Origin of the sequence: Kribbella catacumbae DSM 19601 (assembly GCF_000372465.1) — a bacterium.
Lineage (GTDB): Bacteria > Actinomycetota > Actinomycetes > Propionibacteriales > Kribbellaceae > Kribbella > Kribbella catacumbae.
This window is the reverse complement of sequence record NZ_AQUZ01000036.1, coordinates 1-94787: the sequence shown is the minus strand read 5'-3', so window position 1 is coordinate 94787 and position 94787 is coordinate 1. Positions and strand designations below refer to the sequence as shown.

The following is a 94787-nucleotide window of genomic DNA, read 5'->3' as shown; positions in this document are numbered from 1 at the left end:
TCACCGTGACCATCAACCTGGACGACCTGATCCAGGCCGGGAAGAACGTCACCGGTGACCTNGTCTTCGGCGACGGCCTGTCCGCCGGGGCGGTACGCCGCCTGGCNTGCGATGCCGGCGTCATCCCCGTCGTCCTCGGCTCCGACAGTCAACCGTTGGATGTCGGGCGGGAGTTCCGGTACGTCACCACCGGCCTGCGCAACGCCCTGAACCAACGCGACCGCGGCTGNGTCGTCTGCGGCGCCCCACCGATCTACTGCGACGCCCACCACCTCACCTCGTGGCTCGACGGCGGCATCACCAGCATCTCCAACTTNGTCTTGTTGTGCCGCGTCCATCACACCGCATTGCACGACGGCCACTGGACCATCCAGACCATCNACAACCAGGTCCACGTCACCCGCCCCACCTGGGCCGACCCACCACCCCGCAGTACCCGAAAACCCACCCCACCCAGCACCACCGCCCCCGCACACCCCGCGGCGACGGACATCGACACCTGCAGCTCACGGCCCACCGGCGGCGTTCCTTGGATCACCGCCGAAGAGGCAGCCGCCTTCGACCCCTGGGCCGACAGGGCCTGACAACCCCACGGACACTGCGTGCAGGTGGGTAACGAGGGCGCGTTGGAGGGTCTTCTGTGGTATTCGGCCAGTTGCGGGTTGAGGAGCCACGAAGTGCAGACGAACGCCGCCACCGGCTCATCGGGGTACCAACGCTCGAATAACCGTGCCGCTGCTGTGATCGACTCTCGGAGGCTTGCGCGTCGAGTCGCCCGATCGGAGCTACGTGGATCATCAGCACATGGCCGGAGACGCCGTCTCCAAGTCCCAGCTGAGCGTGGGTGAACGAGTGCCGGCCGATTGTGGTGACCGGGTCTCCTGGAACGGGGAAGTCGACGCTGGCCGATCGACTGGCTTGGGTGAGCGTTGAGCGAGCGAGTTGATCCAGCCTGTGCGCTACCTCAGCGCCTGCCAGGCCGAGGTAGTCCACCCGCCTCAGCCACCGCGAGCCGCGACGGAGCGGCGGACCTTGAGTGGGCGGGAGCGGGCGACGCAGGAGCCCGCGTGGGAAGAAACCCCATCACCCTTAGATGGCGAGTTCCGGCTGGAGCTTTTTGGCGGGCCAGACTCGTTGTTTGTGGGCGGCTAGGGAGGAGGCGGCTAGGCCGGCTAGGAGCCAGGCTGTCAGGACCAACAGGTCTTTGGGGATGCTGTTGCCGGGGCCGCCGTACATGAGGTGGCGGACGCCGTCGATGGCGTAGCTCATGGGGAGTACGTGGTGGAAGAAGTAGAGCGGGGCGGGGATCGTCTGCCAGGGGAACGTGCCGCCCGCGCTGACCAGTTGGATCACCATCAGGACCAGGCCGAGGAACTTGCCTACGGCACCAAGCCAGGCCGACAGAGCATGCAGGATCGCGACGAAGGTCAGTGAGGTGAACATCAGGTAGCCGACGGTCAGCCATGGGTGGGCTGTGTCGATGCCTAGTCCGAAGATGACGGCGGTGAAGACCAGCGCGGCCTGGAGCGCGCCGAAGATTGCCGGCGGCAACCAACCGCCGAGGGCGACCCGGATCGGCGCCTGCAGGCCGGCGAGGGCGCGCGGCGACAGTGGTCGCACCAGGAGGAACAGGACGTACGCACCGATCAAGCAGGCGAGGCTGAGGAAGAACGGAGCGAGTCCGGCGCCGTAGCTGTCGGCCGTTGCCTGCGAGGAGTTCTTCAGGCCGACCGGGGCGCCGAGAGTCTCCGCGACTGCCTTGCGTGCTTCGGGTGACGGGTCTGGGATCTGCTTGGCGCCGTTGGTCAGTGCCGTGTACAGGTCGGTCGCGCCGGTCTTGAGCTTGCCGACACCCGTCGCGAGGCTGTTCACGCCAGTGAGTAACTGCCCTTGACCAGTGACCGCCTGCTGCTCACCGGACGCGAGCTGCGAGGCGCCGGACTGCAGTGTGCCGATACCGGTCTTCAGCTGAGTCGCGCCGGTGCTGAGCTGGCCTGCGCCGGTTGAGGCGCTCCGGACGCCGGAGGTGAGCGCCGGGGTCGCATTGGCGAGCGTCTCGGCGCCGGTCGCCACCTGCCGGGCGCCGGTCGCGAGCTGGGTGAGCTGCTTCGAGGTTGTCTGGATCTTGGTGTTCGCGGCAACGACCGGTCCCCGCAGCTTCGCGGTCTCGGCGGCAACCTGGTTGATCTGCGTCTGGGTGAAGCCGCGCGCTTTGAGGCGGGCGGCGAGACCGGCGTCGAAGGTGGTCAGATCCTTCACCAGCGTGCTCGACGCCGTCGCGACCTGCTGGCCGACGCCGGCGACCTTCTCGTTGCCATCAGCAACTTGATCGGCGCCGTTGGCAAGCTTCCGGGTGTCGGCCGGCAAGGTAGCGGTCTTGTTCTTCAGCGTTGTCAGGCCGGAGTTCAGCTGGCTCGCACCGGTCGCGAGATCGCCGGCGCCCTTTGAGGCTTGGGTAAGTCCGGTGTTCAGCTTGGTCGCGCCTGCAGCCAGCTGCTGCTGTGCGGTGTTCAGCTGACCTGCGCCGGTCTGGAGCTTGCCGACACCGGTACTGGCCGAGGTGAGCCCGCTCTGCAGCTGTCCGGCACCGGCCGCCGCCTTGGTGATCTGGCCGTGGATCGTGCTGAACCCGGCCAGCAGCTTGCTCGCCGCGGTCTCGCTGACCTGCGCGGCGACCGACTTGGTCACCTGCGCGACGACCTGGTTCGCCATCGTGTGGGCGAGGTAGTTGTTGGCGTCGTTGGTCAGCAGTTCGAGATTCGCCTGCCGCGGCTCGAACTCGGCACTCGACGCGAGATCCGCCGAGAACGTCTTCGGCAGTACCAGCGCGAACTCGTACTTCCCGTTCCCCACCCCCGCCAGCGCGTCGGCGCGGTTCACCCGGTGCCAGTCGAAGCTCTTCGAGTTCACCAGCTCATCGGCGACCTGCGGGCCGACCGACAACTTCTCGCCGGTGGACAACGTAGTACCGGCGTCTTCGACGACCACTGCGGTCGGGACCTGGTTGAGCCGGCCGTACGGGTCGTGGTTGGCGTAGAGGTAGAGGCCGCCGTACAGCATCGGGACGCAGAGCAGCGCGACAATGGCCAGCTTGGGCAATCGCCCAGCGGTCAGCCGCCGCAACTCGCTCAGCGCCATCCGGATCGCGGTCATGCCTTGTCCTTCGCTTCCGCGGGCTCTTCGTCTTCGACCGGTACTGCGACGTCCTCGGCCTCGGCGTCTTCGATCGGTACTACGGGCGCGACCGGCGCGACGGGTTCCACCTGGACGGGATCGGGCGGACTCACCGATCCCAGCTGAGCCGCCTCGACGCCGAGCAACCGCGCAGACGCCTCCGCACAGGTGATGATCACGCCGTACCCCCGGGACGCCAGGTCGCGACCCAGCTCGTACCACTCGTGCGGATCCCCACCGAGCCGGTCCGGCATCGTCAGGATCACCACCTTGACGTCCGGCCGAGCCACTGTGAGCTCCGCAAGCAGCTTGGTCCGTACTGCGACCGGCAGGTGCTCGAACCGCCTTTCGGCATACCCGGCCCAGTCGTGCTCACCCAGCCACTCCTGTACTGCCTTGCGCCCAGCCTTGTGGCCAGCGATCGCCAACTCCTCGCCGACGACCGTCTGCACCGGCAGTGCGTCGTCAGGCTCGGTGATCCCCGGTGTATCGACTACAGCAACCCGGCGACGCAATACGCGGCCGGAGGTCTCGCCGTCCAGCCGCACATCGCCACCGTCCGGCTTCAGTCGCCCAGAGAGCCCGAGGGAGGCTGCCACGTGACCGGACCCGGGGTACCCCGCCAGCAGGACCAACTGATGGTCGCTGACGCTGACCGATGTCGCATGCAGCATCGGCGCGTGCGGACCCCGCACGCTGATCGCGTGAGCTTTGAGCTCCATCGTGAGAAACCTCGTTCAATACGGTTGTGTATTCAATACAGAACTGTATCCTACTGTCATGGAACCACCCAAGCGACGTCGCTCCGCCACCCGGGCCCGGCTGCTCGAAGGTGCCCTCGAAGTGTTCGCCGAGCGTGGCTTCCACGGCGCCTCGGTGGAGGACATCTGCGACCGGGCCGGGTTCACCCGCGGCGCGTTCTACTCGAACTTCGGTTCCAAGGACGAGCTCGTGCTCGCCCTGTTCCAGGCGACCACGGATCGCCTGCTGGAGCAGATCGGCGCGCTGCTGCCGGACCTTGCGAATCAGCCAGGGACCCTGCTGGACGCAGTGCTGGGCCTGCTTGACGAAGCAGCGCTGGACCAGCGGCAGTGGCACCTCATCTCCACCGAGTTCACGCTGCACGCGCTGCGAAGTCCTGAGGCCGCGGAGGCGCTCAATCGGCAGCGCGGGATGTTCCGCGACCAGCTGACCCGGCTCGTGGAGGAGATCACCGCGGCCGGCGATCTCCAGCTGAGCGTCCCGCCGGAGCAGTTCGTGCGGCTGGTGATCGCTCTGCACGAAGGCGCCCGATCCCAAACCCTGCTCGAGCCTGCGGCCGTGCCGGCCGGGTCGCTCGAGCGCACCTTTCTCCCGATGGTTCTGAACGCTGTCAGTCGCAGACAGGTGTAGCGTCTAGGCCAGGTGACCTTGGGGGGAGGTTCTCCCATGGTTGGGGGTGGCCCGCACAGGGCTGGGCACGATGTACTGCTGTTGACTGTGTCGACGACCAGCGAGCTGGCTCGCCCCTTTCGGACCAAGGGGTCGTTCGAGCCGCTGAGCCGGCGCATCGTGTCGGGGCTCGCCGCCACCTGGGGATTGGCCACCGCGAACGGCAGTCGCACCGTCGTCTGGGCGGTACTTCAGGACCGCCCTAGCCGACCTTGACGTCGACGCTGTGCAGGCCGGTCGAGCCGTCCGGTGCCGGCGGTGCCTGCGACTCGATCTGAGGGTTGCCCTTGGCATCGAACGCGCGAACCTGCAGAACATGGTTGCCACGCGGCGCATCCCAGCTCCAGTGCCATTGCCGCCAAGTGTCGATCGAGGCGTCGGTCGCCAGCTCAGCTTGTTGCCATGGGCCACCATCGACGCGGACCTCGACCTTCGAGATGCCGACATGCTGGTCCCACGCGACGCCGGCCACCGTCACCTGACCAGTCGACGCCTTCGACCGCGGTACGTCGATCCGCGACGACAACTTGATCGGCCCGCGCTCCGACCAACCGCGCGGAGTCCAGTACGCCTCGAACTGGTCGAACCGGGTCACCTCGATGTCGGTCAGCCACTTCGTCGCCGACACATAGCCATACAGACCCGGTACGACGATCCGCACCGGGAACCCGTGTTCCACCGGTAATGGCTGCCCGTTCATCGCGAACGCGAGCATCGACTCGCGATCGTCGGTCAGCGTGCTCAGCGGCGTACCGGCGGTGAAGCCGTCCTTCGACGTCGATTTGATCGCATCGGCGTCGGCGGCCGGTCCCGCGTCGGCCAGCAGGTCCTTCAGCAGGACGCCGGACCAGAGCGCGTTGCCGATCAGGTCGCCGCCGACCTCGTTGCTGACACACGCCAACGTGACCCACTTGTGGATGACCTTGCGCTTCAGCAGGTCGTCGAAGCTCAGCTCGAGTTCGCGGTCGACCATGCCGTGGATCCGCAGCTTCCAGCCGCCCGGCAGGATCAGCGGCACGGACAACGCCGTGTCGATCCGGTAGAAGTCGTCATTGGGAGTCGCCCAAGGAGTCGCCCCATCAGCCTGTACTCCGGCAGGCGGGTCGAGACTCGGCGGCAACGGCAACTGGAGAGCAGCTCGGGCGTCACTGACCGCAGAGCGGCGTCCGCCGACGACTCGGCCCAGTGCGCCCACTGCGACGGTCCCCAGGGCTACACCCGCCGAGAGCTGCAGGAAGCCGCGCCGGCTGACTCCGTCGTCGGGGTTGGTGACCAGCCCGGACAGCCTGGTGGCGAACAGCCGGAGGAGGAGCAGGGCGGTGATCCCGGCGACGAAGGACGGGATGAACCCGGTCTGGCCGGCGTCGGGACGAGTGGCCGCCGCGAGCACGGCAAGGCCCGCGAGGAGGATGACGACAGCCGCGCCGGCCCAGTAGCGCAGTACGGCGAGAACGCCGCCGAGCGCGGCGAGCGCGAGCAGAACGAGGAGGATGCCGGTCTTGAGAGCGGTCTTGTCGTGCGTCCCGAAGAGGGAGATCGCGAGGTCCTTCAGCCACGGCGGGACCTGGTCGATGAAAGCCGAACCGATCGCCACGACGGGCGTCTGGCGAGTGCCGAGCAGTGCGGCTGCTACCGAGCCGGCAGCCAGTCCGGCGAGGGCGGCGAGTACTCCGCCCGCTGCGGACCTGAGCAGGAGTCCGCTCCGGCCGGGGCGCGCTGGCGTGCTGCTACCGGGGTCGCTGAGCTCGCCTGGCTGGGCCAGAGGTTGGTTCACGGCTCAACGATCGCTCGGCGCGGCGCCTGACACCAGCCAGACGCCGCATCCGTTAGTAGCGGGTAATGCGATTGCTGGTCAGATCCGGTCGGCCGAGCTGATCGGGCCGAGGTTAGGCCGGCCGTTGGGCCAGCGACGGGCATTGTCGCGAACGCGACGGAGCTTGCCGAGGACGAGCTCTTGCTCGTCCGCCAGCTGAGACATCCACAGGCTGTCGATCTCCAGGAGGTGGTCCGGCAGCGCTTCACGTAGCCGCCGCTTGCCCTCCTCCGTGAGGACTGCGAACGAGCCGCGGGCATCGTCGGGACAGGGCTCCCGGCGTACCAGACCGAGATTCTCGGCGCGGTCGACCAGCCGGGTGATGCCGCCGGTGGTGACGGTCAGCTCCCGGGCGAGTGAGGTGAGACGCTGCTTCTCCCCGTGACTGCGGGCAAGCCGCAGCAACAGTTCGAACATTGCCATTTGCAGACCACTGCGCTTGAGGGAATGGCGCATCAGGTGATCGAGTTCGGCTGCTGCTTCACGCAGCAGGCCGTACGCGGTGATCACGTCGCTTTCCCAGGGTTCGGCGGCGTGAGTGGGTTCTGCATCGGCGAGCGCTAGGGGCGAGCAAAGCGAAGGCGCGATGGTCATGCGCGGACTCTATTAGCTGACTAGGTCACTTCGCTACACGGGGTGACCTATCGGCTACAGGTCGAGACGCGATCGATGGGTGTTTGAGCGTGACTCAGGGCGGTCGAGGCGCTACCTGTGGATAACTTTCGCGGCGGTCGGCCGATTTTTGTCAGGCTTTCCCTGTCAGTTCGCAGACCGGGGAAAGTGGGGATCCGATGAGTGAGACCGAAGGTCAGTCACCCTTTGGGCGGGGGTTCGTCGCGGCAGCCATCGTGATCGGCGCCGTCCTCGCCTGCGGCGGCGTCCTCCTCGTCACGGGCCTGTCCGCCGACTCGGACACGTCATCGGTGATCGACTCCGGGCCAGCCGCTGCCGCTGCCGGTACGAATGCTGCGGACCCCGGCGCTGACCGGGAGGGCTCCGGTGCGCAGCCTGGGTCGGGCTCCACGGGTGCCGCTCAGTCCACCGGCTCCGGTGCTGCGAACCGCTGCGGGTTGCTCGCCGGCGACCAGACCATCCCCTCGAGCCAGGCGCCGGCCGCCGACGGATGGGAGGTCAGCCGCCGAGTCGTCGTCCCGCGCTCCTCGGCGTACGGTCCGGCGAAGACCGACCCCGACGGCTTCCGGCGCTGTTTCGCCCACTCGCCGACCGGCGCGGTCTACGCGGCGTACAACGTGATCGCTGCCCTGGCCGACCAGACCAAATCCGTCCCAACCGCCGGCAAGCTGATGCTCCCGGGACGCGACACCGACGCCCTGCTCAAGCAGTTGAAGGCGGAACCGGCCGACGCCGACTCAGAGCCGACCCAGCTCGCGGGGTACAGGGTGGTGGATGCCAGCCGCGATCGCGCGACCATCATGCTCGCGCTACCCGTGCAAACGGAGTACGTGAGTGCCACCATCACCCTCACCTGGTACGCCGGTGACTGGCGTCTCGTGCCACCCGTGAACGGCAATCCGGTCGGAGCGCCGTACTCGCAACACCGTGACCTCGACGGCTTCGTGGCCTGGAGTGGTGTCTGATGTGCGGGAAAATGGACCTCGGCTGCCACATCCAGGAGGGCTTCCAGTCGGTTCTCACCAACCAGTTCGACGCGATGCTGCGGGATATGAACGAGGCCGCCCTCGCCAGCCTGCACTCCCAGTCCACCTTCTGGATCAACCTGCAGAGCCCGACCGTCGCCACCGGCAGCGGTCAGCACTGGGCGAACAGCGGGACGGTCGCGTTCCTGCAGGAGCACGTCCTAGCGGTGTCGGCGGCGATCTTCACGCTGGCGGTGATGGTGGCCGGCATTCGGATCGCCTGGGAACAGCGCGCCGAACCACTCCGACAGTTGCTGAAGGCAACTATGTTGTTCATCTTGGTGTCGGCGGCGGGATCCGCCGTACTGCAGCTGCTGATCCTGTGGTCCGACGAGTTCTCGAAGAACCTGGTCACCAAGGCGCTGCCGGCCGGTCAGTCCTTCGACGCGGCGCTCGGCAACCTGGTGATGAGCGGCGGCGGGCAGACCCTGCAGAAGCTGCCGATCCTGCTGGCGTTGTTCAGCGGCACCGCGGCGCTGCTCTCGTCGCTCGTCCAGATCATCCTGCTGCTGATCCGGTCGGCGATGCTGGTGCTGCTGGCAGGCACGTTCCCGCTGGCGGCCGCCGCGACGAACACTGAAGTCGGCAGGGCATGGTTCAAGAAGTTCTGTGGCTGGGCGCTGGCCTTTGTCGCGTACAAGCCGGCCGCTGCCTTGATCTACGCGGCCGCGATCCGGATGAGCCATGACGGGATGACCAACGGATCCGGAGACGGCCTGGTGCAAGTGCTCACCGGACTGATGATGCTCGCGCTCGCCATCGTCGCCCTGCCCGCGCTGCTGCGCTTCACCGTCCCCCTGACCGCAGCCGCCGCCGGCGGCAGCTCAGGCATTGGCAGCTCGGCCGTAGACCCCGGCGGCCTGGCCACCGGCGCCATCAACATCGGCCGCTCGACCGGCAGCCGCTCCGGCAGCCGCTCCGGCGGTGGCTCCGGGGGCGGCTCCGGGGGCGGTGGGGGCGGCGGCGGGGGTGGGGGTGGAGGTGGCATCGCGTCCGGCGCAATCGGTGTAGCGGCCGGCGCCGCCGGCGCCGGCCTCGCAGCCGCCAAGAAAGGAGCCGGCGCAATCTCAGGCGCAGCCTCCCACTCAGCCGGCGAACCCGGCGGCGGCTCCTCAGCCTCCGGCAGTTCCTCCGGCGCCTCACGGTCAGGCAGCTCCCGCCCCGGCGGCGGCTCGTCCCCCACCAACCGCTCCGGCCCCCGAGGCAGCACCCCACCTCGCCCCAAACCCCCGCCGCCCCCACCACCGTCGCCTTCGTCCCAAGACTCAGAACCAGTCGGCCCCACCGGCGGCTGGTGATCCCCGCACGGGTCGGGTAAGGGTGGGCGGGCTGGGGTGGGTGCGGGATGTGAGGATGCGGGGGTGAAGCTTGAGCGGATTGCGTTGATTTCTGATGTGCACGGGAACTTGTCGGCCCTGGAGGCGGTGCTGGCGGATATCGGGCAGCGGGGGATCGAGCGGATCTTCAACCTCGGCGACTACGTCGGAAAGGGGCCGCGCGGGCGTGCGGTGGTGGATCTGTGCCGGGAGAAGTGCCAGGTCAACATCCTCGGCAACTGGGACGACTTCCTGCCGGACCCCGAGCGGGTGGACGACAGCGAAGGGATGCGCTGGTGGAAGAACGAGTTGCGCGAGGACCAGTGGACCTGGCTGCGAGCGTTGCCGTTCAGCCACGACTTCGTCCTCAGCGGGCGCCGGATCCGCCTCTTCCACGCCTCGGCGACGAGCGTGCACCGACGAGTCCGCTTCGACCATGACGAGCAGGAGTTCCTCGGCATGTTCCAGAACACCGAGGCCACCGGCGACGGCCCGCTTCCGACAGTGGTCGGTTACGGCGATACGCATGACGCCTTCTATGAGGTCGACCTGGAGCGCCGAACCCTCTTCAACACCGGCAGCGTCGGCAACAGCATGGGCGATGCCACTCCCGTCTACGTCATCCTCGAAGGCGTCCCCGACACCCTCGACGACGCCCCCTTCTCGATCCAGTTCGTCCGAGTCCCCTACGACGCTCACGCCGAACTCGAAGTAGCCCGCGCCCTCGAAATGCCCGAACTCAACGGCTACGAATCCGAAATCATCCACGGCATCTACCGAGGCAACCTCTACGCCAACACCACCCCCACCTACCACCGCCGCAGCCACACCCCGGCAACGGTCTAGGGGTCACGCCCAACCAACTCCCACCTGCTCGCCATCCCCTCGCCGGAGTCGATCCGCAGGCAGGGCGGAAGGCGAAGACGCCGACAGTTGCGCACCCACGACCCGACCCCGATGCCCCGACGCGCCGATGCCCCGACGCGCCGATGCGCCGACGCCCCGATGCGCCGACGCGCCGACGCGCGCCGAAGGGCCGAGGGAAACGTTTGCTAGCCGGAGACCGTACGCGCGGGCCGTCCAGCCCCTCCCGGCGTTGCACCCAGGGGCCGTCGTCGCTGACCTTTCGACCCGCTGGTCCGAACCCACCAGTGGTGGGCTCGGCCCCCTAACGGCGACCTTGAACAAGGCGCACCCTGTTCGAGGTCGCCAGAAGGTGTTCAAGCCCACCACTGGTGGGCTCGGTCGCCTAGCCCGACGGACAAGCCGGCCTGGGCCGCAGTCGGCGGTGTGACGGATGAATCGGGTCCGGGCGCTGCGCACCGGCGTACTCGGCCGAACCGGGCCGGCCGAGTCGGGTCAGCCGAACCGGGCCGGCCGAGTCGAGCGAGCCGGCTGGGCGGCCAGGCGGGAACGGCGGGCCGGGCGGGCCGGGACAGCACCTGTTCACGCCGTGTACGGCGGGTTGCGGGGCGCCGATGGCCGGTTCTGGTGCCGATGGCGCGCTGTAGCAGGCTATTGGTGGGCTAAGGCGCTATCGGGTAGACCGCGAGCGCCGCGGGGCCGGCCAACACCCCGACCTGCTCCCGCGCTGGATCTCGTCGGACTCGGCAGTCGGCCAGACGGCCTTGACGAAGTGACGCTCCACCCAACTAGCCGGCTCTGACCTAGGGGCGGACTAGCAGGGCTTCCGAGCCGACTGGTTGGTAGGCGGCGGCGAGGAAGGTGCGGGTGGAGGCGGCGTTGCCGGGGCTTACCTGGGACCAGATGTGGGTGCCGGGTGGGATGAGGGCTCGGGCGGCGAGGGCGAGGCGGCGGCCATGGCCTTTGCCTCGGGTGGATTCCGGTACTTCGAGGGCGACCTCCAGCCGGCCGGCCAGGCCGCGGCCGGTGAGGACCAGGCCGCCGTACGAGTCGGCATAGGCGTGTACGTCGTCGCGGTAGCGCCAGGCCCGTTCGATCCGGGGGTGGCCGCGTTCGGTCAGCTCGACCAGGCCTTCGATCGCTGCCTCGCGTTCGGCCGGGTCGGTGAGCGCGGGGGCCAGCAGCATCTGGTCGATGGCGTTCACACGGCGGGCGGTCAGTTGTTCCAGGGCGTACAGGAACGGCGGGTTGAGCGGCGCCGAGAGGTCGCCGTCCGGGATCAGGCCGGCGACCCACGCCGGAGAGACGTCCGCGGCGATCACGATGTGCGCCGTGAACGCCACCACGCACACCTCGCGCTCGGACGGCGCGGGGACGACGGTGATGCTCAGGTCAGGGGTGGGGGAGACGCCGCCTTCGATCCCGCGCAGAATGTCAGCCAGAGTTGTCATCACGAGCCATTGTGGAGGAGAACCCTCCCCGCTCAGTGGATGGAGCCCGGCCCACCGAGCCTGGCCCATCAGCTGGAGCCCGGCTCACGAGATGGAGGCACAGGTGCGTAAGCCCGAGCAGGTCAGGGCCGAGGGGCTGCCCGAACGGGTGACGATCTACGAGGTCGGTCCGCGGGACGGATTGCAGAACGAGGACGCGATCGTCGACGTGGCGGTGAAGGCCGAGTTCATCCAGCGGCTCGCCGCGGCCGGATTGACCACCATCGAGACGACCAGCTTCGTGCACCCGAAGTGGGTGCCCCAGCTCGCCGATGCCGCCGAGCTCCTCAGCCGGCTCGATCTCCCCGAGGCTGTCCGCGCTCCGGTGCTGGTACCCAACGAACGCGGCCTGGATCGCGCGCTGGAGGCCGGTGTCAGCGAGATCGCGATCTTCGCCAGCGCGACCGAGACCTTCGCCGCCAAGAACCTGAACTCGACGGTCGACGAGCAGTTCGCCATGTTCACGCCGACCGTCCAGCGCGCGCTCGACGAAGGATTGACCGTCCGCGGCTATGTCTCGATGTGTTACGGCGATCCGTGGGAGGGCGATGTACCGATCGATCAAGTGGTCAAGGTCGGTGCGCGGCTGGTCGAGCTCGGCTGCCACGAACTCTCCCTCGGCGACACCATCGGGGTCGCCACTCCGGGCCAGGTCATCGCGCTGATCAAGGCGTTCGAGGCCGCGGGAGTCGGCGTCGACAAGCTGGCCGTGCACTTCCACGACACCTACGGCCAGGCACTCGCCAACACCTTCACCGCACTCCGTGAGGGCGTCACCACCGTCGACAGTTCTGCGGGTGGGCTGGGCGGTTGCCCGTACGCCGAAAGCGCGACCGGCAACCTCGCCACGGAAGACCTGCTCTGGCAGCTCGACGGCCTCGGCATCGAGACAGGCGTGGACCTGGAAAGCCTCGTCGCCACCAGCGCCTGGATGGCCACCCAACTCGGCAAACCCTCAGCCAGCCGCGTAGTACAGGCCCTCGCCGGCTAGCGGGCGAGCTCAACCAGCCGCGAAGTGTTGGCGGCTAGACCTCGGCGGGCTCGCGGCGGGTCAGGGGGAGGCGGTTTCGGGTCTGCTCGTCTGCGGGGGTTTCCACGAAGAGGATCAGGTCCGGGTGGGCGGGGCACGGCCAGTTCGGTCAGGTGAAGGCGAGCTCGCCGGCGACCGGGTGCAGGATCCGCCGCGGTCGGGGCTCGCATTCCGCGACCTCGTGCTTGGACCACAGCTGCTCGAACTCCGGGCTGAGCTTGCGCGAGCCACGTGTACCAAGTCACGCCGACCCCGGCGAGTTGAGCGAGCTCTTCGCGCCGAAGGCCCGGAGTACGGAGTCGTCCGCCCGGAGGCAGGCCGACGGCTTCGGGGGTGACCCGGGCGCGGCGCGCCTTCAGGAATTCCCCAAGCTCACCCCGACGAGTGCTCATCAAGCCATGCTGACACGCGCCGCCGACAGTTTCACCGGGATTCCGGCGGTCCGGCCTCGGTGCCATACGTGGTCAGGCAGAACGCATGCCCGGCCGGGTCGAGAAACACCCGGAAGACGGCCGGATGCGGCTGTACTGCGGTCTTGGTCGCGCCCGCCGCGATCACGCGCAGCTCCTCGGCGTCGAGATCGGCGGCTTTGAAGTCGAGATGACATTGCTGGGGAACGCGTGGATCGGGCCAGGTCGGAGCGCGGTAGTTGAGGTCCCGCTGGAAGCCGAGATTCGCCGTACCGAGTCGCAGCTCGGCGTACGACTCGGTGGAGATGGCGATTTCTCCACCACAGATCCGCTGGTAGAACTCGGCCAGCACGAGCGGCTCGGGGCAGTCGAGCGTCGGCCCCCAGAACGGCGCGACCACTACGGCTCGATCGGGCGCCGGATCCTCCGGACCAGGCTCTTGTCGGCGTACTCACCGATCCGGTACGTCGACCAGCCGTCGACGCCTCCACCCACGACGCCGCCGAGCAGCGGAATGCGCCGGGTCACCATGATCCCCATCCGCTTGCCGCTGATCCGGGCGATCAGTTCACCCACCACCTCGCCGGCCACCAGCCGGTCCAGCTCCGGGTCGAACACGGGCGCGGTCGCGATCGCGAGCGGCGAGGTCGGCAGGCTGGACTTCTTCAGCCGGTCGGTGACGCCCTCCTCGCCCAGCATGCAGGTGATCACCGCGGTGCGGACCCGCGGATCGCCCAGGTCGTACCCGCGCAGGTGCGCGATCGCGGCGACCATCCGGGCCTGCACGACGGCGATGCCGGTCAGGTTCGCGGGCAGCGCGACCGGGAGCGTGACGAGCCCGCCGATGCTGGTGACGAACCCCTGCACGCCGGCCAGCCGGATGTGCTGGTCGATCACCGCGTCGATCGCGAGCTGTGCGTCGCCACCGGCCTTGGCCAGCTGCCGATCGGCGAGCTTCTCGGCACCGGGAAAACGCTGGTACCCGTCGATCGCGATCTCCAGGACCTGACGGAGTACGCCGGCCGCTGCCTGCGGGGCGAACCTCTGGGCGGCAGGCGCGAGACTGCTGGCAACGAATCTGGCTACTCCGGCCACAGCACTCCTTCACAACTCGGACACCCACCCCCGGAGTCCGGCGGGCGGGCGCAGCACTCTCAACTCTACGTGGCCCACCAGCTCGCGCCACTCGGGAGAAACCCCGGCCCATCCCTTGATCACCAAGCGTCAGCGAGTCGTCCTAAAGCCAGCGGATCAAGTGCAGCTTCGCGACTGGCTGTCCGTCGACCATTACCGCCGCGGGCTCCCGGCCCCACTGCTCGAACCCGCAGGACCGATACAGCCGCTCGGCCGCCGCATTCCCCCCCACCGTCACGTCATCGGGTCGGCCGACCCTGGTCAACCGATTGACCGTGACCTCCAACGGCTGGTCCAAATCTTCGGCGTACGTCGAGGTGAAGGCAGCCGGCGTCGCACGCAGCGCCTCCAACCGAAACGCCCTGTACTCCGATGCGTCTGCGAGCCCGAGCGGCCGGATGGTGATCGTCACGACGCCAACTGGGCGCGGGTGCAGCGAGTGAGATACGGCATCGTGAGCTTCTTGCGACCGCGCAGATCGAGATGCGAGTCGAGCAGTTCGCCGACCTGGTGCATCAACTCGTCACGGTCCGCGGCGGGCATCGTGATGACATACGACCGCGACGCGACCAGGTCGAGCAGCTCAGCCCGGGTGAGCGCATGCTCCCAGCGGACGTCGAGTCGCTCGACCTCGCGGAACGGCGTACCGATCGAAGGTGAGCTGTCGATCTCCACCCGGGTGTGCCGATGCAGCACGCGATCCAGCTCGGCCACCCACGGCACGCTGTGGTCGCGGACGTTCCACACCAACCCCAGCGTGCCGCCGGGAGTCAGCACGCGGGCGATCTCCGGCAGCGCCTTCGCCGCGTCGAACCAGTGCCAGGCCTGCGCGACCACCACGGCGTCAACAGCACCGTCTTCCAGGGGAATCGCCTCAGCCGAACCGTCCCGTACGTCGGCTTGCGGCACCGCCGCGATCAGCTCTTCCCGCATCGGCGCCAACGGCTCCACGGCAATCACGTCGAGGCCGCGGGCAACGAGCAACTGCGTGAGCTTGCCCGTCCCGGCGCCAAGGTCGAGCACCGACCGCGCAGTACCGGGGACCAGCCAGTCGACCGCTGACTCCGGGTACGGCGGTCGCCCGCGCCGGTACGCCGCTGCCGCGTCGCCGAAGGAAGTCGCCTGCGCCTGCCGCGACCATCGCCGGCTGGCGCCTTGCCGGGTCATGCCGCAGGCCTGCCCGATCTCCTCCCAGCTGGCCAGCCGCTGGGACCTGAGCTGCTCGATCAGCTCGGTCCGCCGGTACTCCAGCGCCGCGATCACCTCGGTCATCCGGGCGACTCCCCCGAGCCCGCCCGAACCCTCGATCTCCTCGACGATCTTCATGCTCCGAAGCATATGTTGCCTCCGATTGAGCTTGTCAACATCTGTTGCGATGATGGCCGGGCGTTTCGCCCCGTGAGGGGTAGGTCAGGATGGTGGCGTGCCAATCGAACCACCTGCCTCCGTGTGGGACTTCCCGCCGGTCGCGGTCGCCGGTGCCAGCGATGTCGTCGCAGCCGGCGCGGATCTGGAGCCGGGCACGGTGCTGGCGGCGTACCGGCGGGGACTCTTTCCGATGCCGGACAGTCATGGGCCCTTGTTGTGGTGGTCGCCGGTGGAGCGCGGGGTGATCGACGTGGACGGCTTCGCGCCGTCGCGGTCGCTGCGACGGGCTCGGCAGCGGTTCGAGATCCGGGTCAACACGGCCTTCGACCAGGTCATCCGGGCGTGCGCCGATCCACGCCGGCCGGGTTCCTGGATCGACGGCGACATCATCGCGGCGTACACGCGATTGCACCGGATGGGTTGGGTGCACTCGGTCGAGGCCTGGGATGGCGATGAGCTGGCGGGCGGCCTGTACGGCGTGGCGATCGGCGGGCTGTTCGCGGGGGAGTCGATGTTCCACCACAAGACCGACGGCTCGAAGGCGGCCGTGGCTGGTCTGGTGGAGTTGCTCAGCGACAAGTACGCCGCTGATCGCGTGCTGGACATCCAATGGGTGACCAGCCATCTCGCGACGCTCGGTGCGGTGGCGATCCCGCGCGATGCGTATCTCCGGCGGGTCGAGCGCGCACTGGCGCTGCCGCTGCCGGACGCGTTCGCCTGACTCCTGCTGTCGTCCGCGCTGACTCGGCAAACCGAGAGCACTGCTCTTGACTTGCCGATCACTTCAGTGTTCACTAGTCACAACAGAGAGCGGTGCTCTCGACAACTGGGAGGCGATCGGGATGCAGGAGTACAACGACCAGCGGGTGGTCATGTCGGGCCGCAAGAGCATGCTGGTGATGAACAAGGCCGTCGCCGGCCTGGCCAATCTGGGCATCAGCCTGATGGGCAGCCGCGTCCTGTCGGTCCGCGGCCGCAAGTCCGGCCAGTGGCGCAGTACGCCGGTGAACCTGCTGACCATCGACGGCCAGCGCTACCTGGTCGCGCCCCGCGGTCACACCCAATGGGTCAAGAATCTGCGCGCCACCGGCGACGGCACCCTCCGCATCGGCCGCAAGGTCGAGACCTTCCGCGCCGAAGAACTCGCCGACGCCGACAAGTCCGACGTCATCCGCGTCTACCTCAAGAAGTGGGCCTGGGAAGTCGGCGCGTTCTTCGGCAAGGACGTCCGCGCCGACTCCTCCGTCGAGACCCTCCTCCACGTGGCGCCCGGCGTACCGGTGTTCAAGATCCACGCCGTCTGAGCTGCGTCAGAGGTCGTACTCGTCCGGGATGCGCAGGTTGGGACCGCCGAGCTGGAGACCAAGCGGGGTCGCGCGACCCTTCGGTTCTTCCCAATCCTCCTGGCGGCCGAGCGCGGTGAGATCGAGGTAGGGGTAGCCGCTGTGAAACTCCTCGATCCCGCGGCCGAAGGTGGAGTAGGTGTGGAAGACCTCGTCGCCGACCCGCAGGAACGCGCTGATCCCCGGTACCTCCTCGCCGTTCATGCTCTCGGACCATGGCATTCCGGCCTCGGCGAGCTCCTCTTCGGTGCGGAAGTACATCAGCACCGGCGCCACCCGGTTGTCCAGGGTGGCGTGGAAGTCGTAGTTGAAGTCGCTGCCGAACGACGAGTACCAGGGGAACGTCCAGCCCATCCGCTCGCGATACGCGGCCAGCTTCTCGTACGGCGCCCGCGACACCGCCACGAGCGAGGTACTGCGGACCTGCAACTGCCTCAGCCGGCCGATCCCATCAGCGGCGGATGAGCAACTAGAGCACCCCACCTCCCAGTCCGGCGCAAACATGAAGTGATGCATCACCAACTGCGGCCGGCCCGCGAACATGTCGAGCAGACCAACCTCCCCGTCCGGCCCGTTGAACGTGTACGCCTTGTCCACCCGCACCATCGGCAACCGCCGCCGCTCAGCATTCAACTGATCCCGAGCGTGAGTCAGCGCCTTCTCCTTCTCCAGCAGCTCCCGACGAGCACCCATCCACTCCTCCGTCGAAACCACCACCGGAAGATTCCCCATCGTTGTCATGACGCCCTTCCTAACTCATCGACACCTCCCGTCCGTGTAACCCCCCGCGCCCCACTCAAACCCACCAGCAAGCGGGCCGGACACCCCCGCACGCACAGCCCCCAGCCAACCCCGACCCACCGAGGCAAACGCTGGTCGCCAAGGCCGATAGGGGTCCGGACGTCCGTGCAGACCCCTCTCCGGTCAGCAAACGCTTCCCACGGCGTGTCGGGACATCGGCGCCAGGTCGTGCGTGCGCAGCCGTCCACGCCGTCGCCACGGCGGACGCATGGTCGGACAAGCCGAGGAGTGACAGATGACCCGCGTGAAGGATTTCTGCTACGGACCGGCAAAAATCCTTCACGCCGTGCTCCGGGACGATCTCAGCCAGCGCTGTCGAGTCACACTGCAGGAGGTGGAGCGGGGCCTTGCCCGACCGCTGGCGGAGTCCGCTCTCGATCTGGAGGGCGAGCACGTCCCGGCTCCACCCGTGCTGAACCGGCGCGGCGGGAGTCGGGGCAGATGCGACGGCCGGAACTGCGCAAGCGGCACTTGCATAATTCCGCGCCTACCCCGGTTCGCGGCTCCCATGTCGCGATCGCGGACTCCCAGGCCATCAGACCCTCCAACCAAGCGGGAGGGATGCGCTTACCGGGGACGGTGGGCGGGGGATTGATGGGCTGGGCGTCCGGACGGGTGGTGTGTCAGGGGAGGCGGCTTCGGCGCGGGCGGCGGTGGAGGTTGGCGGCGATCTGGGCTGTCAGGGTGGCTCGGGTCCAGTTGTTGTCGAGGGATTGCTTGGCGTACCAGATGCGGAGATTGAGGTTGTCCAGCTTCTGGAGGAGGACCAGGTGGTGGTGCCAGGGCAGTCCGGCCAATGGGCCCCGGGCGAAGGATTCGTGGGGCCAGGCTTCGGCGAAGGTGCGCATGTATCTGAGGTTGCGGGAAGAGAGGCCCTTGCGGGTGGGGAAGCGGGCTTTGAGGTCCGTTGAGAGATGGTCGATGACCCGGCTCGTCCAGTCGGGCTTCTGCCGCCAGCGCAGGATCTCGTGGCCGATCGTCCAGCAGGCCAGGAGCGGTTCGTCGGCCGTCGCCCAAAGGTGGGCTGTTACTGCTTCGAGGAAGGTCGGGTACCAGGCCGGCATCAAGGGCCGGTGAGTTGGGCTGTGGTTCATATGGCTCAGGATCGGGGTGGGGTCTGCTGCGACACGAAGGCCTTTGGTGGGCAGGTTGGGGCAAGATGGCGGCATGATCTCCCAGGAGCAGGTGAAGGTCGCGCCGAAGGTTTTGTTGCATGACCATCTTGATGGTGGGTTGCGGCCGGAGACTGTCGTGGAGCTGGCTGCTGAGATCGGGCATCAGCTGCCGCGGACCGAACCCGGTGAGCTCGGGCAGTGGTTCGTGGAGTCGGCGGACTCCGGGTCGCTCGAGCGGTACCTGGAGACGTTCGATCACACCGTCGCGGTGATGCAGAACGCCGAGGCGATCGAGCGGGTCGCGAGTGAGTGCGTGCAGGATCTGGCCGCCGACGGTGTCGTGTACGCCGAGATCCGGTTCGCGCCGGAGCAGCACCTCACCGGCGGGCTCAGTCTCGAGCAGGTCGTCGACGCGGTCCGGGCCGGCTTCGAGGACGGCATGGCCAAGGCCGAGCGGCCGATCGTCGCGCGGCAGTTGCTGACCGCGATGCGGCACCAGGCCCGGTCGATGGAGATCGCCGAACTGTCCGTCGCCTATCGCGACGCCGGTGTCGTCGGCTTCGACATCGCCGGCGCCGAGGCCGGCTACCCGCCCACCCGGCACCTGGATGCCTTCGAGTACCTGCAGCGCGAGAACGCGCACTTCACCATCCACGCCGGCGAGGCGTTCGGGCTGCCCTCCATCTGGCAGGCGATCCAATGGTGCGGCGCGGACCGGCTCGGGCACGGCGTACGGATCATCGACGACATCTCGTACGACGAAAGCGCCGGGCCGGCCGGCAAGGTCGAGCTCGGCCGGCTGGCGGCGTACGTGCGGGACCGGCGGATCCCGCTGGAGATGTGCCCGAGCTCCAACCTGCAGACCGGGGCGGCCGAATCGATCGCGCAGCACCCGATCGGGCTGCTCGCGAAGCTGAAGTTCCGGGTCACGGTGAACACCGACAACCGGCTGATGAGCGGTACGTCGATGAGTCGCGAGCTGACCTTGCTGGCCGAGGCGTTCGACTACGGGCTGACCGACTTCCGCTGGTTCGCGATCAACGCGATGAAGTCCGCCTTCATCCCCTTCGACGAGCGGCTCGCGATCATCGACGACATCATCAAGCCCTGGTACGCCGCGGCGCTCAGCAAATGAAGGGCTAAACAAATAGACGCGAGGCCGCCGTGGCAGCAGCATCAGCGCCATGACGACACAGCAGATCCGCCTGGTGGCCTTGTCCGCGGCGGCGATGGAGGCGTTGCTCGCCGATGATGTGGCGACGGCGAACCGTGAGTCCGGCGTCGAGCTGACCGAGTTGTTCCTGGACGACCACTCGAAGTGGCTCTTCAACTACCGCCTCCCGCAGGTGAAGGGCGATCCCGGCTCGGCCCGGTGGCTCATCCACGCGATCGTGTCCGAACCCGCGGGCCTGGTGGTCGGCCATGCCGGCTACCACGGCCCACCCGACGAGAACGGCATGGTCGAGGTCGGCTACACCGTCGACGCGCAGTACCGGCGGCAGGGATACGCCAAGGCGGTCGTCGCGGCGCTCATCGAGCAAGCCGCCGCCGAGCCCGGCGTACGGGTGGTGCGGGCCTCGATCAGCCCGACCAACGCCGCGTCCCTGGCGACCATCGCGGGCTTCGGATTCCTCGAGGCCGGCGAGCAATGGGACGAGGAGGACGGCGTGGAGCTCCTCTTCGAGCGCTCCGTCTGACTACTTGACATCGGATACACGGGAACGAATACTCGATTTCGAGTACTTGGGATCGAGGAGGTGTCACATGGTCAAGCGCAAGGTGGCCAATCCACTCGCGTTCGCCGTGCTGGGGAGCCTCAGCGAGCGGCAGATGCATCCGTACGAGATCTCCACGATGCTCAAGACTCGCGGCAAGGACATGAGCATCAAGCTCAACTACGGCTCGCTCTACTCGGTCGTGGCCGCCCTCGAGAAGAACGGCTATATCGAGGCGGTCGAGACCGTGCGCGACGGCAATCGCCCGGAGCGGACCGTGTACGCGATCACCGAGGCGGGGCGCGCGGAGTTCACGGACTGGCTGTCGGAGTTGCTCGGCAGTCCGGAGCGCGAGTTCAGCCAACTGGAGGCTGGGCTCGCCTATCTCCCCGCGTTCCCGCCGGCGCGGGTGGCCGAACTGCTGGAGCAGCGGGTGCAGGCGCTGGCCGCCGAGGTCAAGCAGATCGAGGGCACCCACGCCTACATGGAGTCGAAGCAGTTCCCGCGGATCTTCTGGGTGGAGTCCGAGTTCCGGCTCGCTCTGGTCCAGGCCGAGCTCACCTATGTCCGCCGGCTCGTTCGCGCGATCCGCACCGACGCGCTGGAGGGCTCGGACTTCTGGCGCAAGGGCTACGAGCTGGTCGAGAAGCTCGGCATCACGCCGGCCGAGCTGTTCAAGGATCCGGTCAAGTACTTCGGAGAGGAGTTTCCCTGGCTTCAGGAGTTCCCACCAGAAACCCAGTGAGACACCAGTAGGACGGCCCCCGGCCAGGGTGCGGCAACACCCGGGCCAAGGGCCGCAGTTCCTCGAGTCGATCCCGCAAGCGAGACCTGGCACCCAAGGCCACAACCATCAGGATAGCCAGGCGTGCGCCGACACGGCGCACTCCGCCGGATCGACTCCTCAGCACTCATCCAGAGGAGTCGCATCACCATGGCACCATCCCCTGCCCTCGAGGCAGCAGAACTGGTCAAGACCTATCCCGCCGGCCGCAAGAAGCCGCCGCTGCGGGCGCTCGACGGGCTCACCTTCACGGTCCCGGAGGGGGTAGTACTGGGGTTGCTCGGGCCGAACGGCGCCGGCAAGTCCACCACCGTGAAGATCCTCACCACCTTGTCGCGGGCCGACTCCGGTACTGCGCGGGTAGTCGGCCTGGATGTCGTCAAGCAGCAGGAGGAAGTCCGCCACGCGATCGGCTATGTGCCGCAGAAGTCCAGCTGTGACCCGATGGCGACGGGCGTCGAGAACCTCGTCCTGAGTGGGCGGATCTACGGCCTGTCCCGGCAGGAATCGGTACGCCGGGCTGCCGAGCTCCTCGAGCGATTCGACCTCACTGAGGCGGGTGGCCGGCAGGTCCGCACGTACTCCGGTGGCATGCAGCGCAAGCTGGACGTGGCGCTCGGGCTGGTCCATCGTCCGCGGGTGCTCTTCCTCGACGAGCCGACCACCGGCCTCGACCCGGAAGCGCGCGCGGACCTGTGGACCGAGGTCGAGCGGCTGTCCGGCACCGAAGGCCTCACCGTCTTGCTGACCACCCACTACCTGGAGGAAGCCGACCGTCTCGCCGGCCAGCTGGCGATCGTCGACCACGGCAAGATCGTTGCCGAAGGCACCCCCGAGGCGCTGAAGGCCGAACTCCGGGGCGATTCCGTCCATGTCGAGCTGGTCGAGCCCGACACGGAAGGCATTGTCCGAAGGTTGCTCGCCGCGTTGCCGGGGATCGGCGAGATCGTTGTCGAGGGCAACACGTTGCGGGCCCGGGTCGACCGGGGCGCGACAGCGGTGCCCGCAGTACTGGGAGCCCTTGAGGAGAAGGCGATTCCGGTGCTGGCGGTGACGGTTTCGCGGCCGTCGCTGGATGACGTCTATCTGCAGTACACCGGTCGCTCGTTCAAGTCGGCCGAGAAGAATGAGGAGCGGGCGGCATGAGCACACTGACGGCAACCCGAATCGCCCAACGCCCGCTACGCCGGGGTGGCTTCCTCAGTCATACCGGGTTCATCACTGGCCGGTGGCTGCGGGCGCAGTACCGGTCTCCTGCTCTGATCGCCTTCACGCTGGTGCAACCCGCGATCTGGTTGCTGCTGTTCGGCCAGTTGTTCAAGGGGGTCGTGGCGCTGCCGGGGTTCAGCGACTCGTCGTACATCGCGTTCCTGACGCCGGGCATCGTGATGATGACGGCGCTGATGACCAGTGGCTGGAGCGGCACCACGTTCATCGATGACATGGATCGCGGCGTGATGGACCGAATGCTGACCTCGCCGGTACGCCGGGGCGCGTTGATGGCGGGACAGCTGATCAGCAACGGGACCACGACGGTGATCCAGACCGTACTGGTGTTCGCGATCGGCTTCGCGGCCGGCGCCCGGTACGACGGCGGCGTGCTCGGCTACGTCGTCACGATCGTCGCGTCGATGCTGGTCGGTACGGCGTTCGGCTCGCTCTCGAACGCGGTCGCGCTGCTCACCCGTCGGCAGGACGCGCTGATCGGCATCTCCCAGTTCGTCTCGCTGCCGCTGACCTTCCTGTCCTCGATCATGCTCGACCTGAAACTCGCCCCGGACTGGGTCGGCGTCGCAGCCCGCTTCAACCCGGTCGACTGGGCCGCCATCACCGCCCGCCAAGCCCTGTCCGCCACCCCCGACTGGAACTCAGCCGCCCGCCACGGCGCCTACCTCCTGGCCTTCACCCTGCTAGTCGGCTACCTCTCCACCCGAGCCTTCCGCACCTACCAACGCTCAGTCTGAATCCCTCGAACCGGCGCCCTCCCACACAACCGGAGGGCGCAGGTTTCGAGCTGGAAAGGTGAAGTCGCGAGTGTGTACAGTAGTGAGCAGCCTAGGCATTAGGCGTGGGAAGTGAACCCGGGAGCCGTCCGGACGGTCGGTCGCCCGGGTTTCGCGCGTTCAGGGCTCCTCGGGCCTCGAGGTTCCGGACCTGGATCTCCCGCACCGACGCTTCCAGTCGCCGCCCGACCCGTTGTTGGCCTGCCTCCAGGGCTACCTGTCCCGACCGACAGGACATAGTCGCGCCGCCTTCGGCACTCCACGCTCAGGGAAGTCGCGGGTAGCCAGAGTAGAGGCAGTATGTCCTGTCGGTCGGGACACAGCAGGCGGCGTTGGTCGCTCTCGTGCCTTCCTGTGGTACTGCGGACTGCGGGGTGCTGGAGTCAGGCGACATCAGCTGGCGGTCTGGAAGGTTCGGCGGTAGTCCTGAGGAGGCACGCCCACCACCCTACGGAAGTGATGGCGCAACAAGGCCGCCGTCCCGAATCCTGATTCTGCCGCGATCTGTTCGATGCCGAGTTTCGTCTGCTCCAGCAGGGTCCTGGCGTGCAGGACGCGCTGGGTAGTGACCCACTTGAGTGGCGTCGTGCCGGTTTCCGCAACGAAGCGACGGGCGAACGTCCGGTCCGACATCTGAGCACGACGGGCCAGCTCAGGGACGGTGTGCTCGATGGTCAGATTGCCGACCATCCAGTCGAGCACCGGCTGCAGGCTCTCGCCGGACGACTCTGGCACCGGTACTTCGACGTACTGCCGCTGGCCGCCGTCTCGCTGTGGCGGGACGACCATCCGGCGCGCGATCCGGGTCGCCACCGCGCTGCCGAGCTCCCGGCGTACGAGGTGCAGGCAGGCGTCGATGCCGGCGGCGGTGCCGGCGCTGGTGATGATGTCGCCGTCGTCGACGAACAGCACGTCCGCGTCGAGCTTGGCCGCGGGGAACTGCTTGCGGAACTTGTCCGCGTACCGCCAGTGCGTCGCGCAGCAGCGCCCGTCGAGTAGCCCAGCCTCGCCGAGCACGAACGCACCCGAGCAGACGGTCAGCAGGATCGCGCCGCGCTCATGGGCTTTGCGCAAGGCCTCGAGGATGCGTTGGTCGTACTCGCCGCGCCAGGTGGTCGCCGGCAGCGCGACCAGGTCGGCGTCCTCCAGCTCCTCCAGCCCGTACGGCGCGATCACCGCGGAGTGGCTGCTGGTTCGCAGCGGCTCCCCCGGGCGGGTCGAACACACCTTGAAGTCGAACGGGGGCACTCCGTCGTCGGTCCGGTCGATCCCGAACACCTCGGAAAGCACCCCGAACTCGAACAGAGCGACGTCCTCCATCAGGACGACAGCGATCTTCCGCAGCATGCGGACCAGTATGGCAGAAATTTGTAGATAGGTGTCACTAGTGCCAATTGTGGCTGGATCTGGTTGGTAGCATGATTACTGCCATGACCGGAATCGTAGTCCTCGCAGTACTCGCGCTGGTACTGATCGCGGCTCTCGAAAGCAGCAACAGGCGGCACGTCACCGGGCTCGGACACGGGCCCGAAGGCAGCTGGGTTGCCGACGACCGTGATCTGGCCAGGACCAAGCTCGACCTACTCGCCCTCGGCGGCGCGGCAGAGCCGTTCACCCACAAGCCCCTTGGCAGCACCACCAACGTCGTGGCCATCCGCCGCGCCCGGGTCTTCGCCCACCACGGCCGCCACGCGGCTTGATTCATCCGTGGAGCCTATGAGCCAGGCCATACCATACGGTATGGTCTGGCTCATGAAGCTTCCATGGGTCTGGCAGGCGACTGCTGAAGAGGTGGCAGCGGAGTACCCCTGCGACCGGTTCGTCTCAGGGCCTGCGGTTGGCTGCTGGCGAGCGGCCGACTCGACTGCTCCGGCTGAGCAGTTGTTCCGCTGGTTGTGCCAGCTGCGTGTGGCGCCGTACAGCTACGACCTGATCGACAACTTCGGCAAGGGCAGTCCGCGGGTGCTGACGCCCGGTCTGGATCAGCTCGAGCTCGGGCAGCCGTTCATGACCATCTTCGAGCTGGTCGACTTCACGCCGGGCCGGCAGCTCACCCTGAAGCTCGCCTCCCCCGCCTCCCGTCGGCTCTACCGCGATCTTGCCGTCACCTACCTCGCCGTACCGACGGCCTCCGGCTCCCGGCTGATCGTCAAACTCGCCCTCGCGGCCCACGGCAACCCCGTACGCCGGACCCTGCTCGCCTGGGGCGACCTGCTGATGATGCGCAAACAAGTGCTCACGCTGGCTGGACTTGCGGAACGCGCCGGATCGGCCGATAGAGCTCAGTAGCTCCAGCCGTCAGCGCCAGCGACAGGAGCAGGAACCCGCCGTACAGCACGGCGGGGTTGTTCGCCGGCTCCTGCTGGTTGACGCCTTGGAGGGGACGCTCACCACGACACTGGCAGGCAGGCCAGCCGCGGGCCGGCGCCACCCTGTGGGTTGGTGGGCTCCTGGTGAATCACCACTGACCGATTGCCGCGGCCTGGCACGAACGGAACGCTGGTGATCGCGAACCCTGTCCCTGCCCTGGTCACCTCGAAATCGAGCCAGATCTCGGTGGTCGCGTTGACTCGTGGCGGCACGCGGCCGGCGGCGGTGTCCGCGTTGTAGTGCGGCCCGGCCGCCGCGCCGTCGCCGCGGACGCATGGGCCGACGTGGAGGTGAGCGCCGAAGTCGCGACCGGCCGCGACGCGGTCGACCTGCCCAGCGTCGGCGTACGACTGGACGCCGACGGACTCGTTGTCGCGCTCTTCCAAGCCGAAGGAGCGCGGCTGGTGCAGTTGGCCAGGTTCTTCGTCGACGACCGGACAGCCGCCGAGGACCTGGTGCAGGAGGCGTTCCTGCGATTGGCCCGCACTCAGCACCGGATCGCCGACCAGGACCGGGCGGCGGCGTACCTGCGCTCGATCGTGATCAACCTGGCCCGCGATCACAACAGGCGTGGCCTGGTCTCGCTGCGGCATCGCCCACCGGCGGAGGTCGACGACCGTTCCGCCGAGGATCACGCGGCGGTCGACGAGAGCCGCCGCGAGGTGATCGAGGCGCTGCGCGGCCTGCCCCGCAGGCAACGCGATTGCGTCGTACTGCGGTACTACCTCGAGCTGTCGATCGCGGGCATCGCGGGGACGCTCGGGTTGTCGCCGAACTCGGTGAAGACCCATCTTCAACGCGGCCTCAGGGCGCTCAAGGTGGAACTGGAGGAACCTGATGACGACACACCAGCCGCGCGATGACGGCTTGCCCGCCGAGGCGTCACCGGTGGAACGGCGCCTGGTCGAGGCGCTCGGGCCGGCGCAGCCGCGCAGTACGTCGCCTGACTTGTTCGACCGGGTCCTCGAAAGCATCGGTGACGACCGGGTCCGGCGGTCCGCGATCCGGCGCGGCGTGGCGTACGCCGCGGATGTGTTCCACGACAATCCGCAGACCGGCAAGAGCTACATCGTGTTGACCGACATCGTCTACTACCTGATCTTCGCGGCGTACATCCTGTTCACCGTCAACTTCGAACCGCGAACCGCGTGGGCAGGCACCGTGGTCCCCGCCCAGGTCGGGTTCGAGGCCGCGCGAATCGGCGGGATCCTGCTGATCATCGGCATCCTGCACGGCCTGAACATCATCTTGATGCCGGTCCTCGGCCGGCTTTTCTCTCTCAACCGGAGACTCCCGGGCGACAGGTAGGAAATTGTCAAGCAATTCGACTCAGGTCGAAAGTTGACCCCGTCGGTTGGCAGGGTGGATGGTCCACCACGACTGACGGAGGATCAACTTGATGGAGCGCAGGACCCTTCTTCTCGGCCTGGCGGCAGCGCCCGCGGCGGCGCTGCTCGGGCAGCAGCAGGCGCAGGCCGCGGCCAGCGCGAACTACTACGTCGGCACTACCGAGCAGACCCAGAACAAGGTGCTCGTCTTCGCCAAGAACAAGGCGTTCACCGACGCCAACCGGCACTGGAGCTTCAGTCCGGGCGGTGGCGCGTGGGCCAACCTGTCGGACGTGAAGTTCCGCGCCACCGAGGCGCAGGGCTGGATCGCATTGATGGCGGCGTCCGGCGGCAAGGCCGGCATCGTGAACATCGGCAGCGAGAAGGACACCGAGCTGAACGACCTGGCCTGGTCGGCGACGCCGGGCGGCAACCCGCACGCGATCGAGCGGGTGCCGGGCAACGGCTCGGTGATCGTGGCCAGCTCCGACGGCAAGCTCACCGTCTACGCGCCGAGCAGCGTCGGCAACCTGGGCAGCCTCGCGAAGGTGCAGACCATCGACTACGCCGGCGCACATGGCGTGCTCTGGGACCCGACGTACGAGTTGCTGTGGGTGGTCGGCAAGAACAGGGTCAGCCACTACGCGGTGACCGGCAGCAAGCGGGCCACCCGGCTGAAGTACGCCGCCCACTTCAGCCTCGGCAGCGGCAACCTTGGGCACGACCTGCAGCCGGACTACTCGAACCGCCAGAAGATGTTGCTCACCGCAACCAAGGGTGTGTACGAGCTGCTCACCGACGGCGGCTCGTTCCGGACCCGGCAGATCTCCACCGAGCGCAGCGTCAAGTCGTACGTGAAGCACTCGTCGGGCGAGGTGATCTCGGTCAAGGGTGACGGCACCCAGCCGCGCGAATGGGCGAACAAGACCGTCCGCTTCTCCGCCTCGCCGGACCGGACCCGCTCGGGCGCGCAGTTCTACAAGGCGCGGATCTGGACTACGGCCTTTCAATAGACACTGCCAGTAGGCCTTTCCCCATTGGGAAAACCCCAGGCGCCGGCCCGGGGATCTGTGTCACAGTCGGCGGATGGACGACTACCGCACAGTGAACCGGGCCAGCTGGGACGAACGGGTCCCCGCACACGCCGCGTCGCCTGACTACATGCTGCAGAGCTTCGTCGACGATCCGCGGTTTCTGAGCCAGGTCGTCCAGTTCGACGTACCGCGGCTGGGTGACATCTCCGGGCTGCGCGGGGTGCACCTACAGTGCCACATCGGCACCGACACGGTGTCCCTCGCGCGGCTGGGCGCCAAGATGAGCGGCCTGGACTTCTCCGGCCCGGCGATTGCCCAGGCACAGTCCTTCGCCGACTCGCTCGGGCACGAGATCGACTTCCACCAGGCCGACGTGTACGACGCCGTCGCGGTGCTGGGCGAGGCGCAGTACGACCTGGTCTTCACCGGGATCGGCGCGATCGGCTGGTTGCCGAGCATCGAGCGGTGGGCCGCCGTCGTGGCGGGCCTGCTCAAGCCCGGCGGCCGGCTGTTCATCCGGGAAGGGCATCCGATGCTCTGGTCCCTCGGCGTCTCGAAGGACAGCAACCAGATCGTCCTCGACGCCCCGTACTTCGAAACCGAGGCGCCGCAGGTCTGGGACGAGGGCGGCACCTACGTCGAGACCGATGCCGTGTTCAGCCACAACGTCACCCATGAGTGGAACCACGGGCTCGGGGAGATCTTCATGGCGCTGAAGAAGGCCGGCCTGGACGTGACCGACCTGGAAGAGCACGACAGCGCGCCCTGGGACCCACTGCCCGGCCACATGGCGCGCGACGAGCAGGGCGAGTGGCGCCTCACGGATCAACCGGAGCGTCTCCCCGCCACCTACACCCTGCAAGCGCGTCGCCGCTGAGGCCTGATGGGCGCCTAACGAGCGCCTAGCGACCGCTCCGGCGCTGCTGCACCTTGTTGAACATCTCCTTGGCCTTGCGCTGGTTTTCCGGCTTGCTGAGCTCGCGCTGCGCGACCTGCAGCAGCTTGGCGACCACGGCGCCCTTGACCAGTGACTTCACGAAACCCATCTGGGGCCTCCTTCTCTACTTCCTACGAAGGTATCGGTACCCGCAACCATTCCCCATGGGTGATCCCCCGTAGCTACCCCTCAGGCCCGGTCGGTGTAGGCCAGGTGTGTCCCACAGTGCAGGCACCGGAACAGGTAGCCGGTGGCCTCACCGATCGGCGTAAGGGTCCGCAGGTAGTTCTCGTGTTCCTCGCCGGTCCACGGAAAATGCGCGTTCTCCTGCCGGACCATCTCCAGCGCCTCCGGGACGGCCTGCAACTCCTCGTAGCCGACCTTGCCGAGGTATGCGGCGGCGTCGGCGCAGTGGAACAGCCAGCGCTCCTGCTGCCAGCCGCTGAACCCGGGGGTCCGGGTGAGCACCTCGGTGAGGATCGGCCGCGGTACGTCGTCCGGGACGTTCATGACGTCGGTGAACTCGGCCTCGAAGAGGGTCGCCGCCGAGCCGTCCGCGATGCACCACAGGCAGAGCTCCTCGACTACCTCGTCCTCGCTGTAGACCGGCCCGGTGTAGATGAACCCGCGCTGCCGGCCGCAGCATCGGCAGCGGTCGTCGCTGGTGATCACTTCGCCGGTGGCCACCGGATCCGGGTGGTAGCGAAAGGTCGGTACGTCGGTCACACCCAGACCCTGACCGACCGCCGTACCGGGTGCAAGTCGCCGCCCCATCCACCGCGCTTTCCTTCCTTCCCTTCTTTCCCTTGCAGTGTCGGTGGGGTAGGGCACACTTGACGGGTGCCCGAGTTGCCGGAGGTTGAGTCGCTGGCGGGGTTCCTGCGGGAACGTGCCGTCGAGCGGGCGATTGTGCGTGCCGACATCACCGCCATTAGCGCGCTGAAGACCTATGACCCGCCGATCTCCTCGCTGGTGGGCCTGCTGATCGACGACGTGCAACGGCACGGCAAGTTCATCGACATCTCCGCCCAGGGCGTCCACCTGGTCATCCACCTGGCCCGCGCGGGCTGGCTGCGCTGGCGCGAGGAGCAGTCCACCGGGCTGGTCCGGCCGGGCAAGGGTCCGATCGCCTGCCGGGTGGTGCTGGACGACGGCTCCGGCTTCGACCTGACCGAGGCAGGCACCCAGAAGAAGCTCGCCGTGTACGTCGTCCGCGACCCCGCCGAGGTGCCCGGCATCGCCAAGCTCGGGCCGGACCCGTTCACCCTGACGACGGAGGAGTTCGGCGCGATCCTGAAGGCGGCCGGCCGGGTCCAGCTGAAGGGCGTGCTGCGAAGCCAGTCGGTGATCGCCGGCATCGGCAACGCGTACTCCGACGAGATCCTGCACGTGGCCAAGATGAGCCCGTTCAAACCCGCGTCCAACCTGACCGCCGACGAGCTCCAGCAGCTCTACGACGCGATGCAGGAGACCCTGCGCGACGCGGTCGCCCGCTCAGCCGGCCTCGCGGTACAGGATCTGAAATCGGAGAAGAAGAGCGGCATGCGCGTGCACGGCCGCAAGGGTCAGAAGTGCCCGGTCTGCGGTGACATCGTCCGCGAGGTCAGCTTCGCCGACTCCTCGTTGCAGTACTGCGCCACTTGCCAGACAGGCGGCAAGCCGCTGGCCGACCGGCGGCTGTCCAAGCTGCTCAAGTAGACGCCCGATCTGCCGGTGACCGGCGCGGGCTGCGATGATCGAGTCCATGTTCGAGACTCCGGAGATTCCCGCAGTGGTGGTGGCCGACGTCGATGACGCGTTGCTCGCCGAGGCGTTCGTGCTCGACGTCCGCGAGCCGGACGAGTGGGCCCGCGGGCATATCGAGGACGCGGTCCACATTCCGCTCGGTCAGCTGCAGGAGCGGGTCGGCGAGGTGCCGCTCGGCCAGAAGGTGCTCTGCGTCTGCGCGGTCGGCGGCCGGTCCTCGATGGCGACCCAGTTCCTGGCGAACGAGGGCCGCGACGCGATCAACCTCGACGGCGGCATGCACGCCTGGGAGAGCGCCGGCCGCCCGGTCGCTCTCGACTGAAACAGACAATAATCTTCCGATAACCGACTGGAGACGTTACTTTGTCACCGGTCGGTTGATCGGCGTACACCCGCGCCTCACACGGCGGTAGGGCAGACGGCGTCAGATGACCGCGTCCGTCCACGCCGAGGAGGCCCCTGTGTCCAGGCATGTCCTGTTCCGCCGCACCGCCGTCAGTCTGACCACCGGTGCCCTGCTGGCCGGTACTGCGCTCAATCCCGCCTTTGCCCAACCGCCGGGCAACCCGGCCCAGGGCATTCCCGACGTCGCGATCGCGCCACCCGGCGAGGGACTGCTGACCAGCCGGAAAGACAGCGCGATCGCGCCGGGGGTGAGTCACACCGCGTTCGAGCGACTCGACGCGCGCGGCTGGTTGCGCGGTGACATCCTGGTCGCCGATCTCGACCAGCACGGCGTGACCGTCGACTACGTGAACACCGGCAAGGTCTCGGGTGGGCAGCCGCTGAGCCAGCAACTCGCGCGCAAGGGTGCGATCGCCGGCGTCAACGGCGACTTCTTCGACATCAACGACACCACCGCGCCCCTCGGCGTCGGCATCGAGCGCGACGGTGGCGGCGGCCGACTGGTCAATGCCCCTGCCGCCGGGCACAACGACTCCGCCGTGATCGGCAAGGATGGTCTCGGCCGGATCGCCCAGGTCTTCCTGCAGGGAACTGCGACCGACGACGACGCCACCAAGCTCGACCTGACCAACCTCAACTCCCCAGGCGTCAGCGCCAACGGCATCGGTCTCTACACGCCCGAGTGGGGCGACGCCGCCCGGACGAGGACCGTCGACGGCCTGCCGACAGTCCGCGAGGTGATCCTCCGCGACGGCGTCGTCGTCTCCTCGGCCACCACCCCCGGTACGACGCCGCTGGCCGCCAACGAGCTGGCCCTGATCGGCCGCGACACCGGCGCCGCCGCGCTGACCGCGTTCGAGGCCGGCGAGAAGGTCGAGGTCCAGTACGGTCCGCGTGCCGACGCCGTGGATGCCGCCGTCGCGATCAGCGGCAACGTGCAGCTGGCTCGCGACGGGAAGGTGCCGGCCGACGTACCGGATGCCGATCTCGCGCCGCGGACCGCGGTCGGGTTCAGCGAGAACGGTCGCCGGATGGTGTTGCTCACGGTCGACGGCCGCGCGACGGGATCGCGCGGGCTGTCGCTGAAGGAGATGGGTCAGCTCATGATCGGCCTCGGCGCCGACGACGTCCTGAACCTCGATGGTGGTGGTTCCTCGACGATGCTCGCGCGGTCGCCCGGCGAGACCGCGCCGGAGATCGTCAACGACCCGTCCGACGGAGGCGAGCGCTTGGTCCCGAACGGGCTGGGGCTCCTTCCCGTCCAGGGATCCGGCAAGCTCAAGGGCTTCCAGCTCGAGGCAGCCGGTACTGCGGCCGAGGAGGCCGACACGGATGTCTCCAAGAGCTCCCGCGTCCTCACCGGCCTCAGTCGCGTCCTGAGCGCTCGCGGCCATGACGAGACCTACGCGCCGGCACCCGGTACGCCGTACTGGTTGGCGGGAAGCAACGTGAGTGTGAGCAGCAAGGGCATCGTCACCGGCCGTCGCGCGGGCGATGCGATCGTGACGGCTGCCAAGGGATCGGCGCGCGGACGTTTCGCGATGACAGTCATCGGTACGCCGGTCCGGCTGGCGCCCTCGACCCGTCAGGTGTCGTTGCCTGACGCAACCTCCAAGGGGTTCTTCGCCGTCAACGGATTCGACGCCGATGGGTTCTCCACCTGGATCGAACCGCGGGACGTCAAGCTGACCTACGACAGCGCGCTCGTCGAAGTTGTTGCGCGAGGCAACGGGTTTGACGTGAAGGCGGTCGGCGCCGATGCGGTCTCGACGGTCGTCACCGCGAAGGTCGGCTCGCTGACCACTCAGCTCAGCGTCACCGCCGGGCTGACCAGCGAGATCGTTGACGAGGTCGACGACCCGGCCCGCTGGCTGGCGAACGCAGTACCGGCTGGAGCGGCGACCGCATCCCGATCGGTTGCCGAGGGCCACGATGGTGGTCAGGCGATCGCGCTGGACTACTCGCTGACCGGCAGCACCGCCACGCGGGCGGCGTACCTGGCGCAGACTCCGCAGCAGACATTGCCCGGACAGCCGCAGAAGCTCGGTGCCTGGGTGTACGGCGATGGCAAGGGTGCCTGGTTGCGGGCGAACGCGTACGCCGGCGTGGGCGGATCGGCGCAGACGCTCAACCTCGCGGCCTCGGTCGACTGGACCGGGTGGAAGTACGTCGAGGCGAACATCCCACCCGGGCTGACGATGCCGCTGCGGTTCTGGCGGATCTATGTGGTCGAGACGGTACCGACCCGCCAGTACTCCGGCCGGATCGTGATCGACGACCTGACCGTGCGTGGAGCTCCGCCGGTGACGATGGCGCCGCCGGCGAAGGTGATCGACCCGATGGTCGTCACGGACGGTACGGCGACCGGCGGCGGTCGCTGGCGGTTCGCGGTGATGTCGGACGCGCAGTTCACCGCCGACGCCCCGGACTCGGACCTCGTGAAGCAGGCCCGCCGGACGATCCGCGAGGCACTCGCGCAGAACCCGGACTTCCTGGTGATCAATGGCGACTTCGTGGATCGCGGCTTCGCGAATGACATTGCGCTGGCCAAGAAGATCCTCGACGAGGAGGTCGCGGGCAAGGTCCCGGTGCACTATGTGCCGGGCAACCACGAGAGCTACGGGCCGGGTGACCTGTCCGAGTGGACGAAGGTGTTCGGCGCTCCGACCAGCACGTTCGACCACAAGGGCACCCGGTTCATCCTGCGCGACTCGTCGCTCGGATCGCTGCGGGCGGGTGGCTTCGCGCAGATCCTCGACCTCAAGCAGCAGCTCGACGACGCCAGGGCGAACCGGTCGATCCGCAACGTCGTGGTGATGGCGCACCACCCGATCGACGACCCGTCGCCGACGCAGAACTCGCAGCTCGGCGATCGCAAGGAGGCGGAGCTGCTGGTCCGCTGGCTCGCGGACTTCCGCGCGTCGACGGGCAAGGGTGCGGCGTACATGGCTGCGCACGCCGGGACCTTCGCAGCCACTCGGACCGATGGGGTGTTGCTGCCGCTGACCGGCAACTCGGGCAAGGGCCCGGCGGCTACTCCTGACGCCGGTGGCTTCACCGGGTGGGCGCTGGTCGGTATTGACCCCTCTGCGAAGGAGGCGGCTGCCGGTGAGCGGCACTGGTCGGCGCCGGAGCGGTCCTGGTTCCAGGTGGAGCTGCGGGCGCATGTGGACGCGCTCGAGCTGACTGCACCGACCACACTCAAGGCAGGCAAGACCGCGCCCGCTGCGGCGACCGTAGTACAGGAGAACCGTCGGGTGCCGGTGTCGTTTCCAGTGTCGGCCGACTGGTGGGGCTCGTCCCTACTGCACATCGGCCCGACCCGTACTGCGCCCTTCTGGGCAGTAGCCGCCTACGACCCAGCCACTGGCCTCCTCACCGGCCTCCGCCCCGGCACAGCCCAGCTAGGCGTCACAGTCAACGGCACCACCAAGAGCGCCACCGTGCAGATCGACTGGTAGGCAGCTAGCGTCATGGGCATGACTGAGGTGAGGCGGCCGCAGCGGCTGCGCAGTGGGGATCGGGTGGCTGTGGTGGCGCCGGCTGGGCCGTTGGTGGCTGAGCGGTTGGAGAAGGGGTCCGAGCATCTCCTGGGCTGGGGTTTGAAGGTCGACGTCATGCCTTCAGTGCTGACCCGGCATGAGCGGTTTCCCTACCTGGCTGGTGGCGACGCCGAACGAGCTGCCGACTTCCGGGCTGCGTGGCTGGATCCGCAGTACAGCGCTGTGTTCTGCGGACGAGGCGGGTACGGCGTACAGCGGCTGCTGCAACACCTCGACCTGGATGAGCTGGCCGGAGTCGACAAGGTGCTGGTCGGGTTCAGCGACATCACCGCGCTGCACGAGGTGCTCAACGCCCAAGGGCTGGTCACCATCCACGGCCCGATGGCCGCGGCTGTCGAACAACTCGGCGCACTCGAGGGCCGCGAGCGGCTGCACGACCTGCTGTTCGAGCCCGAGTCGGTCAAGGACCTGCTCGCCCCCAGATCCGCACGGACCGTCGTGCCCGGTACTGCCGACGGTCGCCTGCTCGGAGGCAACCTGGCGCTGCTGGCCGCCAGCCTCGGTACTCCGACCTTCGCGCGACCTGACGGGATCATCGTGCTTGAGGACGTGAGCGAGGACGGCTATCGGGTCGATCGGCTGCTCACCCAGCTCCTGCGGTCCGGGTGGTTCGATCAGGTCACCGGCCTGGTGATCGGCGATTTCAGCGAGGCCGACGATCAGGGACTGGTCTCCGAGGTGGTCCGTGAGCGGCTGGAGCCCCTCGGCGTACCGATGGTCGAGGGCGCCGCCATCGGACATGAAGAGGTCAACTTGGCGATCCCGCTCGGGCTCCCGGTCCAGCTGGACGCGACAGCCTGCACCCTCACACCGCTACTCCCGCCACTCAGCTGAGGTGCTCCCGTAGGAAGGCGAAAGCCTGCGGGTAGGCGTCCAGCCGGTTCGAGCGCTTCTGCAGGCCATGGCCCTCGTCGGGGTAGACCAGCAGCTGACACGGCACGTCCCGGTTGGTGAGCGCATCGACGATCTGCTCCGCCTCCGACAGCGGCACCCGCGGATCGTTCGCGCCGTGGATGACGAACAGCGGCGCCCGGATGTCGTCCACACGGTTCAACGGGCTCGCCTCCTCCAGGAAGTCACGGTCCTCCGCCAGTACGCCGTACTCCCGCTCCCGCGCCACCCGCCGGTACGCCGAGGTGTTCTCGAGGAACGTCACGAGCGAAGCGATCCCGACGACGTCCACACCGGCCGCCCAGCGCTCTGGCTGGAAGGCGAGGCCAGCGAGCACCATGTAGCCGCCGTACGAGCCGCCCCATAGCGCTGTGCGCTTGGGATCGACAGCGATCGACGGCAGCCAGTCGTGGATCGCCGCAAGGTCCCGCACGGAGTCGAGCCGCAGTTCCTTGTCGTCCAGGGTGTACCAGCGTTTCCCGTACGCCGCTGAGCCGCGCACGTTCGGCACGATCACCGTGTGGCCCTCCGCGGCCAGCGCGGTGACTATCGGGTTCCAGACGCGCATCGCCATCAGCTCGGGGCCGCCGTGCACCCAGACGACGGCTGAGCCACTGCTGGCGGCGCCACCGATCGGTCGGTACACGAACACCGGGATCTGTTCACCGTCGAAGGAGGTGACCCGGTGGCTCTCGGGATGCGTGAGACCGTCCGGCAGCTCAGGACCGGCCGGGCTCTGGATCGCGACGACCTCGCCGGTCGCCCGCGTGTACCGGAACACCGACAGTGGGTTCACCGGCGAGCTGTGGTTGAGCAACGCGTAGCTGCCGTCGAACGACCACAGCGGATCCGGCGCCATGATCAGCCGCGCCGCGCACCCACCGGTCGGCAGTTCGAGGTCCGCGACGAACGAGGTGTCCGCCAGCTTGTGCAGCGCCATGGTGACGACACCGTCATCGGTAGTCCCCACCAGCAGGTGCTCGCCGTCCGGGCAGACCCAGCCGGCCAGGTCGTGCTTGTCGTCGACCAGGAGATCGCTCCAGGCCGCAGTACCGACGTCGTAGCGGCGTAGGGCCAGCCGCTCGCGTCCCTCGTCACTGGCGACCACGAACCCGGAGGAGTCAGGCAACCACGAAGGCCCTTCCTGGTACGTCGGGTCGTCGTGCGCCGTGAGCTCCGTGACGGCTCGGGCGGCGACGTCGACCAGCAACAGCTGCACCGAGTTGCCAGGGCCGCCGGCCAGCGTGATGGCCACCCAGCGCTCGTCCGGCGACACATGCGCCGAGCCCAGGTAGCCGCCGCCGTCGTACAGGACTGTCTCGGTGCCACTGGCCAGATCCAGCATGACCAGGTCGAAGTCGACCTGGTTGCGGCGATTGGTGGTGAAGAAAACCCTTCCTGGCTTGGCATCCACGAGGTGATGGAAGTAGGCCAGGTCATGCACGAGTGGAGCGAGCACAGGGAGTCCACCCGGCCCACTGGTGTCGTCGAGGTCAAGCACGGAGAGCTGGCCCCGCTCATCGCCACCCGAGTCGTGCTCGACAACCACCCGGCGACTCTCCGGCACGAACCGCGCCGACCGGGCCGTGTCGCCCAGTGCCGTCAGCGCCCGCCAACTCCCATCCGCCTCCACCAAATGGATCTGGCGGATCCCGCTGCCGTCGTACCCGACGAGCAGGCGGCCCGCTGGATCGACATCGAAAGCCATCACGGTGGGCAGCGAAAGCAGTGTCGTCAGCACAAGACCAATCCTCACACGCAGATCCAGCCCAACTACCCACTGTCCATTGCAACTCCATGCAAAGTAGCCGAGGGGGCAGGCTGGCTGCCTGCCCCCTCTTCGTTTGGTTTAGCGGTCGCCGTGCCAGGAGTGCCAGAGGGCTGCGTAGGGTCCTTCGGCTCCTACTAGTTCGTCGTGGCCGCCCAGTTCGACGATGCGGCCGTCTTCGACTACCGCGATCACATCCGCGTCGTGCGCAGTGTGCAGCCGGTGGGCGATCGCGACCACTGTCCTGCCTTCCAGTACTCCGGCCAGTGACCTCTCCAGGTGACGGGCCGCTCGCGGGTCCATCAGTGAGGTCGCCTCGTCCAGGACCAGCGTGTGCGGGTCGGCCAGGACCAGTCGGGCCAACGCGACCTGCTGAGCCTGTGCCGGCGTCAACGAGACCCCGCCCGACCCGACCTCGGTGTCGAGGCCGTGCTCGAACCCGGCGACCCAGGCATGTGCATCCACCGCCCGCAACGCAGTCCACAGCTCGGCGTCCGCCGCAGCGGGCCTGGCCAGCCGTAGGTTGTCGCGGACGCTGCCGACGAACACGTGGTGCTCCTGGTTCACCAGCGCCACATGGCTTCGCACCTGCTCGGCCGACATCTTGTCCAATGCTGCCCCACCCAGGGTGATGTCACCGAGCCGTGGCGAGTAGATGCCGGCAAGCAACCTGCCGAGCGTGGATTTCCCTGCTCCAGAAGGGCCTACCAGCGCAACCCGCGCACCGGGCTCGACGGTCAGCGTGACGCCGTGCAGCACGTCATGGCCTTCCAGATACCCGAAGCGGACCTCGTCGGCCAGCACCGTGCGTCCCTCGGGCTCGTCCTGCTGGTCGGCCTGCTCCGCTTCGATCTCGCGCACGCCGACCAGCCGGGCCAAGGAGACCTGGGCAACCTGCAGTTCGTCGTACCAGCGGATCATCATGTTGACCGGCTCGACCAGCATCTGGATGTAGAGCGCACCCGTGGTCAGTGCGCCGACAGTGAGCCAGCCCTCGATCGCGAGCCCGCCACCGATGACCAGTACTGCGGCCAGCGCGACCGTGTGGGTCATGTTGATGACCGGGAACAGGATCATCCGCAGGTAAAGCGTGTACCGCTCCCAGGCCACCCACTGGCCGATCCGGGTGTCGCCACGCTTGATCCGGCGGTTGCCGAGCCGGTGCGACTCGACAGTCCGGCCGGCGTCGACAGTCTCGGCCAGTGCCGAGGCGACGGCCGCATAGCCCGCCGCCTCCGACCGGTACGCCGATGGTGCCCGGCGGAAGTACCAGCGGCCACCGATGATCAGGATCGGCGCAGCGATCACCACAGCCACGGCCAGCTCCGGCGCAGTGACGATCAGGGCACCAATCAGCAGCCCTGCCCAGATCACTGCGATGGTCAGCTGCGGTACTGCGTCTCGCATGGCGTGCGAGAGGCGGTCGACGTCAGTGGTGATCCGGGACAGCAGGTCGCCGGTCCCGGCGCGCTCCAGCACACCTGGCGGCAGCGCAACCGCACGGACCAGGAAGTCCTCACGCAGGTCGGCGAGCATCTCCTCGCCCAGTACTGCGCCGCGGAGCCGGGTGAGCCGCACGAACACCGTCTGCACGGCAAGGGCACAGACGAAGCCCAGCACCACATAGGGAAGGTCGACATCGGTCTCACCGACCGACAGCTTCTCCACGACGTTGCCGAGCAGCCAAGGCCCGACCATGCCGCTCAGAGCCGCCACCGCGTTGACCAGCGTCAGCCAGCCGAAGGCACGACGGTGCCTACGGAACAGCGTCTTCAGATAGGCCTTCACCGTCGCGGTGCCGGCCACCGGCAGGCGAGCCGCTTCCTGCGGGGCTGCCGGGTCGTACTCAGGGCGCTTCACAGCGACTCCTCGAGAGTTGGCTCTTCTTCACGGGTGACGACCGCGCGGTACCGCGGGTTGGTGTGCAGCAGCTCGTGATGGGTGCCGACGGCATCGACCTGCCCATCCGGAACGAACACCACGCGCTCGGCCCGGTCCAGCATCAGCGGGCTCGAGGTGAACACCACTGTGGTCCGGCCCGACCGGAGGAATCGCAGGCTGTCCGCGATCCGCGCCTCCGTGTGGGCGTCCACGGCACTCGTCGGCTCGTCGAGCACGAGCACCGCCGGGTCGACGTACAGGGAACGGGCCAGTGCGACCCGCTGCCGCTGTCCACCGGACAGGGAGCGGCCGCGCTCAGTCAGTACTGCTGCTGTGGCGTCCGTGCCGCCATCCGGCAGCGACTGCCGCAGTACGTCGAGGATGTCAGCGCACTGGGCTGCATCGAGTGCTGCCTCGATCGAGACGGCCTCACTCGCCGGTACGTCGAACAGCTCGCGCACAGTGCCCGACAACAGCACGGGATCCTTGTCCTGCACGAGTACTGCGGTCCGTGCCGAGTCCAGCGGAAGGTCGTCCAGCGCAACTCCACCCAGCAGGACAGACGGGTCCTCGGGGTTGGCCTCTGGGCTGTGACCTCCCAGGCGATCCGCAAGCAGGCCACCCGCATCCGGGTTGCCACAGACCACGGCGGTGAAGCTCCCGGCGGGCACAGTGAGCCCGGACAGCGGGTCGACCAGGTCACCCTCGGGCACCTCGGCCGCCGCCGTCCCCTTGCTGTCGTCCATCCGCTGCAGCGACAGCACGCGGGCAGCGCGCCGGGCGGACACCTTGGAGAAGATGAACGCGCTCGCCGTCTCCTCGAACGTGTGCAGCGGCACGAGCATGAAGGTGATGAACCCGTACGTCGTCACGAGTTCGCCGACGCTGATCTTCCCGTCGGTGACCAGGCCGATGCCCATCCAGACGATCAGGACCAGGAACAACCCGAACAGCAGCACCTGGATCGCCGCGATCAGCGACCACATCCGCGCGCTGCGGACCGCACTGGCCCGGTACTCCTGGGAGGCCGAGCGGTAGCGGTCGAGGAAGAGCTGCTCGCCACCGATGCCACGCAGTACGCGCAGACCGGCGACGGTGTCGGCGGCCAGCTCGGTGGCGCGGCCGCCCTTGGCCCGCTGGGCATCGGCGCGACGCTCGGCCGGGCCCATCAGCGGCACGATCGAGAAGGCCAGGATCGGTACGGCGATGAGCACCACGAGCCCGAGCTGCGGCTCGTAGAAGAGCAGCCCGATCACCACCGCGAAGCAGGTCAGCAGCGCGGCGGCGAACCGGCCGAGCACCTCGACGAACCAGCCGATCTTCTCCACGTCACCGCTGCTCACGGCGACGACCTCGCCGGCGGCGATCCGGCGGGTCAGCATCGAGCCCAGATCAGCCGCCTTGCGTGACAGCAGTTGCTGGAGGCGGGACGCAGTACTGATCCAGTTGGTGACGACGGCGCGGTGGAAGAACGCGTCGGAGCCGGCTTTGGCGGCACCCATCGCCAGTAGCAGGAGGCCGGCCACGATCAGCTTCGGCCACGACTTGTCGATCACCGCTTGGACGGCCAGCCCGACGGCGATGGGGGCGGCCGCGATGCCGCCGAAGTAGAGCATGCCCCAGCAGAGCGCTACGGCCTGTCCACGGAGCTGCTGGTGTTCGAGCCAGAGAATGAGTCGGAGGCCGGACCGGGTGTCTGGCACACCTGGGTCGGCGAACGGAATGAGGCGCAGCGACATGACGTTCCAAAGGAACTAGTTGGTTTTGAGACACCTGACCAGGCGAATGCATCAAGCCTAGGTGGGGCCGCCGACACTCCGCCAAGGCTTTTTCAGCAGCTGGTCGCAGCGGCTGAAGCGGAGCAGGTAGTACAGTCTTGAACGGGTTGTCGAGGGGAGACCGGTGCAGGAGCTGAGTCGGCGGCGTCGGCTGCTGGTGCTGGCGATCTGCTGCATGAGCCTGTTCATCGTCGGGCTCGACGCGACCGTGGTGAATCTCGCGCTGCCCTCGATCCGGTCCGAGCTGAACGCCTCGGTGTCGAAGCTGCAGTGGACGATCGACGCGTACACACTGGTGATCGCCAGCTTGCTGATGCTCTCCGGCTCGACCGCCGACCGGATCGGCCGGCGCCGGACCTTCCAGGCCGGGCTGGTGCTGTTCGGACTCGGCTCGCTCGCCTGCGGGTTCGCCCCGACGGTCGACCTGCTGATCGCGTTCCGGATGGTGCAGGCGATCGGCGGCTCGATGCTCAACCCGGTGGCGATGTCGATCATCACCAACACCTTCACGGATCCGCGCGAGCGGGCCCAAGCGATCGGGGTATGGGGCGGCGTGGTCGGGCTGAGCATGTCGGTCGGCCCGGTCGTCGGTGGTGCCCTGGTCGACTCGGCCGGCTGGCGGTTCATCTTCTGGGTCAACGTGCCCGTCGTGCTGGTCGCAGTACTGCTGACCGCGCTCTTCGTACCGGAGTCGCGGGCGGCGGTCGCGCGGCGGCTCGATCCGGTCGGGCAGGTGCTCGTGATGCTGTTCCTGATCGGGTTGACCTACGGGATCATCGAGGGGCAGTCGGCCGGCTGGGGTTCGCCGTTGATCGTCAGTTGCTTCGTCATCGCGGTGCTTTCGCTGGTGTCACTGGTATTTTATGAGCGTCGCCGCGAGCAGCCGTTGCTCGATCCGCGCTTCTTCCGCAGCGCGCCGTTCTCCGGTGCGACGCTGATCGCGGTCGCCGGGTTCGCCGCGCTGTCCGGCTTCCTGTTCCTGAATTCCCTTTATTTACAAGAGGTTCGAGGTTTCTCGGCACTGCATGCCGGCCTCCTGACATTGCCGATGGCCGCGATGACGGTCGTCTTCGCGCCGCTGTCCGGCTGGCTCGTCGGCAACCGCGGCCCGAGGCTGCCGCTGGTCGTCGCGGGCACAATGCTGACCGCGAGCGGTCTGGTGCTGTCCCAACTGACAGCCAGTACTGCGATCCCGGTACTGCTCGTCGGCTACCTGCTCTTCGGTCTCGGCTTCGGCATGCTCAACGCACCGATCACCAACGCCGCCGTCTCCGGCATGCCCCGCTCGCAGGCCGGGGTGGCCGCGGCGATCGCCTCCACCAGTCGTCAGGTCGGCGCCTCGCTGGGCGTCGCGATCGTCGGCGCTGTGCTGACTGCCCGGCTCTCCGGGCCACTGGAGACCGGGTTCGTCCCGGCGGCCCGGCTCGGCTGGTTCATCATCGCGGGTTGCGGCGTACTAGTGCTCATCTTCGGTCTGATCACCTCCGGCCGCTGGGCGCGCAGTACGGCGGCCAAGGTCGCGAACGAGATCGAGGCGCCCACCCAGGTTGCTTGACAGACCGTCGCCATTCGCCTTCTATCTGTAATCGGAGCCGACTGGGGGCGAGATGCTGCGGGTGATCTTCACTGAAGACGACCTCTCCCAGGTCCGCGTCGCGTCCACGGCCGACCCGCTCTGGGAGATCGCGAACAGCCTCGACCGGCTGCAGACCCGGCGGGGCCGGTGGGCCTACGCGCCCTGGTACCGCGCCGCGGCCGAGACGCTGACCGAGCCGGTACTGCGGAAGATGGTCACCTCGTTGCTGCTGCCACTGTTGCCGCGGGCGGCGTATTTCCCCGACTTCCTCACGCCGCCCGCCTCGCTCGACGGCCTGGAGGCGGGCATCGACGCCGTCCTCGCGACCCCGGCTGAGCAAGTCGCCAGCGAACTGAAGACGCTCGCACTAGTTCACCAAGCGCCTTCCTGGGCGCCCCGGCTCGCTGACGGCGATCTGCGGGCCGACCTCGGGATCGCTTTGCGGACCTACCACCAGAAGGTGATCGAACCGCACCACGACCTGATCGAGAAGGAGCTCGACAGCGACCGGGCGGCTCGGACCAGAGCGTTGGCGCGGGGTGGTGTCGACAGGTTGCTGAGAAGCTTCCAGCCGCTGATGCGCTGGCGACCGCCGGTACTCGAGGTCCGATACCCGATCAGCCGGACCATCCGGCTGGACGGTCGCGGGCTGCTGCTGACGCCGTCGTACTTCTGCTGGCACAACGCCGTCACGCTGGCCGACACTCAACTGTCGCCGCCGGTACTGATCTATCCCGTACTGCGTGAGCTGGACCGCGGCAACCCCGGCAAGGTCCCGGCAGCGGCTTTGCTAGGCAGTACCAGGGCCGCTGTACTCCGCGCGACGAGTGCTGGACTGACTACCGGCGAGATCGCGCAACAGGTCGGGATCGGGGCTCCGACCGCCAGTCACCACCTCACCGTGCTCCGCGACAGCGGGCTGATCGCGACGCATCGCGCCCAGAAGGTGCTGCACGTGCTGACTCCGCTCGGAGCGGCACTACTGCGTCAGCGGCCACCCACCTGATCATTCGCCCCCTTTTCACCCTCTCCGCCCTGCCCGCAGCATCGGACAGCCCGCAAGGAGGGTGAAAAGGGGGCGAATGATCAGGTGGGAGTCTCGATCAGTCCTGCGCGGGCCAGAGCCTTCAGCCGCCCGCGGAGGATCTTCTGCCGGCGCTCCTCCGCGGGGAAGAGATCCACGTACTCCGAACCCTTCGCCGCGAGCAGGTCGTCGTCGAGCCGCCGGACCGTACCGGCCGGGAAGCGATGCGTCATCGCCGCCTGCACGGCCTGACTGTCGGTGCCTTGCAGCAACTCGGTCAGCTGCTCCTCGGTGGTCACGCCGAGCTGGGCGAGGATGCCGAGGATCCAGGCGTAATGGTTCGTCTTGGCGTGCGGCGCGTCGGGGTACCGCCTGGTCAGATAGGTGGTCAGCGTCCCCGTGGTCAGATCCATCGGCGCCGCGTCCGGCTCGGCCGCTGCGAGTTCGCGGTACAGCTTGTCGATCTCGGCGAACTCGTTGTCCGCGAGTTCCATCAGCGCCGCCGCGAGCAGGAACCGCCGGTCGAACTCGGGTTTGCGGTCCGGCGGGATGTCCAGCTTGTACCGGATGTCGTGCTCGAACTCGGCCCACGCGTGCTGGACCGCGGTACGGACCTGGATCTCCATCGTCAGGTTCTTCAGTACGGCGTACTCCGGCAGCTCCCGGCGGTGCGAGTTCAGCCGGACCAGGTAGTGCTTGCTCGCGTAACCGAAGGCGCCCTGCGCGCGGGTGTGCGCGCCCATGTCGGTGTGCTCGACGATCTCGAACTCCGACTCGATCACCTCGCAGACCCGGTCCACCGCCTCGACCAGGAAGGTGATGATCCGGGCCGCGACCAGGTCGGTGATCTGGTTCAGCGGATCGTCGTACTTCGGCCGGTCCGGGTCGTCGGGATGCGGTTTCGAGGCCTTCGCCAGGAACGACTCGGGGTCCTTGGCCCGGGCCGTCGCGCTCAGGTAGTTGATGCCCTCTTCCTCGCCGATCAGCTCGTTGATCAGAGCTTCCAGCTTCCGCGCGCCGCCGACGTACTGCTGATGCGTCCGCTCGTACTGCGCAGCGGCCTGCACCGTCCACTCCTGCAGCTCAACCCCGGCCATGCGCTGACCCTAGTGCTCAGGGCGGCGCATGCGCCCGTCCCACTCCCGCTAGCGTCGGCTATCGGTGTCTAGTGCTTTCTAGGGTTTCCGCTAGACAGGGCAGGAAAGTGACAGAGCAGCGACACGCGATCGGATTGGCTAGCGAAATCTAAGGAAAACGCTAGACAGCCTCATAGAGTGAAATGCATGGATCCGATCCGGAATCCCTATGCGCCCGGCGCCGGTCAGCGCCCGCCCGAGCTGGCCGGACGCGATACCGAAGTACGGCAGTTCGAGGTGGTGCTCGAACGCGTCGCGGCGGGACGGCCGGAGCGCAGCCTGGTGCTGTCGGGGCTGCGCGGGGTCGGCAAGACGGTCCTGCTCAACACGCTGCGGAGCCAGGCGATCAAGCGCGCCTGGGGTACCGGCAAGATCGAGGCCCGCCCGGACCAGAGCATCCGGCTGCCGATCGCCCAGGCGATGCACACCGCGATGCGCGAACTAGGGCACCGGCACCGGGACGACGAGCGGGTCGACCAGTTCAGCGCAGTACTGAAGGCTTTTGCCCTGCGGACCGCGCAGAACGATCGCAAGGGCATCCGCTGGCATCCCCCGGTCGACGTGGTCGCCGCGAAGGGCCGGGCCGACTCAGGCGACCTCGAGATGGACCTGATCGAGCTGTTCGCGGACGCGGCCGACCTGGCCGGCGATCTGTCCGTCGGCGTCGGGCTGTTCATCGACGAGATGCAGGACATCAGCGCGGACGACCTGTCGGCTCTGTGCGCGGCTTGCCACGAGATCTCCCAGCAGAGCGCCGCACTGGTTGTCGTCGGCGCCGGGCTGCCGCACCTGCCCGCAGTACTGTCCGCCAGCAAGTCGTACTCCGAACGCCTCTTCCGCTACATCCGCGTCGACCGCCTGGCCCGCGAAGCCTGCGATCGCGCGCTGATGATCCCGGCCGAGACCGAGGGCGTCGTCTTCGAGGAGGAAGCCCTCGACGAGCTCTACGCCCAAACAGACGGCTACCCGTACTTCGTCCAAGCCTTCGCCCACGCCACCTGGGACCACGCGCCCGCCAGCCCGATCACCATCAAAGACGTCGCCGTAGCCGGCCCGGAAGCCTCCGCCGAACTCACCGTCGGCTTCTTCGGCTCCCGCTACGAACGAGCCACCCCCGCCGAACGCGAATACATGCGAGCCATGGCCGAACTAGGCATCGGCGTAGACGACGGCTCCGTCCCCACCGCCGAAGTAGCCACCACCCTCAACCGCAAGCCGCAATCCCTCTCCCCAGCCCGAGACGGCCTCATCAAAAAAGGCCTCGTCTACTCCGCCGAACGAGGCACCGTAGCCTTCACCGTCCCCCACTTCGGCAAATTCCTCCGCACCCGCACGGCCTAGTACTACGTACGCCCCCGCTCCTCCGCCGTGGCACCCACCCCGCCGTTCGGGCGTTACGAAGCGCTGTTCTGCAGCAGGCGTTCGGCCTCGTCGACGATGCTGTCCGACTCCGTAGCAGGAACAACGTCCACTCCGAGACGTTGCCAGCCGTCTTGAGCGATCTCGAACTGTTCCTCGCCGGCAGCAGTATTCGGCTCAGCGAAGACCGCGTTGATCTCGACCCCAGTGGGGATCTCCACGCCGTCGCCGCTTCTGTTCCGCGGGGTCAGACGTCCGCCGTCCTGCCGAAGCAGGCCCAGAAGGTAGTTCCAGGCCTGGATCTGGGTTTGCAGAGTGCGCGTGTCCTTGACGTCGAACGCCCACACCTGTGACATCTGATGCACGACGCCGTCCTTGACCGCGAAGTCGATTCTGGTCTCCTGCGAGCCCACGGCAGCGACCTGGAAGCGTGCGACGTGCCGAACCAGTTCGGGGCGCAGAGCAAAGGCATCCTTGAGTCGATGGACGACCCGCGTTCTGGTCCGATGGTTCACGTCGGCTTCGGAGTCGACGATCATCAGCTCAAAGGCAAGATCGGCTGCCTCTTCTGCGGATCTCGCGAGCACAGGCCGGGCTTCGGACAACTGCACCAGGTTGTTCATCCGTACCCGGAGGTCCTCGATGTCGCCTCGTTCGAAGGTGGGAACGGACTCGTCGGGGAACAGTTCTTCGACGGCGCCGAGGCGGGCCTCGATCACGCCCTCGATCCTTCGGAGGAAAGAGTCGGTGTAGCTGGCCGTGCCGCCCAGCCGTGACGCGCGCCGGAGGTTGTTCACGCGCCGATAGGCCCACTGTCCGTCGCGACCGGCGATGACGCCGACGTTCACGAATTCCCCGCGTACAGGGTCGGGGACGTAGCGAATGACCCAGTAGTCGTAACGCATGCTGTCCCCTCTCATGAATGGCTCTCCGCGGCTTCCCGAAGCCTCTCCGACACTGCAGATCGGCGCTCGTAGATGAACCTGGCCAGGGTCAGTAGGGTCCCGTCAGCAATACTCCATGTTAGCGGTATGCCGCTCATGACGTCGGCCAGATCTTTGCAGGTCAGGGCATCTACCGCGGCTGCGGCGCCGAGGAGAGCGTCAGCGCTGAATGGTTGCCCCTCGGCTGTGTCCGGCCAGTCCCAGGGAAGTCCATCCCGTTTGGCCAGGTGTTCAGGCGACCAGTTGCCTTCGAGGCTGTCGAACCAGAGCCCGTGATCGATCGACCACACCTGGTCGTTCGCCGCCAGGTGGTAGAGCAGTTGTAGGTCTGTACCGAGACACAAATCCCACAAGGCGAGGAAGTAAGCGAAACGGCAGGAGTTGCCATCGCGCCGAACGCCGGCGATGACCGTGTTCTCCTCGACGTCTGCCAGCAGCTCGGAGCCTGTATAGAGGCCAGTCGGCAACCGACGGCCATCCTTGGCGTAGAGGTCGGTAACCAGCGCCGCATCCACGGAGATCAATGAGATTCGACGTACTGGCGCTCCGAGTAGCTCGCCGACAGCAGCCACGACCGCTTCATGGACCAGTGACAGGTTGCCATGCGGATTGCCAGGCCACTTGAGCCAGTATCGCTGTCCATCATCGGCAACAGCCAGCACCGGCTCAGCTCCGGTGTCAGCCATCCTGATGATCAACTGCGCTGAAGCCTTCGCCCGAGCTCGGTCGGGCGCGCTGAGGGCCGCTGTGACGGTGGCGTCTGACCACACATCCTGTCCCGCGGCCATCCGCTCTCCTGATGTCGTTCTACATTCACAGTCAGGTCCTGGAGTCGGGGACCGACTGGGCCGATTGCTGCGGAAAGCCTAGACCGTCGGCGTGACGGCCCCTGCGTTGCTGCTCTATTTAGCGCCAGTGCGGGTTTAGTCACGGGTCTGTGAGCAGCTCGATACCGAGCGTGGCTGAAGTTGCTCTTTCGTGATGTAACGCGGAGTGGATAGGGTGGCTCGTCATGACCACCACCCGGCGGAGTAGGCAGCGTGCGGGGAGTCGTGCGCGCCGGGGCCGGGGTGGGCGGCATAGCCGGCGGAAGTCTTACAAGGCGCAGTGGTTCTCTGTGACTGCGTTGGCGGTGCTGGGTGTGGTGATGGTGGTGCACCCGGATGCCACCCGGCAGACAAACCTGGCGGCGCAGTTCAGTGGGGCTGTTGTCGCGGCCGATGCGCCGGTGCAGGCGCCTGTGGTGGTGCCGACGGAGGTACCGACGCCGACGGCAACTTTCACCAAGCCGTTGCGTCCGGCACCGACTCTGACTCGGCCGCCCAAGGGGTCCAAGCCGAACGTGGTTGTTTCGACGGGGCGCCTGCAGGTGGTGGCTGGTTCCTCGAAGGCGAACGGGGTGCGCGACAAGCTCACCTATCGGGTCGAGATCGAGGAAGGGCTGTCGTTCAACGGTGCGGCCGTCGCGACGGCGATCCACAAGACGCTGACCGACGCACGCGGTTGGCAGGCGCTGCAGCCGGTCAGCTTCGAGCGGACCGACAAGCCCGACGCGGACCTGCGCATCATCTTGGCCACACCGACGCTGACCGACAAGCTCTGTCTGCCGCTCGACACCGGTGGTGAGCTCTCCTGCCGGGTCGAGGACCGGGTGGTCCTCAATGCCAAGCGCTGGATGTACGCCATCCCCGCGTACGCGGGCAAGGTCGAGCTCTACCGCAACTACGTGGTCAACCACGAGGTCGGCCACGCGCTCGGCCACGGACACTCGCCCTGCGCCAAGGCCGGCACCCCGGCGCCAGTGATGATGCAGCAGACCAAGGGCCTGGCCGGCTGCCTGCCGAACGCCTGGCCCACCATCAAAGCAACCTAGACGACCTCACCCGTGAGAACCTGTCCAGAGACGGTCTGAGCGAGCGGGAGGGCGTAGAGAATGTCGTCACAGGACTTCCCCACCTACGGCCGGGGTGACAACCCCGACGAGTCCCGCGAGGACGAGCACTACGCCAAGCCGGCGCCGTACGGCGGCCACACCTACGCCGCCGACACCTACGCCCAGCCAGGCACCTACCAGCCCGGCCAGCCCGGCCAGCCAGGACAGGGTCAACCAGCTCAGAGCCAGCCCGGGTCCGGCGAGCCACTGCCACCCGGTACGCCGCAGCACGGCGCCCCGCCGAGCCAGTACGCCGACCCAGCTAACCCGTACGGCGACCCGGCCGGTCACGCCTACAACCAGCCGCCCGCCTACCGCCCCGGCACCCCATACGGCCCACCGGCGCACCCCCAGCAGCACGAGCTACCGACGTACGGGCGAGAGGGCGAGCCGGCACCCCGTGATCCGCGAGCAGCCCGCGTAGTACTGCTCGCCACGATCATCGCCGCCGTCTACGGTCTGCTGGTCATCTCTGTGCAGCGGGTCTCGCTGCGGGAGATCTCCCAGGCTCCCGGCTCGCCCCTGAACCACCCGCTCCGTACAGACGTCATCGACACCATCGGCCAGCTCCTGATCCTCCTGGTCGGTCTGGCCGCGCTAGGTATGTGGTTGCGCGACGTGATGAGCCGCCGCAAGGTCGGGCGCCAGCCGGACCCGATAGAGCTCGGTGGACTCGGTCTGGTCGCTGTCTCGCTGGTCCCCCTGCTGATCTGGCTCGTGATGATCCTGACCACCGGCATGGGCTCGATCGACGACTCCCTGCACCGCCTGCCCACGGCGTACGCGTGGGGCGGCACCGGCCTGCTGATCCTGGCTGTCGGCTTCGCACTCGGCTACCGCGAGCTCAAGCCCGCAGTGCGCAACCCTGTCGTCCAGCAAGCCCCGGACCGCCCGCCCTGGGAATGACCGCCCCCGTCGTACTCGTCCCCGGGCTAGGGCTCGGGCCGGAGTCCTATGCGCCGACCGTGCGCGACCTCGGTACGCCGTACCGAGTAGTGACACTGCCCGGGTACGGCGAACCCGTTCGACACGGCGACGATCTGCAGACCGAGGCGCTGGCTCGACGTCTGGCCGATCGCGTGACGGAGCCCTCTGTCCTGGTGGGCCATTCGGCCAGCTGCCAGATCGTGGTCGCGACCGCTCTGGCCCGGCCGGAGCTCGTGAAGAGCCTCGTGCTGCTCGGGCCGACCGGAGACGTCGAAACCTCCGGCTGGACTACTCTCGCTGAGCGGTGGGTGCGATCGGCAGTGTGGGAGTCGGCGCGGCTGGTGCCCGTCCTCGCGCCGCAGTATGCCCGTACCGGCCTGGTCTCGATGGCGCGCGCGATGGAGGTCGCCAGGCGCTACGACCTCGCAGCGGCGATCGGCAGGCTCGGGTGTCCGGCGGTGGTCGTTCGGTGCGAGCACGACCGCCTGTGTCCACCCGGCTGGGCGCAGCGGATTGCCGACCTGGCCGGCGCGGAGGTCTGGACGCTACCGACCGGCTCTCACATGCCGGTACTTACGAACGGCCCCGAGGTTGTGACGTTCATCAAGCGGGCAGCCGGTGTATACAACGGGCAATGACGCGTTATCGTTGACGCAGTAACAACCTCTGCGGGAGCTCGCACCGATGTTGGCGGGCTGAGAGGGCGACGAGCTGTCACAGCCGGGTCGCCGACCGCCTGAACCTGACCGGGTAATGCCGGCGTAGGGAGCTAGGTCAGCCATGGCCACGACTGCTGTCCGCAACAACGACCCCAGCCAGGAAGCACCGCTCGTCCTCACCACGGACGCGCCGCGCACGCTGGGGTTCCTCGATCAGTTCACGCTCTGGGGCAATCTCGGCATCTCGCTGTTCGGCCCGGTGACCGGCGCGCTCGTCGCGGCGTACACGGGATCGCTGGTGAAGGGCCTGATCGCGGTCGTCGTCGGCTGCGTGATCGGCGCCCTCGTGCTGGGCGGTGCCGCCGTCTTCGGCTCGCAGACGGGTGCGCCGGCGATGGCCAGCCTGCGTGGGCTGTTCGGCCGCCGCGGCTCGATGGCGCCGACGGTGCTCAACATCGCGCAGAACATCGGCTGGGCGACGATGGAGATCATCGTCATCTCCCAGGCGGCCGTGGCCGTGACGAGTGAGCGCTGGCGCTGGCTGTTCGTGCTGATCGCGGGCTTCATCGCCACCGCGATGGCCGTGCGGCCGCTGGGCAGTGTGAAACTGCTGCGCAAGTTCATGGTCTGGCTGGTTCTGCTGGCCTCGGTCTACCTGTTCATCCAGGTGCTCAGCAAGCCCGTGCACGACATCCCCCAGGACGGCATCTTCGGCTTCTGGCCGGGCGTCGACCTCGCCGCAGCCGGTGTCGTCTCGTTCGCGCCGCTGGCCGCCGACTACACCCGGCACTCGCGTACCAACAAGGCCGCCTTCGCCGGATCCGCCCTCGGGTACGGACTCGCCGCGATCCTGTACTACGCCCTCGGCGTGATCGCCGTCGCCACCTTGCAGACCAACAGCACCGACGTGATCACCGCGCTGGTCACCCTGCCGGCCGGAGCGATCGCGTTGTTCGTGCTGCTGGTGGACGAGGTCGACGAGGCGTACGCGAACGTCTACTCGACCACGATGGCCGCGCACAACCTGATCGGGCACATCGACCGGCGCTGGATCTCGGTCGCGATCGGCGTGCTCGCAACCGTGCTCGCGCTGTTCATTGACCTGGGCAACTACACGCAGTTCCTCTACCTGATCGGCTCGGTCTTCATCCCGTTGTTCGCGGTCGCGATCGCCGACTTCTTCGTGGTCAGCAAGATGCGCTGGGACGTCTCCGACACCGCCCGCTTCCGCTGGCAGCCCACCCTCGCCTGGATCTGCGGCTTCGTCGCCTACCAACTCGTCAACCCCGGCACGGTCGAGGGGTGGTCTCCGTTCTGGCTCGACCTCCAGCAGACCCTGTTCAACAACCAGCCGGTGCCAGGTTGGCTCGGCGCGACGTACACCTCGATCGTCGTCTCGATGCTCGCGGCAATCATCTTCGGCCGCATCGGGCGCAGCAACGCGCCTCAGGTCTAGAAACTCAGCGGTACTCAGGGTTCTCGAAGTCGAAGCGGCAGCCGGCGTCCCACTCGGAGCGCTGGTTGCCGTGGGCAGGGATCCCGCCGGCGTCCTTCAGCATTCTTGCCAAGTGCAACAGGTTCCAGGTCATAAAAGTCGTGTTCCGGTTGGTGAAGTCGTTGTCCGGGCCGCCCGACCCCTCGTCCAGGTACGACGGGCCCGGGCCGGCCTCGCCGATCCAGCCGGCGTCGGCCTGCGGCGGGACGGTGTAGCCGAGGTGCTGCAGGCTGTAGAGCACGTTCATCGCGCAGTGCTTGACGCCGTCCTCGTTGCCGGTGATCACGCAGCCGCCGACGCGGCCGTAGTACGCGTACTGCCCGTCCTCGTTGAGGATCGAGGAGTTCGCGTACAGCCGCTCGATCACCTTCTTGGTCACCGAACTGTTGTCGCCGAGCCAGATCGGGCCGGCGATCACCAGGATGTCGGCGGCCATCACCTTCTCCTGCAGGGCGGGCCACTCGTCGCTCGCCCAGCCGTGCTCGGTCATGTCCGGCCAGACCCCGGTGGCGATGTCATGGTCGATCGCCCGGATCACCTCGACCGCCACGCCCTGCTTGGCCAGGATGTTCCGGCTCACCTCGATCAGCCCTTCGGTGTTGCTGCGCTCGGGTGACCGCTTCAGGGTGCAGTTGATGAACAACGCCCGCAGGTCGTCGTACCGGGTGGTTGGCATTTTGATCGCTCTCTCTCGCGCTGGCACTGGTGAGCTTCAGTGTCGGCGCCGCGGCGGGGGTGGCACGAGAGGCGCGGGATTACCGTTTGCCGACTTCGGGGATCGGTCCGGTCTCGAATCCGGAGCTGATACTGACAGTGACCCAGCGGTGCCGGGATACTTGCGCAATGCTGAACTCTGCACTGCGCAGCCGGGCCGAGTACGAAGAACTCGGGGCCGAGGGGCTAGCCAGTCGCACCACGCCTGAACGTGATGCCGCCATCATCGAGGCCGTCGAGGAACTCCTGGAAGGCCGGGAGTCCGTGCTGGACCTGTGCTGTGGCTACGGCCGGATCAGCCTGCCGTTGCGGCGGGCCGGCAAGGTCGTGCGTGGACTGGACATCTCCCCGAACCTGGTCGAAGCCGGCCAGGCCAAGGCGAGGGAGGAGGAGCTGTCGATCGACTGGGCGATCGGGTCGATGACGGACCTGCCGTACAAGTCGGACTCGTTCGACGCGGTGATCTGCCTGTGGACGGCGTTCCACGAACTGTTCGCCGAGGACGAGCAGCTGTCGACGATCTGGGAGATCTCGCGGGTGCTCAGGCCGGGCGGACTGGCCGTGATCGAGGGCCCGGTCTGGGGCCCGGCGACCGCGTCGGAGATCGCCAACGGCATCCGGCAGGGCCCGGAGCACCGGATCGTGACCACCGAGCACTTCGGCACCAGCGGCGTCCACTACATCCACGACGAAGCCAGCTACGGCCGCCTCTGCGCCGCCGCCGGCATCGAGAACTACAAGGTCTACAAGCGCGAATGGGGCGGCCGCCGCCGGCTCATCCTGGAAATCCACCAGCCCGGCAACGGATAAACAGCAGGTCCCCACTCCACACTGGGGACCTGCTGCTTTCCAAGCAGTGTAAAAGAAAGAGATCGGCCGCCGGAAACGTCAGCTTTTCGATTCAAGATTCAGCAGAAACCGCTTCGCGTCCAGCCCGCCGGCGTACCCGGTGAGGGCGCCGCTGGCGCCGATCACGCGATGGCAGGGAATCACGATGCACAAGGGGTTTGCGCCAAGTGCGGTGCCGACCGCGCGGGCTGCCTTCGGGCGATCGATCTCGCCCGCGACCTGCCCGTACGTCGTCGTCCGGCCATAGCTGGTGTGGTCCGGAAGATCGTTGAGCACCAGTCGCTGGAATGGCGTCGCGAGCACCAGGTCGACGGACAATTCAAACGTTTTTCGTTGACCGGTCAGGTATTCATCCAGTTGGCGCCGTACGTCGTCGAGTGCGCCCGGCTGGCGCAGTACGCGCGGGGAGATCGCCTGGGCGAGGCGGTTCGTCATCGTCTCCTCGTCGCCGAAGGAGCTCGCGACGACCCGGCCGCCCGCGCTGGCGAGCAGCAACGTGCCGACGGGGGTGTGGTGCAGGGCGTAGGAGACGTCGGCGGTCGGCAGTACCGGCGGGCGGGCGCCTCCGGGGGTCAGCCGGCTCAGCCGGCGTTCGAGGTCAGTCATGATTCACTCCGAGTTTGGTGCGCAAGGTCGCGAGCGCATCGCTGACGAGTCGGCGGGATGCGGCGGGCGTGGTGTCCAGAGCGGCGGCCACGCCATGGTGGTCCAGGTCGCCGACGTATTTGAGCGTGACGGCGACGCGTTGCCGTTCGGGCAGGTCCTTGACGGCCTGCCAGAGGTCCGGGTCGGGCCAGTCGGCGGCGTCGGGGCCGTCGACGGCGATCGGTGGCGCGTCGTCCAGTGGTGTCTGTGGTTTTCGGGCCCGGTGCAGGTCGGTCGCGCAGCGGGTGGTGATGGTGAGCAGCCAGCTGCGCAGGTTCCGCGCCGAGGTGAGGTTCGGATAGGCGGCGAAGGCCTTCTCCCAGGCGCGCTGGGCCACGTCGTCGCCGTCGACCGGTCCGGCCAGCGCCCTGGCGAGCCTGGCGACGTCTCGCCAATGATCGTCCACGAGCGCCTGGAACGGCGGCAGCTTCACCTTCTCCGAAACCATCACGTCAGTAGAACGCAGCCAGGGTCCAGGGTGTGAGGCGCCCGGCCGTTTCGAATGACGAGATTGTCTAGTTCTCCAGTCGACTTTGGTGAGAGAGTAATTGACATGACGACGAACCTGCCGGTGCTGATCAGCGCTCTGCTGACGCGTCGTCGCGTCATCGACCAGATGCGCACGGCCAGCGCCACCTGTCGCTGAACCCCGCTCTGCCCGGCCTCCTGTCGCCGGTCTGACTTGCTGGCCTGAGAGCCAACTGGTACCCCACTCGCCCGGCCGCTGCCGGTCGTCCCTGCCCCGTCCCGAGGGAGAGACATGTCCGTCCATGCGTTCAACCCTGCCCTGACCACCCGCCCCGGCCTCACCGTGGTGCCCGACCGGATCGAAGAGCGGACCGTCGACGCAGCCATCTTCCGCTCGGTGTTCCGACGACACGCGGCGGGCGTGGTGGTGATCACCGCGGATGCCGGCAACGGCCCGGTCGGCTTCACCGCGACCTCACTCGTCTCGGTCAGTCTGCTGCCGCCACTCGTGTCGTTCTCGATCGCGACCACCGCGTCCAGCTGGCCGACGGTGCACAACGCCGGCAGCCTGGTGATCAACTTTCTCGACGCCGGTCAGCACGAGATCGCCGGGCGGTTCGCCACCAGCGGCGTCGACCGGTTCGCCGAACCGACCCGCTGGTCCCGGCTGCGGACCGGCGAACCCGTCCTCGACGAAGCCCCGAGTTACCTGCGGGCTCTGGTCGAGCACCGCTTCGCAGTCGCCGATCACCACATCGTCGTGGCCCGGCTCGCCACCCACGCCGAACGTCGCGAACACGAGCCGTTGCTGTACCACGACGGCCGCTACGCGACCACTGACCGGCCCGCCTGAACTCCCGTCTGGAAGATGCTCATGTCTAAAAAGCCCCTTGCAGTACTAGCCGCCCTGACCGCGCTGACGCTGCTGTCCGGCTGCGGCGGCGACGCCGAGGCCGGCGGTGGCCCGAAGCTCGCGCTCGACGCCGCGCTGCCGACCGAAGTACCGGATGGCGCCAAGATCGTGGTCGGCGATCCGGCCACCCAGAAGGCCTTGGAGCTGTCCGGCCAGATCGGCAAGGTCTCCAAGTTCGTCCAGTTCGCCAACCTCAGCGGCGGTCCGCAGACCACCGAGGCGTTCCGCGCGAAGGCGCTGGACGTCGGCTCGGTCGCGGAGATCCCGCCGATCCACGCCACCTGGACCGGCCTGCGGGTGAAGATCGTCGCGTCCAAGTTCCGCCAGGATCCGATCCACCACCCGATCTACGAGCTCGGCGTCGCGCCCGGCGTACAGGTCAAGACGCTGGAAGACCTGCGTGGCAAGAAGATCGCGTACAGCCCGGGCCAGGCGCAGGGGGCGCTCGTCCTCAAGGTGCTGAAGAAGGCCGGGCTGACCAAGGACGATGTGAAGTTCGTCGAACTGCCGAGCACCGGCGACATCTACCCGAACGCGCTGGCCGACAAGCAGGTCGACGTCGCGCCGATCGGTGGCGTCTCGATCAAGCGGTACCTCGCGAAGTACGGCAAGGACGGCGGTACGACGATCCCGCACGGACTCAGGGACGACGCGGGCCACCTGTACGTGGCGACCGAGTCGCTCGAGGACGCCGGCAAGGCCGCCGCGATCCGCGCGTACGTCGCCGCCTGGGGTGTCGCCCAGGAGTGGATCGACAAGCACCCGAAGGAATGGATCCAGGGGTACTACGTGAAGGACCAGGGCCTCACCGAGGCCGATGGTCAATGGCTCGTCACCAACGCCGGGCACCCGGACATCAGCGCTGACTGGAGCGGCGCGATCAAGCGGCAGCAGGAGACGATCGAGCTGCTCGCCAAGGAGACCGGCAACAAGGTGATCCAGGCCGCCGATCTCTACGACCTGCGCTTCCAGAGCGTTGCTTCCGACGCGATCAAGGCGGCGAGCAGATGACCCAGCTGGCGACCCTTCCAGCCATCCGTACGCAGCACCCCGTCACCCAGCCCGTACGCCGACGCCGCCGGCTCGGGCCGGGCAAGCAGATCAAGTTCGGCGCCTCGATCGGTCCGGTACTCTTGCTGATCGCCTGGTCCATCGGCTCCGCGACCGGCTGGCTCGATCCGCGCGTCCTGTCGGCGCCTTGGACGGTCGTCACCACGACCGGCGAGCTGATCGCGGACGGCCGGCTCCAGTCGAACCTGCTGACCTCGGCCCAGCGAGCCTTCGCCGGCCTCGGTCTGGGCATCTTGCTCGGCACGGTCCTGGCTCTGCTGTCCGGCCTGAGCCGCCTCGGCGAGGCCATCCTCGACGGTCCGATCCAGATCAAGCGCGCGATCCCGTCGCTCGCCCTGCTGCCGCTGCTGATCCTCTGGCTCGGCATCGGTGAGTCGATGAAGATCACCACCATCACGCTCGGCGTCTTCGTGCCGATCTACATCCACACCCACAACGGCCTGCGCACCATCGACAGCCGGTACGTCGAACTCGCCGAGACGGTCGGGCTGTCCCGCTGGGAGTTCATCCGCCGGGTGGTTCTGCCCGGCGCGCTGCCCGGCTTCCTGCTCGGCCTGCGGTTCGCGGTGACGGCTGCCTGGCTGTCGCTCGTGGTGGTCGAGCAGATCAATTCCACCAGCGGCATCGGCTACATGATGGAGCTGGCCCGCACCTACGGACAGACCGACATCATCATCGTCGGCCTGGTCCTGTACGGCGCACTAGGGCTGCTCTCCGACGGCGCCGTCCGGCTGATCCAGAGGAGGGCACTGTCATGGCGACGCACACTGGCGGACTGACCTTGGAGAAGAACAAGGGAAGGGGACTGACGCTGGACCAGGCCGTCGAGGTTCGCGGCCTGACTCGCAAGTACGACGATCGCGCGGTACTCGACGACCTCGACCTGAGCATCAAACCGGGCGAATTCGTTGCCCTGTTGGGAAAGAGCGGCTCCGGCAAGAGCACCTTGCTGCGCGCGCTCGCCGGGCTGGACTACGACGTCGTGGGTGACGGTGAACTCGCCGTACCAGCGAACGTGTCAGTCGTCTTCCAGGACTCGCGATTGTTGCCCTGGGCGCGCGTTCTCGACAACGTCGTACTGGGGCTTCGGAGAGCCGACGAGCGCGGCAGGGAAAGCCTCGCCGAGGTCGGTCTGGCGGGGCGGGAGAAGGCATGGCCGAACGAGCTGTCCGGTGGTGAGCAGCAGCGGGTCGCCCTGGCTCGGTCGCTGGTACGCGAGCCCGCGTTGCTGTTGGCGGATGAGCCGTTCGGTGCTCTCGATGCCCTGACCCGGTTGAAGATGCACGTCCTGCTGCGCAAACTCTGCGCCGCGCATCAGCCGGCCGTGCTGCTGGTGACCCATGACGTCGACGAGTCGATCGTGCTCGCCGACCGGGTGATCGTTCTCGACGAGGGGCGGATCGTCGCTGAAGAGCCGATCGAGCTCGCTGAGCCGCGCAGTCCGGTCGATCCGGGGTTCGCCGCCGTCCGTTCCAAACTTCTCGACGCCTTGGGAGTATCGCTGTGAGCCTGCACCTGAACGCCTTCTTGATGAGTACGGGGCACCACGAGGCTTCCTGGCGACTGCCCGAGAGCAACCCGGTCGCGAACACCGACGTGGCGCACTACCAGAACCTCGCGCGGATCGCGGAGCGCGGCAAGTTCGACTCGGTCTTCTTCGCGGACTCACCGGTGCTCTTCAGCGATGTCGGTCGCCGGCCGGCCGGATCGCTGGAGCCGACCGTGCTGCTGACCGCGATCGCGGCCGCCACCTCGAGGATCGGGCTGATCGCGACCGCCAGTACGACGTACAACGAGCCCTACAACCTGGCTCGGCGGTTTGCGAGCGTGGACCACGTCAGCGGCGGGCGTGCGGGCTGGAACGTGGTGACCACGGCCGGGCCGGATGCCGCGAAGAACTTCAACCTGGCCGACCAGCCCGCGCATGCGGAGCGGTACGACCGGGCGGCCGAGTTCCTGGAGGTCGCCTATAGGCTGTGGGACTCGTGGGAGGACGACGCGACCCTTGCGGACAAGGAGTCCGGCGTCTGGGGCGACAACGCCAAAGTCCTACCGATCGATCACATCGGGCGGCACTTCCAGGTGCGCGGGCCGCTCAACCTGCCGCGGTCACCGCAGGGCCATCCGCTGATCGTGCAGGCCGGGTCGTCCGAGGACGGGAAGGGGCTGGCCGCTCTCTATGCCGAGGCCGTGTTCACCGCGCAGCAGACGCTGGAGGACGCGCAGGCCTTCTACGCCGACCTGAAAGCGCGAGCGGCTGCGTTGGGACGCGATCCCGTGACGGTGAAGATCCTGCCCGGCATCGTGCCGGTGATCGGCGGGACGGTCGAGGAGGCGTTGCGGCTGGAGCGTGAGCTGGACGAGCTGATCAAGCCGGAGTACGCCCGGCAGCAGTTGGCCAAGACGCTGCGGGTGCGGCCCGAGGATCTGCCACTGGACCAGCAGTTGCCCGCCGATCTGCCGGATGAGGACGAGATCGAGGGCGCGAAGAGCCGCTACACGCTGATCGTCACGCTGGCTCGCCGGGAGAAGCTGACCGTGCGCGAGCTGATCGGACGGCTTGGTGGTGGCCGCGGGCATCGGACCTTCAGCGGTACGCCGGAGCAGGTAGCCGACGCGATCCAGGAGTGGTTCGACGCGGGTGCGGCCGATGGGTTCAACATCATGCCCGCCGTGTTGCCGTCAGGCCTGGAGGCCTTCACCGACCACGTCGTACCGATTCTCCAGCAGCGCGGGCTGTTCCGGACGGAGTACACGGGAGAGACGTTGCGCGACCACTACGGCCTCGCCCGCCCTCTCGGCCGAACCAGATCCCTGCAAGAGATCGTCAGCTGACTATTCGATTTCTGTCGAGTAGTCCTCAGGCTTGCAACCTTTTCCTGCTATTCGGACATCTAGGAGGTGACAGCAGATCCATTCGCCGATCGGTCGGCAACCGCCCCGAAGCTCCTGGCCGAGCGGCTTGTGAGGGGCGGAAAGCAACACTGTGGATCGAGACAAGCGTCGAGACGACCAACTAGCACCCGCGGAGAGCGCACCGGACACCTCGGACGGGATGCCGGCGCGGCTCGACGCAGCCGTCCGGCTGCTGGTAGGCCCGGCCAACTTCGCGGGTCAGGGCACCCGCTGGGCCCGCGCGCTCGAGGAGCGGGTGCCCGACACGTTGGCGACCTCGTTCGCGTTCTTCAGGGGACTCCTCGACTACCCGGTCGACTACGGCGTACCGGCGCGCACGTACCGGCGCAACCGGCGCTGGCAGCTGTACTTCTACAACCACGTTGTGCGCAACTACACGCACGTGCTGATCGAGGCGGCGCGGCCGATCTTCGGCACCTTGCACGGACCGGACGCGTCGGGCGACATCACGTACCTGCTTACCAAGGGCCTGAAGCTGGGGCTCATCGCCCACGGCTCGGACGTCCGCATCCCCAGCCGGCACGTCGAGATCGAGCCGTGGTCGCCGTTCCCGGACCTCGAGGACGAGACCGTCGAGCTGCTCGAGATCAACGCCACCCGCGCGGTTGAGCTGTTCACGTCGTACCCGGGCTCGGTCTACGTCTCCACACCCGACCTCCTCGACTACGTCCCCAACGCTGTCTGGTGCCCCGTGGTCGTCGACGTCGGCACCTGGCGCAGCGACGCCCCGGTGCTCGAGCACGAGCGGCCGGTGGTGGCCCACGCGCCCAGCAAGTCGGCCATGAAGGGTTCCGAGCTCATCGACCCGATCATGGAGAGGCTGGCCGCGCGGGGTCTCATCACCTACCGCCGGGTCGAGGGCGTCGACCCGGCGGACATGCCGGCCGTCTACCGCGACGCCGACATCGTGCTCGACCAGTTCCGCGTCGGCAGCTACGGCGTCGCCGCGTGCGAGGCGATGGCGGCTGGCCGGATCGTGGTGGGCCACATCGCCCAGCACATCAGCGACCGCGTCACCGCCGACACCGGGCTCGAGCTACCCATCGTCGATGCGACGCCCGACACCATCGAGCAGGTCGTGCTCGACCTCATCTCGCACCCGGAGCGGGGCCGCGAGGTCGCCGCGCGCGGGCCGGCCTTCGTCCAGCAGGTGCACGACGGCCGCCGGTCGGCCGAGGCGCTGGCCGCGTTCGTCGAGCAGCCGAGCACGGTGCCGCCCAACTGGAAGCCGTCGTGGATCCGGCCCAAGGTCGTCATGATGGCCGGCAACGACATCGTCGTCGACGCCCGCGTGCTCAAGTACGCGCAGACGGTGGCCAACTGGGGTCTCGACGTCACCTGCATCGGCCTCCCCGGACGCCGGCTCAGGGGCGTCCGGCAGTTCGGCAACGTGCAAGTGCTGTGCCCGGTCATCCCGTCGAAGGTGCTGCTGACGGGGTGGCGCAAGCGGCTGGTCAACCTCAAGGCCAACCTCAGGCCGTGGTTCAACACCGAGGCCGAGTACACGCTGGCCCATGCCCGCTGGCAGTACGCGAGCCGCGAGCTGCGCGGCGAACGCGGCCGCGACCGCCGCGACCACGAGCGCACCGGCGGCGGGTCCGGCTCGTCCAGGCCGGCCCAGCGGTCCATCCTCGACCGGCTGCGGCGGGCGGCGCGCTGGCGGTCGCTGCGGCTGCACCGGGCTGTCCTCCACGCCCGCGCGTACTTCGTCCGGCGGGCCAAGCACAAGGTCGCCGACCTCACCGACCTGGGCATCGGCAAGCGGCGCGAGCGGCTGCTCGCCCTCTACCGTCACCTGCCGTCGGGCCGCTGGCGGCGGGTGATGCCTGAGCTGGTCGACCAGGAGCTGACGCTGGGCCCGCTGCTCGACCGCCTCCAGATCGAGATCATCCACGTGCACGACGTGTTCATGCTCGGCATCGCGGCGCGCGCGGCGCACCGGGCGGCTCTGGACGGGCGCACCATCAAGATCATCTACGACGCCCACGAGTACATCCCTGGCGTACCGGTGGTGGCCCCGCGCCGGGTCGCCGCCTACAGCGACCTCGAGCGCGAGTTCATCCGCGACGCCGACCGCGTCATCACGGTGTCCGAACCGCTGGCCCACTGGCTGCAGCGCGACCACAAGCTGGCCAGCCTGCCCGACGTCGTCCTCAACGCGCCGGTCGAGCCACCCGAGGACGCCGAGGTCATGGGTCTGCGGGAGCAGCTGGGGCTGGCCGAGGACGTCCCGCTGCTGGTGTACGGCGGCGGCGTCAACCGCGCCCGCGGCGTCGGGACGGTCGTCGAGGCGCTGCCGCAGTTGCCCGGCGTCCACCTCGCGATCGTCGCGCGGGTCAACTCCGTCACCGCGGAGCTGCAGGCCCGCGCGCTCGAACTGGGCGTGGGCGACCGCGTGCACCTGGCGCCGTTCGTCGCTGCCGAGGTCGTGCCGCTCTACCTGCGCTCGGCCACCGTCGGCCTCAGCCCGCTGCTGCACGCGCCCAACCACGACATCGCGGTGACGAACAAGTTCTGCGAGTACCTCGCCGCGGGGCTGCCCATCATCACCACCGACACCCCGGCGCAGGCCGACCTGGTGAAGGAGCTCGACCTCGGCGCGGTCTACGCCGCGGGCGACGTCGACGACCTCGTACGCGCGGTCCGCACGGTCCTCGCCGACCGCGACCGCATCGCCGGCCGCATCGCCGGCGACCCCGAGCTGCGGCACCGGTTCTCCTGGGCCGCACAGGCCGAGGTGATCCGGTCGGTGTACGCCGAAGTCATGGGAAGGCTGCCCGACGCGGCCTGGGCCCCCGGCGCCACCATCGTCCGTCAGCTTCTCCCCGGCCCACCTGAGCCGCCGGAGACGAAGTGGCGCGCCTTCAAGGCCGCAGCCAAGGCCTCCGAACGCGAGCCATCAGTCGAAGCGGTCAGCTGAAGGCGTCAGCTGGTTCGGACGCACTCCGGCTGGAGCACTGGCACGTGCCCAAGTCGAGCCACCCCGCCAACCGCCAGCCTGCGTACGACGTACTCCCAGATTCGCCGACCTTGGGCACCGCCCAGCCACCCAACCCGCCTTACGACGCCTACCCCGTGCCCAAAGTCGAGCGCATCAGCCACCTTGGGCACCGCCAGCCACCCAAGCCGCCCTGGGATGCCCCAGCCCGTGCCCAAAGTCGACCAGCCCTCGCCGGGCGGGGAGGAGAACGGGGTGGGGAGGGTTTCGCTGAACCTGGGGCGGGTTTTGGCCCGGGCCGGGCGTATTTTCCTCCTCGGTCGGCGAGGGGTGGTCGGCTTTGGGCTTGGGATAGGGGCGGGGTGGCTGGGTGGTGATCGATTCGCTTGTGTTGGCTTCAGCGAGGTGAACGGTGGAGCGGAAAGCAGCCGCTGAGTTCGACCGCAACGCACGGAGCCAGATGAACCCAGCTGCCGGGATATCGCTGCCGAGCGCCGTCGAGGTGCAGGTGAGTGCCTGCGGCAGGAGGCAAGCCGCGCCCGGGCACCCACCGCGACGGAGGAGCGGCACAAGGCTGGGTGGGAGCGGCCGGAGCTGGGAGCGACGGGCGGAGGGTGCGTGGGGAGTACTTCGCGTCAGTTGATACGGACAACGAGTTTGCCTACCGCGTCGCCGTTTTCCATGATGCGGTGGGCCTCGGCGATCTCGTCCAGCTTGAAGACGCGGTCGATCCGGATCGGGAGCTTGCCTGCGGCAACTAAGTCGACATAGCGCTGAAACGCCTCGGCCGGAAGGTCGCTGCTCTCCCCGCCGTACGCCGTCAGCCGCACGCCGTTCGGCAGATAGCCGATCGGGTAGAAGTCCGGGATCGTCCAGGCGTCGCTCAACATCCCGGTAAAACAAACGGTTCCGTGCACCGCGGTGGCCTGCAGCGTGTCGGGCAGGGCGTTCGTGCCGACGAGTTCGAGGGCCGCGTTCACGCCTTCGGGGACGATCGCGCGGACCTGGGCCGCGATGTTGCCGTCGTCAACCAGTGGGTGGTCGACGCCGAGCTCTCGCAACATCTCCAGCCGCTGCGGATTGCGCGTCGTCGAGAACACCGTCAGGCCTTGTTCCTTCGCCAGTACGGCCGACTGCTCGCATCTGCGTCACCGGCCCAGTGGATCACGCCGGGGCCGCGGACCGGAGTTCGTGATGCCCGGACCGCCACCACTCACAAACCTGCTGTTTCCACCCGGGCGCAGGCCTGCGCACGCTCGGCCGGGTGCGATCAGTTGGGGTTTGTGAGTGGTGGCGGTCCGGCCCGACACGACGACCGCACACTGAACATCGCGAACTCCCGGCTGTAGCACTAGGCCTTTGCAGGCTGGAAATCGGGGATGGCCGACCGTGGATTGTGGCCCGCGGCCACGAGACTCATCAGGAAGCCGGCCGCCTCTTCGAGCTGACGGGCTTTGCTCAGACCGCCGACGATCGCGGTGTCGCCGCCGAGGTCGCCGATGAGAGTCGTCGTGATCGCCAGCGCGTCTGCGTCGTCGCCGCAGATCGCGACCGTCGGCTTCGGCACGCTCTTGTCGGGTGCGAGCCAGGACATGCCGGCGTACATGTGGAGAGCCTTCACCACATGCGCTCCAGGAGCCAGCTCCGCGACTCGTTCGGCGGCGGAGCCGTCCGTCTTCAGCCGGCCGGTGGCGAAGTCGACTGCGTTGGTGCAGTCGATCACCGGCTTGCCTGCCAGGCTGCCCTGCGGCCCACCAGCCAGTGACAGGACGGGCTCCAGGCCCTCCCAGGCGACCGCGACCACGACGACGTCGACGATCGCGGCCAGGCCGGCCGGATCGATCGGCGTACCGCCTAACTCGCCGGCAGCTTTTGCGGCCTTGTCCGCCGACCTTCCCGCGACAAAGATCTCGTGCCCTGCTCCCGCCCACACCGTCCCGAGTGCGATTGCCAAGTTGCCGGTGCCCAGAAAACCAATCTTCATTTGATCAAATCCTCCACTCGTCCAGGTTTATGGATTCACGCTAGGAGGCGATCTCCGACCGATCGGTAGGCAAGTTCCTGCGACAATCCGTTGGGTGAACAACGGCGGATGCGAGACCTTCGTGGCGGACTGCAGGCTGCGGCAGGCGACCGAGCTGATCGCGCACACCTGGGACCCGCTGGTGCTGGTCGCCCTGCGGGAAGGCACCACCCGGCGCCGGGACCTGCTCGTGGCGATCGGCGGGATCAGCGACAAGGTGCTCGGCCAGGCCTTGACCCGGCTGATCGCAAACGGCCTGATCACCCGCACTGCGGTGCCGGCGGACCAGCGCGGGGTCAGCTACGTCCTGACCGCGGTGGGTGCCTCACTCGCGACCGGACCGTTGGCGGTTCTGGCTCAGTGGGCCGCTGACAACGCCGATGCGCTGGAGCCCGTCCAATAGCCCTCTTCTGAGGGGGTCGGCGTGCCTGGGTGACTGGTTCACGAAACGGCGTGCCAGAGTTGCTTCATGGCGAAACGCCCCAGCGTGGTGGCCCACCGTGGCGCCAGCGAGATCAGTCCCGAGCACACGCTGGCGGCGTACCGCCGGGCCGTCGAGGCCGGAGCGGACGGGCTGGAGTGTGACGTCCGGCTGACCGCGGACGGCCACCTGGTCTGCGTCCACGACCGGCGGATCGACCGGACCTCCTCCGGGCGCGGGGTGCTGTCCACGATGAGCCTCGAGGAGCTGGACAGCTTCGACTGGGGTTCGTGGAAGAACCCCTGGGCCGAGCTCGACGACGAGGCCGAGCTGCCCGACCCGGACATGACCAAGGTGCTCACGCTGGAGCGCCTGCTGGAGACGGTCCGCGACGCCGGCCGCCCGCTGGAACTGGCGATCGAGACGAAACACCCGACCCGGTACGCCGGGCTGGTGGAGCGGCGGCTGATCGAGATGCTCGACCGCTTCGGCTGGGCGCATCCGAAGATCGGCTCGGAGTCGCCCGTGCGGGTGATGAGCTTCTCCTGGCTGTCGCTGCGCCGGATGCGCGTCCTGGCGCCGGGGCTCCGCACGGTCCTGCTGATGGACCGCGTCCCGCTCCGTTTTCGCGACGGCTCGCTGCCGACCGGCGTCTCGTACGCCGGCCCGAGCCTGGAGATCGTGACCGCGCACCCGGAGTACGTCGATCGGGCGCACAAACACGGCCACCAAGTCCACGTCTGGACGGTGAACACCGAACAGGACGTCCGCCACTGCCAGGAAATCGGCGTGGACGCCATAATCAGCGACCGCCCCGAACTGGCCATCCAAACCCTCGCGACCCCGCCCAGTGAGCTGTCTGCGCTGCCCACCCGGCCCCCGCGCCGGAAACTCCCCATCCTGCGCCCCCGCCGCCCCGCCTGAGGCCGCTCATTCGAGCGGGTCGGTCGCGCGGCGTTTGTGGGCTGGGTCTCACTTTGTCGTTCTGTGTAGCGAGGCGAATGCAACCGGTTATTCGCACGTTCAATTCCGTCGCTTTTGTCTCGGTTTCTTAGCTAAACGTGTGATCTTCAGCGTCACTATGTAACGGAATACCCAAGGGTGTTTTCACAGGGCTCATCGGGGGCAGAAGTGGGAGTGTTGTACCGATGACTGAGGAGACCCTGCTTGTCCTCTGCGACCTTGCCCGCCGACGTGAGCGTTGTGGACGTCGTACTGCCGCACGAAGTGTCCGCAGTCGCGGACGCCCGCCGTCGCCTGGCCGGCTATCTCAAGCGGCACCGGGTCGCCGACCATGCCCGTGACGACGCGCAGTTGGTGCTTTCCGAGCTGCTCTCGAACGCGATCCGGTACGCGCCGCCGCTGCCGGGTGGCGAAGTGCGTGCCGCCTGGTGGATCGACAGGGCCGGAATTCATCTCGAAGTGGTCGACGGCTGCGGTGACACCGAGCCGCAACACATCATCGACGCCCATCCCGAGTCGGTCGGCGGCCGCGGCCTGGCGATCGTCGACATGCTCACCTCCGAATGGGGCGTCCGCACCGCCCACGCCCGCCGTACCGTCTATGCCGTAGTGCCCCGCTGAACGCGGGTTGGTGACAGGCGGTCGAGTACTGCAAGACTGCGGGGTATGGGAAAGAAGTCGCGCAACCGCGCCAAGAACACCACGACCGTCACGCTGGATCCGGCCGACCTGGTCGACGTCGGACCGCGCGAGCCTTGCCCGTGTGGCTCCGGGAAACGGTTCAAGCAGTGCCACGGGCGTGAGCAGGCGCAGGCGGCCGACTCCTTCGTGGTCCGGCCGTTCGAAGGGCTGCCGGCCGAGTGCGACCTGATCGCCTTCCGCGAGATCGTCCCCGCCGGTACTGCGGAGCTCACGCTGGCCGGCGAGAACAAGGGCAAGACCGTCAACCTGGTCACCCTGCTGCCGATGGCGATGCCCGGGCTGGTCCGCGACGACGAGTCGATCTGGATCGGCTTGCAGACGCACGCCTCCTCGGGCGACCCGAGTCGCGACATCGCGCACGCCATCACCGCTGCGCTGGCGACCGAGCCGGGCAACCCGATCCAGCTCGGCGACCTGCTCAAGGACGGCCCGCGTCTGCAGGACCTGGCCGACACCTCCAAGCCGATCACCGTGAAGGTCCACGAGGGCTTCGACTACTGGGTCGGCGAGAACGTCGACGACCCGACGGGTGAGGTTGCGGCCGGCCTGGAGCGGGCGAACGCGGCTGCCGCGCCGACCGTCCGGCTGGAGTCGGTCGAGGCGGCGTACTGGACGCAGATCGGCGACCGCCGGTACCTGCGCTGGGTGATGCCGCACGCCGAGGACACGCTGCTCGACGCGCTGGCCCGGCTGCACGCGGCCGGCTCGTCGGCACTGACTGAGGGAAGCCGGCTGATCGGCTCGTTCCGCGCGCTCGGCGTTCTGGCGCCGGTGTGGGAGCTGCCGGCCGATGCCGAGGCTGCCGACCTGGAGAAGCCGGCCGCCGAGTTCGCCGTTGCGCTGGACAAGGCGCTCGCGACCGAGGCCGCGCTGACCACCGAGGAGCGGGCTGCTCGCGCCGGTCTGGCGAGCCGGCAACTGACGATCCGCTAGACATGTCAAAGGCCCGCACTCGTGAAGAGTGCGGGCCTCTGGCAACGTGGACGGCCCAAGTCCTGCTGACGGGGGAGCAACAGGGCCTGGGCCTAGGCATGAAGAGTACTCATAACAAGCCCGGACAACAACCCCCGATTTCACTCCGCGTGTCGTCGGCCTTACTTGTCTAGTCAGGTATGCGGAATCGCTGCCACATCCACCGCGGTTCAGAGAGCTGTCAGTGGGTCTCGTAGTACGGGGCAGGACATGCAGCGCGGACCGCCTCGGCCGGAGCCGAGTTCTGAGCCGGAGATGCGGATGACCTCGATGCCGGATTCCTCCAGGCGCGCGTTGGTCTCCACGGTGCGTTCGTAGGCGATGCAGACGCGTGGTGCGAGGGCGAGGGTGTTGTTGCCGTCGTCCCACTGCTCGCGTTCGGCGGTCACCGGGTCCAGGCCGGTATCGATCCGGCGCAGGGTGTCGATGCCGAGCGCCTTGGCCGCGGCGACCAGGAACGGCTCGGACTCCGCGACATGCAACTCGTCACCCTCGGCGGTGACGGCGAGAGCGCGCATCTCCTCGGCCATGTTCGGATACATCAGTACGGCGTCGACGTCGACCATCGTGCAAACGGTGTCCAGGTGCATCGTCGCCCGCTGCTGCGCGATCGGTACGGCGAGCACGGTGTGCGCCAGACCCTTCGCGAACACGCGCCGCGCCAGCCGCTCGACGCCGGCCGGCGTGGTCCGCTCGCCGACGCCCACTGCGAGTACGCCGGGGCCGAGCGCGAGTACGTCGCCGCCCTCGACATGCTCAAGGCTGTGGTCGTACACCTTTTCGGCTCCGGCGAAGCGTGGGTGGTAGGTGTAGATCAACTCGGTCAGCTGCGACTCGCGAACCCGGGCCGGCATCGCCAGTGAGGTCACGGCGACGTGGTCCCGGATCCACAGGCTCGAGTCGCGGGTGAACAGCAGGTTCGGCAGCGGGTCGATCAGGAAGTCCTCGTGCGCGAGCAGTGAGGTGACCAGCCCACCGGCCCGTACTTCGTCGTTGCGCACGCCGGCCATCAGGGCTTCGGCGAGCTGTTCCGGGTCGAGCGCGGTCAGGCCTGCCTGGAGATAGTCGCGCAGGGTGTCACCGAGGCGAAGGTCCTCGGTCGCGCCGGTGACCGCCACGGCGCGGGCGGCCGGATCGCTGAGCGACTGCGCGAGCAGTTCGTGCAGATAGAGCACCTCGACGTCGCGGTCCCGCAGTACCTGGGCGAACGCGTCGTGCTCGTCCTGGGCGCGGCCGACCCAGGGCAGGCCGTCGAAGAGCAACTTGTCGTTGTTTCGCGGGGTGAGCCGGCGGAGCTCGTTGCCCGGCCGGTGCAGCATCACCGTCCGCAGCGGCCCGACCTCGCTGTCGACGCCATACGCCTCAGTCATCTGCCTGCCCTCTCGTCCGGATCCCGTCCCACCAAGCTACGGCAGCCCCGTCGTACCCGCGGGGTGTGCCGTGATTCTGTCTGATTGTCCGACAATTCTCGTGGAACTCCAACTCGCGCCGTCGATCGAAAGGACGAGATATCCCCAGGGAGCGGGTGCTGAGGCGGGAGATCGGCCGCCGAACAACTAGGCTGCGGTGCTGTGTCCGGTACTGATCTGCCCTCCGTCGAGCCCGTCCAGGGCTCCGTTGCGTGCGTGATCCCGGCCAAGGACGAGGCCGAGCGGATCGCGGCGACCGTGGACGCGGTGCACAAGATCGCGGGCGTGGACCTGGTCGTGGTCGTTGACGACGGCTCCACCGACGGTACGGCGGAGGCCGCCGAGCGGGCGGGCGCAGTCGTCGTGCGGCACTCGAAGAATCGTGGGAAGGCCGCCGCGATGGAGTCCGGCGCGGAGGCCGTCGCGGCACGGGAGGGAGCCTGGGCGCGGCACCTGCTGTTCCTCGATGCCGACCTGGCCGACTCGGCTGCTGGGGCTGAGTCGCTGATCGAGCCGGTGCGCACCGGACAGGCCGACATGACGATCGGGACGCTGCCGGCCCAGGTGCGGGCCGACGGCAGCAAGGCCGGCGGGCACGGGTTCGTCGTACGGCTCGCGCGGGCCGGGATCGAGCTGGCCACCGGCTGGGCGCCTGAGCAGCCGCTGTCCGGCCAGCGATGCCTGACCCGCGTCGCCTTCGAGGCGGCGCTGCCGCTGGCGCACGGGTTCGGCGTCGAGACCGCGCTGAGCATCGACCTCGGCCGCAAGGGTTTCCGCATCCTCGAAGTCCCGATCGACGTCCGGCATCGCGCGACCGGCACCGACTGGCGCGGCCAGTTGCACCGCGGTCGCCAGTTCTGGCACGTACGCCGTGCGCTCTCGGCGCGCAACGCCGTGCCGCCCAGTGGGTCCTGGTCCGGCCGATGAGCACCGACGAGGCCGGCCTCGCCGAGAGTGGTCAGGTCAGTGTTTCGCCGACCGCGAATCGCGACGGCCGGCGCGCCGTCGGGCTGTACCTGGCCTCGACGACCCTGATCGTCGCCGCTGGGCTGCTCGGCCCGTCCGTGGTGGTCCTGACGCTGACCAACCGGCACGCCTGGCTGCCGCCGTACTGGTTCGACACGAAGCCGAACGACTGGCTCGTGACGATGATGATCTACGTCGCCATCCTGCTCGGCGGCTACGGCGTTTTCCTTGCTGCCAAGGCGATCAAGAACGGCTGGGCGCCCCGGGTCAACCGATTAGTTGCCCTAGGCATCGGTACGACGGCGGCCGTCACGCTGGTCCCGCCGATGGCGTCCGGCGACGTCTTGATCTACGCGGCGTACGGGCGGATCATGTCGCTCGGCGGCAACCCGTACACGACGGCGCCGGCGGACACCATCCGGCTCGGCTACGACCCGGTGATCGCGGCGACCGAGCGGCCGTGGCAGGGCGCGAAGAGTGTCTACGGCCCGATCGCGACCTGGATCCAGTGGTTCTCGTCCTGGGTCGGCGGCGACTCGATGCAGCTCACCGTCTGGATGCTGCAGCTGTCGGTCGCGGTCAGCCTGATCGTGTCCGGGCTGCTGTTGATGAAGCTGGTCGGCCCCAACCTGGTCAACCGCCGCCGCATCGCCATGCTCGCCCTGGCCAACCCGCTGCTGCTGTGGACCGTCCTGGCCGGCGCGCACAACGACTCGATCGCGGTGATGTTCGCGATCATCGCGCTGGTGCTGTTCCGGCGGCACCTCTTCTGGGCCGGCATCATGCTCGGCGTCGCGGGCTGCACGAAGCTCTCGATCGGCCTGGTGGGCATCGCGATGCTCTGGTCGCTGCGCGCGGATCGGCGCAAGGCGATCATGTTCTGCCTCGGCGGCGCGGTGGCGATGGTCGGTCTGTATGCCGTGGTCGGCGTGCAGGCGCTGCAACAGGCCCGGGCGAACAGCGCGTACATCTCCACCGGGACGCCGCACAAGGTGCTGCTCAGCTTCTTCACCCTGTTCCTGCCGAACGGTCTGGTCCGCACGGTGATCGCGATCGCTGCCTGGGCCGGCCTGATCGTGGTGGCGATCCTGCTGTCCCAGGTGTTCCCGAAATCGCTGGTGCCCCGGACGCACCCGGAGGACCGGACACCGGAGGCGATCCGCTACACCGCCATCTACGCGATCGCCTGGCTCGTCACCGCGATGTACTCGCTGCCCTGGTACGACGTGATCGCCTGGGTCGCGCTGGCGGCGGTGGCCGCGTCGAAGGTGGACAAGCTGATGGTCATCCGGACCACCATGCTCGCGATCGCCTACGTGCCCGGCCGGGATCCCAACGCCCGCCAGGTGGCGCCGTTCCTGTCGGACTCGCTGGAGTGGTTCAGCACCCGGCTGCGCGACACGATCTGCCCCGCGATCGAGCTCGGCGTACTGATCGGCCTGATCGTCTGGGCCCGTCGCGGTGGCGCCCAGTGGTGGCCGTACGACTGGCCGAAACGAAAGCAGAAGCCCGAGACCGAGAAGGCCACCGCCCACTAGACCGCTGAGGTTCAGCTCCAGAGATCGTGGCCGGCGGCGATGGCCTTGGCGAGGACGGTCTTGATCGGCTTCTTCAGGACCGCGGAGGCGGCTGCGACATCGTCGTACTCGGGCTGGACGTTGACCACCTGGCCGCCGTACCGGGCGATCTTGACGTGGATGCGCTGCCCCTCGACCTCGACGCTGGCGAACTCGCGGTCGGCGGCGTGCTTGCGGATCTCCGACTCGCGCAGGCCGATCGCCGACGTCTCGGAGAGGATCACCGAGCGGACCTCCTCGGCACTCGCGCCACCGACCAGGACCGAGAGGGTGTGCGCCGGCCGGCCCTTCTTCATCAGGATCGGGGTGAGCCAGGCGTCCGCCGCGCCGGCCTCCATCAGCCGGGCGAGTACCTGCGGCCAGATCCGCGGGTCGAGGTCGTCGACGTTGGTCTCGTAGACGAGCTCGGTGGCCGAACGCTCGACCGAGTCGCCGACGATCACGCGGACGATGTTCGGTACCTCGACCGGGTCGCGGCCGCCCGCGCCGACACCCGTTTGCTGGATCCGCATCTGCGGCATCAGGCCGAACTCGTCCGCCAGCGTGGCGAGCAGAGCCGCACCGGTCGGCGTCGTCATCTCGTACGGCGCGGTGCCGCCGATGACCGGAGCATCGGCCTCGGACAGCAAAGCCAGTACTGCAGGCCCTGGCACCGGGATGCCGCCGTGCTGGCCGCGAACCTGCAGCCCGCCGCCGAGTGCGATCGTGGAGACGACCACCCGGTCGAGCTCGAGCGCCACTGATGCGGCGGCGACTCCCACGATGTCCGCGATCGCGTCGAGCGCGCCGACCTCGTGGAAGTGCACGTCATCCGGGGCGACACCGTGAGCAGCACCCTCGGCCCGCGCCAACCGAGCGAAGGTATCCAACGCCCGATCCCGCACAGCCGGGGCCAACCCAGCCTCCTCAATCAACCGCCGAACCTCAGCCCAAGTCCGCGTAGGCCCACCACCGCCGTGCCCGTGCCCATGCCCGGCCCCGCCATCCTCGTGCCCGTGCCCATGGCCGTGACCGGCTTCGGCGCCCTCGGCCTGCGGGACTGCTGGGCCGAGGTGGTCCGGGAAGTTTTCTGGGTGGAGTTCTCCGGCTACCCGGACGGAGGCTTTGGTGGCTGCGATCTGGTGGCGGCTTGTTTGTTCCACCGTCACGGACAGCGATGGGTCGACCGCCGCGACGGCCGCGTTGACGACCTCCAGGTCGGCTCCAGCCGACAGGAACGCTCCCAGGAGCATGTCGCCGGACGCTCCGGCCGCGCAATCGATCCAGGCGACTCTCACTGCGACTTCACCTCCGCGGGCGCCGCGCGCCGCGCTACTCGAGCTGCGAAGACACCGGCCCCGAAGCCGTTGTCGATGTTCACCACGGTCACGCCTGGCGCACACGAGTTGAGCATCGCCAGCAATGCGGCCACCCCGCCAAAGGAGGCGCCGTACCCGACAGACGTCGGTACTGCGACCAGCGGTACGCCGACGAGCCCGCCCACCACGCTCGGCAGGGCGCCTTCCATCCCGGCCACCACGATGAGGCAGTCGGCGGCGGCCAGGCGCTCGCGCACGCTCATCACGCGGTGCAGGCCGGCGACACCGACATCGGTGATCAGGTCGACTGCTGCACCGAATACGCCGACTGTCGTCGCTGCTTCTGCCGCGACCGGGGCATCCGACGTACCGGCCGCTACGACCGCCACCGTGCCACGGAGTACAGGGGGTGAGCCCAGGACCGCAGTACGGCCTACAGCGTCCACTACGGCCTGCGGCAGGGCAGCGGCGACCGCTGCCTGGGCCTCGACGCTCAGGCGGGTCGCCAGGACGGCGTGGCCCGGGTGGGTCGCGTGCAGGGTGCGCAGGAGCTCTACGACCTGCTCCGGCGTCTTCCCCGCCCCGTAGACCACCTCGGCGTCGCCTGTGCGCTCCAGGCGATCCGTGTCGAGGCGTGCGTAGCCGAGGTCGTGCACTCCAGGCAGTGGGCCGCCACCGGGATTCTGGTCAGGCAAATGAGTCACCCCGCGAATCTACGTGGCCCACCGGCATCCGCCGCCCGGGACCCTGGCACTGGCACTCAGCGCAGCCGCCTGAGCACGCAGCCATTAGGCTGCCGTCCGTGTCTTCGACGTTAGCCGGTGCTTTCGGGATCGCCGCCTTGTTCGTGGCGGTGCTCGCCCTCGTGTTCGCCATCCAGGCGCTGAGGGCGCAGTCCGGCACGCCCAAGGCCGGGGCGAAACCTCTCGCCACCCCAGAACCCCAGCAACAGGCCCAGCCCACCCAGACGCCTCAAGCGGAGGCCAAACCGGGCACCGTGAAGTCGGAGCTGCGCCGCCTGAGCAAGGAACTCGAGGACGCCCGAAGCGAACTCCGCGAGACCCTGCAGCACTTGGCAGTGGTCCGCTACGACGCGTACGGCGACATGGGCGGCCGCCTGTCGTGGTCGATGGCCCTGCTGGACGACAAGGGCGACGGGGTCGTGCTGACGTCGATCAACAGCCGCAACGACGCCCGCTCCTACGCCAAGGAAGTCAAGTCCTTCGAAAGCGACGCCAAGCTGTCGCCCGAGGAGGAAGAGGCCCTCGAAACCCTCCGCAAAGAGGCCTCCCAACCCCGCGAGACCCCAGAACCCAGCTGAAGCTCAGCGGCGCTTGGGGACCCGGACGATGAGGGATCCAGGCTCTACCTCGGCGGTGATGGTCCGGCCGGGGCCGATGCCGTCGCCGTCGAGTTGGCGTTGGACGTCGACCGCCGCGGTGATCTCCACCTTGCGGCCGGTGAAGCGCTCCAGGTACATCTCCGTGCGCTTCGTACGGGTCATCACGCGCCAGAAGACGAGCGGCCACTGGGTGACCCGGCGGGGCGCGATCACCACCACGTCGATCAGCCCGTCGTCGGGGCGGGCATCCGGGAGCAGCGGGATGTTCGCCTGCAGCATCCCGACGTTGCCGATCACCACGGTCCGGACGCGGCGCTCCACTGGCTCGTCGTCGTCCAGCACGATGCGGACCTTCACCGACGGATGGTTGATGTTCTTCGCCGCCGAGACCAGGTACGCCGTCCAGCCGATCTGCGCCTTCAGGATCGGTGGGGCGCCGGTGATGATCGCGGCGTCCAGCCCGAGCCCGGCCATCACCGCGAAGCGGTCCGTGTCGAGTCCGTCGCCGGACACCTTGACCAGGTCGATCCGCCGGTCGCGGCCGTCCAGGATGCGCTCCAGCGCGTCGTCCAGGTCCATCGGGATGTGCAGGTTGCGGGCCAGCAGGTTGCCGGTACCGGCCGGAATCACTCCGACCGGGATGCCCGTGGAGGCCAGCGCGGCGCAGACCACCCGGACCGTTCCATCGCCACCGGCGACCAGGACCAGGTCCGACTCGTTCTCGATCGCCCGCTTGGCCATCGCGTTGCCTGAGTCGTCCTCACGCGTCTCCAGCCAGAGCGGATCGTCGAACCCCCGCACTGCGAGCGCCCGGGTCACCTTGCGCCGGAACGCCACCCCGTCGCCGACCTTGATCGGGTTGACGATCACAGCGGCCCGAGGCGGTACCGACGTACCGTTCTCGTCAGCCGGAGTACGCCGCCGGCGTCGTCGCAGGCCGGGCCTCAGCCCGAACCCGATCGACGACGCCGTGAGGATCGCCAGTCCCAGCGCCCAGCCCCCGAGTACGTCGGACACCCAGTGCACGTTCAGCAGGACGCGATCGACGGACGTGATCCAGACCACCGCGATCGTCGGCAGCGTCACCAGCAGCCGGAAGCGACGTCGCCAGCCGCGGACCGACGGCAGCACCACTCCCAGTGCTCCAGCCATCACAAACGCGGCGGTGGCGTGTCCGGAGACGTACGCCCAGCCGTCCACCTCGGCCAGCATCTGAGCGGGCCGGGCCCGGTCGAAGATGTGCTTGACCGCCTGGACCAGCCCCAGCTCGGCGCCCGCGGAGACGATCAGCCACACCGTCAGCAGCCGGGCCCGCCGGTGCCAGAGATAGATAGCGACGACCAGGATGACGGCCCGCATGGTCCAGGGCTGGGTCACCGCGCCGACCACCTGCCAGACGTCCACCATGTTCTCGTGCGCGGCCCCGTACTCCGCCATCCGCGCCGAGACCGACTCGTCCCAGCGGCGCAGCGGCGGCCACTGCCCGAAGACCAGCAGCGTGATCACGGTGAACGGCAAAACACCCAGGACGACCGTCAGCGCGCGGCCTACCGGACTGGGTGGGTGGTGGTTCATGGCCTGGTCGATTCCCCCTAGAAGAGACCGCTGCTGATCCGCTGGTGCCAGCTCATCATCCCGAATAGACTTCGCCGCCGCTGACACGCCCCGATACCCTGCACCTGTGATCGATGCCAAACTGCTCCGTGAGAACCCCGATGTCGTCCGCGCGTCCCTGACCAAGCGCGGCGAGAGTACCGACCTGGTCGACCAGGTCCTGGCGGCTGACGGTGATCGTCGATCGTCCATCGCGGCGTTCGAGTCGTTGCGCGCGGAGCAGAAGGGGCTCGGCAAGCAGGTCGCCCAGGCCAAGGGTGACGAGCGCACCGCGCTGCTGGAGCGGACCAAGGCGCTGGCCGCCGAGGTGAAGGCCACCGAGGCCGCCGCGACCGAGGCGGAGAGCCGCTTCGACGCGCTCGCCGAGAAGCTGCCGAACCTGGTCGCCGACGAGGCGCCGGTCGGCGGCGAGAAGGACTTCACCGTCCTCGAGGAGATCGGCAAGCCGCGCGACTTCGAGGCCGAGGGCTTCCAGCCCCGCGACCACCTCGAGCTGGGCGAGCTGCTCGGCGCGATCGACATGGAGCGCGGCGCGAAGGTGTCCGGCGCCCGGTTCTACTTCCTCAAGGGTGTCGGCGCGCTACTCCAGCTCGGCATGCTCCAGCTGGCGATCGCCCAGGCGGTGGAGAACGGCTTCACCCCGATGATCACGCCGTCCCTGGTCAAGCCCGAGGTGATGGGCGGCACCGGGTACCTGAGCGCCCACGACGACGTCTACCGGCTGGAGGAGCCCGAGCTCTACCTGGTCGGTACGTCGGAGGTGCCGCTGGCCGGCTACCACATGGACGAGATCCTCGACGTGTCGAACGGCCCGATCCGGTACGCCGGCTGGTCGTCCTGCTACCGCCGGGAGGCCGGTTCCTACGGGAAGGACACCCGCGGGATCATCCGCGTCCACCAGTTCGACAAGGTCGAGATGTTCTCCTACTGCAGCCTGGAAGAGGCGGCCGCCGAACACCAGCGGCTGCTCGGCTGGGAGAAGGAGATGCTGGACAAGATGGAACTGGCCTACCGGGTGATCGACACCGCGACCGGTGACCTGGGCGCCTCGGCGTACCGGAAGTTCGACTGCGAGGCCTGGGTGCCGACCCAGGGTGCGTACCGCGAGCTCACCTCGACGTCGAACTGCACCGACTTCCAGGCCCGCCGGCTGAACATCCGGCACCGCGACGCCGACGGCAAGCCGCGCCCGGTGGCGACCCTGAACGGCACGCTGGCCACCACCCGCTGGCTGGTCGCCATCCTCGAGACGCACCAGCAGGCGGACGGCTCGGTCCGGGTGCCGGCCGCGCTTCGCCCGTACGTCGGTGGCCGAGAGGTCCTCGAACCGGTGGGGAGATGACGAACGGCTGGCGGCCCAAGGCCGTTGCCCTCGACATCGATGGCACGCTGATCGATCACGACGAGCGGCTCTCGCTCGCCGTGATCGACGCGGTCCGCCGGGCTGCCGCGCAGGTTCCCGTCATTCTGTGCACCGGCAGGTCCTGGGAGACCACCAAGCCGGTCGCGGAGATGCTCGACCTGCCGGAAGGTTTTGTTGTCTGTAGCAACGGTGCGCGGACCCTGCGGAGTCCCGCCGGTGAGGTGGTGGACGAGCGCACCTTCGACCCGTCGACCGTGATCGCCTCGGTCCGCGAGCATGCGCCGAACGCGCGGATGGCGGTCGAGGAACACGAGTCCGGCTACCGGGTGACCGCGCCGTTCCCGCCCGGTGACCTGGGCTCGGACGATGTCGTGATCCGGGTGGTCACCGATGCTGAGCTGGCGCCGGAACCCGTGACCCGGTTGATCATCCGCGACCCGGAGCAGTCCGAGGCCGACTTCGTCCAGTTGGCCGAACGCCTTGGCCTGCACGGGGTCAGCTACTTCGTCGGCTGGACCGCGTGGCTCGACATCGCGCCCGAGGGCGTCGATAAGAGCACCGGCCTGAAGGTCGCGCTGGCGCAGTACGGGCTGGAGGCGGCCGACCTGCTGGCGCTGGGCGACGGGCGCAACGACGTGGAGATGCTGGTCTACGCCGGGCTCGGGGTCGCGATGGGTTCGGCGCCGGACGAGGTCAAGGCGAAGGCCGACGAGGTGACCAAGTCGGTCACCGACGATGGCGTCGCCGCAGTACTCAACCGTTATTTCTGAGTGACTGTTCGATCCTGATGAAATAGCCGCCGGAGATAGTTTCAGGTGGCAACCAACTCAGCAACCAAAAGGGCCCGGAACTCCTGCGCCTGCAGGGGTTCCGGGCTTTCTCGTCTCTGTCTGACTGTTCTGATAGTCCGCTGGCGGGCCGAGTATCAGGAAGGTCAGGCGACGCGGGTGCTGCCGGGACGAGGTGACTGACAGGGCCGCTCCACCACGGCGTCGAACGCGTCCAGGACGGCGTTCAGCTCCGGGCGGGGACGCGGGGTCTTGGTCGCGGGGCTCTGCCCGCGACGGGCCCTGCGCAGGTGGCGCTTGACGGTCGACAGCGAGCAACCCAGCCGCATGGCAAGGGATTCCAGGCTGTCGTTGGGGTACTGCGTCCGCAGGCGCAGCACCTCTTCGTGGCTGACCGGGCGGCGCGTGCCTCGCGCTCCGGCCAGTTGGTCGAAGTCGTCTGCCTGGACCTCGACGTCCAGCAGGTTACGCATCGAGCGTCGCTGCGCGGCCGTGGTGCCGGCGACGAAGCCGCTGACATCGTGCTGGGCAACGGCACTGAACAAGCAGTCGGTGAACAACGGGCAGGACGCGCAGACCGCTTTGGCCTCGCGGACCAACTGCTCATAGCGTTCTCGTGTCCGCCGGGTCGCTGATGCAGGCGGCGGCTCTTCCATCAAGCGGTGCTGGAAGACGTCCGCGCGTGCAGTGCAGCCCGTCATGGCCCCCTCCGTGATGGAAGATGTGTCGACAGCCGCACGAGAGCCATTGCTCCCTTGCCCCGCTATCTTGGCGCTGTTGACGATCATCATGGCTCCCCAAGTTCCAGGACTCGTGTGAACGAACGATGAATGACGTTCGAACACCCGAATCCACTAGCTGATGGACCGAGCTGTTGCCGACCCACCCTGTCGTCCCGGCGCGGGACGCACCGATCCATAACTGTTGACGTTGCGGATGTGGTTTTGGTTGCACCCAATTCCACATCGATATGTCGATGGCGTTTGCCGGGGTGGGGCCGCACCAGATCTGTTGATCCGGAACAGGTCATACGACGCGGTTGAATCGCCCCCGGTTCCGCACTAGCCACCGCATGAAATCACGCTGAAACCCTGCTGCGCAGGGGAACTAGCTGCCTTTGCAGCATCCTGCCGTAACGGTCTGGTGACGTTGTTCAACGGTCAAGCAGATTGCATGGAAATCGCTGTCCAAACGGTTGCGCGGAGCCCTGCGAAGGGGTATAGGCGACTCGGTCGCAGAAAGATACGGTGGTCCGGTGCCGATCCCCGAAGCAGTCCGCCCACCCCGTCTGGTCGCCACAGATCTTGACGGAACCTTAGTACACAGCGACCGATCGATCTCGCCGCGGACCAAGGCGGCGGTGCTCGCGGTGCAGGAAACGGGTGCCCAGTTCGTCATGGTCACCGCCCGGCCGCCGCGCTGGATGCACGACCTGGCCGACCTGGTCGGCGCGCACGGCGTAGCGATTGTTGCCAACGGCGCCATTCTGTACGACGTCGTTCAGCGTCAGGCGATCCGGACCGCTTTGATCGATCCACAGGTCGCACTGGAAGTCGCGCAGGCGATCCGCGACGAGGTGCCCGACGTCGAGTTCGCGATCGAGCGAGCAGACCGTTACGGACAGGAGCCGCGCTATCTCAATCGGTGGCCGACGCCCGACGACACGTTGATCGCCGAGCTCGCGGAGCTGCTGTCCGAACCGGCCGCGAAGCTGCTGGTTCGCCATCCCAGTTGGCATTCCGACGATCTGCTGGCGCGGATCAACCCGCTGGTCGGCCTGCGGGTGACGGCCAGCCACAGTGGCGGCAGCAGCCTGGTGGAGATCTCGGCGAGTGGGGTCTCGAAGGCCGCCATGCTCGCCGATTTCGCTGCGGAGCTTGGCATCACGGCCGATCAGTCGATCGCGTTCGGCGACTCGCTGAACGATCTGCCGATGCTCGCCTGGGCCGGTACGTCGTACGGGATGGCCAATGGGCACGCCGACGTACTGGCGATGGCCGACGTGGTCTGCCCCAGCAACGACGAGGACGGTGTCGCCACCGTCCTCGAAGAACTCTTCAATCTCTAGAGGTACATCCCGCCGCTGCCCGGGCCGTCGGTGTTGCCGGCTTGGGGAGCGCCTGGGAACGCCGGGTTGTCCTCAGGTGAGGTTGGCGGGTGCTGGCCACCGGGCAGTGCGCGGCGCATCTGCTCCAGCTGCTGGCGAGCGGCCATCTGCTGGGCGAACAAGGCGGTCTGGATGCCGTGGAACAAGCCCTCCAGCCACCCCACCAACTGGGCCTGCGCGATCCGCAGCTCGGCCTCGGTGGGCGTGCTGTCCTCGGTGAAGTCGAGGCTCAGTCGCTCCAGCTCCTCGACCAGCTCAGGCGCCAGGCCGCTCTCGAGCTCCTTGATCGACGCCTCGTGAATCGCCCGCAACTGCTGCCGGGAGGCCTCGTCGAGCGGTGCGGCCTTCACCTCGTCGAGCAACTGGCGGATCATGTTCGCGACCCGCATCACCTTGGCCGGCTGCTCGACCAGCTCGGTCACCGAGCGGGGCTCGTCGTCCTGCTCGTCCCGCTGGCGCGGCGGCCCTTCGACGGCCATCCCGTCCGGACCGACGATCAGGATCTTGCCGTCCTCGGTCTGGGTGCCGGTCATCTGAACTTCCGGGCCACCCTGGTTCTCGCCGCTGCTCTCGGTCATGCGCCCATCCTAGGTCCGGGAGGGTGAGGACCTCTTCCGGACCTAGGGGGTCTTCGAGCGATGCCGTCGCACGGCGTCACGGTTCGCGCACGCGGGGCTGCAGTAGCGCTGGCGCCCGCCACGGGACAGGTCGGCGTACACGTTGTCGCAGCCGTCCGTCGCGCAGCGGCCGAGTCGCGAGATGCCGCGGCCGGCGAGATGGAGCGCCGTACCGGTGCTGATCAGCGTTGCGACCAGCCGTCCGACCGGTACGTCGTCCGGGCGGTAGTGCATGTGCCAGCCATCGCCGGCGTGGTTGGTGAGCCGGGGATGTTCGGTGTACTTCGCCAGCATCGCGTTCATCAACCGCACCCGGCTCTGCTCGTCGGGGGCGTCCACCACTTCCAGCCATTCGTCCAAAGCGGTCTGTACTGCGGCCAGGTCGCCGACTGTCACACGCCTGTTCCTGACGAGACGGCTCTCGACGCCGCTTTCCTCGCAGCGTTCGGCCAGCTCCACCGCGGTGGACGCAGGGTTGGTGACCAGATTCACGGCCAGCAGGACCGCGTCGGCGCCGTAAGGGTTGAGATGCACAATGCCATTACAGCACGATGGGCCCATGATCTGCACCCGGTCGCCCATCCCGACCTGGCCAGGTTCGCCAGTTAGATGCCTAGGGCAACCAGATGCAGCGGCCGGTCGAGCTAGTCCACCCGGCTGACCATCGGCAGCCGGGACCTGGTCAGCAGCCACGCCAGCAGCCCGGCGAACAACGGCACCAGGATGACGATGCCCGCGATCTCCTGCCAGGGAATCACGAAGTGCGGTGACCCGAAGGCCGCATGGGCCGTGTAGCCGTAGAGAGCGCCGACTCCTACTCCCAGCAGACATCCGAGCTCACCCAGCACCCATGCCTGAGCAGCAGCAAGACTGCGCCGCCGTCGTGGTGGAGCACCGACCGCGGCCAAGGTCGCCAGGTCTGCGCGCCCCTCCGCCGCAGACAACGAGACCGAGATCGCCACCCCGAGCAACGTGACGACGGTTGCCGCGCCCATCAGTCCGAGGAACCACTTCCGTGCCGGGCTCTCATACCCCTTCTCCACCTTCAGTACGTCGTCGTGCCCAAGCAGCTTGGCCACCGAGGCGAGCTCGGCGTCCGTCGGCTCGCGCTTCAGTTCGTACGTCACCTTGTAGGGATTGAGAATGCCGAGCTTCTTGGCCGCTTCCGGGCTGATCAAAGCCGAGGTCGACAACCCACCGGCCTTGGGCGGTGAGGGGACCAGAGCGCCGGGATGCGGGTCCCACGACCTGCCCTCGGGGTCGTTGTCCAGGGACAACTTGACCGTACCGCCGGAGATCCCGCTCTGCTCGGGGACGACCACCTTGCCGGCCCGCATCGCCTCGGCGGCCTTCGGTCCGAAGCCGGGGAACCGGGCGATGTACTCCGGGTCGACGACCATCAAGCCGAAACCCCACTGGCCTTCCGAGGGCGGTGTGGGCACGTTCAAGGCCGGCGTGTAGCCATCGCTGACCTTCACTCCGGCTTTGGTGACCGAGCTGATCAGGTAGGTCTTCTCGACCGGGAGCAGACCGGCGACCTTCTCCACCGTCACCGGTGAATAGGGAACCGTTCCAGCGAAGGGCAGTACGGCGTCACCGTGGAGGCTCTCCGGAGCGTAGGCCTCGGCGTCAGCGGCGATCGAGTTGGAGATCGCGAAAGCCATCGCCGCCGTCGCGCCGACGGACATCATGATCGCGGCCGCGGCGGGACCGGTGCGATGCCGATGCCGGGCCGCGTCGCGCAGGGCCAGCCGCCCGCTCAAGGGAAGGAACCGGGCCACGCCCGCGATCTTGGCCACGAGGTTCGGCAGCACCCAGACCAGACCGATGATCGTCGCGGTGATGCCCAGCAGCACCAGCGCAATCGGTCCGGTCGGCGTCACGGTGGTCCGATAGTCCTGCTGATTCTCCAGAGCGAGCTTCTGCGCTGCTTCAAGGGCCCCGGCCATCCAGACGCTGCCGATGATCGTGCTGGTCACGCCGCCGACGACCAGGGCGACCGCCGGCTTGCGCAGCCGAATCGCCGAGTTCGCTGCGGCGAACCGGCCGCTCAGCGCCGCCATCGGTGCCTGGCGCCCGGCGCTGATGGCCGGCACGATGGCTGCCGCCAGTCCGGCCAGGAGTCCGAGAGCAGCGACCGGCACCAGCGTCCGCCACGGGATGTTCACACCGACGATCAGTGTGGACAGCATCCTCTCCCACAACGGCCGGCCGGCGATCGTCGCGATGACGGCGACCAGAACGGCGCCGCCCGCTCCAAGAAGGCCGGCGAACAGGCCCTGCACGAGCACGATCCGGCGTACGTCGCGAGGCGTGCCACCGGTCGCGGCGACCAGCCCGAGTTCGCGGGTCTGCCGCCGGGCGCCGACCGCGAAGGCGGTACCGGCCAGCAGTACGATCTCGAGAATGCCGAACCCGATCACCAATGCGACCACCGCGGTCGCGCCGGCATCGGTCGAACCACCGGTAGTGATCGGCGGCGGATCGACGATATTTGCTCTTGGCAACAACATGAGGCCGTCCCCGAGCAGCCGGTCACTGAGCGTGTCGGCGGCCACCCCGGTGGGCAGATCGACCAGATAGAAGACCAGACCACTTTGTGCCGGTGCCAGCGGCGAGGCCGGGCCGGCGAAGATCGTCCGCTTATCAGGATCGTTGATGGTCCGGGCCAGGCCGACGACGGAGTACTTCTGCTCCGACGCCGTGGTTATCGTTGCGCCAGGCAACAGCTCGCCGTCGTCCAGCAGTTCGAGGTACTTCGCCAGGGCAGGGGAGATCGCGACCTCGTCCGGCTTGCCGGGCATCCGGCCGCCGTCCAGCTTGAAGGTGCCCTCGGCCAGCTTGCTCTGACCGTCCCCGACGATCAGGCGGACGCTGCTGTTGGCCTGTGGTCCGCGCAGGTCGACGTTGCCCACCTCGAACAGTGCGCGGACCGCCGTACTGCCCGGCGGCAGGGACTTCAGCGGATCGACCTTGCTCGTGTCCCGGGTCGACAAGTCGGTACCGGACGGTGGCCCCGGAGCGCCACCGTCCAGGGACGGGCGGTCCAACCAAGGACCCAGCTTCGGGAACTCCGACACCTCGATTCGGGCGTCCGCCTGGCCGATCGTGGTCCGCGCCAGCGCCTCCCCGCTCGGGCTGCCCGCCGCGCCCATCAAGCTGATCCAGGAGGCCGCGAAGACCGGGACGCCGATCAGGGCGGCGATGAGCAGTGTTCTTCCCGGCGAGCGCCGGGCGGTCCGCCGGGCGATTCGCAGTGGGGGACCCCAGCCCGCCATCAGCGGGTTTCCAGCAGGATGTCGACCTCGGGCAGCGGGCCGGACTGGCCTACCAGGACGCCATCGCGCAGGTAGACGACGCGATCGGCCCAGGCGGCGTGCCGGGCGTCGTGGGTGACGAGGACGCCGGCGATGCCGTGCTGGTCGCAGCGGTCGCGGAGGAGTTGGAGCACGGCCTCGCCGGTGTCGGAGTCCAGAGCGCCGGTCGGCTCGTCGGCGAGCAGGATGCGGCGATCACCGACGATCGCCCGGGCGATCGCGACGCGTTGCCGCTGCCCGCCGGACATGTGGTCGGGAAACCGGTCGGCCAACTCTGGGATGGCCACCTCCGCCAGGGCCGCTTCGGCGTACTTGCGAGCGGTGCGCGCACGGGTGCAGTCCAGCTCGAGTGGAAGCATCACGTTCTCGACGGCGGTCAGGGCCGGGATCAGGTTGAAGTCCTGGAAGACGTACCCGATCCGGCGCCGGCGCAGGGCGGCGACCGCCTTGGCGTTGAGCGTGGCCAGGTCGTTGCCGTCGACAAGAACCTCGCCGCTGGTCGGCCGGTCGAGCCCGCCGGCGCAGGTGAGCAAGGTGGACTTGCCCGAACCCGACGGGCCCATCACGGCGACGAGTTCGCCGGACGCCACGGCCAGGTCGACGCCACGGAGTGCGTGCACCTTCTGGCCGCTGGTTCCGTGCACCCGGGAGAGATTGCGGATATCGAGGATCATGCTCATTGGTTGGCCCCCGCCTTGTGGTCTTCGGGCTGGTGCTGGTCTTTGCTCGCAGTACTGGTCTTGGCGGACCGGCGGTGGCGGGAAAGCATCGCTTCGCAGTGGTCCAGCCAGCGGATCTCCGCCTCGGCGCTGAAGATCATCGACTCCAGCACCAGCAGCCAGGAGATTTCGCCGTCCCGGCCGATCCGCTTGAGGCGGGTCAGTTCCTGCATCGACTCCATGGTCGAAGCGCGCTGCCGCTGCAGCACCGCCGAGACGTCGATCCCCGGTACGGCGAGCGCCAGGGCGAGCTTGATCGCCAGTTCGTCCCGCGGCCGCGACTCGCGCGTCACCGGCGTCTCGAACCATTTCGCCAGCTCGGTCCGGCCGGCCTCGGTGATCTCGTACAGCGACCGCCCGTCGTCGTCCTTGCCGGCCTGGCTGGCCTGGACCAGACCGTCGCGTTCGAGCCGGGTCAGCGTCGTGTAGACCTGCCCGATGTTCAGCGGCCAGGTCGAGTTGGTGGCCGCCTCGAACTCCCCGCGCAGTTGGTACCCGTACTTCGGCTCCGTCCGGAGCAGCGCCAGCAAACCGTGCTTGATCGACATAGATACTGAGTATGCATACCGAGTATCCGCAGGTCAACAGCTTCGACCAGAGGCGAAGCATCGTGGGCTCAGGCGGTGAAGAGGCGGCCGAGGTGCGCGTCGAGCGAGTCGGACAGGAAGCTCGGGCGGAGGTCCTCGGGCAGCGCGAGGCCCTGGACGACGAGCCCGTCGACGACGGCGAGCAGGAGGGCGGCCTCGGTCTCGGTGTCGGTCACGTCGGGCAGTTCGCCCTCGGCGGCCGCGGCGTCGAGCAGCCGGGCGAAGGCGATCCGGAGTTCGTTGTCGGTGGCCGCCGCGATCTCTTTGAGTGCCGGCGACGTGGCGGCTGCCGCGCTGAAGGCCAGCCAGACCCGGGCGTCCCGCGCTCGTGAGTCGTCCAGCGGCAACCAGAGCTCAAGCGCCTGGCGTAGTACGCGGCGTGGGGATCCGGAGAGGTCGACCGTGGCGAGCTTGAGGTCGAACAGCTGGGTGACGTGCTGGAACGCGGCAGCGACGAGTTCGTCCTTGCTGCGGAAGTAGTACTGGACCTGAGCGAGCGAGATCTTGGCGGCAGCGGCGACGTTCCGCATCGTGGCGGCCTCGAGCCCGCGCTCGGCGATGACCTCGACCACAGCCCGTAGTACGTGTGCGCCGCGCACCTCGTCCCCAGTCACATTACTGACGGTAGCCCTAATCACGCACCAATCGGCGGACGAGGCGGGCGGTGACGGCGTCGACGTCGTAGCGGCGGCCGACGCCGGGGGTGAGCTGGTCGAAGACCAGGCCGTCGATCGCGAAGTGCAGTAGCCGGACCTCCTCGGCGCCGCCGGGCAGTCCCGCCTGGACGTGGAACGACACGTCGGCGTCGAAGCCCTGCTGGAGCGTGCGCGTCAGGATCTCGTTCAGGCCCGGGCGGCGTACCGCCTCCAGGCGCAGCTCGAACAAGGCGAGTGGGAGCTCCGGCCTGCCGAGCAGCCGCTCGACGATGTAGTGCACGTAGTCGACGACCAGGTCGATCGACGGCGTCCGCTCGGCCAGGGGAGCGAGTACTGCCTCGTCGGGCGCGAGTCGCTCGAAGATCCGCTCGCCGAGTGCCCCGAGCAGGGCGTCCCGGCTGCGGAAGTAGTTGGACGCAGTACCGGCTGGCAGTCCGGCGGCGGCGTCGACCGCGCGATGGGTGAGTCCGCGAGCGCCTGACTCGGCCAGGACAGCGAGGCCACCGTCGTCACCGCGCGTCCGGCCGAGGTCGCCGCGTTCTACCAGCAGCACTTCGACCTCCAGATCACGCTCGACATCGGCTGGTTCATCGTCTGCCGCCGCGGCGAGTCGGACTGGGAGCTGGCCATCACCGAGCGTGGCCATGAGTCGGTCCCGGCCGCGGTCTCGGCCCTGCCGGAGAGTTCGAACATCTTCGGCTTCGTCGTCGAGGACGTCGACAAGATCGCCGCCGCGCTGGTCGAAGCCGGCGTCGAACTGTCCACCGAGCCGGTCACCGAGGTCTGGGGCCAGCGCCACTTCTTCGTCCGCGACCCCGAGGGCACCTGGATCGACGTCATCCAACTGGTGGCCCCGGACCCGGCCTGGCTGGCCGCAAACTTCCCTGCCGCCGAGTAGTCCCGCTTAAAGAGTGAGAAGGATCTTGCCGATGTGGTTGGACTCCTCCAGGGAAACGTGGGCCTGAGCGACGGCTTCGAGTGGGAAGGTGCTGTGTACGACCGGCAACACCTTCTTCGCCGTCACCAGCGGCCAGACGTGTCCGACCACCTCGGCGAGAATCTGCCCCTTCTCCACCACCGACCGGACCCGCAGACCGGTCCCGGTGATGGACCCGCGCCGGCTCATCAGCCGGCCGAGGTCCAGCTCGCCCTTGGTCCCGCCCTGCATCCCGATGACGACCAGGCGGCCGTCGTACCCGAGTGAGCGCACGTTGTCCTGCAGGTACTTCGCGCCCATGATGTCGAGGATCACGTCGGCGCCGGCCTTCCCGGTCGCCTCGTTCACCACCGAGGCCCACTCGGCTTCCTTGTAGTTGATCGCGACGTCGGCGCCGAGCCGGGTGCAGAAATCCATCTTGTCCTTGCTGCCCACCGTGCAGAGAACTCGCGCGCCGTGCGCGACACCGAGCTGGATCGCCATCGTGCCGATCCCGGACGAGCCGCCGTGCACGAGCAGCGTCTCGCCCTCCTTCAGATGCGCGGTCATGAACACGTTCGACCACACCGTCGCGACCACCTCGGGCAACGCGGCCGCGCTCACCAGATCCACGCCTTCCGGCACGGGCATCACCTGCGGCGCCGGGACGACCACCTTCTCGGCGTACCCGCCGCCGGCGAGCAGTGCGCAGCACTCGTCACCGACCGACCAGCCCTCGACCTCGGCGCCGACCGCGGCGATGCGGCCGGACACCTCGAGCCCGATCGTGCCCGGTGCGCCGGGCGGCGGCGGGTAGAACCCCTGCCGCTGGAGCAGGTCAGCGCGGTTCACGCCCGCGGCGACCACGTCGATGACGACCTCGTCCACCGCTGGGGTGGGATCCTCGATCTCACCGATCTTCAGAACCTCGACGCCACCGGCACCCTCACAAACGACAGCTCGCATGCCAGCCACGGTACTGCGTCGCGCCGCGCGCTCAGCTCATGGACGGACGATTCTGGACAGGTCGCCCGCGATGCTGACGAGTGGATCGATAATGCCTATCGACTTGAACCAATCCCATAGCTCCAGCGAATGATAGAGCCGGTAGAGCGTGGTCCTCGCGCGCCAGTCGGCGGGTAGCTCCCCGTAGCCTTCGGTGAGACCGGCGAGCTTGTCGGTGTTGCCTCGAATCGAGTAGCACTCGGTTTTGGCGAGGTCCATCAGGGGATCGGCCGCGATCGCGTTCTCCACGTCGATGAAGCCCTGCACCTGCCAGGTCTGCGGATCCACGAGCACGTTGCCTTCGTGGAAATCGTTGTGGCAAAGGGCTGGTGCGGTGTTGTTGGCGAAAAGGGCGGCGTGCTGGTCGACGTACCGGCTGATCTCTTCGGCCAGTTGCGGATCGCCGTCGAGTTCGCCGAATTCCTTGAGCTTCTTGGTGAACTGGCGGCGCATGTACGCGTCGTTAGTCGGGAGCGGTTCGAGCACTTCGTCCGTGAGATACCCGTACGCCGGTTGCGGGATGCGGTGGATCTTCGCGAGGAGCTGACCGAGTTGGAGGTAGATGGTTTTGGAGTCCGGCGGCTCGGCCTCGGAGAGCGGCACGCCGTCGAGTTTCGTCAGCACGGTGAAGCCTGGGCCGGCGTGGAGCACCTCGGGGATCGCGGTGCCGAGGCTTGCTTCGAGTAGCCCGTAGACGTGGACTTCCTTTGCCTGCTTCCAGGCCCACTCCGGCTCGTAGACCTTCACGATCACCGGCGCAGCGGCGTACCGGCGTAGGGTTGGGCCTGATGGGTGTCGAACGGATTTAGTCGTCCAAGTCCGCCCAGGAGTCGACGTCGTCGCCGGCTCTGCTGGGAGCGGACCAGGCGAGGTCCAGCCCCAGGAACAACCGCCGGACCGACTTGTCCCGCGGATCCCCGACTCGCTTCAACGCCTCCACCAGGCTCGTACGCCGGTACGCCGCCGCCAGCCATTGCTCGCGACTGTCCGTGTCGAGCAGCCCGAAGCCGTCACGTTCGCCGACGCCGTCGACGAGGTCGGTGATCTCGTCGCTGGTGATCCACGGCAGGTCGCACGACAGCAGCACCACGATCGGCGCGCGCCCGACGGCGATGCCTGCTGCGATCCCCGCCACCGGACCACCGCTTGGTGGGTTCTCCATCGTCCACTCCACCGGGCGGCAGACGGCGCGCTCCGGCCCGACAACGACGGTCGACTCCGCGGCAAATGTTGCCGTCAGCACCCGATCCAGCAACGACACCCCGTCCAGCACGAGCATCGCCTTGTCCACCCCACCAAACCGGCTGGACCCACCCCCGGCCAACACCACCGCATCGAATTCCACCATCCCAGTCTGACCTAGTTGGTCCCGTATAGATGGGGCACCATGGAGAGGTGAAGATCGCTGTGGTGCAGACCGCCAGCTCGCAGGACAAGGTTGCCAACCGCGAGTTGGTGACGCGGCTTGTCGCCGACGCGGTCGTGGGTGGACCCGATCTCGTCGTCCTGCCTGAGGCGATGATGGCGGATTTCGCGACCGAGGGCGGTTCAGTCGGCGAGTTGGCCGAGGCGCTGGACGGGGAGTTCGTCAGCACGCTGCGTAAGTGCGCGGCCGAGCATGGCGTCGCGATCGTGGCCGGCATGTTCGAGCGGAGTTGCGATGAGGGCCGGCCCTACAACACGCTGCTCGCGGTCGGTGCGGACGGGGACTTGGTCGGTGCTTATCGCAAGATCCACCTGTACGACGCGTTCGGCTACCGCGAATCGGATCAGCTGACGCCGGGCGACGTCGCGCCGGTCGTCGTACAGATTGCTGGGCACAAGCTCGGGTTGATGACTTGCTACGACCTGCGGTTCCCCGAGTTGTCGCGGGCTCTGGTCGACGCGGGCGCGGAGGTGTTCGTCGTACCGGCGGCTTGGGTGCGAGGGCCGCTCAAGGAGCATCACTGGACCACGCTGCTGACGGCTCGCGCCATCGAGAACACCTGCTACGTCGCCGCGGCCGCGCAGAACGGGAAGAAGTACTGCGGGCTCAGCCAGATCATCGACCCGCAGGGAATCGCGGTCGCCGCTGCCGGCGAGTCGGACGGGATCGTCTCAGCCGAGATTTCGCCCGAGCGGCTGGCCGAGACGCGCCAGCGCAACCCGTCACTGCAGAACCGGCGCTTCACCGTCACTCCACGCCAGAGATAAGACTGGTCGCTTGATCTTCAGTCAGGCAGGTTAGCCTCCTGCTGTGACGCAGCCGGACGGATTCGACCTCGACCACCATGGCGATCTCGAGGTCGGGCACGGCCTGGTCGACCTCGCCGTCAACGTGCGCGCCGGTACGCCGCCCGCGTGGCTGGTCGAGGAGATCGGCGCCAGCCTGGGCGATCTGGCCAGCTATCCGCGCCAGGATGCCGCACTGGCTGCGGTCGCTGCCCGGCACCAGCGTGATCCCGGGCAGATCCTGCTGACCGCGGGGGCCGCCGAGGCGTTCGTGCTCATCGCGCGGGCTTTCCGGCCGAAGCATCCGGTGGTGGTTCACCCGCAGTTCACCGAGCCTGAGGCTGCCTTGCGGTCTGCCGGGCATCTGGTCGATCGGGTTCTGTTGAGCGCCGCGGACGGGTTTGTGTTCGATCCGCGCGCGGTACCCGCCGATGCCGACCTGGTGGTGATCGGGAATCCGACCAACCCGACGTCGGTGCTGCATCGGGCTGACGACCTGCGCGAGCTGGCCCGGCCCGACCGGATCCTCGTGGTCGACGAGGCGTTCATGGACGCCGTACCGGGTGAGCCGGAGTCGTTGGTCGGAGCATCGATTCCTGGGCTGGTGGTGATCCGGAGCCTGACCAAGACGTGGGGGCTCGCGGGACTGCGGGTCGGGTACGTCGTGGCCGCGCCGGGGCTGATCGAGCAGCTGGCCGCAGTACAGGCTCAATGGCCGGTGTCCACTCCTGCGCTCGCGGCGGCGATTGCTTGCAGCAACGAACGTGCTTTGGCGGAGGCGGCTCAAGCTGCCGAGGATCTGACCCATCAACGCGCGCACCTCCTCGCCGGTCTCGCCAGCACCCGCGTGACGACGTACGGCGTCGCGCGCGGGCCCTTCGTGCTCGTGCACGTCGCGGGTGCCGCTGCCCTGCGGGAGCAGTTGCGCGAGCGCGGATTCGCCGTACGGCGAGGGGATACGTTCCCGGGGTTGGGGCCGGATTGGCTGCGGATCGCGGTCCGGCCGGAGCCCGTGACGGACGCGTTCTTGAAGGTCTGGCAGGACTTGCTCGGCTGAGCCGGAGATCGCTGCGGAACCGAGTGCCCGTTGTAACCCGCGCGGGGGTTTAGGCCCGATCTACTTTGCGCACAGGAGGGTCGTCAAGACACTCCGGGCATTCTCGAAGGGAGCAGCATCATGGGCTTGAACGACGACGACATGACAACCTCGTCGGCCGACAGCGAGGGGCCGGCCGACGGCGGTGCGTCCGCCGGTACGACGGATGGCGGAGCTGACGGTGGCGCCGGCGGCAACGTCTCCAGCGGCTCCGGCGATCCCGGTGGCTACAGCGGCTCCGAAGCTTCCGGTGGATCCGGTGGCGAGGGCCTTGCCGATGGTGGCGCGACGGTTGGCGGGACGGATGGTGGCGCCGACGGAGGAGCCGACAGCGGTGCCGAAGGGCCTGCTGGCGGTGGTGCTGTAGGCGGCGGAACTGACAGTGGTGCCGATGGCGGCGCCGGTGGTGGAGGTTCTGAGGGACCTGCGGACGGCGGCGCCTCGCCTGGTGTCAGCGATGGTGGCGCTGATGGAGGAGCCGACAGTGGCGCCGAAGGACCGGCTGACGGTGGCGCCTCACCTGGTACGACCGACGGCGGCGCGGACGGCGGCGCTGGCGGGAACTCCGGAAGTTGGTGATCCCGGTGCCGGGGACCGGGCTGCCGCCGGACGGGCGCCCGGCTCTCCGGCGCTGTGTGTCCAGTGAACTGGACCTCGACGAGTTCGGCCGCTCGTACTGGGGTTCTCGCGCACTGCTCTCACACGGCGGCGACTACGGCGACCTGTTCACCCTGCAGGCCGCCGACGAGCTCCTGTCCCGCCGCGGCCTCCGTACGCCGTTCCTGCGCCTGGCCAAGGACGGGGCGGTTGTCGGCGACAACCAGTTCACCGGCCCGGGTGGAGCCGGCGCGGAGATCGGCGACCAGGTACGCGACGACAAGGTGGCTGCGCTCTTCGCGAGCGGCCACACCGTAGTACTGCAGGCCCTTCACCGCACCTGGCCAGCACTGGTCGACTTCGCAACGCAGTTGTCGACTGATGCTGGGCACCCGGTGCAGATCAACGCCTACATCACTCCGGCGGAGTCGCAGGGTTTCGCCGCCCACTACGACGTCCACGATGTCTTCGTACTGCAGGTGGCCGGCGAGAAGCACTGGACCGTGCACGAGCCAGTACACGTCGACCCGCTGCGCAACCAGCCTTGGACCGATCACTCCCAAGCTGTCGAAGCTGCAGCGCGTGACCGCGCACCGGTGATCGACGACGTACTGCGCCCCGGCGACGCGCTCTATGTGCCCCGCGGCTTCCTCCACTCGGCAAAAGCACTCGGCGGCGTCAGCGCCCACCTGACGGTCGGCCTGCACACCATGACGCGCTACCTGTTGGTCCAGGAGCTAGCGGCGCTCGCAGCCGACGAACCCTCTCTGCGCGCAGCCCTACCCCTGGGCTTCGACCCGGGTGACCCAGCGCAGCTCGCCACGGTGCTGGACGAGGTGGCCTCGCTCCTGACCAAGAAGATCGAGCAGACCACCCCCGACGAACTCGCCCCACGCCTCCGCCGCCGTACCTGGTCCGGCAACCGCCCAGCCCCGCTACCCCCACTCGCCCACGCAGCCGCAATCGCCAGCCTCGCAATCGGTACGCCGGTCCGGCTGCGCCCCGGCCTCCGCTTCCATTTGGTCGAAGGCGACCCGGTCCGGCTCCAGCTCCCCGACCGCACAATCTTCTTGCCCAAGGCAACCTATCCGGCCGTGGAGCGCCTCTGCTCCGGCGCGGACGTCAAGGTCGGCGACCTCCCGTCCTTGGATGCCCCCGACCAATTGGTCCTGGTCCGGCGCCTCCTGACCGAAGCAGTCCTCACCATCCCCTGACCGTGGAGCCAACTGACCCGCTGCCGCGCCTGAGATGCGCCCCTGCAGCCGAACAACGCCAAGATCTCCTGCTGGCAACAGCACCACCGGCCGAGCGCTGGCTCCTGATCGAACACCGCGAACCTTGGCCCCGCCTGGCACTGATCGCCTTACGCACAAGCAACCTGGCCGCCGAAGTACCCCCGAACGCCTCAGGCGCCAGCGACCTGGCCGCCGAGGTGTCGCGCTTGTGCACGGCTGCCGGCATCCGTCCCGTCCTGATCAGACGCCACGGTCGCGTCGACCGGACCGCCCCGCGCCGATGGGCAACGGTCGACTGTCGCCCCGGACAAGAGTCGATCCGCTGGGGCGAACTCCCCACCGACGACCACCTCCTGAACGTACTCGCCGGCACCGACCCCGGCACCCCAAGCACCGACCCGATCTACCTGGTCTGCACCCACGGCCGCCACGACGCCTGCTGCGCCATCCGAGGCCGCCCAGCCGCGGTCGCACTCTCCACCGCCTTCCCCGACCGCACCTGGGAATGCAGCCACATAGGCGGCGACCGCTTCGCCGCCAACCTGGTCTTCCTTCCCCACAGCCTCTTCTACGGCCACGTCCCCGCCACCGAAGCAGTCGCCCTAGCCACCCGCTACAACGAAGGCTTCGTAGTACCGAAGTACCTCAGAGGCTCAGGCGCCCACCCGCCCCCAGTCCAAGCAGCCCAACACTTCGCCCGAACAGCCGGCGCCTCGCTCGCAAACGACGCCCTACTCCCAACCCAAGTCAGCCACCCCACCCCCACCACCTGGCAAATCCACCTAGCCGCCGCCCCCCACCCCTACCTGGTCGCCCTCATAACCACCACAACCACTCTCAACGCCCCCATGACCTGCACCACCCCACCCCCTGGCCACACCACCCACTACACCCTCGCCACCATCCACCCCCGATCCCCGCAGAACCCCTCGCCTACGCAGGACTCGCCGCCCACGCAGAGCCCCTCGGCCACGCAGGACAACCCGCCGAGCCTCTGAGGCCCCGATCGAAGCACGAGGAACACGCCGCGCGGGGGTCTCTCCCACGTCCGCTACAGGCCGGCACGCTCACTAGGTCGCGCCCGACGAGCGGTCTGGCCGTCAAAGGCACTGCCCGCGGCCGCCTCGCCGGCATTCAAGACGGTCGAATGGGCCAGCTCGCCGCTTCTGTTCGCGGCACAGCGACTAGGGCACGGTCCAGCAACTCTCATCGCCGAGGAGCCGACCTGACAACGCCACGTTGCTTGCAGAGTGTCACCAGAGCGCATTTTGGTCCTCCCCGTTCTGTTCACGTGTCTCCAGATCGCCTTACCAGTAAGACAATACGCGCCGATCCACGATTTGCAGCATCCGCCTACTCAGCGTAGTATCGAACACATGTTCGACAAGGAGATCGCTGACATGGACGCGACCGAGACACTCACCTCGGTCGCNTCCATGCACGACCTGCGCACCCGTGCCGACCTCGAAATCCTCCGCCTCGGCCAGCACTTCGCCGACCTGTTCCCCGACCCCGCCACCCTCCCCGGCCACATCTCCCTGCCCGGCGGCGAACGCGCCCACGTCTACG

94 protein-coding genes, 3 pseudogenes and 1 riboswitch are annotated in these 94787 nt (G+C 68.1%); of the genes and pseudogenes, 53 read left to right on the top strand and 44 right to left on the bottom strand.

The annotated features are described in order from the left end of the window. Window positions 1-5 precede the first annotated feature (5 nt). Window positions 6-314, top strand: a pseudogene (locus tag A3ES_RS57470) (HNH endonuclease signature motif containing protein); the annotation flags it as partial. 23 nt (window positions 315-337) lie between these two features. Here the strand turns inward: A3ES_RS57470 and A3ES_RS57465 are convergent. The 3 genes from A3ES_RS57465 to A3ES_RS0130590 form a co-directional block, all read right to left on the bottom strand. Then, the gene (locus A3ES_RS57465; RefSeq protein ID WP_475008847.1) at window positions 338-910 is read right to left on the bottom strand and encodes a hypothetical protein; all 573 of its coding nucleotides are present in this window, start codon (window positions 908-910) and stop codon (window positions 338-340) included. 179 nt (window positions 911-1089) lie between these two features. Then, window positions 1090-3153: a YhgE/Pip domain-containing protein gene (locus A3ES_RS0130595; protein ID WP_020390660.1), complete on the bottom strand. Its 2064-nt coding sequence runs from the start codon at window positions 3151-3153 to the stop codon at window positions 1090-1092. Beyond that, window positions 3150-3896, bottom strand: a complete 747-nt coding sequence (locus tag A3ES_RS0130590; protein WP_020390659.1) for a hypothetical protein — start codon at window positions 3894-3896, stop codon at window positions 3150-3152. The genes A3ES_RS0130595 and A3ES_RS0130590 overlap by 4 nt, the downstream gene beginning before the upstream one ends. A 58-nt stretch (window positions 3897-3954) precedes the next feature. Between A3ES_RS0130590 and A3ES_RS0130585 the strand changes: the two genes are divergently transcribed. Further along, window positions 3955-4566 carry a TetR family transcriptional regulator gene (locus tag A3ES_RS0130585; protein ID WP_020390658.1) on the top strand — a complete coding sequence of 204 codons (612 nt, stop codon included), beginning with the start codon at window positions 3955-3957 and terminating at the stop codon, window positions 4564-4566. Window positions 4567-4807: 241 nt separating this feature from the next. On the opposite strand, the gene A3ES_RS0130580 is transcribed toward A3ES_RS0130585, so the two are convergent. Beyond that, window positions 4808-6379, bottom strand: coding sequence for a molybdopterin-dependent oxidoreductase (locus A3ES_RS0130580; RefSeq protein WP_020390657.1), 1572 nt, complete (start codon window positions 6377-6379; stop codon window positions 4808-4810). Between the two features lie 78 nt (window positions 6380-6457). Then, window positions 6458-7012 (bottom strand): MarR family winged helix-turn-helix transcriptional regulator, encoded by a 555-nt coding sequence (locus A3ES_RS0130575; RefSeq protein WP_026163355.1) that lies wholly within the window; start codon window positions 7010-7012, stop codon window positions 6458-6460. Between the two features lie 197 nt (window positions 7013-7209). On the opposite strand from A3ES_RS0130575, the gene A3ES_RS0130570 reads away from it, so the two are divergent. The 3 genes from A3ES_RS0130570 to A3ES_RS0130560 all read left to right on the top strand — a co-directional run bounded on the left by A3ES_RS0130570 (window position 7210) and on the right by A3ES_RS0130560 (window position 10238). Next, a complete protein-coding gene (locus A3ES_RS0130570; protein ID WP_020390655.1) occupies window positions 7210-8016 on the top strand; it encodes a DUF8175 domain-containg protein in 807 nt (268 codons plus the stop codon). Continuing rightward, a complete protein-coding gene (locus tag A3ES_RS55645) occupies window positions 8016-9374 on the top strand; it encodes a TrbL/VirB6 family protein (protein ID WP_202806624.1) in 1359 nt (452 codons plus the stop codon). Before A3ES_RS0130570 ends, A3ES_RS55645 begins: the two co-directional genes overlap by 1 nt. A gap of 63 nt (window positions 9375-9437) precedes the next feature. Next, entirely contained in the window at window positions 9438-10238 is an 801-nt protein-coding gene (locus tag A3ES_RS0130560) for a metallophosphoesterase family protein (protein ID WP_020390653.1), read from the top strand. 821 nt (window positions 10239-11059) lie between these two features. Here A3ES_RS0130560 and A3ES_RS0130555 read toward each other — a convergent pair. After that, entirely contained in the window at window positions 11060-11707 is a 648-nt protein-coding gene (locus tag A3ES_RS0130555; RefSeq protein ID WP_020390652.1) for a hypothetical protein, read from the bottom strand. A 103-nt stretch (window positions 11708-11810) separates the two neighbouring features. Between A3ES_RS0130555 and A3ES_RS0130550 the strand changes: the two genes are divergently transcribed. After that, complete coding sequence (locus A3ES_RS0130550; protein ID WP_237745100.1) at window positions 11811-12737, top strand: hydroxymethylglutaryl-CoA lyase; 927 nt, start codon at window positions 11811-11813, stop codon at window positions 12735-12737. A gap of 148 nt (window positions 12738-12885) precedes the next feature. Here the strand turns inward: A3ES_RS0130550 and A3ES_RS57230 are convergent, their stop codons facing one another. The 6 genes and pseudogenes from A3ES_RS57230 to A3ES_RS0130530 form a co-directional block, all read right to left on the bottom strand. Then, complete coding sequence (locus A3ES_RS57230; RefSeq protein WP_169501815.1) at window positions 12886-12972, bottom strand: hypothetical protein; 87 nt, start codon at window positions 12970-12972, stop codon at window positions 12886-12888. A 25-nt stretch (window positions 12973-12997) separates the two neighbouring features. Next, window positions 12998-13168, bottom strand: a pseudogene (locus A3ES_RS57460) (helix-turn-helix transcriptional regulator); the annotation flags it as partial. Between the two features lie 31 nt (window positions 13169-13199). After that, window positions 13200-13586, bottom strand: a complete 387-nt coding sequence (locus A3ES_RS48960; RefSeq protein ID WP_020390650.1) for a VOC family protein — start codon at window positions 13584-13586, stop codon at window positions 13200-13202. Next, on the bottom strand, window positions 13586-14281 hold the full coding sequence (locus A3ES_RS0130540; protein WP_020390649.1) for an EcsC family protein: 696 nt from the start codon (window positions 14279-14281) through the stop codon (window positions 13586-13588). Before A3ES_RS0130540 ends, A3ES_RS48960 begins: the two co-directional genes overlap by 1 nt. Before the next feature lie 142 nt (window positions 14282-14423). Continuing rightward, on the bottom strand, window positions 14424-14732 hold the full coding sequence (locus tag A3ES_RS0130535; RefSeq protein ID WP_020390648.1) for a GNAT family N-acetyltransferase: 309 nt from the start codon (window positions 14730-14732) through the stop codon (window positions 14424-14426). Beyond that, window positions 14729-15646 (bottom strand): class I SAM-dependent methyltransferase, encoded by a 918-nt coding sequence (locus A3ES_RS0130530; protein WP_237745099.1) that lies wholly within the window; start codon window positions 15644-15646, stop codon window positions 14729-14731. The genes A3ES_RS0130535 and A3ES_RS0130530 overlap by 4 nt, the downstream gene beginning before the upstream one ends. Before the next feature lie 97 nt (window positions 15647-15743). Here A3ES_RS0130530 and aat point away from each other — a divergent pair, with 97 nt between their 5' ends. Both aat and A3ES_RS0130520 read left to right on the top strand, forming a co-directional pair. After that, window positions 15744-16409, top strand: a complete 666-nt coding sequence (gene aat / locus A3ES_RS0130525; RefSeq protein WP_026163352.1) for a leucyl/phenylalanyl-tRNA--protein transferase — start codon at window positions 15744-15746, stop codon at window positions 16407-16409. A 121-nt stretch (window positions 16410-16530) separates the two neighbouring features. Next, window positions 16531-16992, top strand: coding sequence for a nitroreductase family deazaflavin-dependent oxidoreductase (locus tag A3ES_RS0130520; RefSeq protein ID WP_020390645.1), 462 nt, complete (start codon window positions 16531-16533; stop codon window positions 16990-16992). 6 nt (window positions 16993-16998) lie between these two features. Here A3ES_RS0130520 and A3ES_RS0130515 read toward each other — a convergent pair whose 3' ends face one another. Then, complete coding sequence (locus A3ES_RS0130515; protein ID WP_020390644.1) at window positions 16999-17772, bottom strand: DUF899 domain-containing protein; 774 nt, start codon at window positions 17770-17772, stop codon at window positions 16999-17001. A 683-nt stretch (window positions 17773-18455) separates the two neighbouring features. Beyond that, window positions 18456-18926: a DUF1016 N-terminal domain-containing protein gene (locus tag A3ES_RS48955; protein WP_157630825.1), complete on the bottom strand. Its 471-nt coding sequence runs from the start codon at window positions 18924-18926 to the stop codon at window positions 18456-18458. A 73-nt stretch (window positions 18927-18999) separates the two neighbouring features. Here A3ES_RS48955 and A3ES_RS0130505 point away from each other — a divergent pair, with 73 nt between their 5' ends. The 5 genes from A3ES_RS0130505 to A3ES_RS0130485 all read left to right on the top strand — a co-directional run bounded on the left by A3ES_RS0130505 (window position 19000) and on the right by A3ES_RS0130485 (window position 23410). Then, window positions 19000-20082 carry an adenosine deaminase gene (locus tag A3ES_RS0130505; RefSeq protein WP_020390642.1) on the top strand — a complete coding sequence of 361 codons (1083 nt, stop codon included), beginning with the start codon at window positions 19000-19002 and terminating at the stop codon, window positions 20080-20082. Window positions 20083-20131: 49 nt separating this feature from the next. After that, a complete protein-coding gene (locus A3ES_RS0130500; protein WP_020390641.1) occupies window positions 20132-20644 on the top strand; it encodes a GNAT family N-acetyltransferase in 513 nt (170 codons plus the stop codon). A 67-nt stretch (window positions 20645-20711) separates the two neighbouring features. Continuing rightward, window positions 20712-21407: a PadR family transcriptional regulator gene (locus A3ES_RS0130495; protein ID WP_020390640.1), complete on the top strand. Its 696-nt coding sequence runs from the start codon at window positions 20712-20714 to the stop codon at window positions 21405-21407. Between the two features lie 189 nt (window positions 21408-21596). Beyond that, window positions 21597-22592 (top strand): daunorubicin resistance protein DrrA family ABC transporter ATP-binding protein, encoded by a 996-nt coding sequence (locus A3ES_RS0130490; protein WP_020390639.1) that lies wholly within the window; start codon window positions 21597-21599, stop codon window positions 22590-22592. Continuing rightward, window positions 22589-23410, top strand: a complete 822-nt coding sequence (locus A3ES_RS0130485; RefSeq protein ID WP_020390638.1) for an ABC transporter permease — start codon at window positions 22589-22591, stop codon at window positions 23408-23410. Before A3ES_RS0130490 ends, A3ES_RS0130485 begins: the two co-directional genes overlap by 4 nt. 432 nt (window positions 23411-23842) lie before the next feature. Here A3ES_RS0130485 and A3ES_RS0130480 read toward each other — a convergent pair whose 3' ends face one another. Next, complete coding sequence (locus A3ES_RS0130480; RefSeq protein WP_020390637.1) at window positions 23843-24796, bottom strand: GlxA family transcriptional regulator; 954 nt, start codon at window positions 24794-24796, stop codon at window positions 23843-23845. A gap of 83 nt (window positions 24797-24879) precedes the next feature. Here A3ES_RS0130480 and A3ES_RS0130475 point away from each other — a divergent pair, with 83 nt between their 5' ends. Beyond that, a complete protein-coding gene (locus A3ES_RS0130475; protein ID WP_020390636.1) occupies window positions 24880-25149 on the top strand; it encodes a hypothetical protein in 270 nt (89 codons plus the stop codon). A gap of 52 nt (window positions 25150-25201) precedes the next feature. Further along, complete coding sequence (locus A3ES_RS0130470; RefSeq protein WP_237745098.1) at window positions 25202-25738, top strand: hypothetical protein; 537 nt, start codon at window positions 25202-25204, stop codon at window positions 25736-25738. Window positions 25739-25836: 98 nt separating this feature from the next. Here the strand turns inward: A3ES_RS0130470 and A3ES_RS54410 are convergent, their stop codons facing one another. Further along, window positions 25837-26205: a superoxide dismutase family protein gene (locus A3ES_RS54410; protein WP_020390634.1), complete on the bottom strand. Its 369-nt coding sequence runs from the start codon at window positions 26203-26205 to the stop codon at window positions 25837-25839. 18 nt (window positions 26206-26223) lie between these two features. Between A3ES_RS54410 and A3ES_RS0130460 the strand changes: the two genes are divergently transcribed. The 4 genes from A3ES_RS0130460 to A3ES_RS0130445 all read left to right on the top strand — a co-directional run bounded on the left by A3ES_RS0130460 (window position 26224) and on the right by A3ES_RS0130445 (window position 29058). Beyond that, window positions 26224-26682, top strand: coding sequence for a sigma-70 family RNA polymerase sigma factor (locus A3ES_RS0130460; protein ID WP_020390633.1), 459 nt, complete (start codon window positions 26224-26226; stop codon window positions 26680-26682). Then, the gene (locus A3ES_RS0130455) at window positions 26657-27127 is read left to right on the top strand and encodes a hypothetical protein (RefSeq protein WP_020390632.1); all 471 of its coding nucleotides are present in this window, start codon (window positions 26657-26659) and stop codon (window positions 27125-27127) included. The genes A3ES_RS0130460 and A3ES_RS0130455 overlap by 26 nt, the downstream gene beginning before the upstream one ends. 91 nt (window positions 27128-27218) lie before the next feature. Further along, on the top strand, window positions 27219-28160 hold the full coding sequence (locus A3ES_RS0130450; protein ID WP_020390631.1) for a DUF6528 family protein: 942 nt from the start codon (window positions 27219-27221) through the stop codon (window positions 28158-28160). 73 nt (window positions 28161-28233) lie between these two features. Beyond that, window positions 28234-29058, top strand: a complete 825-nt coding sequence (locus A3ES_RS0130445) for a class I SAM-dependent methyltransferase (protein WP_020390630.1) — start codon at window positions 28234-28236, stop codon at window positions 29056-29058. 25 nt (window positions 29059-29083) lie between these two features. On the opposite strand, the gene A3ES_RS55150 is transcribed toward A3ES_RS0130445, so the two are convergent. Both A3ES_RS55150 and A3ES_RS0130435 read right to left on the bottom strand, forming a co-directional pair. After that, a complete protein-coding gene (locus A3ES_RS55150; RefSeq protein ID WP_020390629.1) occupies window positions 29084-29227 on the bottom strand; it encodes a hypothetical protein in 144 nt (47 codons plus the stop codon). Window positions 29228-29307: 80 nt separating this feature from the next. After that, complete coding sequence (locus tag A3ES_RS0130435; RefSeq protein ID WP_020390628.1) at window positions 29308-29892, bottom strand: CbrC family protein; 585 nt, start codon at window positions 29890-29892, stop codon at window positions 29308-29310. Window positions 29893-29958: 66 nt separating this feature from the next. On the opposite strand from A3ES_RS0130435, the gene A3ES_RS0130430 reads away from it, so the two are divergent. The 4 genes from A3ES_RS0130430 (at window position 29959) to A3ES_RS0130415 (ending at window position 35666) form a co-directional block, all read left to right on the top strand. Continuing rightward, on the top strand, window positions 29959-30816 hold the full coding sequence (locus A3ES_RS0130430) for a DNA-formamidopyrimidine glycosylase family protein (protein ID WP_020390627.1): 858 nt from the start codon (window positions 29959-29961) through the stop codon (window positions 30814-30816). A 46-nt stretch (window positions 30817-30862) separates the two neighbouring features. Continuing rightward, on the top strand, window positions 30863-31186 hold the full coding sequence (locus tag A3ES_RS0130425; RefSeq protein WP_020390626.1) for a rhodanese-like domain-containing protein: 324 nt from the start codon (window positions 30863-30865) through the stop codon (window positions 31184-31186). A gap of 139 nt (window positions 31187-31325) precedes the next feature. Then, window positions 31326-34730: a phosphodiester glycosidase family protein gene (locus A3ES_RS0130420; RefSeq protein ID WP_020390625.1), complete on the top strand. Its 3405-nt coding sequence runs from the start codon at window positions 31326-31328 to the stop codon at window positions 34728-34730. Window positions 34731-34748: 18 nt separating this feature from the next. Continuing rightward, window positions 34749-35666, top strand: a complete 918-nt coding sequence (locus A3ES_RS0130415; protein WP_026163347.1) for a S66 peptidase family protein — start codon at window positions 34749-34751, stop codon at window positions 35664-35666. Here A3ES_RS0130415 and A3ES_RS0130410 read toward each other — a convergent pair. From A3ES_RS0130410 to A3ES_RS0130400, 3 genes are all read right to left on the bottom strand, one after another. Next, window positions 35659-37464, bottom strand: coding sequence for a S9 family peptidase (locus A3ES_RS0130410; RefSeq protein ID WP_020390623.1), 1806 nt, complete (start codon window positions 37462-37464; stop codon window positions 35659-35661). The genes A3ES_RS0130415 and A3ES_RS0130410 overlap by 8 nt on opposite strands. A gap of 108 nt (window positions 37465-37572) precedes the next feature. Next, window positions 37573-39351, bottom strand: coding sequence for an ABC transporter ATP-binding protein (locus A3ES_RS0130405; protein ID WP_020390622.1), 1779 nt, complete (start codon window positions 39349-39351; stop codon window positions 37573-37575). After that, window positions 39348-41111: an ABC transporter ATP-binding protein gene (locus tag A3ES_RS0130400; protein WP_020390621.1), complete on the bottom strand. Its 1764-nt coding sequence runs from the start codon at window positions 41109-41111 to the stop codon at window positions 39348-39350. The genes A3ES_RS0130405 and A3ES_RS0130400 overlap by 4 nt, the downstream gene beginning before the upstream one ends. A gap of 163 nt (window positions 41112-41274) precedes the next feature. Between A3ES_RS0130400 and A3ES_RS0130395 the strand changes: the two genes are divergently transcribed. Both A3ES_RS0130395 and A3ES_RS0130390 read left to right on the top strand, forming a co-directional pair. Continuing rightward, on the top strand, window positions 41275-42705 hold the full coding sequence (locus A3ES_RS0130395) for an MFS transporter (protein WP_020390620.1): 1431 nt from the start codon (window positions 41275-41277) through the stop codon (window positions 42703-42705). A gap of 52 nt (window positions 42706-42757) precedes the next feature. Next, window positions 42758-43732, top strand: a complete 975-nt coding sequence (locus A3ES_RS0130390) for an ArsR/SmtB family transcription factor (RefSeq protein WP_020390619.1) — start codon at window positions 42758-42760, stop codon at window positions 43730-43732. Window positions 43733-43812: 80 nt separating this feature from the next. On the opposite strand, the gene A3ES_RS0130385 is transcribed toward A3ES_RS0130390, so the two are convergent. Then, a complete protein-coding gene (locus tag A3ES_RS0130385; protein WP_020390618.1) occupies window positions 43813-44847 on the bottom strand; it encodes a GTP pyrophosphokinase in 1035 nt (344 codons plus the stop codon). A 186-nt stretch (window positions 44848-45033) separates the two neighbouring features. Between A3ES_RS0130385 and A3ES_RS0130380 the strand changes: the two genes are divergently transcribed. Further along, window positions 45034-46227 carry an ATP-binding protein gene (locus tag A3ES_RS0130380; RefSeq protein WP_020390617.1) on the top strand — a complete coding sequence of 398 codons (1194 nt, stop codon included), beginning with the start codon at window positions 45034-45036 and terminating at the stop codon, window positions 46225-46227. A gap of 53 nt (window positions 46228-46280) precedes the next feature. Here A3ES_RS0130380 and A3ES_RS0130375 read toward each other — a convergent pair whose 3' ends face one another. Together A3ES_RS0130375 and A3ES_RS0130370 are read right to left on the bottom strand one after the other, a co-directional pair. Continuing rightward, window positions 46281-47165 (bottom strand): DUF3037 domain-containing protein, encoded by an 885-nt coding sequence (locus A3ES_RS0130375; protein ID WP_083933799.1) that lies wholly within the window; start codon window positions 47163-47165, stop codon window positions 46281-46283. Continuing rightward, on the bottom strand, window positions 47162-47875 hold the full coding sequence (locus A3ES_RS0130370) for a HipA family kinase (RefSeq protein WP_337587774.1): 714 nt from the start codon (window positions 47873-47875) through the stop codon (window positions 47162-47164). Before A3ES_RS0130370 ends, A3ES_RS0130375 begins: the two co-directional genes overlap by 4 nt. 431 nt (window positions 47876-48306) lie before the next feature. Between A3ES_RS0130370 and A3ES_RS0130365 the strand changes: the two genes are divergently transcribed. The 4 genes from A3ES_RS0130365 to A3ES_RS0130350 all read left to right on the top strand — a co-directional run bounded on the left by A3ES_RS0130365 (window position 48307) and on the right by A3ES_RS0130350 (window position 52164). After that, window positions 48307-49062 carry a DUF3152 domain-containing protein gene (locus A3ES_RS0130365; RefSeq protein ID WP_020390614.1) on the top strand — a complete coding sequence of 252 codons (756 nt, stop codon included), beginning with the start codon at window positions 48307-48309 and terminating at the stop codon, window positions 49060-49062. Between the two features lie 60 nt (window positions 49063-49122). Continuing rightward, on the top strand, window positions 49123-50028 hold the full coding sequence (locus tag A3ES_RS51705) for a hypothetical protein (RefSeq protein WP_026163344.1): 906 nt from the start codon (window positions 49123-49125) through the stop codon (window positions 50026-50028). Continuing rightward, on the top strand, window positions 50025-50687 hold the full coding sequence (locus A3ES_RS0130355; RefSeq protein ID WP_020390613.1) for an alpha/beta fold hydrolase: 663 nt from the start codon (window positions 50025-50027) through the stop codon (window positions 50685-50687). The genes A3ES_RS51705 and A3ES_RS0130355 overlap by 4 nt, the downstream gene beginning before the upstream one ends. A gap of 20 nt (window positions 50688-50707) precedes the next feature. Continuing rightward, a riboswitch (TPP riboswitch) is annotated at window positions 50708-50835 on the top strand. After that, window positions 50830-52164 (top strand): purine-cytosine permease family protein, encoded by a 1335-nt coding sequence (locus tag A3ES_RS0130350; RefSeq protein ID WP_020390612.1) that lies wholly within the window; start codon window positions 50830-50832, stop codon window positions 52162-52164. It overlaps the preceding riboswitch by 6 nt. A 4-nt stretch (window positions 52165-52168) precedes the next feature. Here the strand turns inward: A3ES_RS0130350 and A3ES_RS0130345 are convergent, their stop codons facing one another. Beyond that, complete coding sequence (locus A3ES_RS0130345; RefSeq protein ID WP_020390611.1) at window positions 52169-52879, bottom strand: flavodoxin family protein; 711 nt, start codon at window positions 52877-52879, stop codon at window positions 52169-52171. 167 nt (window positions 52880-53046) lie between these two features. Here A3ES_RS0130345 and A3ES_RS0130340 point away from each other — a divergent pair, with 167 nt between their 5' ends. Further along, window positions 53047-53727 (top strand): class I SAM-dependent methyltransferase, encoded by a 681-nt coding sequence (locus A3ES_RS0130340; protein WP_020390610.1) that lies wholly within the window; start codon window positions 53047-53049, stop codon window positions 53725-53727. A gap of 78 nt (window positions 53728-53805) precedes the next feature. Here A3ES_RS0130340 and A3ES_RS0130335 read toward each other — a convergent pair whose 3' ends face one another. Together A3ES_RS0130335 and A3ES_RS0130330 are read right to left on the bottom strand one after the other, a co-directional pair. Next, a complete protein-coding gene (locus A3ES_RS0130335; protein ID WP_020390609.1) occupies window positions 53806-54372 on the bottom strand; it encodes a methylated-DNA--[protein]-cysteine S-methyltransferase in 567 nt (188 codons plus the stop codon). Next, window positions 54365-54859, bottom strand: coding sequence for an RNA polymerase sigma factor (locus A3ES_RS0130330; RefSeq protein WP_020390608.1), 495 nt, complete (start codon window positions 54857-54859; stop codon window positions 54365-54367). The genes A3ES_RS0130335 and A3ES_RS0130330 overlap by 8 nt, the downstream gene beginning before the upstream one ends. A gap of 312 nt (window positions 54860-55171) precedes the next feature. Here A3ES_RS0130330 and A3ES_RS0130320 point away from each other — a divergent pair, with 312 nt between their 5' ends. From A3ES_RS0130320 to A3ES_RS51700, 6 genes are all read left to right on the top strand, one after another. Further along, entirely contained in the window at window positions 55172-55732 is a 561-nt protein-coding gene (locus tag A3ES_RS0130320; protein WP_020390606.1) for a flavin reductase family protein, read from the top strand. A gap of 21 nt (window positions 55733-55753) precedes the next feature. Beyond that, window positions 55754-56803, top strand: a complete 1050-nt coding sequence (locus A3ES_RS0130315) for an ABC transporter substrate-binding protein (RefSeq protein WP_020390605.1) — start codon at window positions 55754-55756, stop codon at window positions 56801-56803. After that, window positions 56800-57642 carry an ABC transporter permease gene (locus A3ES_RS0130310; protein WP_020390604.1) on the top strand — a complete coding sequence of 281 codons (843 nt, stop codon included), beginning with the start codon at window positions 56800-56802 and terminating at the stop codon, window positions 57640-57642. Before A3ES_RS0130315 ends, A3ES_RS0130310 begins: the two co-directional genes overlap by 4 nt. Further along, window positions 57618-58370 (top strand): ABC transporter ATP-binding protein, encoded by a 753-nt coding sequence (locus A3ES_RS0130305; protein WP_020390603.1) that lies wholly within the window; start codon window positions 57618-57620, stop codon window positions 58368-58370. Before A3ES_RS0130310 ends, A3ES_RS0130305 begins: the two co-directional genes overlap by 25 nt. Next, entirely contained in the window at window positions 58367-59698 is a 1332-nt protein-coding gene (locus A3ES_RS0130300; RefSeq protein ID WP_020390602.1) for an LLM class flavin-dependent oxidoreductase, read from the top strand. The genes A3ES_RS0130305 and A3ES_RS0130300 overlap by 4 nt, the downstream gene beginning before the upstream one ends. Before the next feature lie 151 nt (window positions 59699-59849). Further along, on the top strand, window positions 59850-62699 hold the full coding sequence (locus A3ES_RS51700; protein ID WP_157630821.1) for a glycosyltransferase: 2850 nt from the start codon (window positions 59850-59852) through the stop codon (window positions 62697-62699). A 653-nt stretch (window positions 62700-63352) separates the two neighbouring features. Here A3ES_RS51700 and A3ES_RS48935 read toward each other — a convergent pair. Together A3ES_RS48935 and A3ES_RS0130285 are read right to left on the bottom strand one after the other, a co-directional pair. Continuing rightward, window positions 63353-63841 (bottom strand): zinc-binding dehydrogenase, encoded by a 489-nt coding sequence (locus A3ES_RS48935; RefSeq protein ID WP_083933797.1) that lies wholly within the window; start codon window positions 63839-63841, stop codon window positions 63353-63355. Window positions 63842-64068: 227 nt separating this feature from the next. Beyond that, window positions 64069-64701 (bottom strand): NADPH-dependent F420 reductase, encoded by a 633-nt coding sequence (locus A3ES_RS0130285; RefSeq protein ID WP_020390599.1) that lies wholly within the window; start codon window positions 64699-64701, stop codon window positions 64069-64071. 94 nt (window positions 64702-64795) lie between these two features. Between A3ES_RS0130285 and A3ES_RS0130280 the strand changes: the two genes are divergently transcribed. The 4 genes from A3ES_RS0130280 to A3ES_RS0130265 all read left to right on the top strand — a co-directional run bounded on the left by A3ES_RS0130280 (window position 64796) and on the right by A3ES_RS0130265 (window position 67759). Beyond that, window positions 64796-65143 carry a winged helix-turn-helix transcriptional regulator gene (locus tag A3ES_RS0130280; RefSeq protein ID WP_020390598.1) on the top strand — a complete coding sequence of 116 codons (348 nt, stop codon included), beginning with the start codon at window positions 64796-64798 and terminating at the stop codon, window positions 65141-65143. A gap of 66 nt (window positions 65144-65209) precedes the next feature. Next, on the top strand, window positions 65210-66085 hold the full coding sequence (locus A3ES_RS0130275) for a glycerophosphodiester phosphodiesterase (RefSeq protein ID WP_020390597.1): 876 nt from the start codon (window positions 65210-65212) through the stop codon (window positions 66083-66085). A 243-nt stretch (window positions 66086-66328) separates the two neighbouring features. Further along, window positions 66329-66745, top strand: coding sequence for an ATP-binding protein (locus A3ES_RS0130270; protein ID WP_020390596.1), 417 nt, complete (start codon window positions 66329-66331; stop codon window positions 66743-66745). Between the two features lie 45 nt (window positions 66746-66790). After that, window positions 66791-67759, top strand: a complete 969-nt coding sequence (locus tag A3ES_RS0130265) for a DUF5926 family protein (protein WP_020390595.1) — start codon at window positions 66791-66793, stop codon at window positions 67757-67759. Window positions 67760-67968: 209 nt separating this feature from the next. On the opposite strand, the gene A3ES_RS0130260 is transcribed toward A3ES_RS0130265, so the two are convergent. Next, entirely contained in the window at window positions 67969-69168 is a 1200-nt protein-coding gene (locus tag A3ES_RS0130260) for an arginine deiminase (protein ID WP_020390594.1), read from the bottom strand. Window positions 69169-69369: 201 nt separating this feature from the next. On the opposite strand from A3ES_RS0130260, the gene A3ES_RS0130255 reads away from it, so the two are divergent. Together A3ES_RS0130255 and A3ES_RS0130250 are read left to right on the top strand one after the other, a co-directional pair. Continuing rightward, complete coding sequence (locus tag A3ES_RS0130255) at window positions 69370-70134, top strand: glycosyltransferase family 2 protein (protein ID WP_020390593.1); 765 nt, start codon at window positions 69370-69372, stop codon at window positions 70132-70134. Beyond that, complete coding sequence (locus A3ES_RS0130250; RefSeq protein WP_020390592.1) at window positions 70131-71711, top strand: MptA/MptB family glycosyltransferase; 1581 nt, start codon at window positions 70131-70133, stop codon at window positions 71709-71711. Before A3ES_RS0130255 ends, A3ES_RS0130250 begins: the two co-directional genes overlap by 4 nt. Window positions 71712-71722: 11 nt before the next feature. Here A3ES_RS0130250 and larC read toward each other — a convergent pair whose 3' ends face one another. Together larC and larB are read right to left on the bottom strand one after the other, a co-directional pair. Continuing rightward, a complete protein-coding gene (gene larC / locus A3ES_RS0130245; protein WP_020390591.1) occupies window positions 71723-73027 on the bottom strand; it encodes a nickel pincer cofactor biosynthesis protein LarC in 1305 nt (434 codons plus the stop codon). Further along, on the bottom strand, window positions 73024-73752 hold the full coding sequence (larB, locus tag A3ES_RS0130240; RefSeq protein ID WP_063746009.1) for a nickel pincer cofactor biosynthesis protein LarB: 729 nt from the start codon (window positions 73750-73752) through the stop codon (window positions 73024-73026). The genes larC and larB overlap by 4 nt, the downstream gene beginning before the upstream one ends. Before the next feature lie 98 nt (window positions 73753-73850). On the opposite strand from larB, the gene A3ES_RS0130235 reads away from it, so the two are divergent. Continuing rightward, window positions 73851-74369 carry a DUF4446 family protein gene (locus tag A3ES_RS0130235; protein WP_020390589.1) on the top strand — a complete coding sequence of 173 codons (519 nt, stop codon included), beginning with the start codon at window positions 73851-73853 and terminating at the stop codon, window positions 74367-74369. A gap of 3 nt (window positions 74370-74372) precedes the next feature. Here A3ES_RS0130235 and A3ES_RS0130230 read toward each other — a convergent pair whose 3' ends face one another. After that, complete coding sequence (locus tag A3ES_RS0130230) at window positions 74373-75965, bottom strand: bifunctional phosphatase PAP2/diacylglycerol kinase family protein (protein ID WP_020390588.1); 1593 nt, start codon at window positions 75963-75965, stop codon at window positions 74373-74375. Between the two features lie 106 nt (window positions 75966-76071). On the opposite strand from A3ES_RS0130230, the gene serS reads away from it, so the two are divergent. Together serS and A3ES_RS0130220 are read left to right on the top strand one after the other, a co-directional pair. Continuing rightward, window positions 76072-77346: a serine--tRNA ligase gene (serS, locus tag A3ES_RS0130225; protein WP_020390587.1), complete on the top strand. Its 1275-nt coding sequence runs from the start codon at window positions 76072-76074 to the stop codon at window positions 77344-77346. After that, window positions 77343-78137, top strand: coding sequence for an HAD family hydrolase (locus tag A3ES_RS0130220; RefSeq protein ID WP_020390586.1), 795 nt, complete (start codon window positions 77343-77345; stop codon window positions 78135-78137). Before serS ends, A3ES_RS0130220 begins: the two co-directional genes overlap by 4 nt. Window positions 78138-78301: 164 nt before the next feature. Here A3ES_RS0130220 and A3ES_RS48930 read toward each other — a convergent pair whose 3' ends face one another. Continuing rightward, entirely contained in the window at window positions 78302-78856 is a 555-nt protein-coding gene (locus tag A3ES_RS48930) for a WhiB family transcriptional regulator (RefSeq protein ID WP_020390585.1), read from the bottom strand. A 554-nt stretch (window positions 78857-79410) separates the two neighbouring features. On the opposite strand from A3ES_RS48930, the gene A3ES_RS0130210 reads away from it, so the two are divergent. Beyond that, complete coding sequence (locus A3ES_RS0130210; protein ID WP_020390584.1) at window positions 79411-80223, top strand: Cof-type HAD-IIB family hydrolase; 813 nt, start codon at window positions 79411-79413, stop codon at window positions 80221-80223. Here A3ES_RS0130210 and A3ES_RS0130205 read toward each other — a convergent pair. The 7 genes from A3ES_RS0130205 to A3ES_RS0130175 all read right to left on the bottom strand — a co-directional run bounded on the left by A3ES_RS0130205 (window position 80220) and on the right by A3ES_RS0130175 (window position 86804). Further along, window positions 80220-80840, bottom strand: a complete 621-nt coding sequence (locus tag A3ES_RS0130205; RefSeq protein ID WP_020390583.1) for a proteasome activator — start codon at window positions 80838-80840, stop codon at window positions 80220-80222. The two genes, A3ES_RS0130210 and A3ES_RS0130205, sit on opposite strands and share 4 nt — an antisense overlap. A gap of 42 nt (window positions 80841-80882) precedes the next feature. Beyond that, window positions 80883-81413, bottom strand: a complete 531-nt coding sequence (locus A3ES_RS0130200; RefSeq protein ID WP_020390582.1) for a CGNR zinc finger domain-containing protein — start codon at window positions 81411-81413, stop codon at window positions 80883-80885. Between the two features lie 110 nt (window positions 81414-81523). Continuing rightward, entirely contained in the window at window positions 81524-84157 is a 2634-nt protein-coding gene (locus A3ES_RS0130195) for an ABC transporter permease (protein ID WP_020390581.1), read from the bottom strand. After that, window positions 84157-84870 carry an ABC transporter ATP-binding protein gene (locus tag A3ES_RS0130190; protein ID WP_020390580.1) on the bottom strand — a complete coding sequence of 238 codons (714 nt, stop codon included), beginning with the start codon at window positions 84868-84870 and terminating at the stop codon, window positions 84157-84159. Before A3ES_RS0130190 ends, A3ES_RS0130195 begins: the two co-directional genes overlap by 1 nt. Before the next feature lie 2 nt (window positions 84871-84872). After that, window positions 84873-85463 (bottom strand): PadR family transcriptional regulator, encoded by a 591-nt coding sequence (locus A3ES_RS0130185; protein WP_020390579.1) that lies wholly within the window; start codon window positions 85461-85463, stop codon window positions 84873-84875. Between the two features lie 68 nt (window positions 85464-85531). After that, window positions 85532-86116, bottom strand: a complete 585-nt coding sequence (locus tag A3ES_RS48925) for a TetR/AcrR family transcriptional regulator (protein WP_169501814.1) — start codon at window positions 86114-86116, stop codon at window positions 85532-85534. 16 nt (window positions 86117-86132) lie between these two features. After that, window positions 86133-86804 (bottom strand): TetR/AcrR family transcriptional regulator, encoded by a 672-nt coding sequence (locus A3ES_RS0130175; protein ID WP_420323156.1) that lies wholly within the window; start codon window positions 86802-86804, stop codon window positions 86133-86135. Between A3ES_RS0130175 and A3ES_RS57225 the strand changes: the two are divergent. Next, a pseudogene (locus tag A3ES_RS57225) lies at window positions 86721-87056 on the top strand (VOC family protein); the annotation flags it as partial. The gene A3ES_RS0130175 and the pseudogene A3ES_RS57225 sit on opposite strands and share 84 nt — an antisense overlap. 6 nt (window positions 87057-87062) lie before the next feature. Here the strand turns inward: A3ES_RS57225 and A3ES_RS0130170 are convergent. From A3ES_RS0130170 to mobA, 3 genes are read right to left on the bottom strand one after another with little or no spacing between them, the layout of a single operon-like run. Then, window positions 87063-88040: an NAD(P)H-quinone oxidoreductase gene (locus tag A3ES_RS0130170; RefSeq protein ID WP_020390576.1), complete on the bottom strand. Its 978-nt coding sequence runs from the start codon at window positions 88038-88040 to the stop codon at window positions 87063-87065. 36 nt (window positions 88041-88076) lie between these two features. Continuing rightward, window positions 88077-88832: a phosphotransferase family protein gene (locus tag A3ES_RS0130165; RefSeq protein ID WP_020390575.1), complete on the bottom strand. Its 756-nt coding sequence runs from the start codon at window positions 88830-88832 to the stop codon at window positions 88077-88079. A 52-nt stretch (window positions 88833-88884) separates the two neighbouring features. Then, window positions 88885-89427, bottom strand: coding sequence for a molybdenum cofactor guanylyltransferase (mobA, locus tag A3ES_RS48920; protein WP_020390574.1), 543 nt, complete (start codon window positions 89425-89427; stop codon window positions 88885-88887). A gap of 47 nt (window positions 89428-89474) precedes the next feature. Here mobA and A3ES_RS0130155 point away from each other — a divergent pair, with 47 nt between their 5' ends. From A3ES_RS0130155 to A3ES_RS48915, 5 genes are all read left to right on the top strand, one after another. Next, complete coding sequence (locus A3ES_RS0130155) at window positions 89475-90272, top strand: carbon-nitrogen hydrolase family protein (RefSeq protein ID WP_020390573.1); 798 nt, start codon at window positions 89475-89477, stop codon at window positions 90270-90272. A gap of 43 nt (window positions 90273-90315) precedes the next feature. Beyond that, window positions 90316-91347: an Rv2231c family histidinol phosphate aminotransferase CobC gene (cobC, locus tag A3ES_RS0130150; RefSeq protein ID WP_020390572.1), complete on the top strand. Its 1032-nt coding sequence runs from the start codon at window positions 90316-90318 to the stop codon at window positions 91345-91347. Between the two features lie 120 nt (window positions 91348-91467). Further along, entirely contained in the window at window positions 91468-91965 is a 498-nt protein-coding gene (locus A3ES_RS0130145) for a hypothetical protein (RefSeq protein WP_020390571.1), read from the top strand. 56 nt (window positions 91966-92021) lie between these two features. After that, window positions 92022-93197 (top strand): cupin domain-containing protein, encoded by a 1176-nt coding sequence (locus A3ES_RS0130140; protein ID WP_237745097.1) that lies wholly within the window; start codon window positions 92022-92024, stop codon window positions 93195-93197. 2 nt (window positions 93198-93199) lie between these two features. Further along, a complete protein-coding gene (locus tag A3ES_RS48915; protein ID WP_020390569.1) occupies window positions 93200-94216 on the top strand; it encodes a sucrase ferredoxin in 1017 nt (338 codons plus the stop codon). Window positions 94217-94787: the final 571 nt, after the last annotated feature.

Bases quoted from the DNA above. Each gene is read 5' to 3' on its own strand.
- A3ES_RS0130595 (WP_020390660.1), bottom strand. From the start codon at position 3,153: ATGACCGCGATCCGGATGGCGCTGAGCGAGTTGCGGCGGCTGACCGCT.
- A3ES_RS0130590 (WP_020390659.1), bottom strand. From the start codon at position 3,896: ATGGAGCTCAAAGCTCACGCGATCAGCGTGCGGGGTCCGCACGCGCCG.
- A3ES_RS0130585 (WP_020390658.1), top strand. From the start codon at position 3,955: ATGGAACCACCCAAGCGACGTCGCTCCGCCACCCGGGCCCGGCTGCTC.
- A3ES_RS0130575 (WP_026163355.1), bottom strand. From the start codon at position 7,012: ATGACCATCGCGCCTTCGCTTTGCTCGCCCCTAGCGCTCGCCGATGCA.
- A3ES_RS0130570 (WP_020390655.1), top strand. From the start codon at position 7,210: ATGAGTGAGACCGAAGGTCAGTCACCCTTTGGGCGGGGGTTCGTCGCG.
- A3ES_RS55645 (WP_202806624.1), top strand. From the start codon at position 8,016: ATGTGCGGGAAAATGGACCTCGGCTGCCACATCCAGGAGGGCTTCCAG.
- A3ES_RS0130555 (WP_020390652.1), bottom strand. From the start codon at position 11,707: ATGACAACTCTGGCTGACATTCTGCGCGGGATCGAAGGCGGCGTCTCC.
- A3ES_RS0130530 (WP_237745099.1), bottom strand. From the start codon at position 15,646: ATGAAGATCGTCGAGGAGATCGAGGGTTCGGGCGGGCTCGGGGGAGTC.
- A3ES_RS0130520 (WP_020390645.1), top strand. From the start codon at position 16,531: ATGCAGGAGTACAACGACCAGCGGGTGGTCATGTCGGGCCGCAAGAGC.
- A3ES_RS0130515 (WP_020390644.1), bottom strand. From the start codon at position 17,772: ATGACAACGATGGGGAATCTTCCGGTGGTGGTTTCGACGGAGGAGTGG.
- A3ES_RS48955 (WP_157630825.1), bottom strand. From the start codon at position 18,926: ATGAACCACAGCCCAACTCACCGGCCCTTGATGCCGGCCTGGTACCCG.
- A3ES_RS0130505 (WP_020390642.1), top strand. From the start codon at position 19,000: ATGATCTCCCAGGAGCAGGTGAAGGTCGCGCCGAAGGTTTTGTTGCAT.
- A3ES_RS0130500 (WP_020390641.1), top strand. From the start codon at position 20,132: ATGACGACACAGCAGATCCGCCTGGTGGCCTTGTCCGCGGCGGCGATG.
- A3ES_RS0130495 (WP_020390640.1), top strand. From the start codon at position 20,712: ATGGTCAAGCGCAAGGTGGCCAATCCACTCGCGTTCGCCGTGCTGGGG.
- A3ES_RS0130490 (WP_020390639.1), top strand. From the start codon at position 21,597: ATGGCACCATCCCCTGCCCTCGAGGCAGCAGAACTGGTCAAGACCTAT.
- A3ES_RS0130485 (WP_020390638.1), top strand. From the start codon at position 22,589: ATGAGCACACTGACGGCAACCCGAATCGCCCAACGCCCGCTACGCCGG.
- A3ES_RS0130480 (WP_020390637.1), bottom strand. From the start codon at position 24,796: ATGCTGCGGAAGATCGCTGTCGTCCTGATGGAGGACGTCGCTCTGTTC.
- A3ES_RS0130475 (WP_020390636.1), top strand. From the start codon at position 24,880: ATGACCGGAATCGTAGTCCTCGCAGTACTCGCGCTGGTACTGATCGCG.
- A3ES_RS0130470 (WP_237745098.1), top strand. From the start codon at position 25,202: ATGAAGCTTCCATGGGTCTGGCAGGCGACTGCTGAAGAGGTGGCAGCG.
- A3ES_RS0130455 (WP_020390632.1), top strand. From the start codon at position 26,657: ATGACGACACACCAGCCGCGCGATGACGGCTTGCCCGCCGAGGCGTCA.
- A3ES_RS0130450 (WP_020390631.1), top strand. From the start codon at position 27,219: ATGGAGCGCAGGACCCTTCTTCTCGGCCTGGCGGCAGCGCCCGCGGCG.
- A3ES_RS0130445 (WP_020390630.1), top strand. From the start codon at position 28,234: ATGGACGACTACCGCACAGTGAACCGGGCCAGCTGGGACGAACGGGTC.
- A3ES_RS55150 (WP_020390629.1), bottom strand. From the start codon at position 29,227: ATGGGTTTCGTGAAGTCACTGGTCAAGGGCGCCGTGGTCGCCAAGCTG.
- A3ES_RS0130435 (WP_020390628.1), bottom strand. From the start codon at position 29,892: ATGGGGCGGCGACTTGCACCCGGTACGGCGGTCGGTCAGGGTCTGGGT.
- A3ES_RS0130425 (WP_020390626.1), top strand. From the start codon at position 30,863: ATGTTCGAGACTCCGGAGATTCCCGCAGTGGTGGTGGCCGACGTCGAT.
- A3ES_RS0130415 (WP_026163347.1), top strand. From the start codon at position 34,749: ATGACTGAGGTGAGGCGGCCGCAGCGGCTGCGCAGTGGGGATCGGGTG.
- A3ES_RS0130400 (WP_020390621.1), bottom strand. From the start codon at position 41,111: ATGTCGCTGCGCCTCATTCCGTTCGCCGACCCAGGTGTGCCAGACACC.
- A3ES_RS0130390 (WP_020390619.1), top strand. From the start codon at position 42,758: ATGCTGCGGGTGATCTTCACTGAAGACGACCTCTCCCAGGTCCGCGTC.
- A3ES_RS0130385 (WP_020390618.1), bottom strand. From the start codon at position 44,847: ATGGCCGGGGTTGAGCTGCAGGAGTGGACGGTGCAGGCCGCTGCGCAG.
- A3ES_RS0130380 (WP_020390617.1), top strand. From the start codon at position 45,034: ATGGATCCGATCCGGAATCCCTATGCGCCCGGCGCCGGTCAGCGCCCG.
- A3ES_RS0130375 (WP_083933799.1), bottom strand. From the start codon at position 47,165: ATGAGAGGGGACAGCATGCGTTACGACTACTGGGTCATTCGCTACGTC.
- A3ES_RS0130370 (WP_337587774.1), bottom strand. From the start codon at position 47,875: ATGGCTGACACCGGAGCTGAGCCGGTGCTGGCTGTTGCCGATGATGGA.
- A3ES_RS51705 (WP_026163344.1), top strand. From the start codon at position 49,123: ATGTCGTCACAGGACTTCCCCACCTACGGCCGGGGTGACAACCCCGAC.
- A3ES_RS0130355 (WP_020390613.1), top strand. From the start codon at position 50,025: ATGACCGCCCCCGTCGTACTCGTCCCCGGGCTAGGGCTCGGGCCGGAG.
- A3ES_RS0130350 (WP_020390612.1), top strand. From the start codon at position 50,830: ATGGCCACGACTGCTGTCCGCAACAACGACCCCAGCCAGGAAGCACCG.
- A3ES_RS0130345 (WP_020390611.1), bottom strand. From the start codon at position 52,879: ATGCCAACCACCCGGTACGACGACCTGCGGGCGTTGTTCATCAACTGC.
- A3ES_RS0130340 (WP_020390610.1), top strand. From the start codon at position 53,047: ATGCTGAACTCTGCACTGCGCAGCCGGGCCGAGTACGAAGAACTCGGG.
- A3ES_RS0130335 (WP_020390609.1), bottom strand. From the start codon at position 54,372: ATGACTGACCTCGAACGCCGGCTGAGCCGGCTGACCCCCGGAGGCGCC.
- A3ES_RS0130330 (WP_020390608.1), bottom strand. From the start codon at position 54,859: ATGGTTTCGGAGAAGGTGAAGCTGCCGCCGTTCCAGGCGCTCGTGGAC.
- A3ES_RS0130320 (WP_020390606.1), top strand. From the start codon at position 55,172: ATGTCCGTCCATGCGTTCAACCCTGCCCTGACCACCCGCCCCGGCCTC.
- A3ES_RS0130315 (WP_020390605.1), top strand. From the start codon at position 55,754: ATGTCTAAAAAGCCCCTTGCAGTACTAGCCGCCCTGACCGCGCTGACG.
- A3ES_RS0130310 (WP_020390604.1), top strand. From the start codon at position 56,800: ATGACCCAGCTGGCGACCCTTCCAGCCATCCGTACGCAGCACCCCGTC.
- A3ES_RS0130305 (WP_020390603.1), top strand. From the start codon at position 57,618: ATGGCGACGCACACTGGCGGACTGACCTTGGAGAAGAACAAGGGAAGG.
- A3ES_RS0130285 (WP_020390599.1), bottom strand. From the start codon at position 64,701: ATGAAGATTGGTTTTCTGGGCACCGGCAACTTGGCAATCGCACTCGGG.
- A3ES_RS0130275 (WP_020390597.1), top strand. From the start codon at position 65,210: ATGGCGAAACGCCCCAGCGTGGTGGCCCACCGTGGCGCCAGCGAGATC.
- A3ES_RS0130265 (WP_020390595.1), top strand. From the start codon at position 66,791: ATGGGAAAGAAGTCGCGCAACCGCGCCAAGAACACCACGACCGTCACG.
- A3ES_RS0130260 (WP_020390594.1), bottom strand. From the start codon at position 69,168: ATGACTGAGGCGTATGGCGTCGACAGCGAGGTCGGGCCGCTGCGGACG.
- A3ES_RS0130250 (WP_020390592.1), top strand. From the start codon at position 70,131: ATGAGCACCGACGAGGCCGGCCTCGCCGAGAGTGGTCAGGTCAGTGTT.
- A3ES_RS0130230 (WP_020390588.1), bottom strand. From the start codon at position 75,965: ATGAACCACCACCCACCCAGTCCGGTAGGCCGCGCGCTGACGGTCGTC.
- A3ES_RS0130220 (WP_020390586.1), top strand. From the start codon at position 77,343: ATGACGAACGGCTGGCGGCCCAAGGCCGTTGCCCTCGACATCGATGGC.
- A3ES_RS48930 (WP_020390585.1), bottom strand. From the start codon at position 78,856: ATGACGGGCTGCACTGCACGCGCGGACGTCTTCCAGCACCGCTTGATG.
- A3ES_RS0130205 (WP_020390583.1), bottom strand. From the start codon at position 80,840: ATGACCGAGAGCAGCGGCGAGAACCAGGGTGGCCCGGAAGTTCAGATG.
- A3ES_RS0130195 (WP_020390581.1), bottom strand. From the start codon at position 84,157: ATGGCGGGCTGGGGTCCCCCACTGCGAATCGCCCGGCGGACCGCCCGG.
- A3ES_RS0130190 (WP_020390580.1), bottom strand. From the start codon at position 84,870: ATGATCCTCGATATCCGCAATCTCTCCCGGGTGCACGGAACCAGCGGC.
- A3ES_RS0130185 (WP_020390579.1), bottom strand. From the start codon at position 85,463: ATGTCGATCAAGCACGGTTTGCTGGCGCTGCTCCGGACGGAGCCGAAG.
- A3ES_RS0130175 (WP_420323156.1), bottom strand. From the start codon at position 86,804: ATGGCCACGCTCGGTGATGGCCAGCTCCCAGTCCGACTCGCCGCGGCG.
- A3ES_RS0130170 (WP_020390576.1), bottom strand. From the start codon at position 88,040: ATGCGAGCTGTCGTTTGTGAGGGTGCCGGTGGCGTCGAGGTTCTGAAG.
- mobA (WP_020390574.1), bottom strand. From the start codon at position 89,427: ATGGTGGAATTCGATGCGGTGGTGTTGGCCGGGGGTGGGTCCAGCCGG.
- A3ES_RS0130145 (WP_020390571.1), top strand. From the start codon at position 91,468: ATGGGCTTGAACGACGACGACATGACAACCTCGTCGGCCGACAGCGAG.